General features: G+C 65.9%; 98 protein-coding genes, 2 tRNA genes and 5 pseudogenes. 67 read left to right on the top strand and 38 right to left on the bottom strand.

Features of this window, described 5'->3' with window-relative positions; translation table 11 throughout:
- The first annotated feature begins 87 nt into the window (after window positions 1–87).
- Window positions 88–1,023, top strand: a complete 936-nt coding sequence (locus WS68_RS09855) for an EamA family transporter (RefSeq protein ID WP_059570610.1) — start codon at window positions 88–90, stop codon at window positions 1,021–1,023.
- Window positions 1,024–1,349: 326 nt separating this feature from the next.
- On the opposite strand, the gene WS68_RS09850 is transcribed toward WS68_RS09855, so the two are convergent.
- Complete coding sequence (locus WS68_RS09850) at window positions 1,350–2,546, bottom strand: MFS transporter (RefSeq protein WP_059570609.1); 1,197 nt, start codon at window positions 2,544–2,546, stop codon at window positions 1,350–1,352.
- A 326-nt stretch (window positions 2,547–2,872) separates the two neighbouring features.
- Between WS68_RS09850 and WS68_RS25985 the strand changes: the two are divergent.
- Together WS68_RS25985 and WS68_RS09845 are read left to right on the top strand one after the other, a co-directional pair.
- Window positions 2,873–3,100: pseudogene (locus WS68_RS25985) on the top strand (hypothetical protein); the annotation flags it as partial.
- Window positions 3,061–3,349: pseudogene (locus tag WS68_RS09845) on the top strand (hypothetical protein); the annotation flags it as partial. The pseudogenes WS68_RS25985 and WS68_RS09845, both read left to right, overlap by 40 nt.
- Window positions 3,350–3,662: 313 nt before the next feature.
- On the opposite strand, the gene WS68_RS09840 reads toward WS68_RS09845, so the two are convergent.
- The 7 genes from WS68_RS09840 to WS68_RS28835 form a co-directional block, all read right to left on the bottom strand.
- A complete protein-coding gene (locus WS68_RS09840; RefSeq protein WP_059570642.1) occupies window positions 3,663–4,490 on the bottom strand; it encodes a phosphodiesterase in 828 nt (275 codons plus the stop codon).
- Window positions 4,491–4,559: 69 nt separating this feature from the next.
- Window positions 4,560–5,579, bottom strand: a complete 1,020-nt coding sequence (locus WS68_RS09835) for an ABC transporter ATP-binding protein (RefSeq protein WP_059570641.1) — start codon at window positions 5,577–5,579, stop codon at window positions 4,560–4,562.
- A 120-nt stretch (window positions 5,580–5,699) separates the two neighbouring features.
- Complete coding sequence (locus WS68_RS09830) at window positions 5,700–6,611, bottom strand: ABC transporter permease (RefSeq protein WP_059570608.1); 912 nt, start codon at window positions 6,609–6,611, stop codon at window positions 5,700–5,702.
- Between the two features lie 22 nt (window positions 6,612–6,633).
- Entirely contained in the window at window positions 6,634–7,458 is an 825-nt protein-coding gene (locus WS68_RS09825; RefSeq protein WP_059570607.1) for an ABC transporter permease, read from the bottom strand.
- 45 nt (window positions 7,459–7,503) lie between these two features.
- The gene (locus tag WS68_RS09820) at window positions 7,504–8,556 is read right to left on the bottom strand and encodes an ABC transporter substrate-binding protein (RefSeq protein ID WP_059570606.1); all 1,053 of its coding nucleotides are present in this window, start codon (window positions 8,554–8,556) and stop codon (window positions 7,504–7,506) included.
- Between the two features lie 102 nt (window positions 8,557–8,658).
- Entirely contained in the window at window positions 8,659–9,684 is a 1,026-nt protein-coding gene (locus tag WS68_RS09815; RefSeq protein ID WP_059570605.1) for a LacI family DNA-binding transcriptional regulator, read from the bottom strand.
- A gap of 381 nt (window positions 9,685–10,065) precedes the next feature.
- Entirely contained in the window at window positions 10,066–10,575 is a 510-nt protein-coding gene (locus tag WS68_RS28835) for a hypothetical protein (protein ID WP_156429437.1), read from the bottom strand.
- Between the two features lie 160 nt (window positions 10,576–10,735).
- On the opposite strand from WS68_RS28835, the gene WS68_RS09805 reads away from it, so the two are divergent.
- From WS68_RS09805 to WS68_RS09800, 3 genes are read left to right on the top strand one after another with little or no spacing between them, the layout of a single operon-like run.
- Window positions 10,736–11,635 carry a BON domain-containing protein gene (locus tag WS68_RS09805; protein WP_059570603.1) on the top strand — a complete coding sequence of 300 codons (900 nt, stop codon included), beginning with the start codon at window positions 10,736–10,738 and terminating at the stop codon, window positions 11,633–11,635.
- A gap of 34 nt (window positions 11,636–11,669) precedes the next feature.
- On the top strand, window positions 11,670–11,792 hold the full coding sequence (locus WS68_RS29255; RefSeq protein ID WP_269434534.1) for a hypothetical protein: 123 nt from the start codon (window positions 11,670–11,672) through the stop codon (window positions 11,790–11,792).
- The gene (locus WS68_RS09800; protein ID WP_059570602.1) at window positions 11,782–12,735 is read left to right on the top strand and encodes a glycosyltransferase; all 954 of its coding nucleotides are present in this window, start codon (window positions 11,782–11,784) and stop codon (window positions 12,733–12,735) included. Before WS68_RS29255 ends, WS68_RS09800 begins: the two co-directional genes overlap by 11 nt.
- Before the next feature lie 18 nt (window positions 12,736–12,753).
- On the opposite strand, the gene WS68_RS09795 is transcribed toward WS68_RS09800, so the two are convergent.
- Complete coding sequence (locus WS68_RS09795) at window positions 12,754–13,740, bottom strand: sigma-54 interaction domain-containing protein (RefSeq protein WP_059570601.1); 987 nt, start codon at window positions 13,738–13,740, stop codon at window positions 12,754–12,756.
- Between the two features lie 340 nt (window positions 13,741–14,080).
- On the opposite strand from WS68_RS09795, the gene WS68_RS09790 reads away from it, so the two are divergent.
- The gene (locus tag WS68_RS09790) at window positions 14,081–15,448 is read left to right on the top strand and encodes a sigma-54-dependent transcriptional regulator (RefSeq protein WP_059570600.1); all 1,368 of its coding nucleotides are present in this window, start codon (window positions 14,081–14,083) and stop codon (window positions 15,446–15,448) included.
- 515 nt (window positions 15,449–15,963) lie between these two features.
- Here the strand turns inward: WS68_RS09790 and WS68_RS09780 are convergent.
- Window positions 15,964–16,656 (bottom strand): PIG-L family deacetylase, encoded by a 693-nt coding sequence (locus WS68_RS09780; RefSeq protein WP_059570598.1) that lies wholly within the window; start codon window positions 16,654–16,656, stop codon window positions 15,964–15,966.
- 118 nt (window positions 16,657–16,774) lie between these two features.
- Between WS68_RS09780 and WS68_RS09775 the strand changes: the two genes are divergently transcribed.
- Window positions 16,775–19,207, top strand: a complete 2,433-nt coding sequence (locus WS68_RS09775) for an ATP-binding protein (RefSeq protein ID WP_059570597.1) — start codon at window positions 16,775–16,777, stop codon at window positions 19,205–19,207.
- 177 nt (window positions 19,208–19,384) lie between these two features.
- Here WS68_RS09775 and WS68_RS09770 read toward each other — a convergent pair whose 3' ends face one another.
- From WS68_RS09770 to WS68_RS09760, 3 genes are all read right to left on the bottom strand, one after another.
- On the bottom strand, window positions 19,385–19,873 hold the full coding sequence (locus WS68_RS09770) for a PRC-barrel domain-containing protein (RefSeq protein WP_059570596.1): 489 nt from the start codon (window positions 19,871–19,873) through the stop codon (window positions 19,385–19,387).
- 88 nt (window positions 19,874–19,961) lie between these two features.
- Window positions 19,962–20,393: a CBS domain-containing protein gene (locus tag WS68_RS09765; protein ID WP_059570595.1), complete on the bottom strand. Its 432-nt coding sequence runs from the start codon at window positions 20,391–20,393 to the stop codon at window positions 19,962–19,964.
- 63 nt (window positions 20,394–20,456) lie between these two features.
- Window positions 20,457–20,747: a hypothetical protein gene (locus WS68_RS09760; RefSeq protein WP_156429436.1), complete on the bottom strand. Its 291-nt coding sequence runs from the start codon at window positions 20,745–20,747 to the stop codon at window positions 20,457–20,459.
- A 298-nt stretch (window positions 20,748–21,045) separates the two neighbouring features.
- Between WS68_RS09760 and WS68_RS09755 the strand changes: the two genes are divergently transcribed.
- The 6 genes and pseudogenes from WS68_RS09755 to ligD form a co-directional block, all read left to right on the top strand.
- Window positions 21,046–21,351, top strand: coding sequence for a hypothetical protein (locus WS68_RS09755; protein WP_059570640.1), 306 nt, complete (start codon window positions 21,046–21,048; stop codon window positions 21,349–21,351).
- A gap of 907 nt (window positions 21,352–22,258) precedes the next feature.
- Complete coding sequence (locus WS68_RS25975; RefSeq protein WP_082709928.1) at window positions 22,259–22,420, top strand: DUF1328 domain-containing protein; 162 nt, start codon at window positions 22,259–22,261, stop codon at window positions 22,418–22,420.
- Window positions 22,417–22,872, top strand: a complete 456-nt coding sequence (locus WS68_RS09745) for a DUF3022 domain-containing protein (RefSeq protein WP_082709922.1) — start codon at window positions 22,417–22,419, stop codon at window positions 22,870–22,872. Before WS68_RS25975 ends, WS68_RS09745 begins: the two co-directional genes overlap by 4 nt.
- Complete coding sequence (katE, locus tag WS68_RS09740) at window positions 22,869–24,971, top strand: catalase HPII (protein ID WP_059570592.1); 2,103 nt, start codon at window positions 22,869–22,871, stop codon at window positions 24,969–24,971. The genes WS68_RS09745 and katE overlap by 4 nt, the downstream gene beginning before the upstream one ends.
- 13 nt (window positions 24,972–24,984) lie before the next feature.
- Window positions 24,985–25,488, top strand: a complete 504-nt coding sequence (locus tag WS68_RS09735; protein ID WP_059570639.1) for a DUF421 domain-containing protein — start codon at window positions 24,985–24,987, stop codon at window positions 25,486–25,488.
- 240 nt (window positions 25,489–25,728) lie between these two features.
- A pseudogene (ligD, locus tag WS68_RS09730) lies at window positions 25,729–26,751 on the top strand (non-homologous end-joining DNA ligase); the annotation flags it as partial.
- 5 nt (window positions 26,752–26,756) lie between these two features.
- Here the strand turns inward: ligD and WS68_RS09725 are convergent.
- Window positions 26,757–28,076, bottom strand: coding sequence for a cation:proton antiporter domain-containing protein (locus WS68_RS09725; RefSeq protein ID WP_059570591.1), 1,320 nt, complete (start codon window positions 28,074–28,076; stop codon window positions 26,757–26,759).
- Between the two features lie 390 nt (window positions 28,077–28,466).
- Between WS68_RS09725 and WS68_RS09720 the strand changes: the two genes are divergently transcribed.
- The 4 genes from WS68_RS09720 (at window position 28,467) to WS68_RS25970 (ending at window position 30,051) form a co-directional block, all read left to right on the top strand.
- Entirely contained in the window at window positions 28,467–28,826 is a 360-nt protein-coding gene (locus tag WS68_RS09720) for a DUF3022 domain-containing protein (RefSeq protein ID WP_059570638.1), read from the top strand.
- 207 nt (window positions 28,827–29,033) lie between these two features.
- On the top strand, window positions 29,034–29,225 hold the full coding sequence (locus WS68_RS09715) for a hypothetical protein (RefSeq protein WP_059570590.1): 192 nt from the start codon (window positions 29,034–29,036) through the stop codon (window positions 29,223–29,225).
- A complete protein-coding gene (locus WS68_RS09710) occupies window positions 29,215–29,556 on the top strand; it encodes a DUF1488 domain-containing protein (protein WP_059570589.1) in 342 nt (113 codons plus the stop codon). The genes WS68_RS09715 and WS68_RS09710 overlap by 11 nt, the downstream gene beginning before the upstream one ends.
- 270 nt (window positions 29,557–29,826) lie before the next feature.
- Window positions 29,827–30,051 carry a hypothetical protein gene (locus tag WS68_RS25970; RefSeq protein WP_082709920.1) on the top strand — a complete coding sequence of 75 codons (225 nt, stop codon included), beginning with the start codon at window positions 29,827–29,829 and terminating at the stop codon, window positions 30,049–30,051.
- 133 nt (window positions 30,052–30,184) lie between these two features.
- On the opposite strand, the gene WS68_RS09700 is transcribed toward WS68_RS25970, so the two are convergent.
- Together WS68_RS09700 and WS68_RS09690 are read right to left on the bottom strand one after the other, a co-directional pair.
- Window positions 30,185–30,958 carry an endonuclease/exonuclease/phosphatase family protein gene (locus WS68_RS09700; protein ID WP_059570587.1) on the bottom strand — a complete coding sequence of 258 codons (774 nt, stop codon included), beginning with the start codon at window positions 30,956–30,958 and terminating at the stop codon, window positions 30,185–30,187.
- Between the two features lie 728 nt (window positions 30,959–31,686).
- Window positions 31,687–34,074: a two-partner secretion domain-containing protein gene (locus WS68_RS09690; RefSeq protein WP_331457857.1), complete on the bottom strand. Its 2,388-nt coding sequence runs from the start codon at window positions 34,072–34,074 to the stop codon at window positions 31,687–31,689.
- 1,043 nt (window positions 34,075–35,117) lie between these two features.
- Here WS68_RS09690 and WS68_RS09680 point away from each other — a divergent pair.
- Entirely contained in the window at window positions 35,118–35,408 is a 291-nt protein-coding gene (locus WS68_RS09680; protein WP_082709927.1) for a putative quinol monooxygenase, read from the top strand.
- Between the two features lie 181 nt (window positions 35,409–35,589).
- Here WS68_RS09680 and WS68_RS09675 read toward each other — a convergent pair whose 3' ends face one another.
- Entirely contained in the window at window positions 35,590–36,300 is a 711-nt protein-coding gene (locus tag WS68_RS09675) for a TetR/AcrR family transcriptional regulator (RefSeq protein WP_082709926.1), read from the bottom strand.
- A gap of 130 nt (window positions 36,301–36,430) precedes the next feature.
- A complete protein-coding gene (locus tag WS68_RS09670; RefSeq protein WP_059570581.1) occupies window positions 36,431–37,645 on the bottom strand; it encodes an MFS transporter in 1,215 nt (404 codons plus the stop codon).
- Window positions 37,646–38,108: 463 nt separating this feature from the next.
- Between WS68_RS09670 and WS68_RS09660 the strand changes: the two genes are divergently transcribed.
- The 3 genes from WS68_RS09660 to WS68_RS09640 all read left to right on the top strand — a co-directional run bounded on the left by WS68_RS09660 (window position 38,109) and on the right by WS68_RS09640 (window position 41,319).
- Window positions 38,109–38,840: an SDR family NAD(P)-dependent oxidoreductase gene (locus WS68_RS09660; RefSeq protein WP_059570579.1), complete on the top strand. Its 732-nt coding sequence runs from the start codon at window positions 38,109–38,111 to the stop codon at window positions 38,838–38,840.
- A gap of 788 nt (window positions 38,841–39,628) precedes the next feature.
- A complete protein-coding gene (locus WS68_RS09645) occupies window positions 39,629–41,065 on the top strand; it encodes a YeiH family protein (protein ID WP_059570576.1) in 1,437 nt (478 codons plus the stop codon).
- Window positions 41,062–41,319 (top strand): hypothetical protein, encoded by a 258-nt coding sequence (locus WS68_RS09640; RefSeq protein ID WP_059570575.1) that lies wholly within the window; start codon window positions 41,062–41,064, stop codon window positions 41,317–41,319. Before WS68_RS09645 ends, WS68_RS09640 begins: the two co-directional genes overlap by 4 nt.
- Before the next feature lie 322 nt (window positions 41,320–41,641).
- Here WS68_RS09640 and WS68_RS09630 read toward each other — a convergent pair whose 3' ends face one another.
- Both WS68_RS09630 and WS68_RS09625 read right to left on the bottom strand, forming a co-directional pair.
- The gene (locus tag WS68_RS09630) at window positions 41,642–42,373 is read right to left on the bottom strand and encodes a DUF2239 family protein (RefSeq protein ID WP_059570573.1); all 732 of its coding nucleotides are present in this window, start codon (window positions 42,371–42,373) and stop codon (window positions 41,642–41,644) included.
- 110 nt (window positions 42,374–42,483) lie between these two features.
- On the bottom strand, window positions 42,484–43,386 hold the full coding sequence (locus WS68_RS09625; protein WP_059570572.1) for a LysR family transcriptional regulator: 903 nt from the start codon (window positions 43,384–43,386) through the stop codon (window positions 42,484–42,486).
- Window positions 43,387–43,530: 144 nt separating this feature from the next.
- Here WS68_RS09625 and WS68_RS09620 point away from each other — a divergent pair, with 144 nt between their 5' ends.
- Entirely contained in the window at window positions 43,531–44,304 is a 774-nt protein-coding gene (locus WS68_RS09620; protein WP_059570571.1) for an SDR family oxidoreductase, read from the top strand.
- A 251-nt stretch (window positions 44,305–44,555) separates the two neighbouring features.
- Here the strand turns inward: WS68_RS09620 and WS68_RS09615 are convergent, their stop codons facing one another.
- The gene (locus WS68_RS09615; RefSeq protein ID WP_059570570.1) at window positions 44,556–45,755 is read right to left on the bottom strand and encodes a DUF2242 domain-containing protein; all 1,200 of its coding nucleotides are present in this window, start codon (window positions 45,753–45,755) and stop codon (window positions 44,556–44,558) included.
- Between the two features lie 553 nt (window positions 45,756–46,308).
- On the opposite strand from WS68_RS09615, the gene WS68_RS09610 reads away from it, so the two are divergent.
- From WS68_RS09610 to WS68_RS09550, 12 genes are all read left to right on the top strand, one after another.
- Window positions 46,309–47,169 (top strand): WcbI family polysaccharide biosynthesis putative acetyltransferase, encoded by an 861-nt coding sequence (locus tag WS68_RS09610; RefSeq protein WP_331457856.1) that lies wholly within the window; start codon window positions 46,309–46,311, stop codon window positions 47,167–47,169.
- Window positions 47,166–48,254, top strand: a complete 1,089-nt coding sequence (locus WS68_RS09605; RefSeq protein ID WP_059570569.1) for a GSCFA domain-containing protein — start codon at window positions 47,166–47,168, stop codon at window positions 48,252–48,254. Before WS68_RS09610 ends, WS68_RS09605 begins: the two co-directional genes overlap by 4 nt.
- Window positions 48,255–48,817: 563 nt before the next feature.
- Window positions 48,818–50,683, top strand: a complete 1,866-nt coding sequence (locus tag WS68_RS09600) for a phosphoenolpyruvate carboxykinase (GTP) (protein WP_059570568.1) — start codon at window positions 48,818–48,820, stop codon at window positions 50,681–50,683.
- Between the two features lie 340 nt (window positions 50,684–51,023).
- On the top strand, window positions 51,024–51,941 hold the full coding sequence (locus tag WS68_RS09590) for a 3-hydroxyacyl-CoA dehydrogenase NAD-binding domain-containing protein (protein WP_059570566.1): 918 nt from the start codon (window positions 51,024–51,026) through the stop codon (window positions 51,939–51,941).
- Between the two features lie 503 nt (window positions 51,942–52,444).
- Window positions 52,445–54,091, top strand: coding sequence for a malonate decarboxylase subunit alpha (gene mdcA / locus WS68_RS09585; RefSeq protein ID WP_059570565.1), 1,647 nt, complete (start codon window positions 52,445–52,447; stop codon window positions 54,089–54,091).
- A 17-nt stretch (window positions 54,092–54,108) separates the two neighbouring features.
- Entirely contained in the window at window positions 54,109–54,426 is a 318-nt protein-coding gene (mdcC, locus tag WS68_RS09580; RefSeq protein ID WP_059570564.1) for a malonate decarboxylase acyl carrier protein, read from the top strand.
- A 155-nt stretch (window positions 54,427–54,581) separates the two neighbouring features.
- Window positions 54,582–55,535, top strand: coding sequence for a biotin-independent malonate decarboxylase subunit beta (locus WS68_RS09575; protein ID WP_082709924.1), 954 nt, complete (start codon window positions 54,582–54,584; stop codon window positions 55,533–55,535).
- Window positions 55,522–56,247: a biotin-independent malonate decarboxylase subunit gamma gene (gene mdcE, locus WS68_RS09570; protein ID WP_059570563.1), complete on the top strand. Its 726-nt coding sequence runs from the start codon at window positions 55,522–55,524 to the stop codon at window positions 56,245–56,247. The genes WS68_RS09575 and mdcE overlap by 14 nt, the downstream gene beginning before the upstream one ends.
- A complete protein-coding gene (gene mdcG, locus WS68_RS09565) occupies window positions 56,222–57,067 on the top strand; it encodes a malonate decarboxylase holo-[acyl-carrier-protein] synthase (RefSeq protein WP_059570562.1) in 846 nt (281 codons plus the stop codon). The genes mdcE and mdcG overlap by 26 nt, the downstream gene beginning before the upstream one ends.
- Window positions 57,064–58,233, top strand: a complete 1,170-nt coding sequence (gene mdcB / locus WS68_RS09560; RefSeq protein WP_082709925.1) for a triphosphoribosyl-dephospho-CoA synthase MdcB — start codon at window positions 57,064–57,066, stop codon at window positions 58,231–58,233. The genes mdcG and mdcB overlap by 4 nt, the downstream gene beginning before the upstream one ends.
- Window positions 58,230–59,165, top strand: a complete 936-nt coding sequence (gene mdcH, locus WS68_RS09555) for a malonate decarboxylase subunit epsilon (RefSeq protein ID WP_059570561.1) — start codon at window positions 58,230–58,232, stop codon at window positions 59,163–59,165. Before mdcB ends, mdcH begins: the two co-directional genes overlap by 4 nt.
- Before the next feature lie 270 nt (window positions 59,166–59,435).
- Window positions 59,436–60,308, top strand: coding sequence for an alpha/beta hydrolase family protein (locus WS68_RS09550; protein WP_059570560.1), 873 nt, complete (start codon window positions 59,436–59,438; stop codon window positions 60,306–60,308).
- A 341-nt stretch (window positions 60,309–60,649) separates the two neighbouring features.
- Here the strand turns inward: WS68_RS09550 and proP are convergent, their stop codons facing one another.
- Window positions 60,650–62,161 carry a glycine betaine/L-proline transporter ProP gene (gene proP, locus WS68_RS09545; protein ID WP_059570559.1) on the bottom strand — a complete coding sequence of 504 codons (1,512 nt, stop codon included), beginning with the start codon at window positions 62,159–62,161 and terminating at the stop codon, window positions 60,650–60,652.
- Between the two features lie 546 nt (window positions 62,162–62,707).
- Here proP and WS68_RS09535 point away from each other — a divergent pair.
- Complete coding sequence (locus tag WS68_RS09535) at window positions 62,708–63,040, top strand: YnfA family protein (RefSeq protein ID WP_059570557.1); 333 nt, start codon at window positions 62,708–62,710, stop codon at window positions 63,038–63,040.
- Window positions 63,041–63,327: 287 nt separating this feature from the next.
- On the opposite strand, the gene dnaQ is transcribed toward WS68_RS09535, so the two are convergent.
- From dnaQ to WS68_RS09520, 3 genes are all read right to left on the bottom strand, one after another.
- Window positions 63,328–64,071 carry a DNA polymerase III subunit epsilon gene (gene dnaQ / locus WS68_RS09530; RefSeq protein ID WP_059570556.1) on the bottom strand — a complete coding sequence of 248 codons (744 nt, stop codon included), beginning with the start codon at window positions 64,069–64,071 and terminating at the stop codon, window positions 63,328–63,330.
- A 225-nt stretch (window positions 64,072–64,296) separates the two neighbouring features.
- Entirely contained in the window at window positions 64,297–64,743 is a 447-nt protein-coding gene (rnhA, locus tag WS68_RS09525; protein ID WP_059570555.1) for a ribonuclease HI, read from the bottom strand.
- Window positions 64,740–65,552, bottom strand: coding sequence for a class I SAM-dependent methyltransferase (locus tag WS68_RS09520; protein ID WP_059570554.1), 813 nt, complete (start codon window positions 65,550–65,552; stop codon window positions 64,740–64,742). The genes rnhA and WS68_RS09520 overlap by 4 nt, the downstream gene beginning before the upstream one ends.
- Window positions 65,553–65,571: 19 nt before the next feature.
- Here WS68_RS09520 and gloB point away from each other — a divergent pair, with 19 nt between their 5' ends.
- The 3 genes from gloB (at window position 65,572) to WS68_RS09505 (ending at window position 69,532) form a co-directional block, all read left to right on the top strand.
- Complete coding sequence (gene gloB, locus WS68_RS09515) at window positions 65,572–66,384, top strand: hydroxyacylglutathione hydrolase (protein ID WP_059570553.1); 813 nt, start codon at window positions 65,572–65,574, stop codon at window positions 66,382–66,384.
- Window positions 66,385–66,542: 158 nt separating this feature from the next.
- The gene (locus WS68_RS09510; protein WP_059570552.1) at window positions 66,543–68,129 is read left to right on the top strand and encodes a transglycosylase SLT domain-containing protein; all 1,587 of its coding nucleotides are present in this window, start codon (window positions 66,543–66,545) and stop codon (window positions 68,127–68,129) included.
- Window positions 68,130–68,302: 173 nt separating this feature from the next.
- On the top strand, window positions 68,303–69,532 hold the full coding sequence (locus WS68_RS09505; protein ID WP_059570551.1) for an MFS transporter: 1,230 nt from the start codon (window positions 68,303–68,305) through the stop codon (window positions 69,530–69,532).
- A 47-nt stretch (window positions 69,533–69,579) separates the two neighbouring features.
- Here WS68_RS09505 and WS68_RS09500 read toward each other — a convergent pair whose 3' ends face one another.
- The 4 genes from WS68_RS09500 to WS68_RS09480 all read right to left on the bottom strand — a co-directional run bounded on the left by WS68_RS09500 (window position 69,580) and on the right by WS68_RS09480 (window position 75,274).
- The gene (locus WS68_RS09500) at window positions 69,580–70,896 is read right to left on the bottom strand and encodes an SGNH/GDSL hydrolase family protein (RefSeq protein ID WP_059570550.1); all 1,317 of its coding nucleotides are present in this window, start codon (window positions 70,894–70,896) and stop codon (window positions 69,580–69,582) included.
- 244 nt (window positions 70,897–71,140) lie between these two features.
- A complete protein-coding gene (locus tag WS68_RS09495; RefSeq protein ID WP_082709917.1) occupies window positions 71,141–72,082 on the bottom strand; it encodes a glycosyltransferase family 2 protein in 942 nt (313 codons plus the stop codon).
- Window positions 72,083–72,617: 535 nt separating this feature from the next.
- Complete coding sequence (locus WS68_RS09485; RefSeq protein WP_059570547.1) at window positions 72,618–73,901, bottom strand: SGNH/GDSL hydrolase family protein; 1,284 nt, start codon at window positions 73,899–73,901, stop codon at window positions 72,618–72,620.
- A gap of 230 nt (window positions 73,902–74,131) precedes the next feature.
- Window positions 74,132–75,274 (bottom strand): DUF6670 family protein, encoded by a 1,143-nt coding sequence (locus WS68_RS09480; protein ID WP_059570546.1) that lies wholly within the window; start codon window positions 75,272–75,274, stop codon window positions 74,132–74,134.
- 184 nt (window positions 75,275–75,458) lie between these two features.
- On the opposite strand from WS68_RS09480, the gene WS68_RS09475 reads away from it, so the two are divergent.
- The 6 genes from WS68_RS09475 (at window position 75,459) to WS68_RS09450 (ending at window position 83,095) form a co-directional block, all read left to right on the top strand.
- The gene (locus WS68_RS09475) at window positions 75,459–76,499 is read left to right on the top strand and encodes an AraC family transcriptional regulator (protein WP_059570545.1); all 1,041 of its coding nucleotides are present in this window, start codon (window positions 75,459–75,461) and stop codon (window positions 76,497–76,499) included.
- 342 nt (window positions 76,500–76,841) lie between these two features.
- A complete protein-coding gene (gene carA, locus WS68_RS09470; protein WP_059513866.1) occupies window positions 76,842–77,990 on the top strand; it encodes a glutamine-hydrolyzing carbamoyl-phosphate synthase small subunit in 1,149 nt (382 codons plus the stop codon).
- A 33-nt stretch (window positions 77,991–78,023) separates the two neighbouring features.
- Entirely contained in the window at window positions 78,024–78,686 is a 663-nt protein-coding gene (leuE, locus tag WS68_RS09465) for a leucine efflux protein LeuE (protein WP_059570544.1), read from the top strand.
- Window positions 78,687–78,743: 57 nt separating this feature from the next.
- Window positions 78,744–81,998 carry a carbamoyl-phosphate synthase large subunit gene (carB, locus tag WS68_RS09460; RefSeq protein ID WP_059570543.1) on the top strand — a complete coding sequence of 1,085 codons (3,255 nt, stop codon included), beginning with the start codon at window positions 78,744–78,746 and terminating at the stop codon, window positions 81,996–81,998.
- 117 nt (window positions 81,999–82,115) lie between these two features.
- A complete protein-coding gene (gene greA, locus WS68_RS09455) occupies window positions 82,116–82,592 on the top strand; it encodes a transcription elongation factor GreA (protein ID WP_038749766.1) in 477 nt (158 codons plus the stop codon).
- Window positions 82,592–83,095, top strand: coding sequence for a DUF4149 domain-containing protein (locus tag WS68_RS09450; RefSeq protein ID WP_059570542.1), 504 nt, complete (start codon window positions 82,592–82,594; stop codon window positions 83,093–83,095). The genes greA and WS68_RS09450 overlap by 1 nt, the downstream gene beginning before the upstream one ends.
- Before the next feature lie 131 nt (window positions 83,096–83,226).
- On the opposite strand, the gene WS68_RS09445 is transcribed toward WS68_RS09450, so the two are convergent.
- Window positions 83,227–83,778: a YhbY family RNA-binding protein gene (locus tag WS68_RS09445; RefSeq protein ID WP_059570541.1), complete on the bottom strand. Its 552-nt coding sequence runs from the start codon at window positions 83,776–83,778 to the stop codon at window positions 83,227–83,229.
- Window positions 83,779–83,982: 204 nt separating this feature from the next.
- Here WS68_RS09445 and WS68_RS09440 point away from each other — a divergent pair, with 204 nt between their 5' ends.
- The 11 genes from WS68_RS09440 (at window position 83,983) to phoR (ending at window position 96,054) form a co-directional block, all read left to right on the top strand.
- Window positions 83,983–84,645 carry an RlmE family RNA methyltransferase gene (locus WS68_RS09440; RefSeq protein WP_059513848.1) on the top strand — a complete coding sequence of 221 codons (663 nt, stop codon included), beginning with the start codon at window positions 83,983–83,985 and terminating at the stop codon, window positions 84,643–84,645.
- A 166-nt stretch (window positions 84,646–84,811) separates the two neighbouring features.
- Window positions 84,812–86,701 (top strand): ATP-dependent zinc metalloprotease FtsH, encoded by a 1,890-nt coding sequence (ftsH, locus tag WS68_RS09435; protein WP_059570540.1) that lies wholly within the window; start codon window positions 84,812–84,814, stop codon window positions 86,699–86,701.
- 183 nt (window positions 86,702–86,884) lie between these two features.
- A complete protein-coding gene (gene folP, locus WS68_RS09430) occupies window positions 86,885–87,691 on the top strand; it encodes a dihydropteroate synthase (protein ID WP_442857156.1) in 807 nt (268 codons plus the stop codon).
- 25 nt (window positions 87,692–87,716) lie between these two features.
- Entirely contained in the window at window positions 87,717–89,075 is a 1,359-nt protein-coding gene (glmM, locus tag WS68_RS09425; protein ID WP_059570539.1) for a phosphoglucosamine mutase, read from the top strand.
- A 258-nt stretch (window positions 89,076–89,333) separates the two neighbouring features.
- Window positions 89,334–90,365 (top strand): phosphate ABC transporter substrate-binding protein PstS, encoded by a 1,032-nt coding sequence (gene pstS, locus WS68_RS09420; RefSeq protein ID WP_059570538.1) that lies wholly within the window; start codon window positions 89,334–89,336, stop codon window positions 90,363–90,365.
- A gap of 112 nt (window positions 90,366–90,477) precedes the next feature.
- Window positions 90,478–91,464, top strand: coding sequence for a phosphate ABC transporter permease PstC (gene pstC, locus WS68_RS09415; RefSeq protein ID WP_059570537.1), 987 nt, complete (start codon window positions 90,478–90,480; stop codon window positions 91,462–91,464).
- Window positions 91,461–92,354 carry a phosphate ABC transporter permease PstA gene (gene pstA, locus WS68_RS09410; RefSeq protein WP_059570536.1) on the top strand — a complete coding sequence of 298 codons (894 nt, stop codon included), beginning with the start codon at window positions 91,461–91,463 and terminating at the stop codon, window positions 92,352–92,354. The genes pstC and pstA overlap by 4 nt, the downstream gene beginning before the upstream one ends.
- 15 nt (window positions 92,355–92,369) lie before the next feature.
- Window positions 92,370–93,218: a phosphate ABC transporter ATP-binding protein PstB gene (gene pstB, locus WS68_RS09405; protein ID WP_059570535.1), complete on the top strand. Its 849-nt coding sequence runs from the start codon at window positions 92,370–92,372 to the stop codon at window positions 93,216–93,218.
- A 21-nt stretch (window positions 93,219–93,239) separates the two neighbouring features.
- Window positions 93,240–93,944, top strand: a complete 705-nt coding sequence (gene phoU, locus WS68_RS09400; protein WP_059570534.1) for a phosphate signaling complex protein PhoU — start codon at window positions 93,240–93,242, stop codon at window positions 93,942–93,944.
- A 27-nt stretch (window positions 93,945–93,971) separates the two neighbouring features.
- Window positions 93,972–94,673, top strand: a complete 702-nt coding sequence (gene phoB, locus WS68_RS09395; RefSeq protein ID WP_059570533.1) for a phosphate regulon transcriptional regulator PhoB — start codon at window positions 93,972–93,974, stop codon at window positions 94,671–94,673.
- A 70-nt stretch (window positions 94,674–94,743) separates the two neighbouring features.
- Complete coding sequence (gene phoR, locus WS68_RS09390; RefSeq protein WP_059570532.1) at window positions 94,744–96,054, top strand: phosphate regulon sensor histidine kinase PhoR; 1,311 nt, start codon at window positions 94,744–94,746, stop codon at window positions 96,052–96,054.
- 232 nt (window positions 96,055–96,286) lie between these two features.
- Here phoR and ppk1 read toward each other — a convergent pair whose 3' ends face one another.
- Window positions 96,287–98,350 (bottom strand): polyphosphate kinase 1, encoded by a 2,064-nt coding sequence (ppk1, locus tag WS68_RS09385; RefSeq protein ID WP_059570531.1) that lies wholly within the window; start codon window positions 98,348–98,350, stop codon window positions 96,287–96,289.
- A 281-nt stretch (window positions 98,351–98,631) separates the two neighbouring features.
- Between ppk1 and ppx the strand changes: the two genes are divergently transcribed.
- Window positions 98,632–100,146, top strand: coding sequence for an exopolyphosphatase (gene ppx, locus WS68_RS09380; protein WP_059570530.1), 1,515 nt, complete (start codon window positions 98,632–98,634; stop codon window positions 100,144–100,146).
- A 102-nt stretch (window positions 100,147–100,248) separates the two neighbouring features.
- On the opposite strand, the gene WS68_RS09375 is transcribed toward ppx, so the two are convergent.
- Window positions 100,249–100,704, bottom strand: a complete 456-nt coding sequence (locus WS68_RS09375; protein WP_059570529.1) for a hypothetical protein — start codon at window positions 100,702–100,704, stop codon at window positions 100,249–100,251.
- 364 nt (window positions 100,705–101,068) lie between these two features.
- On the opposite strand from WS68_RS09375, the pseudogene WS68_RS09370 reads away from it, so the two are divergent.
- The 4 genes and pseudogenes from WS68_RS09370 to WS68_RS09350 all read left to right on the top strand — a co-directional run.
- Window positions 101,069–101,815: pseudogene (locus WS68_RS09370) on the top strand (baseplate J/gp47 family protein); the annotation flags it as partial.
- Between the two features lie 2 nt (window positions 101,816–101,817).
- Window positions 101,818–102,177, top strand: a pseudogene (locus WS68_RS09365) (glycoside hydrolase family protein); the annotation flags it as partial.
- A gap of 484 nt (window positions 102,178–102,661) precedes the next feature.
- Window positions 102,662–103,081 (top strand): glycoside hydrolase family protein, encoded by a 420-nt coding sequence (locus tag WS68_RS09355; RefSeq protein WP_059570527.1) that lies wholly within the window; start codon window positions 102,662–102,664, stop codon window positions 103,079–103,081.
- Window positions 103,078–103,554 (top strand): DUF2514 family protein, encoded by a 477-nt coding sequence (locus WS68_RS09350; RefSeq protein WP_059570526.1) that lies wholly within the window; start codon window positions 103,078–103,080, stop codon window positions 103,552–103,554. Before WS68_RS09355 ends, WS68_RS09350 begins: the two co-directional genes overlap by 4 nt.
- A gap of 145 nt (window positions 103,555–103,699) precedes the next feature.
- Here WS68_RS09350 and WS68_RS09345 read toward each other — a convergent pair.
- Window positions 103,700–103,776: transfer RNA gene (locus WS68_RS09345), tRNA-Pro, on the bottom strand.
- 157 nt (window positions 103,777–103,933) lie between these two features.
- On the opposite strand from WS68_RS09345, the gene WS68_RS09340 reads away from it, so the two are divergent.
- Together WS68_RS09340 and WS68_RS09335 are read left to right on the top strand one after the other, a co-directional pair.
- Window positions 103,934–104,395, top strand: coding sequence for a SixA phosphatase family protein (locus WS68_RS09340; RefSeq protein WP_059570634.1), 462 nt, complete (start codon window positions 103,934–103,936; stop codon window positions 104,393–104,395).
- A gap of 150 nt (window positions 104,396–104,545) precedes the next feature.
- Complete coding sequence (locus WS68_RS09335; RefSeq protein ID WP_059570525.1) at window positions 104,546–105,364, top strand: GNAT family N-acetyltransferase; 819 nt, start codon at window positions 104,546–104,548, stop codon at window positions 105,362–105,364.
- A 307-nt stretch (window positions 105,365–105,671) separates the two neighbouring features.
- On the opposite strand, the gene WS68_RS25955 is transcribed toward WS68_RS09335, so the two are convergent.
- Window positions 105,672–105,842 carry a hypothetical protein gene (locus tag WS68_RS25955; protein ID WP_197419569.1) on the bottom strand — a complete coding sequence of 57 codons (171 nt, stop codon included), beginning with the start codon at window positions 105,840–105,842 and terminating at the stop codon, window positions 105,672–105,674.
- Window positions 105,843–106,017: 175 nt separating this feature from the next.
- On the opposite strand from WS68_RS25955, the gene WS68_RS09330 reads away from it, so the two are divergent.
- On the top strand, window positions 106,018–106,236 hold the full coding sequence (locus WS68_RS09330) for a lipoprotein (protein ID WP_059570524.1): 219 nt from the start codon (window positions 106,018–106,020) through the stop codon (window positions 106,234–106,236).
- Between the two features lie 165 nt (window positions 106,237–106,401).
- Here the strand turns inward: WS68_RS09330 and WS68_RS09325 are convergent, their stop codons facing one another.
- The 4 genes from WS68_RS09325 to WS68_RS09305 all read right to left on the bottom strand — a co-directional run bounded on the left by WS68_RS09325 (window position 106,402) and on the right by WS68_RS09305 (window position 111,225).
- Window positions 106,402–107,790 (bottom strand): MATE family efflux transporter, encoded by a 1,389-nt coding sequence (locus WS68_RS09325; RefSeq protein WP_059570523.1) that lies wholly within the window; start codon window positions 107,788–107,790, stop codon window positions 106,402–106,404.
- Between the two features lie 7 nt (window positions 107,791–107,797).
- Window positions 107,798–108,118, bottom strand: coding sequence for a DUF2288 domain-containing protein (locus tag WS68_RS09320; protein ID WP_059570522.1), 321 nt, complete (start codon window positions 108,116–108,118; stop codon window positions 107,798–107,800).
- A 1,131-nt stretch (window positions 108,119–109,249) separates the two neighbouring features.
- Window positions 109,250–109,942, bottom strand: a complete 693-nt coding sequence (locus WS68_RS09310) for a peptidoglycan DD-metalloendopeptidase family protein (RefSeq protein ID WP_059570633.1) — start codon at window positions 109,940–109,942, stop codon at window positions 109,250–109,252.
- A 371-nt stretch (window positions 109,943–110,313) separates the two neighbouring features.
- Complete coding sequence (locus WS68_RS09305; protein WP_059570520.1) at window positions 110,314–111,225, bottom strand: aldose epimerase family protein; 912 nt, start codon at window positions 111,223–111,225, stop codon at window positions 110,314–110,316.
- Window positions 111,226–111,765: 540 nt separating this feature from the next.
- On the opposite strand from WS68_RS09305, the gene WS68_RS09300 reads away from it, so the two are divergent.
- The 3 genes from WS68_RS09300 (at window position 111,766) to WS68_RS27480 (ending at window position 113,342) form a co-directional block, all read left to right on the top strand.
- Window positions 111,766–112,596 (top strand): undecaprenyl-diphosphate phosphatase, encoded by an 831-nt coding sequence (locus WS68_RS09300; RefSeq protein ID WP_059570519.1) that lies wholly within the window; start codon window positions 111,766–111,768, stop codon window positions 112,594–112,596.
- A gap of 169 nt (window positions 112,597–112,765) precedes the next feature.
- A tRNA-Arg gene (locus tag WS68_RS09295) sits at window positions 112,766–112,842 on the top strand.
- Between the two features lie 200 nt (window positions 112,843–113,042).
- The gene (locus WS68_RS27480) at window positions 113,043–113,342 is read left to right on the top strand and encodes a hypothetical protein (RefSeq protein WP_156429432.1); all 300 of its coding nucleotides are present in this window, start codon (window positions 113,043–113,045) and stop codon (window positions 113,340–113,342) included.
- Window positions 113,343–113,921: the final 579 nt, after the last annotated feature.

Genomic DNA, 113,921 nt, shown 5'->3' with positions numbered 1-113,921 from the left:
CCCGCCGCTGTTCTTCAGGCGATTTGCCCGGCAGGCCATATCGCGCGTTGCGTCGATATGCGCAATCTCGCGCAGGCAAGCTGACCGATGACACCATTCGACCGTTTGCTCGCATTCGTCAAGCGCCATCAGCCTCGTCTGCCGCGCAGCCGCGGCGGCCGGGTGGCGCTTGCACTGACGTTCATCTATTTCGCATGGGGCTCGACCTACCTCGCGCTGCATGTCGCGCTCGGCTCGTTCCCGCCACTGATGCTGTCCGGGTTGCGCAATCTGCTCGCGGGGATCGGGCTGTTCATCTTCGCGATGCGTCGGCGCCCCGTCTGGCCGACGTTTGTCGAAGTCCGCAACGCGGTGCTGGTGGGCACGATGCTCGTCACGCTGTCGTCGGGATTCATTGCGCTCGGGATGCGAACCGTCAGCAGCGGCTCGGCGGCCGTGATGGTCGCGACCGTGCCGCTGTTTGCGACCGTGATCGCCTCGATTGCCGGGCGGCGCGTCACCGCCGGCGAGTGGGCGGCCGTCGGGCTCGGGATGGCCGGGATCATCGTGTTGAATTCGGGCGGCGCGTCGTCGCCCGGCTCGACGCTCGGCAGTATCACCGTGCTCGCGGGCGCGCTGTTCTGGGCGGGCGGCGCGCATCTTGCCGCGCGGCTCGCGCTGCCGCGGGATCTGTTTTTATCGACGGCGCTTCAAATCGGTTTGGGTGGCGCGGCCTCGACGGTTATTGCGTGGTTGCTCGGGGAGCGCATCGAGCACGTCGCGTTGCTGCCGGGCACCGCGTTCGTTTATTTGATGCTTGCAGGCACGATGGCTGCGTATGTCGCGTATGGTTATCTGATTCGCCATACGAGCCCGATCATCGCGAGCAGTTGCATGTATGTGAACCCGGTCGTGGCCGTCGCGCTCGGCGCGCTGCTGCTCGGCGAGCCGGTGACGCTCGCGACCGTGATCGCGACGGTGGCGATTCTCGGTAGCGTCGGCTTGTCGTTCATCTTCGATCCGGCGCGCAAGCAGCCGCAGTAGCGTTCACGCGCGACGGCCGGCGCCCGCCGTCCGTCGCGCGCGGTCATGCAATCCGGCGGTGGTGGTGGGCGGCTCGTGCTTGCCGTTGGCCGCGGCACTCCGGTTCCGGTATGGGCGCGCGGTATTCGCCGCCGCGTGGCGAATCGTCGGAACGGCCCGATGGTTCGATATGCGGCTCGGGGGCTTGACGCTACGAATGCGTTGAGCAGCGTCGCCCCGATTTGAAGATCGTTCGTCGAACTCGAGGTCTTCAAACGTTCCGAAGACTTGAAGCCCCAAAGCCCCAAAGCCCCAAAGCCCCAAACCAAACGCCGCGCCGCGCGCGCTTACGCTGTATCCGCCCGCCCTTTGTAGTGAACGAACGCCGCGACGAGCGCGAACAGCAACCCGACCGCGCAGGTGCCAAGCCATCCCATCGCGCGCCACGCGGTAACGCCCGCCCACGAGCCGATCGCGCCGCCGACGAAATAGCAGACCATGTAGACCGTGTTCACGCGGCTGCGTGCTTCGGGCTTGAGTGCGTAGATGCGCGATTGATTCGAGATTTGCGCGGCTTGCACGCCGATGTCGAGCACGATCACGCCAATCACGAGCCCCGTGAGGCTTGCCCCCGACAACGCGAAAATCACGAACGATATGGCCACGAGCGCGATCGCGAGTGTCACGATCGCGCGCGGGCCGCGCTTGTCTGCGAAGCGGCCTGCATAGGGCGCGGCGAGCGCGCCGCAGGCGCCGACGATGCCGAACAGTCCTGCTGCTTGAGGGCCGAGATGAAACGGTGCGCCGGCGAGCAGCAGCGTGAGCGCCGGCCAAAACGCGCTGAACGCGGCAAAGATCGCCGCGCCGGTTGCCGATGCCTCGCGCAGCCCGCGCAACTCGCGCGCGAGCTGCCACATCGACGCGAGGAGTTTGCCGTAGGGCAGCGTCGACGTCGGCGTGCTGCGCGGCAGGCGCATCGCGATCACGGCCGCGAGCGCGGCGAGCGCCGCGACCGACGCGCCGAACACCGCGCGCCAGCCGAAATATTCGGCGACGAAGCCGGCCGCGGTGCGCGCGAGCAGGATGCCGAGCAGCAGCCCGCTCATCACGGTGCCGACTGCCTGCCCGCGCTCGGCGGGCCGCGCGATCTCGGCGGCGAACGGCACGGCCTGCTGCGTGACCGTGGCGAGGATGCCGATCGCGAGGCTCGCGGCCGCGAGCACGGTGAGCGTCGGCGCCGTGGCGGCGGCGACGAGCGCGAGCGACAGCCCGGCGATCTGCACCAGCATCAGCGTGCGCCGGTCGAAGCGGTCGCCGAGCGGCGCAAGCACGAACATGCCGGTCGCGTAGCCGAGCTGCGTGGCGGTCGGCACGACGCCGATCCATGCTGCGTCGTCTGGAAACGATATGCGAAAGCTGTCGAGCAGCGGCTGGTTGTAATAGATGTTCGCGACGCAAACGCCCGCGATGACCGCGAGCAGCAACAACAGGCCGCGCGAGGCATGGCGCGGCGCATCGGTGAAAACAGGGTTCGAGGCGGGCATGACGCGTGTACGGAAGAATCGACGCGCCCGGCCGCGCGGCATGCGCGGCCGGGCCGGTGAGTCGGGACGGCGCAAGGCCGGAGCGCCGATCATACCGGAGGCCGCGAAAGTCCGCTGACGGTCGCTTCGTTAAGCTGGTTTTAAGCGCGCGGCTCGCATAGTGGCGTCCAAGCAAGCCTTGAGCGCGGGCGGCACCCGCCGGCGCCGCATGTTGCAGCCGCGCACGCGCCGCGCCGTAAGCGGCTCGGCTCGCGCGAGGCGATTCACGCCGTGAGACAACGGGAGTCCGATTCAATCCTGCGATCCGTTCGCATGCCGCCCCCGGTCTGCTCAACAAGGTTCCGGAGGTCACGCTGGCGTTCTGGGTCATCAAATCATGTCGACGCCGGTTGGTGAGGCCGGCGCTGATTATCTGGCGGTGCACGCCGGGCCGGGCGCGGTCGTCACGGGCGCGCTGACGGCGTGCCTGTTGATCGGTGCGCCGGCGCTCCAGTTGCGCGCGCGCTCATGTGCCGTGGCTGTATTGGCTGGCGATCGTGCTCGCTGGCGCGGCGTGCCGCGGTCGGCCGAGGCTGCCGCCGCGTCGACACTCGGCGATCTTTCGCCGTTCCGGGCGATTGCCGCCGATACGGCCAAGCTCGTCGACAAAGGCGAGCTCGCCGGTGCGAAGGCGCGCATCAAGCATCTAGAGGCGTCATGGGACGACGCCGAGCCGCCGCTGAAGCCGCAGGGCCGAGGCCGACTGGCATACGGCCGACAACGCGATCGGCCGCGCGTTCGCGGCACTGTGCGCCGGCAAGCCGTAAGCCGTAAGCCGCAAGCCGTAAGCCGTAAGCCGTAAGCCGTAAGCCGTAAGCCGTGGTGTGCAGGCAGGCGCTGGCCGATCTGCTTGCCGTCTTCGAGCGGTTCGGCAGCAAGCGCTGACCCTGCGCGAAGCGGGCATGCGCGCCGTGCGCTTGCGCGGCGCGCACGATGCTCGATGAGCGGACCGGCTTGTCTGTTGGGCCGGCTTGTCTGTCGATTCGGTCTGCGCATATGGGCCGGCGCTTGCGTCGGGCTGCGCCGCGCGATCTGCGATGCCGGCCACCGGCGTGCCGCGATACGCGGCAGCCGCCGTTAGTCGATCAACCCGCCGGCCGGATCAAAGAACGGATACGGCCCGTCGCTCGCATCGACATAGACGTGATGCGACGCCATGCCGGCCGCCGGCGCGTAGCAATGCACGGCGAACGCGGGAGGCTCCATCGTGAACGACGACGGGCCGTCGCGGTTCAGATCGAACGTGACCTGATGCGCGGGCGCGGGCACCGCCGAGGCGATCGTCCCGCCGAAGCGCGCGAACATCGCGCGGTGCACGTGCCCGCACAGCATGCGCTCGACGTTCGGGTGGCGTTGCAGCAGCGCGTCGAGGCGGGCGGCGGCGGCCGGGGCGAGCCGCATCGCATCCATGTGCTCGATGCCGGAGACGAACGGCGGATGATGAAGCGCGATCACGACCGGGCGCTCGCGCGCCGCGTCGAGTTCGGCTGCGAGCCATGCGAGCCGCGCGTCGCACAGTGTGCCGCCGCTCGTGCCCGGCACCTGCGAATCCAGCGCGATCACGCGCAGCGGCCCGGCGTCGATCGCGTACTGAACGAACTCGCCGCCCGTGTGCAATTCCGCCCGCTCGACGAACGTGCGCCGCAACGCGGCGCGGTCGTCGTGATTGCCGACGAGCAGGTAATACGGCATATCGAGCGGCGCGAGCAGCGATTTCAGATGCGCATATTCGTCGTCGGTGCCGAAGTCGGTCAGATCGCCGGTGATCAGCACCGCGTCCGGACGTGGCGTGAGCGCGTTGAGTCGCGCGACGCAGCGCGCGAAATGCGCGGCGGTATCGACGCGCCGATACGCGAGCGCGCCGGGCCGCTTGATGTGCAGATCGCTGATATGGGCAAGCAGCATCGTCGTTCCTTGTCGTTCCATCTGGTGGCTGGTGTGGTGACCAGTGTGCCAGTGTTGAAGGGCGTGGTGTCAGGCGAGCGCGAGCAGGCCGTCGGGCGCGATCTCGATGCCGACCGCCGTGCCGCGCGCGAAATCGATGCGCCCCGGCATGTCGACGACGAGCGCATCGGGTGCGGCATGCTCGACGGTGACGCGCGTGCGCTCCCCGAGAAACGCGCAGTGCGCGATCCGGCCGCGCAGCGCGGCTGCGTCCGGGGCGATGATGCGCGCATCCTCTGGTCGAAAGAATAATTCGCTGGTCGGCACGGCGGCGGCGATTGCGCCGCCTGTCGTGACGAGCGCGCCGTCGCGCCACGCGCCTTCGAGACGGTTCAACGTGCCGATGAAGCGCGCGACCGCGCGGTTCGCCGGACGGTAGTAGATGTCGCGCGGCGTGCCGATCTGCTCGATTCTGCCCGCGCTCATCACGACGATCCGGTCGGCGAGCTCCATCGCCTCGGCTTGATCGTGCGTGACGTAGACTGTCGTCACGCCGAGCGCGCGCAGCAACGCGTTCATTTCGCGGCGCAGTGTGTCGCGCAGTTGCGCATCGAGCGCGGTCAGCGGCTCGTCGAGCAGCAGCACGCGCGGGCGCACCGCGAGCGCGCGCGCCAGCGCGACGCGCTGACGCTGGCCACCCGACAGCGCGTCGACGGGTTTGTCCGCATGCGCTTCGAGCCGCAGCAGCTCGTCGACCCGTGCGCGCAGCATGGCGGGCGGCGTCTTGCGGATCTTCAGCCCGTAGCCGACGTTGCCGCGCACTGACAGGTTCGGAAACAGCGCGTAGTTTTGAAACACCATGCCGACGCCGCGCTTGTCGATCGGCCTGGCGGTTACGTCGTCATTGCCGAAGACGATCGCGCCGCCCGCATCGGGGATGTCGAGTCCGGCGATCAGGCGCAGCGTCGTCGTCTTGCCGCAGCCGGACGGGCCGAGCAGCACGAGCGTTTCGCCCGCGCCGATCGTGAGATCGAGCGGTTCGAGCACGCGTGTGCCGTGGAAGGTTTTCGCGCAGCGGGTCAGCGTGATAGGAACGGATTCGAGTTTCATCGTCATGGTCGGTAGTTGGCGGTTGGCAATCGGCGGTTGGCAGGCGGTGGTCGGCAATCGGTAATCGGCAGTTGGCAATCAGCAATCAACGACCGATGGCCCGCGCGATGCATCCGCCTCTTATCGGCGCGTCAACCGCGGATCGTCCCGTGCCGCGCGCTTGCCGGCATTCGGCGCGCCGGGCGCGCGGCGACGGTGCGCACCGCCGCGTGCGCCGGTCGAATCGACGCCGAGCCGCTGCATCGCGATCAGCAGCGGCAGTGTCATCAGCAGGAACAGGATCGTGTACGCGCTGCCGATTTCGAGCCGCAGCGACGCGTAGGTATCGGCAAGCCCGACCGGCAGCGTTTTCGTGTCGGGCGTATGCAGCATCCACGTCAGGTTGAATTCGCCGATCGACAGCGTCAGCACGGCGAGCCCGCCGGCGACGATGCCTTCGCGCAAATTCGGCAGCACGACGCTCACGAAGCGCACGGCGAACGATGCGCCGAGACTGGCCGCGCCTTCCTCGAGCGTGCGCAGATCGGCTCGCGCGGCGAGCGCCGCGACCGCGCGCACCATGAACGGCAGCGTGAACACGACATGCCCGGCGACAATGAACCACGGGCTGGTGCGAAACGCGGACCAGCCGCCGTAGACGGTGAGCAGCGCAAGCGCGGACGCGAGGCCCGGCAGCGCAACGGGCAGCACGAGCGCTTCCTCGATGAGCCGCGATGCGCGGCCGCGGCTGCGCGCGAGCGCGTAGCCGGCGGGCACGCCCGTGACGAGCGTGACGGCGAGCGTCGCGAACGCGATCTCGAGCGACAGGAAAACCGAGCCGTGATATTGCGTCCACACTTGGCCGAGCCAGCGCAGCGTGAGGCCGCTCGACAGCCCGTGGAAATAATCGACCGTGAGCCCGGCGAGCACCGACATCGCCACGGGCGCGATCAGGAACGCGCCGAGCACGAGCGTGACCGTCCATTGGATCGCGGCCAGCCCGTTCGGTGCGCGGCGCGCGGCGCGGCGTGCATGGGCGGGAGCGTGCATCATCGAATCCTCCTGGCTCGCGCCGTCATGCGCAGGCTGCTGCCGTCTGGCCGCTCGCGCTGCGCGCGAGCGCGAGCACCGCCCACGTGACGAGCCCGAGCACGATCGACAATCCCGCGGCGGCCGCGACATTCGCGTTCAGCGTGAACTCCTTGTAGATCGTCATCGGCAGCACGTTCAGATCGGTGGCAAGCGTGAATGCCGTGCCGAATGCGCCCATCGCGGTCGCAAAGCAGATCGCGCCCGCCGCGGCAAGGCCGGGCGCGAGCGCGGGCAGCACGATGTCGCGCAACACTTGCAGCGGCGACGCGCCAAGCGAGCGCGCCGCTTCCTCCAGCGACGCATCGAGCTTCGACGCGGTGGCGATCACCGTGACGATCACGCGCGGAATCGAGAAATACAGATACCCGGCGAAGAGCCCCGCGACGGAATACGCGAACACCCACTTGCCGCCGGTGAGCTTCGCGCTCAGCACGCCGATCAAGCCTTGCCGCCCCGCGAGCATGATCACCATGAAGCCGACGACGACGCCCGGAAACGCAAGCGGAAACGTCAGCAGCGCGATCAGCGCGCGCTTGAACGCGAATTCGCGGCGCGCGAGCAACAGCCCGGAAATCGTCGATAGCACCAGCGTGACGAGCGTGACGGCCGCCGACAGCGCGAGCGTGGCCGCAAGGCTCTTCATGTAGCGCGCGTTCGACAGCAGCGCGACATATGCGTCGACGAACGCGCCGTCGCCGGACAAGCGAACGAGCGCGGCCATCGGCAGCAGCCAGAACGCGGCGAACACCGCGAGCGCGGGTGCGACGAGCGCGATGCGCCAGCGCACGGGAAACGTGAGATCGGACATCGAAGAGCGCCTTCCAATCGTTAAATCGTCCGGCAGACGGAATATTCACTGCATCACTTGCAGATACCGCTGGCCGAACGCCTGCTGGCCGGCCGCGAGCTTGCCGAAATCGACGCTCTTCGCACGCGCGTATTCGCTTGCGGGCAGGAACTTCGCCGCGACGTCGGCGGCGAGCGCCTGCGCGCGCACCGGCCGCAGACAAGCATTGGCCCACAGCTTCTGCCCCGCGTCGGACAGCACGAAATCGAGCACCGTCCTGCCGTTCGCGTCGTGCGGCGCGCCCTTGACGAGGCTCATCACATACGGCACCGAGATCGTGCCCTCGCTCGGAATCACGAATTCGACGTTCGCGCGATCCTTGTATTTCGCGCGATAGGCGTCGAAGTCGTAATCGATCAGAATCGGAATCTCGCCCGACAGCACGCGCGCATAGGCGGTCTGCTTCGGCACGATCGGCTGGTTTGCCTTGAGCTTGCGGAACCAGTCGAGCGCCGGCTGGAAGTTGCCGAAGCTGCCGCCGAGCGCCTGATTCACCGCGACCGCGCCCGCATAACCGACGAACGCGCTCGACGGATCGAGATAGCCGACCATGCCCTTGTACTCGGGCTTGAGCAGATCGGCCCATGAGCGCGGCACCGGCTTGCCATCGAGCGCGTCCTTGTTGACAAAAAAGCCGAGCGTGCCCGAATGGATCGCGAACCAGTAGCCCTGCGGATCTTTCAGGTTTGCCGGGATGTCGTTCCAGTGCGCGGGCTTGTAAGGCGCGATCACGCCTTTGTCCTTGGCCTGGAATGCCGACGACACGCCGAGATAGACGACGTCCGCGACCGGGCTTTTCGCTTCGGCGATGAGTTGCGCAATCGCCTGGCCGGAGTTTTTATTGTCGAACGGCACGCGAATGCCGGTGGCTTGCTTGATCGCCGCGATCTGCGCGGCCCAGTCCGCCCATTCGGGCGGGCAGTTGTAGCAGATCGCGGTTTCGTCCGCATGCGCGGCGGCCGACAATGCGGATGCGGCAAGCGTCATCAGCGCGGCGGCGCAGGCGCGGCGCAGCGCGGCGAGCGACAGGCGCGGAAATAGCGAACGGCGGACAGTCACGGCAGGTCTCCTTGAGTGAGCAGGCATGGGCGATCGAGGATCGGGGCGGCATGGGCGGTGCGGGGCGCGGCGTGCCGGGACGGTGCGGGCGCGGCGGCGGCATCACACGAGCCTCGGCGCGTGCGCGTCGCGAGGCGGCGCGACGGTCGCGCCCGCGCGCAACGTGTGCGGCAGTGTCAGCGCGAGCGGCGCATGGCGCTCGCCGGCGATGCGCTCGGTCAGGCGCCGCCACGCGGCGCGGCCGATTTCGCGATTCGGCGTCGCGATGCTCGCGAGCGGCGGCGCGAGCAGCTCGCCGACCGCAAGGCCGTCGAAGCCGAGCACCGAGATATCGTGCGGTACCGCCAGGCGCGCATCGCGCAGCCCGCGCATCACGACCATTGCGAGCCAGTCGTTGCTGCAAAAGAGCGCGGTCGGGCGCGTGGCGTGCGCGCTTAGATGCGCGAGCACGGCGGGCGGCAGCGCCTGAGCGTTGAAATCGACTTCGAGCGCGGGCAGCGGCGCGAGGCCGTGATCGGCGAGCGCCTGCGCATAGCCGCGCGCGCGCTGCCGCGCGCGATCCGATGCATCGAGCGAGCCGGTGAGCATCAGCACGCGCCGGTGGCCTTGCCCGATCAGCATCTGCACGCCGTCGTATGCGGCGCGGTAATTGTCGACCGCCACCGAAGGGCGGTGCGGCGTGTCGTTGTGCATCAGCACGTAGAGCGTGCCTTCGTCGTCGAGCGCGTCGAGCAGCGGATGGGCGTCGGCATCGGCGACGGTCAGCACCAGCCCTTCGACGCGCTGCGCGCGCAGCGTTTCGATCGCATGCTGCTCGCGCGCCGTGTCGTACTCAGTTGACATCACGATCAGCTTGAAGCCCGCGCGCGACGCGAGTTCGTCGATGCCATGCAGGCATTCGGCGAACACCGGGTTGGACAGCGTTGGCAGCACCACGCCGATCAACTGCGTGCGCTCGCTGCGCAACTGCCGGCCGAGCGGGTTCGGACGGAAGCGCAGCGTGTCGATCGCGGCGCGGATTTTCGCGAGCGTGGCCGGGCTGACGGTGTGCGGCGCATTGATGGCGCGCGACACGGTGGCGATCGAATAGCCGGCAAGCGCGGCGACATCTCGAATAGTCGGCGTCATGGCATGGGTCAGCGTGATGGGATGTAAACGTTTTCGTCTTCGGTATTGTCGCGGGCGTCGATGAAAAGCTGATGACGCGCTGCTGACGCAAGGCGGCGGGCCGGGGGGCGCAACGGGGCGCACGGCAATTGGGGGACGAAAGCGCGGCACTGCGGCGGACAGATGGTAGAATGCGCTCCGCCCTTGCCGGGGTGATGAAATTGGTAAACATAGCGGACTTAAACGATTGAGTGCCCGGCCGGAAACGGCCGGTGCAGAACCCTTCAAATTCGGCGAAACCCCTGGTGCGCGATGCGCCGAGGCAACGCCGAGCCAAGCCCGAAGCGAGCGCGCAAGCGGCGCGGGGGGAAGGTGTAGAGACTAGACGGGGGGCGCCTAAGGTTACGCATGCGGCACACGCCGTATGCGGGCGATGGCGAAGGCATAGTCCAGCGCACGAACGGCGCGCGCATCGCGGCGCGCCGGCTTCGAAAGAAGTGGTGTGACGAAAATCCGCCGCCTTAATCGGCTTGCCGGTTCGAGTCCGGTCCCCGGCACCAGTTCGTTTTTCAAGCCGTTCTTCCGATGTGACCTGAAACCCGCGATAGCGCAACGCTTCGCGGGTTTTTGATGCTGGCCGCGGCCCGAGGTGTTCGAGGCCGGGATGCCGGCGTGAGCGCGCGCGCGGCTGCCTGGCGCGAACGGCACAAAACTGCAACCCGGCGTGTCCTGCTCTATCCCGATGCGTTTGCCGCGCCCGGCAGCGATACCGCCCGAGCGCGCAGGCGCGCGCATCGGCCGACGGCGCCGCAGCGCTCGACGGCAAAGCGCATATCGACGCGGCTCGTGCGCCTGCATGACGCCGACCCAGGCGCATTCGATGCCGGCCGCGCATCGCATCGCATCGGGCACACGAAAAAACTGCAACGGAATTGAAGATAGGAACAACCGGCCCGCCCGGCGCGGCGCGCCCCGCCCGTTGCGCGCCGCGTCGGCACGGGGATTGCGGCACGCTGACGGGCATGGGGCGCGGGATCGCGCCGTTCGCGACACGCAATCAAGGAGAGGCACGATGAAGCGACGATACCCTGAACCTGGAGTGGACCGGCAATTCGAGTGGCGACGGCTGCCGGATTGGCCCGCTTGGCCCGCGCGCGACGAGTGGGCGTGGCGGGGCGCAGGCGAGCCGGACATGGCGGGCTATGACGAATCGCTGCTGCCGGACGATAGCCGCGAATTCGTCTACCGATTCTCGCGCGATGACGACGGCCCGCCGCACTGGGGCGGCGAATGGAGCGAGCCGCAGGGCCGCCCGCGGCCCCAGGCGGCGCGGCGCGACGCGGGCTGGCGCGGCGCGCCGCCGCCAGCCGGCTACGCGCGCGAGCGAGGCTACGGCGAACCGGGCAGGCGCGCGGACGAACGCCGCGGCGGCAACGAGCAGGCGGCGTATCGCGGGCATTTCCGGATCGGCCGGTACATCGACGAGCCCGATGACGGCGGCGCGCGGCAGCCGGCTGGCGGCGCGGGCGGGCCGTCCCGATGCGGCGCGGGTGGCGAGTGCGACACGCTCCGGCGCCGGCAGGGGCCGAAAGGCTACACGCGCTCGGACGAGCGCATTCGCGAGGACGTATGCGAGCGGCTCACGCGTGCATTCGATATCGACGTCAGCGATGTCAGCGTGCAGGTGCGCGACGCGCGCGTCGAACTCGACGGCACCGTGCCCGCGCGCTGGATGAAGCACGGAATCGAGGATATCGCCGATAGCTGCCTGGGCGTGCGTGATGTCGACAACCGCGTGCGGGTGCGCCGCGAAGCGCGAGATGAAGACAAAGATGAAGAAAGGAGTGAAGACAACGGCCACGGCGATGCTGGCACGGTGCTGCATCCGTCGCAGCGGATCGTCGCGCCGACGCCGCCTGCCGGCCGCGCGCCCGAGCCGGACATGTCTGGCCGCGAGCCGCCGCACCGTTGACGGGCGATCCGCGCGGCGCGCCGGCAGCGGCGCAATGGGCTGCGCATGTTCGATGCGCGCGCACGCGAGCATGCGTGGCGCGACGGCGATCGGCGCGGGCGACCTGATCGATCGGGCAACGGCATGGCTCGCGAAGGAGCAGCATCATGCAACGTAACAAGCGTTTGCGCGTACTGACTTGGCATGTGCACGGCAACTATCTGTATTATCTGTCGCACGCGCCGCACGATTTCTTCATCGTGACCAAACCGCAGCATCCGCCCGGCTATGCGGGGCGCGTCGGGCATTTGCCGTGGGGGAACAACGTGCATGAAGTGCCGGCCGAGTGCGTGCGCGACACCGCGTTCGATTGCGTGCTGTATCAGCATCACAGCCACTATCGGGACGATCGCGTGCGGCTGCTCGGCGACGAACAGCGCGCACTGCCCGCGCTGTTCGTCGAGCACGATCCGCCGCGCGAACATCCGACCGACACGCTGCATCCCGTGCAGGACGAAAACGTGCTGCTGGTCCACGTCACGCCGTTCAATGCGCTGATGTGGGACAACGGCATCACGCCCGCCCGCGTGATCGAGCACGGCGTGCCGGTGCCCCGCGATGTTGCGTATCGCGGCACGCTGCCCAAGGGCGTGACGGTGGTGAATCATCTGGCTCGCCGCGGCCGGCGTCTCGGCGCGGATCTGTTCGACCGCGTGCGCCGCAGCGTGCCGCTCGATCTCGTCGGCATGGGTTCGGCCGAACTGGGCGGAATCGGTGAAGTGCCGAACCCGGCGTTGCCGCGCTTGCTGTGCGATTACCGGTTTTTCTTCAATCCGATTCGCTATACGAGCCTCGGGCTTGCCGTCATCGAGGCGATGATGATCGGCCTGCCGGTGATCGCGCTGGCGACCACCGAGATGGCGCAGCTCGTGAAGACGGGGCGCAACGGCGTTGCCGATACGCGGATGGCGGTGCTGACCGACGCGATGCACATGCTGATCCGCGATCCGGGGCTGGCGCGGCAGTGGGGCGCGGCCGCGCGCCGCGATGCGCTCGAGCGCTTCGGCATCGAGCGGTTCGTGCGCGACTGGGATGCGGCGCTGCGCGATGTGACGGCGTGAAATAGCGATATGGCAGGTTTAACGGGTGGCGGCGCGGGTTGTTTTCGTGACGTCGCGTTCGTGTTCGGGCATCAGCGCGAGGCGGTTGTACAGCGTCTTCAGGCTGATGCCGAGCGCTTTCGCGGTGCGCGGCTTGTCGCCATTGAAGTGCCGCAGCGAACCGGCGATGAAGCGCTGCTGCGTATGCGCGAGCGTCGTGCCGATGTGCAGCTTCATCGCGTCGTGGCACAGCTCGTCGCGCGGCGGCGGCCTGCGCGGCAGATGCAGCTCGATTTGCTCGTCCGAGAGGATGAACGCGCGTTCGAGCGCATTGCGCAACTCGCGGACGTTGCCGGGCCACGTATACGCGCGCAGCGCCTTCATCGCCTGCGTCGACAGCCGCTTGCGCGTGCGGTGCTTTGCATTCAGACGCTCGACGATTTGCAGCGCGATGTCGCCGACGTCGTCCTCGCGCTGGCGCAGCGCGGGCACGTGCAGCGCGATCGCGGCGATCCGGTAAAACAGATCTTCGCGCAGGCGGCCGCTGCGCACCGCCTCGACGGGGTCGTGATGGGTAGCCGAGACGATGCGCAGATCGAGCGCAACGGGCTCGTGCCCGCCCACGCGCAGAATCGTGTTCGTCTCGAGCGTGCGCAGCAGCTTGACCTGCAAATCGGCCGGCATCTCGGCGATCTCGTCGAGAAACAGCGTGCCGCCGCGCGCGGCCTCGAACATTCCGATGTGCTGGGCGACGGCGCCCGTGAAGCTGCCTTTCTCGTGGCCGAACAATTGGGACTCCGCGATATCGCGCGGAATCGCGCCGCAGTTGACCGGCACGAACGGCCCGCGCCGGCGCGGGCTCATATCGTGCACGAGCCGTGCAACGATATCCTTGCCGGCGCCGCTTTCGCCGACGATCAGCACGCTTGCTCGCGTGGCGGCCACCCGCGAGATCTTCAGCAACAGGTTTTGAATCGAAGGCGAGCGGCCGAACAACCGCCCGCCGTCATCACCGGGTTTCGACATGGCGCAATGGGAAATGGGGACGTGCCGACAAAATACGTCGAGACAGGATGAAAATCACACGCGTTGCATTACCGTGTTGACCACTCGTTCAGCTTATATTTTTTACCCGTGACGGAGCATTGAATCTCGCAATGCCGATGCGCGTCGCGGATAGATTTATTCGATGATTGCCGCAGCGCGCCACGACTCTTCTATACTGCTAAGCATATTTTTTTCATGGCAGGCGCTTTCTGTCCACTCGCGAGCCGTGCGCTAAACGCGCCGCGCTCGGCGGGCGGATGCGCCGCATGCTCGCCGCGGTTCCGTCGTTTGCGCGCCTGCCGCATTGCAGGAGGGTCCGATGCCCTATGTCTTGATCGTCGAAGACGATGCCGACACGCGCTCGATGCTCGCGGCGGTGGCGCAAACCCAGCAACTGTCGTGCGACACGGCGGCCACGCTGGAGCAGGCGCGCACGCTCGTCGCCGCCCATACACCCGATCTCGTGCTCTGCGATCTCGTTTTGCCGGACGGCAGCGGGATGGATCTGTTCGATGCGCTGCCCAAGCGCGCGCATTGCGAAATCGTGCTGACGACCGGGCATGCGAGTCTCGAAACCGCGATCGACGCGCTGCGCCGCGGCGCGACCGACTATCTCGTGAAGCCGCTCAACATGCAGCGCCTCAACAGCATCTTTGCGCGCGTGCCGCGCACGGGCGCGCTGCACGAGGAGATCGCCGAGCTGCGCTCGGAGCTGCAGCGCCTTGGCCGCTTCGGCCGCATGCTCGGCATTTCGCCCGCGATGCAAACCGTCTACGACGCGATTGGGCGCGTCGCGCGCACCGAGGCGTCGGTGTTGCTGACGGGCGAATCCGGCACCGGCAAGGAACTGGCCGCGCAGACGATTCACGATCTGAGCCTGCGCCGCCGGGGGCCGTTCATCGCGATCAACTGCGGCGCGATTGCGGCGAATCTCGTCGAGAGCGAAATGTTCGGCCACGACCGCGGCAGCTTCACGGGCGCCGAGCGTCAGCACAAGGGTTTCTTCGAGCGCGCCGACGGTGGCACGCTGTTTCTCGACGAAATCACCGAAATGCCGCTCGAATCGCAGGTCAAGCTGCTGCGCGTGCTCGAGACGGGGCGCCTCACGCGGCTGGGCTCGATGCGTGAGATCGACGTCGATGTGCGCATCGTCGCCGCGACGAACCGGGACCCCGAGGCCGCGATGGCCGGCGGCAAGCTGCGCGAGGATCTCTATCACCGCATCAACGTGTTTCCGATCGCATTGCCGCCGCTGCGCGAGCGTGGCGACGACATCCCGATGCTCGCCGACGCATTTCTGCAGCACTACAACGCGCAGAGCGGGCGCAATCTGCGCTTTGCGCCGGCCGCGCGCGAAGCGTTGAAGGGCTATGCGTGGCCGGGCAACGTGCGCGAGCTGCGCAACTTCGTGCAGCGCGCGAGCATCTTCAGCGACGCCGACGTGATCGATTCGCTGCCTCCGCCGATCATGGAGGAGCTGTCGGACATGGTGGATGCGCACGAGGAGCGCATGACCGTGCCGTTTGGCACGACGCTGGAGGAAGTGGACCGGCGCCTGATTCTCGGCACGATCGAGCAGTGCGGCGGCGTGCGCTCGCAGGCGGCCGAAGTGCTCGACGTGAGCCTGAAGACTCTGTACAACCGGCTCGCGCAACGCAAGAGCGGGGCGGACGAGCCCGATTGCTGATGTCGAGCCGATCGCGCTCATGCGTTCGTTTCAGCGCGGCGTGTGTTGCCGGTGATCGAGTGGCGCAGGCTTTCGATCACCGGCGCAATGACGCGACGTTCTTGCACGATCCATCGGCAAGCCTGCGAGCGCCGGCGCGCGGCCGTCCCAGCCGTGCCGTCCCTATCGCACGGCATGCGGCAACGCGGCCGCGCGCTTTCGCGTCGCGCAGCGTCAACGGCGAGTGCAGGACCGCCAGTTGCTACGTTCAGACAGGCCACGCGCCGGCGCGGCATTGCACGAGCGTAAGCCGCGCCGGTTTGCCGCCGATCGGCGAATGCGGTGGGCAGCGGCGCGCTTGGATGAGGGTCGCGTGCCGCCGGGCCGCCGCGTTGGCTGGCAGCCCGGCGCGATCGGGTTGTCCGGCAGCGCAAACGGTCGTGCCGGCGTAACAGCGGGGCGGCCGCGCGCCGCTGCGCCGGGCCGGCAGCGATTGATGCGCGCGTCATGCGTCGGCGCCGCGATTCGCGCGGGCATCATGCGGATGCCGTGCCGCATTCGAGCCGCCAATATGTTTCGGGCTGATGGAGGTCGACGAGCGCATGGGGCTCGAACAGCGCAATCTGACTCGCATAGCTGTCTATCGCGGCCGCCTTCGCCGTCAGGCTGTCCGCGTGATACGCCGGCGCGGCGACCGGATGCGCGATCCAGCCGCATTCGCGCCATGCCGCGATGCGTGTGGCCATCAGTCCGCGAATCCGGCGGTATGGCGCGTCTTCGAAGAATCGCCAAGTGCGCGTTTGAGCACCGTCACGCAGCAGCGACAGCGCAGCGTACTGAACCCGCACGTGATCGCGATGAAACAGGCCCGCCGGTGCGAGCACGCCGAAACCCGGATGCGCGTCGATCATCGCGCCGATGCACGCGGCAATCGACGTCGTGGGCGCCGGCACGCCGTATTGATCGTCGAGAAAATCGAGCCAAACGGGCCGCGCGCCGAGCCGCGCCAATGCACGGCGATCCTCGTCGCGGCGTGCGCGCATCGCCTCGTCGGCCGTGGCGAAACCGGCGCGCCGGTCCCACGGCGGCGCGGCCATGCCCGGCGGCGGAATGCCGGCGAACACGGTGACGACGACCGAACCGGGCGCTTGCGCGAGCCACTGCCCGCAACTGAAGACGGCATCGTCGAGATGCGGCGAGATGGCGAGCCAGTGTGTCGGAGAGGTCATGGCAGGACAGCCTCGATCGTGCGCGGACGGGCCCGCGGGCTGACTGGGCAAGCATGGGCCGTGCCCGCGCGGGCGTTACCGGCGGCGCGCACGTGGCAAGCGCAACGGAGGGCGTGTGATGGGTGAGGCGAACCGAACGCGGGCGGGCAATTACGTCATTGCCGTGATGATGGTCGCCATTGCGACCGTGCTGCAGGCGCTCGCGATCCGCTTCGGCGGCGTGAATTTGCCGCTGATCTTGTATTACCCGTTGCTCGCGGGCGCTGCGTGGGCGACGTCGTTCGGGTTCGGCGCGGCCGCGACCGTGGCAAGCGCCCTGCTCGTCTGGACGCTGTTCCTGTCCGATCCGTCGGCCTATACGGAGCCGCTGTCCATCCGCGTGATCCGGCTCGGCGCGTTCGTGCTGATCGGCGCGCTCGTTTGCGCGGGCGCGTCGATGCTGCGTCACGCACGGCTCACGAACGAGCGGGCGCGCCGGCGCGAGGCCGCCGCGCGGGCGCGGCTCGAGGCCGTGCTGGATGCGCTGCCGCACGGCGTGATCGCGATCGACGCGCAGCGCCGGATCACGCACCTGAACGCGGCGGCGGCCGATCTCGTTGGCTGCCCGCTCGACGGCACGATTGGGCGCCCGGTGCACGACGTGCTGCGCCTATGCGACAGCGATGGCCGCGGCGTGCGCACCGCGCTGCTCGATCGCGCGCTCGGCGGGGCCACGGCGGTGTGCGGGCACTGGCTGCGCTCGCCAGCGCGCGGCGGGCTCGTGCCGGTGGCCGGCATCGCGTCGCCGATCGGTGGCGCGCGCGGTGATATCGACGGCGCGGTGCTGCTGCTGCGCGACGAGCAGACGCAGAGCGATGGACACGGTAGGCATGGCGAGTACGACGAACACGGCGAACACGGCGAGCACGGCGAGCACGGCGAGCACGGCGAACACGGCGAACACGGCGAACACGGCGAACACGGCGAACACGGCGAGCGGGCGCGCGTCGACGCGTCGCGATTACCGCATGCGCTCGTCGACGCATCGCCGGACGCGATCGTCGGCATCGATCGCGAAGGCCGCATCGTCAGTTGGAATCCCGCCGCGCAACGGATGTTCGGATACGGCGAGCGTGAGGCGATCGGACGCGAACTGGATAGTTTGATGGCGATGCGCTGGTTAAAGTGCGAGCCTGCCGTCAAGACATTCGACGGCGTGCGCGGGCCGCTCGATCTGCTTTGCGTTCGCCGTGACGGCCGGCGGTTTCGCGCGACCGCGTCGGCAGGCCAGGTGCGCGGCGACGCGCTCGCACGGGTTGCACTGTCGCTCACGCTGCGTGAGACCGGCGAGCAACGGCGGCGCGATCTGCGCGCGCGGCGTTCGCTGCAAGGTGCGCGCGACGCGCGCGATCAAGCGCACACGTCCAACCGCCTCAAGGACGAACTGCTCGCGACCGTATCGCACGAACTGCGCACACCGCTGAACGTGATCTACGGCTGGGTGGAGGTATTGCGCAATTCCGGCGACAAGACACTGCAGCAGCAAGCGATCGACGCGATCGACCGCAGCGCGCGCTCGCTGACGAGGATGGTCGGCGACATTCTCGATGCGTCGTCGCTGTCCACTGGCAAGCTGCGGCTCGACTTGATGCCGGTCGATATCGTGCGCTTGTTTTCCGATACGGTCGGCGCGTTTCAGACGGCGGCAGCGGGGGCAGGCATCGCGCTGCGGTTCGATTGCACGGCCGTCGCGTGCGTTGTGTCGGGCGATGCCGAGCGGCTGAGGCAGATGTTGTCGAACCTCGTGTCCAATGCGCTGAAGTTCACGCCCGGCGGCGGCACCGTGACGGTCGCGCTCGCGCGCGACGACGCGCACGCGGTGTTGAGCGTCTCCGATACGGGGCAGGGCATCGCGCCGGAATTCGTGCCATACGTGTTCGACATGTTCCGCCGCGCGGACGATTCGCCGGCGTCGTCGCGGCGCGGGCTCGGCCTCGGGCTGTCGATCGTGCGTCATATTGCGCAGTTGCACGGCGGCAGCGTGGCTGTCAACAGCGAGGGCCGCAACCGTGGCGCGACGTTTACGGTGACGTTGCCGGCCGGCCCGCCGTTCGCCGGTGCGATGGCGTGGAGCGCCGCGCCGGCCGATGGCGGGCGCGATCCGCTCGCGCTGCATGCGCAGCGCGTGCTGATTGTCGACGACGATGCGACGACGCGCGCGAGCCTGACCGCGGCGCTGATGACGTTCGGCGCCACCGTGGCCATCGCGGCGTCCGGGCGCGAGGCGCTCAAGGTGGCGGCCGACATGCAGCCGAGCGTCGTGCTGTCGGATCTGGCGATGCCCGACGGCGACGGCTTCTGGCTGCTCGACGCGCTGCGGCGCGGCGCGAAGGGCGACGGCGGTGAATCGAACGGGGGGCGCGATGTGCGCGTGCTGGCCGTCACCGCGCATGCGGGGCTCGCCGACGAGCGGCGCGTTCGCGAAGCCGGTTTCGACGGCTATCTGCGCAAGCCGATTGACGTGCGCCAGCTCGCGCGGGAGATCGAACGGGTCACGAAGCGCGGTGGTTGAAACGCGCTGCGCGGCGAATCCGGCCGGCCGCCCGCCGTTGCGTGGCGGGCGGCCGGCCAGTTGCGGGCGGGTGGCGCGTTTGCGCGTTTGCGCGTTTGCGTTTGCATTCGCGCAAGCAGGTGCGGTGCGGTTCTACATGCTATACGTGAGATCGACGCGCCGGCGCGCGGCCGCCCATCAGAGACGAGGGTCGCGCATGGGCGAGCCGCCCGGCTCCTCGGTGGGATCGGTCAGCCCGAGTTCGTCGCCGGCGGCCCAATACGGCGCGCTGCCGTAGAACTCATGCAGCGGCCCGGCCCATTGCGGGTCGGCCATCGCGGGCCAGTGATCCTTATCGAAGCCCGGCGCGCTGCGAATACGCTCGGACGAAACCGACAGCAGAAAGCCCTTGCGTTCGGTATCGAGCGTGAGCGCACTCCACGGAATCGCGAGCAGCTTGTCGCCGATGCCCAGCAGGCCGCCGCTGGACAGCACCGCATACGCAATGCGGCCCGAGCGCACATCGAGCATGATGTGCTTGATCTTGCCGATGTTCTCGCCGTCGGTCGTATAGACCTTGTCGCCTTCCAGCGTATCGGCCGCCATCACGTCGGGACCGGGGCCGGCCGCTGTCGCGGCGCCTTTGCCGATGATGCGGGTCTGACCGGGTTGTTCGGATGCTTGCATGATTGCCTCCTGGCTGCATGAACACGCTTGCGCGCTGGGCGGCGCGCAGGCGCACGGGTTGTCGAAACGCGGGCCGTGTTGCGCTCCGTCAGGTGTGCTTGGGTTGCGACACGCCTTCGAGCGTATTCGCCACCTCGCTGTGCGAGGCGTCCTGCGTGCGGGTCGCGATATCGGCGAGCGACAGCATGCCGACGAGTTGCTTGTCGCGGTTGACCACCGGCAGCCGGCGCAATTGGGCGTCGGCCATGTAGTGCTGGATTTCGTCGATCGAATCGTCGTCGAAACACCATGCGATCGGTCCGGACGCGACTTCCTGAACCGGCGTCTCGGGCGGCTTGCCGATCGAGACGGCCCGCACCGTGACGTCGCGGTCCGTCACCATTCCGACCAGCCGGCGGTTGTCGCACACGGGAAGTGCGCCGATGTCATAGCGCTTCATCAGTTGGGCGGCTTGGCGGATCGAGTCGGTCGGCGCGATGCGCACGACGTCGTGCGACATGATTTCGTTGACGCGATGCATGAAGTCCTCCTTGCGTTTGGTTGGGCGAATGGCGCGCCCCCGATTCGGCGGGCGATGCGCCATTCACCGGGGTTGGCCGCGGCGTTCGCGGCTGTCCTGCCACGGCCCTTCGTCGTGCGTGCCCGGCGGCGTATCCGGATCGATGCGCGTCGTCCTCGTGGCCGCGGGCGGGCTGCCGGCCGCACCGGCGCCATCGAGCGGGACAGGGCGGCGCTCCGGGCGGCGCGACTGACGCGTGCGGTGACGTGCGCGCGCGCCGCCGGGCCCGTTCGACGGCGGCGGTTCTGTTTGCCGCTGGCCGAGCGGCGCGTTGGCGTCTGAGCGGGGCGGGCTTGAGCGGGTCGAATCGTTCATCGTGATGCTCCGTGCCATGACGTGGGTGATGACGCATTCGCCGTGCCCGGTTCGCTTGCGGCACGCGGCTTGCCGCGTGCCGGGCGGGGCGGCCGGGCGACGGAGATGGCGCGGGCGGTGTGGAACGGTGCGCGGAACGGCGGGATGGCGCGCAATGGCAGGATGGCACCCAACAGCGCGCGGCGACGCGCAACAGTGGGGACGGTGTCGAACGGACGGAGGCGGTGTTTGCCAAACGGCAGAGCCTGTGTGCCGCGGCGGCGCGCAGGCCCCGCGATGGCAAGCGGGAGGCGCAACGATGATTGCAGCGAAACGGCAGCAAAGTATTCACTACGAAGTCAATGTATGCGGCGGCGGGTTCGATTCCGTGAGGCGCCGCTTCACCGCGTGGAAGCAGGAGCCGTTGATCTATCGGCCCGAACGCCGAATGTTCGAAGGCAAGACCGACGTGCGGCCGCTCGGCGACGAGACTTTCGCCACCGCCGAATCCGCCCGGCTCGCGCTGCAGCGTGCGTGCAAGCCGCAGGACCGGCATGCGCTCGCGGCGCGGGTGCGCGACGACGGGCGCGAATTGTGGATCGTGATGGCTGCATACGAGATCTGATGGCGCGCGATGCAGCGCGCGCCGCGCGCAAACGGCGGACGAATGGGCAACGTGCCGCGCGGCAGCGCATAACGCCGGGGCGTGCGGTATCGGCGGGCGCGGCGGGCGTGCTGGCCGACCGTTTTGCCGCCAATCGCGCCGCCTGCGGCGACATGAAGCGGTGACGACGTGTTTCGCCACGGAACGATGCGGCTCGCGCCAAGGCGGCGGCCGTACTGGCCGCTTCAGCCTGCGGACCGATGCGGCGTGTCGCGCCCGATGCGTTGCTGGCGGCCTTTGGCATGCGGCATCCACGCGCCTAAAGTTTCCAGGCATTTGTAAAAAAGAGGTCTTCGCCGAGGGCGCGACGGGATACGGCGCAGCGACAAGCGACAAGCGACAAGCGACAAGCGACAAGCGACAAGCGACAAGCGACAAGCGACAAGCGGCTGGCACGAAAGCTGCGCGGATAGCGCGATGACGAATCCCGTGAATTGTGACGAGGCTGATCGATGTCCGGCACGCTTGCACTTCAGGGGCCGCCGCATCTGGCGCGCACGCCGAAGCTTCGGCACGCGCACTGGCCGATGCACACCGTGCACGAGCGCTTCGAAACGAGGCGGCGTGTGCATCGACATCATCGAGCAGCAGCGCAACTTATTCGGTGGCGGCGAGATCGCGATGAGGCTGCTTGTGCCGCGCGATATCGCCGCAAACCGCCTGTTGCACGGATCGACGGTATCGGGCGTATCGCCCGCCGAACCCGGCCGCCGCCATCGGCGGCCGGGCCGCAGAACCGCAGAACCGCAGAACCGCAGAACCGCAGAGCAAAACGCAGCACGAGAACCCCGCCGCAAACCAGGCGCGCGCAACGCCCGATCAAGCTGCCGGATCAGCGGCGACGATCAATGTTTCCACGGAGGAATCCATGCTTCGATATGCCCTCGTCTTTTTCATCGTCGCGATCGTCGCGGCCTTGTTCGGCTTCGGCGGCATCGCGGCCGGCGCGGCCGAGATCGCGAAGATTTTGTTCTACCTGTTCGCCGTGATCTTCATCGTCACGCTGTTGCTGGGCATCGTGCGCCGATGACTGCGCCCCGTGGCCGGCCAGTCCGCATCGCGACACTCGGGCCCGCGCGTGCGAGCGCAGGGGCGCCGCGCACGAGCGTCGCCGTGTATGCGAATGAAACGTCCGGACGGCTGACGATTCAGGTGACGTGGGTGCGTGCGTCGGCCTTGGCCCGTTCGCGCGATTGCCGCTGCACGGTCGATCTGGCGTTCCAGACCGACGCGCTTGCCCGCTACACGACGCTGGACGCGGCCGGGCGTCGGCGCGTGCGCATGCATCTGTGCAACGCGGCGTGCCGCGCCGTGGACGAGCGCCAGTCGCATGTCGATGGCACCGCGATTGAATGCCGTGTGGCGCTCGACGTGACGCCGCCGAACTCGACGCCGCACTACTTCTGCGTTGACCCCCGGGCCGTGGCGCAGGTGCGCTTGCGTCGCTGCTGCTTTCCGACCCTGACGAGGACCTTCAGATGACGAATTCCCATTGCGATCATCCGCCGTCGAACCCCGCGCCGCAGCAAGGCAGCGCGAAATCGCGTCAGCTCGACGCATACCGCGCACACCCCGACGGCGAGGCATTGCGTACCAATCAGGGCGTGCGCATCGCCGATAACCAGAACACGCTACGCGCCGGCGCGCGCGGTCCGTCGCTGCTCGAAGACTTCATCATGCGCGAGAAGATCACGCACTTCGATCACGAGCGCATTCCCGAGCGTGTCGTGCACGCACGCGGCTCGGCCGCGCATGGCGTGTTCCGCGTGTACCGGTCGATGGCCGAATACACGAAAGCCGCGTTCTTGCAGGATCCCGCCGCGCAAACGCCCGTCTACGTGCGCTTCTCGACGGTGCAGGGGCCGCGCGGCTCGGCCGACACGGTGCGCGACGTGCGCGGCTTCGCGGTGAAGTTCTACACCGGCGAGGGCAACTACGATCTCGTCGGCAACAACATGCCCGTGTTCTTCATTCAGGACGCGATCAAGTTTCCCGACTTCGTGCACGCCGTGAAACCGGAGGCGCCCAACGAGATGCCGACCGGCGCGTCCGCGCACGACACGTTCTGGGATTTCGTCTCGCTCGTGCCCGAGGCCACACACATGGTGCTTTGGCTGATGTCCGACCGCGCGCTGCCGGCCAGCTTTCGCGCGATGGACGGCTTCGGCGTGCACACGTTCCGGTTTGTGAACGCGGCCGGCGCCGCGCGCTTCGTGAAATTCCACTGGCGGCCCGTGAACGGCGCGTATTCGCTGTTGTGGGACGAAGCGCAGCGCATCGCCGGGCACGATCCGGACTTCAACCGGCGCGATCTGTGGGAGTCGATCGAGCGGGGCGACTATCCCGAGTACGAACTCGGCGTGCAGATGATCGAACCCGAGGACGCCGACACGTTCGATTTCGACTTGCTCGATCCGACCAAGCTGATTCCGGAGGAGCGCGTGCCGGTGCGGCCGGTCGGCCGGATGACGCTGAACCGCAATCCCGACAATTTTTTCGCCGAGACCGAGCAGGTTGCATTTCACCCCGGCCACGTGGTGCCGGGTATCGATTTCACGAACGATCCGCTGCTGCAAGGGCGGCTGTTTTCTTATACGGACACGCAATTGAGCCGGCTTGGCGGGCCGAACTTCCATGAGATTCCGATCAACCGGCCGCTGTGTCCGTTCGCGAACAACCAGCGCGACGGAATGCACCGGCAGACGATCGCGGCCGCCCACGCATCTTACGAGCCGAATTCGGTCAGCGGCGGCTGGCCGCGCGAGACGCCCGCGGCGGCGTCCAACGGCGGCTTCGAGACCGTGCGCGAGCGGCTCGACGGTGAAAAGCTGCGCGTGCGCAGCGAATCGTTCGCCGATCATTTCTCACAGGCCGCGCTGTTTTACCAAAGCATGAGCGATGTCGAGCAGCGGCATATCCGCGATGCATACAGTTTCGAACTCGGCAAGGTGACGGCGCGCGAGATTCGCGAACGCGTGGTCAATCAGATCCTCGCGCGCTTCGACGCGGGGCTCGCCGCACAGGTCGCCGAACGGCTCGGCCTGCCTGCGCCGGGCGCGGCGGTGACGCTGGCCGTCGCGCAGCGCTCGCCCGCGCTGAGCCTGATCGAGCGTGCGAAGCCGGGCATGCGCTCGCGCAAGATCGCGCTCGTCGCCACGCCGGGCGTGAGCCCCGCGCTCATCGAACAGGTGCGCGACGCGCTGTTGGCGCGACACGCCGTGCCGAGCGTCGTCGCGCCGACGCTCGCGCCGATAGGCGGCATCGTGCCGCAGGCGAGCTTCGCGGGGATGCCGTCGGTGATGTTCGACGCCGTGTTCGTGTGCGGCGGCGACGGCCGCGATCTCGCGCACAGCGCCGACGCACGCTACTTCGTGCGCGAGGCGTTCAAGCACCTGAAACCGATCGCGGCCATCGGCTCGGGGCGTCAACTGCTGAGCGCCGCCCATCTGTCCGAATCGGCGCACGGTGTATGCGTGGGGCAGCACGGCGACCTCGACGCGGTGCTGCGTGCGTTCGCCGACGCGCTCGGCGAGCATCGCGCGTGGGCGCGCGAGCCGCAGGCGGCCGAACTGGACGCTTGACGCCGCGCGGGCCATGGACGCGATCGCCGCGCTGTTCGGGCAAGGCGCGATGCTCGGCCCCGCGCAGATGGCGCTGCGCGCGCTCGTCGTGTTCATTGCCGCGCTCGTGCTGATCCGCATTGCTGGGCGCCGCGCGTTCGGGCAGCGTTCGCCGTTTGACTCCGTGGTCGGCATCCTGCTTGGCGCGGTGTTGAGCCGGGCGGTGGTCGGCGCGTCGCCGTTCGTGGCGACGGTGGCCGCGTCGTTCACGATCGCGCTGCTGCATCGCGCGATCGGCTGGGCGTGCGTGCGTTCGCAGCGGCTCGAACGGTTGTTCGTGGGCGCCGAGCGCGAGTTATACTGCAATGGCCGCTTCGACGACGCGCAGATGCGTGCCGCGCTGATTACGCCGACCGACGTGCAGGAGAGCGTCAGGCAGGCGATCGGCTCGCCGGACCTGTCGGACGTGGCTGCCGCGATCCTGGAGCGCAACGGCCACGTGAGCATCGTGCGGTACCGCCGGCGCCGCAGGCCGTGACGGCTGCGGCCGAGGGGAAACGGCGCGTGCGTGAATACGGTGCCGGCGGCATCGGCGAGGCAAGCCTGGTTTGTCGCGCTGCGGGGCCGCCGCCAAGAGGGGCGAGCGCAACGGTTGAGCGCAACGCTCGAGGGTAATGGCCAACGGTAATGGCCGAGCGTGACGGCTGGGCCGGGCGCGGATCGTCAGGAAAATCGCCCGGCCCGGTATGCGCAACCCGCCATGCTCAACCCGCAACGGAGACGACGAATGGAAGCTCCCCACACTCACGCCGGCCACCACGCTGGCGCCTCGCGCGCGCAAGACGCACAAGCGCGGCGCGACCACGGCGGCCGGCCGCATCGATCGCGCGCGGCCCACGACGAATCGCAGGCCGACACGGCCGGCCATGTCCGCATCACGCATCCGCAGCGCATGCTCGATCCGCAGCATCACATCCGCAAGATCGATCTCGTGCATTACTGGCAATGGGTGGCCCCGTGGCTGCTGCCCGAGCTGGCAGGCCGGCCCGTGTCGCTCGTGCGCGCTCCGCAGGATATCGAAGGCGAATTGTTTTTCCAGCGGCATGCCGGGCGCCGCGAGATTCCGTTCGTTACCCAGCATGCCGGGCTCGACCCTGGCCATAGGCCGCTGCTGACGATCGATAGTGTCGATGCGCTGCTCGGCGCCGCGCAGATGGGCGTGATCGAACTGCATACGTGGAATGCGCATGTGCAGAGGATCGAGCGGCCCGACCGGATCGTGTTCGATCTCGATCCTGGTCCGCAGTTGCCTTGGCGCGTGGTGATCGAAGCCGCGCAAACCCTCCACGGGCTGCTCGACGAACTCGGGCTTGCGTCGTTCTGCAAGACAAGCGGCGGCAAGGGGCTGCACGTCGTCGTGCCGATCACGCGCCACACGCAGTGGGACGACGCGAGGGCGTTCGCGCGCGCGCTTGCGCGGCATCTCGCCCGCGCGTTGCCCGCTCGCTTCACCGCGACGATGGGCCCGCGCCATAGGCACGGCAAGGTGTTCGTCGATTACCTGCGCAACAGCCGCGGCGCGAGCACGATCGCGGCATATTCGGCGCGCGCGCGGCCCGGAATGAGCGTATCGGTGCCGATCCGTTGGGACGAGGTGCCCGCGACCACGGGCGGCGCGCAATGGACGATCGGCACGTTGCGCGAGCGGCTCGACGCGCTCGCGCGCGACCCGTGGGACGGCTATGCGCACGCGCGGCGCCGCATCACCGCGAAGATGCTTGCGCGGCTCGCGCCGGCGTAACGCAATCAGCGCCGGTGCGGCAGCCGGTGGTACCACTTCATCAGCGGCGTCGCGGACAGGCCGTGCGCGATGACCGACGCCGAGACCGCCGCGAGCGCCGGCGCCGCGAGCGGGCGCACCGTGTCGGCCGGCCCGTGTTCGAGCGCGAACAGCAGGTAGTAGAACGAGCCGATCCCGCGAATGCCGAACCAGGCCATCAGGCGTCGTTGCGTGTGCGTCGCGCGCGAGCCCGCGAGCGCGAGCCGCACCGCGAGCGGCCGCACGGCGGCCAGCAGCGCGATCGCGAGCGCCGCGTTGCGCCACGTGACGAGCGGGCCGGGCAGCGCGGCGAGCACGCTGCCGACCATCGTCATCACCAGCGCCTCCGCGATCCGTTCGAGTTCGATCGTGAAGCCGAGCACGGTTTCGGCCATGAACGCATGGGCTTTGCCGGGGTGCTTTTCGGTTGCCACGACGTCCCCCGAATCGATTTGGCCGATCACCTCGCGTGGCGCCCGCCCGCCGCTCGCACGGTGCTCGACGCGTCGCATCGCGACGCCTGCCGCGAACGTCGCGATGAAGCCGAACGTGTGTGCAAGCTGCGCCGCGCCGAACGACAGCACGATCAGCGCGAGCGCGAAAAAGCCTTCGAGGCCGAGCGCTTGCGCGTGCCGCGTGCGCAGCCAGCCGATCATCTTCGTCGCCGACCAGCCGAGACCGCCGCCGATCGCGGCGGCCCCGGCGATGCCCCATAGCACGGCGAGTCCGAACACGGCCGACAGCGGCGGCAGCCCGCGCGTGGCGGCTGGCGCGCCGCACAGCGCGAGACCGGCGAGCGCGAACGGCAGCGCGATGCCGTCGTTCATGCCGCCTTCGCCCGACAGCGCGAAGCGCACCAGGTCGCGGTCGCCCGGATCGCGGACCTGCACGTCGTGCGCGAGCACGGGATCGGTCGGCGCGAGGATCGCGGCGAGCAGCAGCGCCGGGCCCCAGCCGAGCCCGAGCGCGAGCACCGCACAGCCCGCGAGCAGCGGCACGGTGATGGCCATGGCGAGCAAGCCGAGGCGGCACGGCACGAGCCAGAGCCGGTCTGACAGCGGCACGCGCAGCCGCAGCCCGATCGCGAACAGCGACACGAGCAGCGCGATCTCGACCACGATGCGCAGCAAGCGTGCGTCGCGTTCAATGTCGAGCCGCAGCAGCCCGGCGCCGGCCGGGCCGAGCGCGGCGCCGAGCGCCAGATAGATCATGGCGGCGCTGATGGGCAGGTGACGCAGCGCCGATGCCACGATGCCCATGCCCATCAACACCGCGCCGACGATCAAATACCAAACAATTTCGTGCATGAGAACAAGCCGGGGCAGACGGATGCGCAACGCGGCAGACCCGGGCTCGGACGTCACCGCCGCGCCGCGACGTGGACAAAACGAATGCCTCGGCCGCGCGTCTGCTGCGCATCGATGCAAGAAGGCTGACGAATGGCCGATGAATGGCCGACGAAAGGCCGTGCCGCAATGCACGTGCCGCGCGCAGCGCCCGCGCCGCCCAGTCCGGTCCGGCCGCGCGCCGGAATGGTGTTTGCTGAAAAACGGCGTAATTCATCGGTTTTCATGGACAACACCGGCGCCGAGCGGCCCGGATCGCCAGTCGGCTGTCGACGCTCGCGCCGGCGCACCGGCACGGCACCGTGGCCCGCGCTTGCCGATGGGCGCACGGCCCTCATCCAGGAGAACACCATGCAATCGAGTTCCCAGCCCCGGCTTGCGCACGCCGAGATCGACAACGGCGCGGACGACGCCGATTTCGATACGACCGTTCATCTCGATGTGGAGACAGGCAGGATCATCTTTCATGCGGCGTGGGCCGTGGCGGCCGATGCGCCGCCCGCGTCGACGCGCCACTCGGTCGTGCTCACGCTCGACTGCGGCACGATGGCGCGCTACGCGGACCTCGACGACGGCGCTCGGCGGCGCGTGCATGCGATGCTGCACGAAACCGTGCAGCAAACGCTCGAGCGTCTGCCTGATGGACAAGCGCAAACGCTGAGCGTCGAGCTGACCGATGCGATGCTCGATGCGGCCCGCCGTTTGCAGTGATGGGCAGCGTGAGCGGCGCGCGCTTACATGCCGTTGAAATCTTTACAGGCGCCGCGCGGCCCGGCGTGGTTGCCGTAGGCGCCAAGCCGCGCCGGCCGCCTGAGTTCGGGCAGCGCCACGCGTGCTGTTTCGGCGGGGCGCTGGATAGGTCGCGCGACGATGGCGGCGTGTCCTGTGCCGCGATGCATCAGGAATCAGGAGAAGGTGATGAGCGATCAATCGGCGTATGGCGTCATGGTGATGCGCGTTGTACGCGGCGGCGCGCGGCAAACGGGCAGCGGCGCTCAGGCCGCGCGCGGCGGTTTGAGCGTGCGCCGCGCGCCGCACGCGCTCGGCGCGTTCGTCAGCGCGCTGGCCAACCGCGCTGACGTACAGGAGGCACCGACCGATGCCGGCTGAATCCGTTGCGCGCGTGCGCTTGATGGACGGGCCGCCCGAATTCGATGGCGCCGCGTTGCTGTTGCGCTTTTGGGTCGATATCGACGGCCAACGCGTGCACTGCGCGATCACGGCCGAGGCGCTCGAAGATCATTTCGGTGCGCGTGGCGCGCTGGAAGGCGATCTGCGCGCCGCGTTCGAACGCGGCCGCGAGCGCATCCGGGCCGCCTGCGCGGACGTGCTGGCGCATGGCAACGGCGGCGTGGTGCTGCACAGCGGCTATTTCCGCAGCCGGGACCGTGCGGTGGCCGCGCTCGCGAAGGCGCGCGCCGTCGAGCCGACTCGGCGATGACCGCTCGCGCGCCATGCCGTTGCCGCATCATCCGTTCGAGGGCTGCATCCGACTTTACACGCGATTGAAAACTTTCCAAACAAAACGGGCGCACGATCAAGCGGGCGCACGGCGCACCGTCGGCCCGCGCCGTGCGCCGCCAGTGCGCTCGGCAGCGGCGGCGCATGCTTTGGCATGTTCCGTGCACGCCGTGTTTTCGTTTGCGCGTGCCGCGCCGGATGCATTCGTGCGGCCCTTGCATTGCGCCAAGCCTTCAACGGGGAGACGAATATGCTGAGCGCTCATGAATTTGCCGCGCTGTTCCTGATCCATCGCGCGCCGGAACAGATCCAGCTCGATCGTGACGATGTCGTCGCGCTGTTCGAACGGCGCCTCATCGTGATGCGATGCGACGCGGCGGGCGAGAGACGGCCCGCGCTCACGGACGACGGCCTGTCGATCCTGCAATGCATGCAAGGCGACGGCGATGGCCGGCTCCGCGACAGCGACGTATGAGCGCAGCACCGTATGAGCGCGGTCGACGCGCGCATTCGCGCGCGCACCTGCGCGATAGCGCCGTGCGAAGCCGGCGTCGCGGTATGCACCGGACATGCCGCTTCGCCAGCCGACGAACTGGCACCACATTACGTCACGATCGCTGCGCGCCCGGCTCGAACGCCGTTCGTATCCGAGCGACGAGCGGATAGTGGTTCGACGCGTGCCGCGCGCGGGCGCTGCGATGCACGAGCGCGTCGATCAGCAGTTCGCCGGGATGAACCCAGATCCGCTCTGGCGACAACGCCGGGCACAGCGTAGGAAACGTGCGCGGCGCTGGGGCGCGCCGGAACCGCGTGACAAGCGCTTGCAGCGCGTAGCCGTGCACGCACCGTTCGTTGATGTCGCCCAGCAGGATCACCGGCGCCGTGCCGGTATCGAATGCCGCGAGCAGCCGCCGCACCTGCGCGCTGCGCTCGACCACGCACGGCCCAAGGTGGGCCGTGACCACGCGAATGCAGCCCGCGCGGCAGTCGATGTCGACGTCGAGCGCGCCGCGCCGCTCGCGCCGGCGGAGCGACAAATCCAGCGCGCGCGCCGCGCGGATCGGCCAGCGCGACAGCACCGCGTTGCCTTCGCGGCGCTCGGGCGTGTCGATCGTTGCACCCACCGCCATGTGCATGCCCGATGCCGCGCGCAGCGGTGCGAGCACGTCGGGCGTGTGCGTGCCGCCGAGCGGCACCTCCTGCAACGCGACGACGTCCGCATCGAGTTCGCCGATCACCGCTACGATGCGCTCGACCGCCCGCGCCGACCAGACGCGGCGGCCGCCGTGCACGTTATAGCTGGCGATTCGCAGCCCGCGCTCGTCGGGCGGCTCGTCGGCCATGACGACTTCGGGCGGCGGCGCATGCCGGCTCGTCGTCATTGTCGTCGTCCGGGCGCGCTCGCGAGCAATGCCGGTGGGCCGGGCAGCAGGGCGGGCACGAAGCGCCCGAGATGTTTGATCATGGCGCACATGTGATGGGTTTCGCGCGGGTAATCAGTGACGGCTCAGCCGACGAGCCGGGAACCACGGCGGCGCAAGCCGCGTGCCGGGCCGGCCGGGGCGGGGTGTCGTGAGTGAAGGGACTTTGGGTGCGGGTGTAGGTGTGGGTGTAGAGGCGGGCGCGGATGCGCGGAGATAAAAGGAGGAGGGCGTGCGAGGCGCGGATGCAGGAGGGCAATAGCGGATGCAAATGCGGACGCGCAGCGGATTCATGCCAAGCACTTTTTACATCGTCATTGGCAGATACGCGCAGGAGGACATCGTGCAACCTCGATCGGACGCATGTGCGCGGCACGTGGCACGGCACATATCGCGGCGGCGAGAGCGGTGCAGCTTGCGCGACGCGACGCGCCATCGCCGCGCATCGCGCGACAACGTGCGAAAGGTAGGCGCACGGCGCGCGTCGAGCGCGAGGTGCCACGCTCCAGCGACTGCGATTGCGATTGCGACTCTCCGGCCGGCGACGATACATCGCGCGTGCGCCGATCCGGCATCCGGCGCGAGCGCTCATGCAAACGCATCAAGCATCGCGGCGCTGCATTCGAAAACATCAGCGCCGCACGCCGCCCACGCATCACGCCAACCGTATGCGGCCGGACAGGTTCACGTCATTGCGAGCCGGTTTTCCACGCTTGCGAGTTGATCTGCCACGCCAGCACGGGCGATGTCGCGCCCGCCGGCATTGCCCAGGTTCCGTTCGGGCCGAAATCCCAAGAGGCGAAATTCGACGACTGGGCCATCTGCGCGTTGTTCAACCCGTTCGCGAGCGGCGGTTGCGTACCGGAGCCTGACGTGACCGCGGGCATCCCATAGGTCATTCCCGACATTTGCGCATTCCAGTACACGTTATTGGCGATCACGCCGGTGTTGCCATACGCGACATTGCCGCCCAGGCTGGCGCCCCTGCCTGCGACCTGCACATTCGCATACGATTGTTCGATCACGCCGCTTGCATTGTTCTGGAAGACGAGGCCCGCGCCCGAGGGGGCCGAGCCCGTCGCATACGATTGGGCGATCAGGCCGTTGTTGATGCCGACGAGCCCGGCGCCGCAACAGGGCGGCAGCGAGCCGGTCGAAGTAGACCAGGCGGCCGATTGACGGATCGTGCCGTTGTTGACGGCCGCCAATCCGCCGGCTATCTGATAGGCCGAAACAGCGGTTTGATACGTCGACGAGCGATTGATCGTGCCGTTATTGACGCCCACCAGTCCGCCGGCGAATTCCGCCGTCGTCCAGCCGCCGGTTGCCGGATCTTGCGTGATCGGGCCGATTCGGCTGTTGTAGCCTGCGATCGACGCATTTGCGATCAGCCCGTCGTTGCGGCCGGCGATCGCGCCGAGCGTGCCGTGCGCGCCGCTCACGGTTTCGTCCGTCAGCACCACGTTGCGTATCACCCCCGTCGCGCCGACCAGGCCGAATAGGCCGACGTAGGTATCCTGCGTTGCGCCGGCCGGCGCATTGACCGTCAGGTGATTGATCAGGTGCCCAAAGCCGTCGAACTGCCCGGCGAACGGCGCATCGGGGCCCGCGCCGACCGGCTGGAATGCCGTCGCGCCCGATGTCGACGATGCGTCGATGTCATGGCCGAGCGCGTAATTCGCCGTCAGATCGTGCGATACGTTCTGCAGATCCGTCAGCGTGTTGACCAGTTTGTATGCCGTCGCCTGCGTCACGAGCCCGCTGAACGGCGCCGCGCTCCAGCCGCTGTTGGTCAGAATCGTCCCGGCGCTGTACTGGCCGTTCATGTCGTAGAACACATTGACCAGCCCCGCGCTCGACGACCAATCGATCGTGCCGCCGTTCGCCACGCTGCCGCCGTTGTTCACGCCGCCCGCATCCGCGCGCAACGTCAGGTTCGCGCCGCCCGTGTTGCCGATGATCGCGTTCGGCGCGATCGCCACGCTATGCGCGGCACTGAGCGTGAGCGGCGCATTGCCGTTCCACCGCACGTTCGAGCCGACCGTCAGATCTCCGCTCGCCCCGTTCGCCCCTGTCGCCTCGACCGTCACCGGCGTGCCCGCGCTCAAATTGCCCGCGACCGTGCTCGCGTTCGCGCCGTCCAGCGTGAACGCCGGCGCAGCGAGTTTCCACAGCCCCGCCTGCACCGTTGCTCCTGAAACATCCAGCGATTGACCGCGCGTTTCCACCACGGCGCCCGTGCCGTTCGCGTTGGCCGCCGAGATCGCGCCGTGCGCCTGTACGCTGCCTTGATCCGCGACCAGCCACACGTGGCCGTCACGTATTGCCGTGCCGGTCGCGCGAATCGCCGCGTTGTTGCCCGCTAGCGCGTAGATGTTGCCGTCCGCTGCTTGCAGGTTCGCTTGCGCGGCGCGGATCGTCCCCGCGTTCAGCACGCTGCCGCGGCTGCCCGCTTGCACGAACACCTGCGGCCCCGTCGCCGAATCCTGCAACAACACCTGCTGGCCCGCGGCCAGTTCGGCCGTGCCCTTTGGCGCACGGATGCTGCCTTGGTTTGACACCTGTGTGCGCGACACCAGCAACACGTCGCCGCCCGTCGAGCTGATTTGCCCGAGGTTGACGATCGCGCCGTTGCCGCCGCCGGACAGCGTCAGCGGCGCGCCCTGCATGAACGCATCCTTGTCGATGTTCAGCGCCGAGGCGACAAAGCGTCCGCCCGTCGACACCACGCCGCCCGGCCCGATCAGTACGCCCTGCGGGTTCAGCAGATAAACGCTGCCGGTTGCCTTGAGCGAGCCGAGGATCACCGACGGATCGCCGCCCGTCACGCGGTTGAGCGTTGCGCCGGCACCGTTGTTGATCGTCACGCTGCGGCCGCTGCCGATCGAGAAGCTACGCCAATCGATCACGCCGCGCGCCGACCTTTGATTGATCGTCAGCGACGTGCCGCCGCCGAAGATCGCGCCGGCGCCCGACACGAACGCGCCGCCGGCAGGCAGCGCAGATTGAGCGCGCGCGTTACCGGTGTAGGTGAGCGAGCACGCGAGCGCAACCAGCATTGAAAGGGTTTTAGGCACAGGCACGCGCGACGGCGATATGCAAAACGACATGACTTCCCCCCCGGAATAGTCAGGATGTGCGAATGGGATGCGTGAGCAAAAGAGAAGACGAGAAGTACGGAAGGTCTGACTTCTTGCTTCAGTCAGATGGAAATACAGGCTCATCGTGAAGTGCTCGCGGAATCGGAGCGCAGGACAATGCCGGATTTCCCCGAAACTGAAGTCTGATTCTCTGCGGCAATTTCACGCGAACGCTTACTGCGCTATGCAGCGTAATGAGTCGTACCCGTGACGAATGTGCGAATGCTCACACTTTGATGATGTATTGCACCGCCGTTCTGTCTTGCATCATTTGGCGATTTAAATCGAATAATTATGGCGCTCATTGATTCATCAGCGTCGGTAACCGGCGATTCGCCAATTGGCACGAAGTCGATCGATTATTACCCGAGGCGGTGTTTATATTGCGCTTTGACGCGATGAAAGGTGGCAAGCATTCATGCGATGCCCGCTTTTTCATTTCCTATTTCACATGGCATCTGGCGACGCAAGCGGGGTTATACGCATTACCGCCGGTTTGCGTTAGCGAAATTCAAACAGAGGGTTTCGCAAAAACCGGATGCTGCAATGGCATCGAGCCGCGCGGTGTTTTTCGTTGCCGTGGGGCTTGTTGGGACCCGTTGCTTCACGCGTTCTGCGCGCCGGCCGGGCGATAGCGCGGCGCCTCGTATTGCGTTGTCCTCCATGCGTGATTGTTGAAAGAGAAGAGGGGGGATGCCCGCGCGTGCCGTGCGATATTCGCAGCGGCTTGCTTGACCGAGCGCGGTGACGGGCGTGCGCGTTGCAGGCGGCACGGCGCGTGCGAGTACTGAAAATGGCGCGAAGCCTTATTGACGGCGCGATGTCTGATGCATAAACTCGCGTGCATTGCACTGTGCAGTGCAATGCACGCATACAAGACCGTGCGCGTTGGCGAATGCGATTTGCGTGTTCGCGGGCGCCCCGGGTCTTTCCCATTTATTGCGCCCGTTGCGTGAGGCGCGGTGCTCGAGGAGTCGGTTATGAAGTCAGTTACTGTCGTTGCATTTTTGAGTGCGCCGATCGGCAAGGAAACGGCGCTGTTCGAGCGATTGTGCGAACTGGTGCCGGCCACCCGCGCGGAGCCGGGCTGCTTGGACTTTACCGCGCATCGGCATGCGCAGATCGCCAATCGGTTTGTGGTGTACGAGAAATTTCAGAATCGCACGGCATTCGATGCGCACCTCGAATATGCGCACACGCGCTCGTTCGTCGCATGGGTGCAGGCCAACGATGTGGCTTTGAACTTCGAATTGTGGGACGAGCTTGCGTGACTGAGCCGCATGACTGCGCCGCGCGGCCGGGCCTGCGGTGGCGCTCCCCGGCTTTCGAGCCGATACGCGCAACGCAGCCGTGCGGTTGGCATGGCTTGGACGCGGATGCATGCGGCACTTGCCGAATCATGGGCGTGCTGCCGTTCTTTTCGCCGTTCGCACGCAACCGGCGAAAAGAACGTTAGGCGGGCCGTTTGACCAGATAGAAGCCGAGAAACATGTCGACGGCGTTTTGGACCACGAGATCGCGTTCCTGCCGGGTATAGGTTTCCTCCAGGCCGACGACGCGCACCCACAGCAGCGGCTCGTCGATGAGCCCGAGAAATTGTCTCGCGGCGAGTTTCGGGTTCTTGACCGCAATCAGCCCGCGCTTGGCCAATGCGCCGATGTAATCGACCACGGCGCCCATCGCGGGCGCCTTGCCTTTTTCGAAGAACGTGTTCGTCAAGCCCGGAAATCGCGGGCCTTCCGCGATCACCATCCGCAGAAACGCGACGGCCGACGGCGGAATCCAGAATTCGGAGACCGCATGACCGAGCCGTGTGAGCCCCAGCCGCGGATCATGAAGCGATTCCTCGTCGCGGGTGATGTCGAAGACGGGAAAGCTCGCCCAGATTCTGGTGATTATCGCTTCGAACAGCGCTTCCTTGCTTTCGAACTGGTTGTACAGCGTGCGCCGGGCCGCGCCGGATTCGGCCGCGACGCGATCCATGCTGGTGCCTTCGTATCCGTATTGCAGGAACACGCGGGTTGCCGCGTCGAGAATCTGATCGCGTTTGGACGGCGTCGCCGCGTTTTGTTGCGTGAGATCGTCCCGTGCGCGGGAGCGCGCGCGCGCCGCGGCGGGACGGGGTTTTTTTCGAGCTGTGGGGGTATGGGCTGTCTTTGCCACGATGATCGGCGTATCCCGGAAAATACTCAGCGTCCGATTGTACGCAATCGTGCGTCCCACGCGGCGGCACGCGGCCGCATGCGGCCGTTTTCGTGTTCGTTTTCGCGGCCGTTTGCGTCGCGGTATCCTGTCAATTCGCGCTCGCCGGTGCGCGGCGCCGGATCAGCGATCGGCTCAACAACAAACCGCCTGCGACGCCGAGCAGCGCAAATCCCGTCATGCATACGCCGCGCCATCCGTGGGTGCTCCACGCGGCGGTGCCGAGCGCGGTGCCAAGCGCGCCGCCCGCGAATGTCGATACCATATAGACGGTGTTCAGCCGCGCCCGCGCGGCTGGATCGAGCCGGAAAATGCGTGCCTGATTGGCGATCTGTCCAGCCTGATTGCCGAAGTCGAGCAAATTCACACCGGCCACGAGCGCCAGCGCGGAGGTGTCGCCGGCGATGAGGAAGACGATGAACGCCAGCGTGGCCGCGCATATCGACAGGCCGTTGACGAAGGTCGGGCCGAAACGGTCCGACAGGCGGCCGCAGCGAGGCGCGAGGAGCGCGCCGGCGGCTCCCCACACGCCGAACAGGCCGGCCTGCGCCGGACCCAGACCGAACGGCGGTTGGGCGACGTGAAATGCGAGCGTTGCCCAGAATGCGGAGAACGCGCCGAACATCGCCGCGCCGATGCACGCTGAAAAACGCAGATCGCGCCAAGTCAACAAAAGCCGCGGCAGCGAACCGAGCAGCGCGGCGTAGGCCTTCGGTGCGCTTGGCGCGGCGTGCGCGCGGCTCGGCACGAAGCGAGGCAGGATGAATAGCAGCGCGCCGGTCAGCACGGCGGCCACCGCATAGGGCGCGCGCCACGAGCCGGTCAATTGCCCGATCGCGCCCGATGCGGTGCGCGACAGCAGGATGCCGGCAATCAGCCCGCTCTGCATCGTCCCGACGACCCGGCCGGATTGACCCGGCGGCGCGAGCGACACTGCTACGGGAATCAACACTTGTGGCACGACGGTTGCCATTGTCACCAGCAGCGACATCAGCGTGAGCCATTGCATCGATGGGCTGACGGCGGCGAGCGCGAGCGCAAGCGCGGTGAGCGCGAGCAAGCCGCGCACGAGCTGCTTCGGGTCCGCCCGGTCGGCGCTTGGGACGACGAGCAGGATGCCGAGCGCATAGCCGATCTGCGCGGCGGACGCGACTCTGGCGGCGGCTGATGGCGTGGTGTGAAAGCTGTCCGCCATCGCCGAGAGCAGCGGCTGACAGAGGTACACGTTGGCGACGGTGATCGCGCAAGCGGCGGCCATCGTGGGAATGGCCGCGGGGGAGGCGCTGGACGGCCGGTTTTCTGGCATGACGTTTCCTGAATGTGAAGGCCGATCGAACCGGTGGGCCGCCGGGCATGGCGGCGATGCGCGCGGTTCGACGTGGGGTTCGGCGGTATGGGTGCCCGGATAATTTTATACTGCACTGTGCAGTGCAATCTACGATATGATCCATCGGGCCTGCCGCGCGGACGATGTGAACATGCATATGCATGTTCACATCGTCCGCGCGATGGCAAACAAGCGGCAAACAAGCGCCCGGCCGGCCTCGTGCGCAGGTGCGCCAGGACGTCTTCTCCGTGCGCAGCGTGCGGGCGCGTCCGAGCGCGTTGCCGTCATTGCGAGAACGCGCCGCGTTGCGAGGCCTGAAGAGAATTTCGCATCGCCGCCGTTCGATTTTCACGACGCGGACCATGTGTCGCCGGGACGAATGCCGGCATGAGGCCCGCATGGGCGGCGCGGGCCTGACCTAACCCTATCGGAGAGCGGAGAAATGGAACGGTTGAACGGAAAAGTGGCGCTCGTCACGGGCGGCAGCAAGGGCATCGGCCGCGCGATTGCGCTCGCATACGGCGCGCAAGGCATGAAGGTCGCGCTCACCTATATGCGCGACAAGGCATCGGCCGACAAGGTCGTGGGCATGATCGAGGCACTGGGTGGCCAGGCGCAGGCGGTGCAGGTGGACGTCTCACGTGAATCGAGCATCGCCGGCATGATCGAGCAGACGCATGCCGCGTTCGGGCAGGTCGACGTCGTGGTGAACAATGCCGGTATCACGCTGCCGAAGCCGTGGCAGGATCTGACGATCGACGATTGGAACAACGTCATCGCGACGAACCTCTCGTCGGCGTTTCTCGTGACCAAGGCGTTGGTGCCGGGCATGGCGGCGCGGCAGTGGGGGCGCGTCATCATGCTCTCGTCGGTCGCGGCGCAGTTGGGCGGCGTGGTCGGGCCGCATTACGCCGCATCGAAAGCGGGCTTGATCGGCCTTGCGCACGGTTACGCGTCGGCGCTGGCCAAGACGGGCGTGACGGTCAACACCATCGCGCCGGCGTTGATCGATACCGGAATGCTCGCGGGCAATCCGAATGTCAGGAAGGAACTGATTCCCGTCGGCCGTTTCGGCAAGCCGAACGAAGTGGCCGATATCGCCGTGCTGCTGGCGGGAAACGGTTACATCACAGGGCAGACTTTCAACGCGAACGGTGGCTGGTATATGAGCTAGCGCCGCGGCGGCCCGGCGGGCGAAGCCGCGCGGATTGACCGGCGCTGTGTTTTTGCCGGTATTCGGTGCGGCATGACCCGCGTACCCGATTGGCTTTTCGCGCCGGCCGCGCATGCCGGCCTTTACCGGCGTCTGGATGAGGCGATGCATGAGACGTCGTTCAAGCGATCACCGGTGCGCGCGACGGCGCGGATCCCAACCTGCGCATTCTGTTCAGCGAAACCACGCCTGTCTGCTCCGGCATGCGGTTTCGTATCGAGTCTCTATCTTGATGGGGGCCAGAGCGCCGCGCCCGTGCGCCTATGCGGCCGGCGTGCTGGAGCAGTTCGGCATCGACGGCACGCAGCGCGATACCGGCGCGCCGCGCGCCGGATACAGCGTTCGCGCCGCTGTGTCACCTGCATCGATGCAGCGTGCAGATCGCGCTTGCCGCGCGCGAAACAGGAGGCGGCGAGGCCGTTTGCTTCGGATATCGAATCAATGTTGGCCGGGCGGCTCGCCGCGAGCTGAGTGCACGGGCAGTGCGAAATAACGCGACGGCGGGCGAAACGATCGGGGCCGTCCGGTTTGCCCGCACGGCTCGCCGCGCGCACGCGCGAGGTCCGGCCGGCGGGCGTCGCGCCGATGCTCGCGGCGGCGTGGCACGAACTTTGCGCGACGCACGTGATATGCGTAGTCGAAAGCGTCCTTTCCATTTGCGAAGCCGTTGCCAATAATGAAAACCGCCGTGGCCGCCGCCGCGCGCTCGACGGCAGGCGTTCGGGATGGCTTCGCAACGAGGAGGGTTCATGAGCGGATCACAACGGGGTACGACACCTGCGGGCGCGCTGGGCAAACGCGGCGCCGGCGGCCATCGTCCGGCGCGGCCCGGCGGGTGGCGTGCGCTGATTTCGAATGAAGACTGGTGGTCGATCTGGATTGGGCTCGGCCTGGTGCTGGCTGCGTATTTGCTGTTCGCGTTCGGCGGCAGCATCAAGGGCTGGGCGGTTGCGCCGGCGAAATGGTCGGACATCGGCCAAGCCGCGCGCGATCTCGGCACGCATCTGACGCGCTATGCCGCGTTGTTCGTGGTGTTCGGCGTGCTGTTTTCGATCAGCGTCGCGGCGCTTGGCCAGAAGCTTGCGCATTTCGTGCCGTCGTTCGCGATCGTGTTCGTTGCATCGGCGTTGATCTATGCGCTCGGCGCGTGGTCCGACGCCGCGAAGTACAACCTCGAGCCGCCGCTGGTCGCGCTAGCGCTGGGGCTCGTGTTGTCGAACGCGTTTGCGTTGCCCGAGTGGTTCCGCGCCGGGCTGCGCGTCGAGTTCTATATCAAGGTCGGCATCGTGCTGCTCGGCGCGACGCTGCCTTTCACGCTGCTCGTCTGGGCCGGCCCGATCGCCGTCGTGCAGGCGAGCCTCGTGTCGCTCGTCACATTCTTCACGATCTTCGCGGCGGCGGGGGCGCTCGGACTCGACAAACGCTTTGCCGCGGTGCTCGGCGCGGGCGGCGCGGTGTGCGGCGTGTCGGCGTCGATTGCGATTGCGGGCGCGGTGCGCGCGAAGCGCGAGGACGCGGCGATCTCGATCACGCTCGTGATTCTGTGGGCGATCGTGATGATTTTCGCGCTGCCGTTCGCGTCGCGCGCGCTCGGCCTGCCGACCGGCATCGCGGGCGCATGGATCGGCACGTCGGAGTTCGCCGATGCCGCGGGACTTGCCGCCGCGCAGGCTTATGGCGATTTCGCCAAGCACGGCGCGGGCGCGATCGCCGGTGCGCCGGAGGCGGCGTTGCAGGCGTTCACGTTGATGAAGGTGGTCGGCCGCGATATCTGGATCGGCATTTGGGCATTCGTGCTCGCGATCGTCGCGACGACGCGCTGGGAGAGCGTGGACGGCGTGCGCGCGCAGCCGCGCGCAAGCGAGATCTGGGCGCGCTTTCCGAAGTTCGTGATCGGTTTTGTTGTGGCGTCGGCGTTCGTCACGTGGGTCGCGAGCCATTACACGCTCACGGATTACCGAAAGATCGTCACGCCGGAGCTTGTTGCGCCGATCACCATATTGCGCACCTGGGCGTTTATTTTCTGCTTTTTCTCGATCGGCCTGACGACGCGGCTCAAAGCGTTGTCGGCAACCGGTGCGAGGCCGTTTGCCGCGTTCACCGCTGGCGTGGCGGTCAACGTGATCGTCGGCTATGTGCTGTCGGTCTATGTGTTCGGCGGCTACTGGGCGAGCCTTGGGCAATGAACGCGATGTCATTGTCGCGCGCGCACGCCGCTGGCGGCGATCCGCCGGGCCGCTGCGAGCAATGCCGGTATTGGGACGCGGCGCGCGGCAGCCTTGAAGCGGCGATCGCCGGGCTGAGCGCGCTTGGCTCGGCTTATGGAGCGAGCGTGGCCGAGAGCCGGCTATGCAGACGATGCGAGCGCATCGTATCGCCCGGCGACGGTTGCCGGGCGTTCAGTTCCATCGAATCCGACGGCTTGGGCGACGGGCGCTGATGCAGCCGGCGAATACGATCAGCCGATCACGAGTTGTCGGCGCAGGCGGCAGGCGCGACCGGTAACCGAGTAACCCGCACCCGCCGCGCGGCCACCGCCAAGCCAGATCGACGGCATCGCGGCCTCGGTGCGGCCAGGCGGCACGCCGCTGCGTTCGAAGCGGCCGCGCGGCGGATCGTGCCGTTGTGTCCCGGCATGCCGCCGAACTTGCACGCCATCGCACCCGTCGCGTGTAGCTCAGGCGACGCCGATCCCGCCGGTGGGCGGGCGCGGGCGCACCGCATGCGAAGCGATGCGCGCCGGCAATGATTCGGCATGCCGATCAAGTGCCGTGACGCGACGCGTCGCTCGTGGGCTCATGGTCGTATGCGAGCGCGATCGTATGGCTGCGCACATCGTCGGGCCATGCGGCGATCGATGCGTGCAGGCGGTCCGGATCGCTCGCGAAGAGCGCGCGCGCCGCCTCCTCGAAGCCGGGCAAATCGCCCGCGATGGCCGACATGAAGTGATAGGCGCGCTCCTGGGCTTGGCGGTTCCGATCCTGCCGCGCATGGGTGCGCCGCGCTTCGTCGACGAGCTTTCGCAACGCGACCGACGCGCCGCCGGGCTGGGTCGACAGCCATTCCCAATGGCGCGGCAGCAGCGTGACCTCGCGCGCGATCACGCCGAGCTTCGGCCGGCCGCGCCCGCGCGGCTCGGCGGCGGGGCGGTGCATGGTGCCGCCGGTGTTCGAGCCCTGCGCCGCGCCCGCGCCGTCCCCGTGCATGTCGGGCGTATCAGACGTATCGGACGTATTGGACGCCTGGTCCGCACCGTTGCCGGCGCGGGATGCGTCGGCCTGCGCGCTGGCAAAGCGCGCGGCAATTTCGTGGTCCGAGCCTCGGGTGTCGATGTCGATCGAGCGGCCGGTCGCATTGTCGAAGATCAGGATCGGGCCGGCCGACGGGTTTTCGGCCGCGCGCTTGACTGCCAGCGCGACGATTTGCAGCGAGCCCGATGCAAGCTGCCGATGGCCGTCGAAGGCTGTGTGAGAAGGAAGGGGCAGATGTGTCATCGCATGGATGTTGAATGGCGGGAAAACACGAATTTATACCCGGATATAAATAGAGTGTCAATAATATCCGGGTAATAATTGTGCGGCCATGCGGTGGATGCCCGCCAGAGCTACAGCAGCACCTGTTCGCGCAGCAATGCGTCGAGCCATTCCGAAAACACCTGGAAGCGCCGCGACAGATGCTGCCGGTGCGGATACAGCAGCGCCACCGGCATTGGCGCGGCGCGATAGCTCGGCATCACCTCGACCAGTTCGCCCGCGCGCAAATGCGCGGCCACATCGTATGCGGGAACCTGGATCAGCCCGAGTCCCGCGACGCAGCACGCGATATACGCCTCCGCGCTGTTGACGGTGACACGCCCGCGCCGCGACAGGCGCTTGACTTCGTTGTGCTCGACCCATTCCCACGGGGCGATCCGCCCGTTGGATGGCGATGCGTAGTTGATCGGCTGATGATGCTCGAGATCGGCGGGCGTGGCGGGTATGCCGTGGCGCGCGAGATACGCGGGGCTCGCGACGTTGATCAGCGGCAAATTGCCGATGGTGCGTGCGATCAGCCCGGAATCGCTCAGCGTGCCGACTCGCAGCACGCAGTCGACGCGCTCCTCGATCAGGTTCACCGCGCGGTCGGTGACGCCGAGATCGATGTTGATCTGCGGATACCGGTCGAGGAAGGCGGGCAGCGCCGGCGCGACGATCAGGCGGCCGATGCGGCCCGGCATGTCCACGCGCAGCGTGCCGCTCGGCCCGATGCTCGTATGGCGAAACAGGTTCTCGGCTTCCTCGACGTCGGCGATCAGGCGCAGGCAGCGTTCGTAGAGCGCCGCGCCGTCCTGCGTCACGGTGACCCTGCGCGTGGTCCGGTTGAGCAGGCGCGCGCCGACCCGGCCTTCGAGTTCCTGCACGGCGGCCGATACCGACGAGCGGGGCAGGCCGAGCGTATCGGCGGCGCGCGTGAAGTTCGCGCATTCGACGACGCGCGCGAAAACGCGAAACAGATCGATCCGGTCCATGACCTCGGGCGTGACGTGATTGTCCAGAGATTCTGACGACTGATGTCAGAGAAGATGGCTTTATAAAGATTTTCTGGAATATATCATCCGAAGACGCGAGAGGCGGCATCGGGCCGCTTCTGTTCAACAAAAGGGAGGGCCTACATGGCTGACCACAGCATCCAGGGCAAGACTGTCGTGATCGCGGGCGGCGCGAAGAATCTGGGCGGACTGATCGCACGCGATCTTGCCGCGCATGGCGCGAAAGCGGTCGTGGTTCACTACAACAGCGCAAGCTCGAAGGCGGACGCTGAAAAAACCGTGGCCGACGTGAAGGCGAAGGGCGCGCAGGCCGTGGCGCTGCAGGCGGACCTGACGACGGCCGGCGCGGTCGAAAAGCTGTTTGCCGATGCGGTGGCCGCGTTTGGCCGTCCGGATATCGCGATCAACACGGTGGGCAAGGTGTTGAAGAAGCCGATGGCGCAGATCAGCGAGGCGGAATACGACGAGATGTCGGCGGTCAATTCGAAGGCCGCGTTTTTCTTCCTGAAGGAGGCGGGCAAGCATGTGAACGACAACGGCAAGATCTTGACGCTGGTGACGTCGCTGCTTGGCGCGTTCACGCCGTTCTACGCGGCGTATGCGGGGATGAAGGCGCCGGTCGAGCACTTCACGCGCGCCGCGGCGAAGGAACTGGGCGCGCGCGGAATCTCGGTGACGGCAGTCGGGCCGGGGCCGATGGATACGCCGTTCTTCTATCCGGCCGAAGGCGACGATGCAGTCGCTTATCATAAGACGGCCGCGGCGCTGTCGCCGTTTTCGAAGACCGGGCTGACCGATATCGAGGACGTCGTGCCGTTCATCCGGCATCTCGTCAGCGATGGCTGGTGGGTGACCGGGCAGACGATTTTGATCAACGGCGGATATACGACCAAATAAGCGATCGAATCAGCGGTGGGATACGCGGCCGCGTACAGGCGCTATTCGTCAATCGTCAGTGCAAAATCATCGCGGGCGGCTTGCCGCGGTATTCGCCGGTTGTGATCCAGTGACGCGCCTGGAGTGATCGGTGACGATCATTCCAGGCGCGTTTTTTTGTTTTCACGCGAGCGGCAGTGGCGGCGCGGCAGGCGGAGCGGGGCGCGTGGCGTGCGGTGGGTGGCGCGACGGAGAAAGGCTGGAGCGGGCGGTCAATGTCCGTCGCCGGCAGCCGGCCGGTCTGCGGTGTCGCTTGCCGTATCCGCTTGCGGCCGTGTGGCCGGCAACGGCACTGCCGCATTGGCGGCTGACGAGACCGGAGAGACCGGGGAGACCGCCGCGCTTGCGGCGGATTGCTGTGCCGGGGGCAGCGAAATCGGTCCAGGCGAGCTGGCCGGCGCCGACACGGTGACGTCAGCCGACGGCAGCGCTTGCGACGAAGGGCCGGACGCCGGCGACGCAGGCGCGGGGGACTGCGTCGGCGCAGCCGCAGACGCAGCCGACGGCGCCGTGTCGAAGCGTGGCGTCGGCACGCGCGGCGCAGCCGGAATGGATGCCGCGTCGGGCGCCGGTTTCGACGCAGGGGTGAAGAAAGTGGGAGCGGACATCGGCGCGAGCGGCGACTCAGGCATGGACGCCGGCGGCGCGGGCACCGGGGTAAGCGTCGAGGCAGGCGCGGGCGGATGCGCGGGGGTATCCGCAGGCGCAGGCGCAACGGCGGGCGTGGATGCCGCAGCCGCTGGCGCGGCGTTTGCAGCGGTGCCCGGTGCCGGCTCGTTCGAGCTTGCCGCTGCGGGCGGCGGGCTCGGCGTGTTCAACTTCATCGGCGTTTCATCGGCTGACGCGGCGGGCTCGGGCAGCGGCGCGACGCGTTCTTTCTGCGCCGCGGCGACCGTGGCCTTGTCGCGCCGCGTCGGGTCGATCTTCAGGAAGTGGTCGACCAGATTGAAGAAGCGCTCATAGAACATACCGGCTGGAATGGTTTCGCTCGCGATCTTGACCATCGCGTCGTCGCTCGAGCCGATCGGCAGCGATAGCGAGCCGAACACGCTCAAGCCGACGCTCGCGGACGTGTTGGTTTTCTTCAGCGAATAGCGATCCTGAACCGCGTTCACGTAGGCGACGCTCGATGCGCCGTCGGCATCGGCGTCCGCGCACACGACATGGAATTCGATGACGACGTGCGAATCGTTGCTCGGTTGGAAATTCTTGCTCCCGTCGACCGCGTCGGGGCGCGTCGCGCTCGCCATATAGCCTTGGCTGAGCAGCGCGCGGCGCGCGGCCTCGCACGTCGCGGCCGATTTGTCGTGGAACGTGCGTGCATACGGACTGGCGGCCGCGTCGAACTGCTCCTGCTGATACAGCGGTTTCTGCGTGCTCGAGCACGCGCAGAGCAAGGCCGCGGTCGCCATGGCGCACGCAACGGGGAACGGTCGGATTCGATTCTGCATGGCGTCAATCAAAGGGGCGCCCGCCGTGCCGGGCGCCGGGTATCGCGTGGCAAGCCGGTCATTATAGTTTTTCCTGGTGCGGGGCAGCACGACGCGCCGCCGTACAGTCGCGCCGTCCCCTACACGGCAGGCGGCGCGGCCGGTGCCGAAAACTCCGGCGCCGCGGTATTTCACTAATCGCGGTGATTATTCGGCGAGATATTCGCCGAATATCTCTTGAGATTTTTCAATATTCCGGAATTTAAATCTTATAAATGTGATCATTGATGCTTCGAAGTGTTGAATAAATTAGGCCTCGTACTTTAGAAAAAGTTACCTGTAATACGGGCGAATACCGCAGGGTGCGGGTAATTTGTTCCGGACGGGCACGGCGGGGCCGACTCCATTTCAATTGATTCTCGGGCGATGCTTCTATTCGCATTCTGGCGATTTTTATAAAAACTGATTGCCTTTCTGCTACGCTATGCGCAGCCAGATAGATTGATTCATTAACAATATTTCAATCGGGAATGAAATGGCCGTGAAAGAAAGATGGCTGGTCATGTCGAATTGCCAGGTTGCGGGGATGACTCATTCGCTATCGCTGATCTGCCCTCACGCGAAAGTCGAATCATGTGATTATTGGGGGTTTCAGCACAGCGCTGATTTCTGGCGCCAGCATATTCGCGTTTACGATCATATTATTGCGATTCCCGAATTTCAGCGCCTAGGCATTGTCGATCTTGCGGCGATGCCGAACGTGTTCATGATGCCCTCGGTCTACTTCCGCGCATACCATCCCGATCTGCAATACGTGTTTCACGCTGGCAAGCCGGTTAAAAGCCCGCTCGACGATTATCATTCGACGATCGTTTTTGCCGCGTACCAGCTTGGGTGCTCGGTGGCCCGGACCAAGGCGCTCTTCAATGAACAAACCTACGACGCGCTTTGTTACTTTTCCCAGTGGGATAACGAGAAAAAAGACTTCCTCGACCGATATGCTGAGTACGACCTCGATTTCTCGCCCGAACTGAGCAGGTGGACGCGCGCCGGCGCGTTCATGCACAGCGTCAATCATCCGAAGGCGCATGCGCTGCATGACGTCGCGTTGAAAGTCGCGAAGAAGGTGGCGGGGGGCGCGGTGGTCGAGTCGGGCATTGTCCCTCACGACACGCTCGTGCGGCTGCCCGTGTTTCCGATCTTCCCGGAACTGGCCGAGCGCTTCGGCGTCGAGCATGGCAGCTATCTGTTCAAAGGCGCCGATTACGATTTGCTGACGCTCGACGAATTCATCGAAGCGTCGTTCGCCGCGTATGCGAACTTCGACAAGAGCGAGCTGCACGGAAACAGCCCGCATCTCACCAGAGCCTTGCAAATGATCGGGGGCGAGCTATGACGAATCCCTACAAGCATCTTCCCGCGCATCAGTTTTGGCGCAAGGCCGTCGTCAACACCGAGATGCATGCGTTCGATCCGGTGGTCGCCCCCAAATTCACGATCGGCGCGCAGCAGAAGGTCAGCACCGCGGGCAGTTGCTTCGCCCAGCATATTTCGCGGCGTCTGGCCGGAATTGGATTCAATTATTTCGTGCCGGAATCGGGCGCCGATTTTTCCGAAAGCGAGCGCGAGCGTCTCGGCTACGGCGTATTTTCCGCGCGGTTCGGCAACCTTTATACCGTGCGGCAGTTGCTGCAGCTGTTCGAGGAATCGATGGGACGGCGCACGAAGACCGAGACCGTTTGGCAGCGGCCGGACGGACGCTACGTCGACGCGTTCCGCCCGGCGGTCACCCCGGAAGGCTACGACAGCCCGGACGCGGTGCTGGCCGCGCGTGCCGAGCATCTGCCGCATGTGAGGGAGATGTTCACCGAGACGGATGTTTTCGTGTTCACGCTCGGGTTGACCGAGAGCTGGTCCAATCGCGCGCACGGCGAGGTGTTTCCGCTCGCGCCGGGCGTGGCCGGCGGCGCTTACGACGAAGCCGCGTACCGCTTCACGAATTTGACCGTGTTCGACGTGATCAGCGATCTGCGCTCGTTCCTGCTTCAGCTCAAGCAGGTGAATCCCCGCGTCCACGTGCTGCTGACGGTCTCGCCGGTGCCGCTCATCGCAACCTACGAGAACCAGAACGTGCTCGTCGCGACCACCTATAGCAAATCGGTGCTGAGAGTCGCGGCGCAGACGGCATGCAACGAGTTCGACTGGGTCGATTATTTCCCTTCCTACGAGATCATCACCGGCCACTACAACGCCGGGCGCTACTACGAAAACGATCTGCGCGAAGTCAACCACCTCGGCGTGAGCCATGCGATGCGCTGCTTTCTCAAGCACTACACGACGGGCGACGCACGGCCGGCCGCGGCGCCCGAGCAGGCCGTGCAGCCGGCGCTCTCGGATGTGCCGCTCGATGACGCGCGCGCGGCGCCGTCGATCGCGAGCGTCATCTGCGACGAGGAATTGATCGAGCGGGTTTCCCGCTGACCGGCGGCCGGGCGCGCGTGCCGGCAGCTCCGGCGCGCTTTCTTTCATGCCTGTGATGGAGAGCCGGCGCGGCCGATCGCGCCCCCGCGCATGCGCCGCGATCGGCCGCGCCGGATGAAATGCGCGTATCCGGCACGCGCATCCGGTTAAGCCGTGCGTTGGCCGCCGCGATCGCACGCGGGCGTTGGTGAAAACCCTCGGCTTCGAGTCGCCTGCCGATGCTGGATTGCACCCATTGCGGATCGTGAATGCGCCGCCACAAGCCTGTCGCGTCGGGCCGGCCTGCCGGGCGTGCCGTGCCGCGCGTTGCTGCGGCGCAGCGCGAGTGGCATGCGCTGCGATGGTATGCTGGGTTACCTTGATCGTATGGCAGGCGTATCAGCAAGCATGTCGGAGCCGTTGTCCCATTACTCTAAGAAGAACGAATGCGAATGCTCCGGCGCCTTCGGCGCCGAAATGGCGGGCGCGCCGCCCGCTGCGCGCCCGCCCCGCCTGCGGTCCCGCTCCTGTTGCGGCGGCGCACCGAACACGATATTCCGATTCAACAACCTGGAGACACGCTAATGACCCGAAGCAACGTGGTCGCGGCCACGCGCACCGTTTCGCTCGATGTACCCGAATACGTCAAACATCGCGGCCTGATCGACTGGGTCGCGCGCATCGCCGGGCTGACCGAGCCTGAGCGCGTCGTCTGGTGTGACGGCTCGCAGCAGGAATACGATCGCCTATGCGACGAGATGGTCGCGCAGCGCACGATGATCCGCCTGAACCCCGCGAAGCGGCCGAACTCGTTTCTCGCGCTGTCCGATCCGTCGGACGTCGCGCGCGTCGAGGACCGCACGTTCATCTGCAGCGAATCGCGCGATGACGCCGGCCCGACCAATCACTGGATCGCGCCCGCCGAAATGCGCGCGACGCTCGACGGCCTGTTTCGCGGCGCGATGCGCGGCCGCACGCTGTACGTGGTGCCGTTCTCGATGGGGCCGCTCGGCTCGCCGATCGCGCATATCGGCGTCGAGCTTTCCGATAGTCCGTATGTCGCGGTGAACATGCGGATCATGACGCGCATGGGCCGCGCCGTGCTTGCCGCGCTCGGCGAGCACGGCGATTACGTGCCGTGCGTGCACAGCGTCGGCAAGCCGCTTGCCGCCGGCGAGAAAGACGTGCCGTGGCCGTGCAATCCGACCAAGTACATCGTGCATTTTCCCGAATCGCGCGAGATCTGGAGCTTCGGCTCCGGCTACGGCGGCAACGCGCTGCTCGGCAAGAAATGCTTCGCGCTGCGCATCGCATCGACGATGGGCCGCGACCAAGGCTGGCTTGCCGAACACATGCTGATTCTCGGCGTGACGTCGCCCGAGGGGCGCAAGTATCACGTCGCCGCCGCGTTCCCGTCCGCGTGCGGGAAGACCAATTTCGCGATGCTGATTCCGCCGCAGGGCTTCGAAGGCTGGAAGGTCACGACGATCGGTGACGATATCGCGTGGCTCAAACCCGGCCGCGACGGGCGCCTGTATGCGATCAATCCCGAGGCCGGCTTCTTCGGCGTCGCGCCGGGCACCGGCGAGAAAACCAACCCGAATGCGATCGCCACGCTCAAAGAAGGCGTGATTTTCACCAACGTCGCGTTGACCGAAGACGGCGACGTCTGGTGGGAAGGACTGACCGATACACCGCCCGCGAAGCTCACCGATTGGCAAGGCAACCCGTGGACGCCCGAGATCGGCAAGCAAACCGGCAGGAAGGCCGCGCATCCGAACTCGCGCTTCACGGCGAGCGCGTCGCAATGTCCGTCAATCGACGCCGATTGGGAGAACCCGGCCGGCGTGCCGATCGACGCGTTCATATTCGGCGGCCGCCGCTCGAACACGGTGCCGCTCGTGACCGAGGCGCGCGATTGGGTGGAAGGCGTCTACATGGCGGCGACGATGGGCTCGGAGACCACCGCGGCGGCGGTGGGCCAACAGGGCGTGGTGCGGCGCGACCCGTTCGCGATGCTGCCGTTTTGCGGCTACAACATGGGCGACTACTTCGCGCACTGGCTCGCGCTTGGCGAGAAACTCGCGGCGGCGGGCGCATCGCTGCCGAGGATCTATTGCGTGAACTGGTTCCGCAAAGATGCGAACGGCAAGTTCGTATGGCCGGGCTTCGGCGAGAACATGCGGGTGCTGAAATGGATGCTCGAGCGGATCGACGGAAGCGGCGCGGGCGTCGAGCATGCGTTCGGCGTCACGCCGCGCTATGAGGATCTGCATTGGGACGGCCTTGCGTTCTCGCCCGAGCAGTTCGAGCAGGTGACGTCGATCGACGCGGACGAATGGCGCGACGAGCTTGCACTGCACGCGCAGTGGTTCGACAAGCTCGGCACGCGGCTGCCGCGTGCGCTTGCCGAGACGAAGGCGAAGCTCGACGCGCGCTTCGCGCGCTGATACTGGCCGGGCCCGCGCGGAGGCGGCGCTGCGCGCGCCGCGCCACCGCCGCCGGCTGAGCGGCAACGCCGCATCACGCGATTGGCGCGGATGCGGCGTTTTTGCGTTTGGCGCGCGCGTGCCCGCGCTCAGGCGCAGGGCCGCGATTCGATGCAGAATCGTGCGGGCCGCGATCGCGGTAACGCGGTGTGCGCACGAGCGAGAGGCAGCCAGCCGCGCCATGACGGCTGGGCGGTTCGTCAGCGGGCCGCCGGCCGCCGGCGGGGGCGCGGGTTCGCGTCGGGCTTGGGCGGCGGCGGCTTCGCCGCTTGAATCGAATCAAATCAAAGGAGACCTCACGATGGATGAACAACGGATCGCCGTGATCGGCGCGGGCGTGATCGGCGCGAGCTGGACGGCGTTTTATTTATCCAAAGGCTTCGACGTGACCGTGACCGACCCCGCGCCCGACGCCCGCGCGCGGCTCGATGCGGCGCTGGCCCGGTTTGCCGGCGAGCGCGCCGCCGAATTCGCCGCGCGGCTTGCCTTCGAGCCGCAACTCGATGTGGCGCTCGACGGCGCCGATTTCGTGCAGGAGAACGGTCCGGAGCGGCTCGACGTCAAGCGCGAGTTGTATCGCCGGATCGACGCGCGGCTGCCGGCGCATGTGCTTGTCGCGTCGAGTTCGTCGGGGCTCAAGATGTCGGACATCCAGGGTGCGTGCGATCGGCATCCGCAGCGCTGCCTGATCGCTCATCCGTTCAATCCGCCGCATCTGATTCCGCTCGTCGAGCTGGCCGGCGGCGCGGCGACGTCCGCCGATGCAATCGCACGGGCGAAGCACTTCTACGACGAACTGGGCAAGGTCACGATCGTGCTCAACAAGGAGATGGCGGGCCACGTCGCAAACCGGCTCGCGGCGGCGCTGTTTCGCGAGGTGTATTACCTAGTGGGCGAGGGCGTGGTCAGCGTCGAGGACGCGGACAAGGCGGTGTCATGGGGGCCGGGCCTGCGCTGGGCGTTGATGGGGCCGAGCCTCGTCTACCATCTCGGCGGCGGCGACGGCGGGATCGCCCATTTCCTCGAACATCTGGCCGAGCCGATGACGACATGGTGGAACGATCTCGGCGCACCGTCGTTTTCGCCGGACGTCGATCGCAAGCTGATCGACGCGCTGCGCGAGATCCAGGGCGAGCGCTCGATCGAGGCTTTCGGCGCGGAACGTGACCGCCTGCTCGTCGAGTTGATCGACGCGCGGCGCAACAGCTTTTTGCCGTGAGCGCGTTGCGCCGCGCAAGCGTGGTGCGTCGTGCCATGCGGCGGCCGACTGGCCGCTCGCGCGATACGGCGCGCTGATCGCCGTTTCGGACCGGCGTGGTTGCTTGCTCGGGCTGTCGCTGCTGTGCTGCGCGACGAAGGCGGTGGCCGGTGGCTGAGCGGGGCGGCGCGATGGCAGAAGGCGCACGATGCCGGGCGCTTGCTGAATTTCGCCCATGCGCGGGCGCCCGGGGCTTGGGCGAGGCGCCAGGCGTGAACTCCCTATCCCGCAGCCACAAGCGGCCGAACGCAGCGGCTGCGTTTGCGGCAGGCGGCGCGGCCCGCTCGCGTGACGCACCGCCTGCCCACGTCGACCAAGGCTGGCGCGGCAACGCGGCCTGCGTGCGAGCGCGCCGTTCATCGCCCACGTCACTGAGTCATGTCGCGCAACATCATCAATTGCTTCGGCGCTCAGGCTTACAATGCTGCAAACTCCATCGAACGGTTCGAAGCAGGAGACTCCGTATGACGGGATGGAACCACGCCCGCGCGGCGCGCGCCGCGCGCGTTGCCGAGGCCGCGCCGCTTGCGCGGCGCAAGCGGGTCCACGCGCGCGACGCGACCGCGCTGCTCGAGGCCGTGCTGCGTCCGGGCGACCGCGTCTGCATCGAGGGCGACAATCAGAAACAGGCGGACCTGCTCGCCGCCGCGCTGGCCGCGGTCGACCGCACGAAGGTGCACGATCTGCACATGGTCCAGTCGGGCGTCGTGCTGCCCGAGCATCTCGACGTATTCGAGCGCGGCATCGCCAAGCGGCTCGATTATGCGTACTCGGGCCCGCAGTCGCAGCGCATCGCCAAGCTGCTGTTCGGCGGCAAGATCGAGCTGGGCGCGGTGCATACGTATCTCGAGCTGTTCGCGCGTTACTTCGTCGATCTCACGCCGAATGTCGCGCTCGTCGCCGCGGTGAGCGCCGACGCCGACGGCAATCTGTACACCGGCCCGAACACCGAGGACACCCCAACCGTCGTCGAGGCCACCGCGTTCAAGGACGGCATCGTGATCGCGCAGGTCGAGCGCATCGTCGAGCGCGTGCCGCGCGTGGACATTCCAGGCGACCGCGTGCATTTCGTGGTCGACGCGGGCCGGCCATTCCATGTCGAGCCGCTTTTCACGCGTGATCCGGCGGGTATCACCGAAACGCAAATCCTTACCGCGATGCTCGCGATCAAGGGCATTTATGCGCAGTATGGCGTGAAGCGGCTGAATCACGGCATCGGCTTCAACACGGCGGCGATCGAATTGCTGCTGCCCACCTACGGCGAGCGGCTCGGCCTGAAGGGCCGGGTCTGCACGCACTGGGCGCTGAATCCGCATCCGACGCTGATCCCGGCGATCGAATCGGGCTGGGTCGAGCAGATCCATTGCTTCGGCTCCGAAGTGGGGATGGACGACTACATCCGCGCGCGTTCCAATGTCTTTTTCACGGGCGCGGACGGCTCGCTGCGCTCGAACCGCGCGCTTTGCCAGATGGCGGGCCTCTATGCGTGCGATATGTTCATCGGCTCGACGCTGCAGATCGATCTCGCGGGCCACTCGTCGACGGTGACGGCCGAGCGGATCGCGGGCTTTGGCGGCGCGCCCAACATGGGCAGCGATGCGCGCGGCCGGCGCCATCCGAGCGGGCCGTGGCTCGCGGCGGGCGCGCAGGCCGATCCGGCGACGCCCGCGGCGTTGAGGCGCGGGCGCAAGCTCGTCGTGCAAATCGGCGAGACATTCGGCGAGAAGAACGCGCCCATGTTCGTCGAGCGGCTCGACGCGCTGCGTCTGGCCGACAAGCTGTCGCTCGAGCTCGCCCCCGTGATGGTGTACAGCGACGACGTCACGCACATCGTGACTGAGGAAGGCATCGCGAACCTGCTGATGTGCCGCGACGCCGACGAGCGCGAGCACGCGATCCGTGGCGTCGCGGGCTATACCGAGATCGGCCGCGGACGTGATCCCAAGCTGGTCGAGCACTTGCGCGAGCGCGGGGTGATCCGGCGCCCCGAGGATCTGGACATCGATCCACTCGACGCCGACCGGCGCCTGCTTGCCGCGCGCTCGATCAAGGATCTGGTTCATTGGTCGGGCGGGCTGTATGCGCCGCCGTCCCGATTCCGCAATTGGTGAAGAGGAGCAGGGGAGCGATGGAACGGCTTTATTACCGCCATGCGGCGCGCGAGCGGGCCAAGGGCGATGCCGCGTGGGCGATCGTCGGCGTGGTTGCGTCGGGCAATCTGGAGGTGCTCGTCGAGCGCGTGCTGCCCGACACCGAGTGCGAGGTCGACATCCGGACCGCCGCCGAGGGCTTCGGCGAGGTCTGGCAGGCAGTGGTCGCCGATTTTGTCGAGCGCCGCTCGCCGGGCGGGCTGCGGCTGTCCGTCAACGACGGCGGCGCGCGGCCGGACATGGTGTCGCTGCGGCTCGCACAGGCGGTACGCGCGATCGAGGGAGACGAGCGATGAGGATCGGCACGGCGGGTGGAGCAACGCCCGAAGCGGCGGACGAGCCGGCCACGGGCGGCGCCGGCGGCGCGGTGAGCCGGGCGGCAGGCGCGCCGGCGAGCGCTGCGGCAGGTGTGGCGGCAGGCGCTGCAACAGGCGCGGCGGCAAATCCGCCCGTGAACGCCGCAACCCATCCGGCAATCGGCCCGGCCGATGCCGGGCGTCCGGCCGCGGGCGCGAGCTGGTATGAAGCGTCGGCGCGGCAGCGTCTCGCGGGGTTGGTCGACGCGGGCACACTCAGCGAGTTCGTTGGCCCGCGCGAGCGTATGACGAGCCCGCATCTGCCGCTGTTCGACTTACCTGGGCAATTCGACGACGGCATGATCGTCGGCCGCGCGCGGCTTGCGGGCCAGCCGGTGCTGGTCGCCGCGCAGGAAGGCCGTTTCATGGGCGGCGCGTTCGGCGAAGTGCATGGCGCGAAGCTGACGGGGTTGCTGCGCGCCGCGCGGGATGTGCGGCAGCCCGTCGTGATCCTGTTCGATACCGGCGGCGTGCGGCTGCAGGAAGCGAATGCGGGCGAAATCGCGGTCTCCGAGATTATCCGCGCGATGCTCGATGCACGCGCGGCGGGCGTGAGCGTCGTCGGGCTCGTCGGCGGGCGCGCGGGCTGCTATGGCGGCGGCGGTATCATCGCCGCGTGCTGCTCGGCGCTCGCGGTGTCGGAGGCTGGGCGCATCGGTGTGTCCGGGCCGGAGGTGATCGAAAGCCGGCATGGCGTCGACGAATTCGATTCGCGCGACCGCGCGCTCGTTTGGCGCACGATGGGCGGCAAGCATCGGCGCCTGAGCGGCGGCGCCGAGCGTTTCGTCGACGACACCATCGACGCGTTTCGCCACGCGGCGATCGAACTCGTGGCGCAGACGAGCGCCGTCGCATTCGACACCGCGACGCTCGAGGCGGAACACGCGCGCCTGTCGAAACGCATCGAACGCTTTCGCGGCTGCCACGATGCGCTCGATATGTGGCGCGCGCTCGGCGCGGGCGACGCGGCTTCGATTCCCGCACTCGATTACCCGGCGTTCACGGCTCTTGCCGATCGACTCTCGGAGGTGAACGATGGTGCTCGATGACGTGCTGGCGTCGTTGTTTCCGGCCGGCCACGATATCGATGTCGATGCGGGCGGTCTGCTGACCGGGCGCGGTGCGGCCGCGTTCGGCGCGATCGACGTGATCGGCGTCACGCAACGCGCGGCGCTGGGCGTGCACGGCGCGCTCAAACTCGCCGCGCACGTGCTCGCGACGATCGCGCGCGGCGGCGCCACGCCGATTCTCGTGCTCGTCGACGGCGACAGCCAGCGCATGAGCCGGCGCGACGAACTGCTCGGCATGAACGAATATCTCGCGCATCTCGCGAAATGCCTGCAGCGCGCGGACGCACTCGGCCATCGGACGATCGGACTGCTTTACGGGCATGCGGCTGCGGGCGCGTTCATCGCGACCGCGCTGGCGACCCGCACACTGGTTGCGCTGCCGGACGCCCAGCCCGAGGTGATGGATTTGCAGGCGATGGCGCGGGTGACGAAGCTGCCGTTGGACGTGTTGAGCGACAAGGCTCGCTCGACGGCGGTGTTTGCACCGGGGCTCGACAACTTCGCGAAGACGGGCGCGATTGACGAGGTGCTCGATCCGTCGCGATCGCTGGCCGAGCAACTGGCCGAGCTGATCGCGCGGCCCGTGGATCGCACGGACCGGCGCGGCAGATTGGGCCGCGAACGCGGCGGCCGGCCGGTTGCGGCCGACGTCGCGCAACGCGTGTATGAGCTGGCGCGCGCTGGCGGCTGACGCGCCGCTGCGCCGCCATACGCTGGTGCGCGTGCGTGCCGATGCGTGGCCCGGCTTGCTTGCCGCGCACGGCGATGCGGCACACCTACCTTATGTACGGCAGTGGGCCGCGCGCGGCTGGCCGCTGATCGTGCGGCGCGGCATGCCGGGCGAGGCGGGCGTTGCGCTCGGGTTGCCGTTGCCGCCGTCGGCGGGTAAGCGGCGTATCGCTCTGGCGGCGGCGCCCGCGCAGATCGCCGCAATCCGCGTGTTGCCGGCGCTCACGGAGGTCGAACGCGATGCGCCGCTTGCGTGGCGGCCGACGCTCGCGAATCTGCGCATGCTCGCCGACGCGCATCGGGTCGATTGCCGCGTGTTCGGCAGCCTCGGGTGGCAGGCGCTCACGGGGCTGCGTTATCTGCACGAGCAGTCGGATCTCGACATCGTGCTGACGCCGCGTGCGGCATGGCGCGCGCGCGGCGTGGCGCGCGACGCGGCGGCACTGGCCGCGCGCGACCGGCCGGGCCGCGGGCGGGAATCGCGGTTGCCGACAGACGATGCCGATGCGGCTCGCGGGCGTGATGCAGCGGCGGGGGAGTCTGAGGATTGGGCGGATTCCGCCGATTCCGCTGAAACCGGCGCATCGATCGCGGCGCTTGTCGCGGCGCTCGCCGACCTCGATGCACGCGCGCCGATGCGCATAGACGGTGAGCTGTTGCGGGCTGACGGCGCGGGCGTGAACTGGCGCGAGCTGCATGCGGGCGCGCGCGAGGTGGCGGTGAAAACGGCGGACGGCGTCGCATTGTGCGCGCCGGAGGTTTTTCTGGAGACGTGGCGATGAGCGCATGCCGATGCTCGGCGCATGTCGCGGTCCGTTTGCACGACACGCAGCCGGACCGGTTGCAGGCGGCGCAAACGCTTGACGGCGCGAGCAGCGCGCATGCGCTGACGAGCCCGTCGAGTTCGGCCGCTGCATCATGCGACGCGCCGCAACGCCCGCTTGTGGCAACCGCATCCGTTTCAGCGGAAATCGCCGCGCAGGCGACACGTTGCCTGCTCGCCGAAATCGACACATGGCCGAAGCCCGGCCTGGTGAGCCATGTCGATTCCGGCAGTCACGACGACATGAGCGCCGATACGTTTCTCCGCAGCGCGGCGGCGTTGCGTCCGTTCTTCGCCGAGCTGGCCGGCGCGGGCGCGCGCGACGCGAGCATGGCCACGCTGCGCCGGATCGGCTTGCGCGCGGAGCGCGCGATGCTCGATGCGACGAATGGCGTGAACACGCATCGCGGAGCCATCTTTGGGCTCGGCCTGTTGTGCGCGGCGGCGGGCTTGCGCGGCGCATCCGGCCATGTGCCGCATCGCGCCGCCGCGACGCTCGGCGCGCTCGTGGCCGAGCGCTGGGGCGCCGGCATTCTGCGCGGGCCGCGCGCAATCGCCAGCCACGGCGAATGCGCGAGCCGCCGCTATGGCGTTGGCGGTGCGCGGGCGGAGGCGGCCGGCGGTTTTCCGAGCGTCTATACGCTTGGCGTGCGTGCGCTCGCCGACGCCGCGCAACTGGCGCCCGGCAACCCCGAGGCGGCGCGCGTGCATGCATGCTTCGTGTTGATTGCCGGCATCGACGATACGAATCTGCTGCACCGCGGCGGCCTCGACGGGCTCGTCTTCGCGCAGCGCACCGCACGCGGTTTTCTGGCGCGCGGCGGCGTGGGGGCGATCGACTGGCATGCGCGCGCGGTGGCCGCCCACCGCGCATTCGTCGCGCGCCGCCTGAGCCCAGGCGGCGCGGCCGATCTGCTGGCGATGAGCCTGTTCGTCGCTGCTTATGACGGCAGCCGTTTGCGGGCGGCGCCGCCCACCGAGCCTCCGTGGCAAACCCGCGCGAATCGACAGCAGCCTGAACGCCGCGCGACGGTTCCCCCGCCGCCGGATCGGGCGCGGGGAGCGCAGGCCGGGGCCGGCGTGGATTGGCGGCTGCCGCACCAGTACACGGAGCCGTCGCGGTGACGATCGCGATTCTCTGCGCCGGACAGGGCGGCCAGTGCGCGGACATGTTCGAATTGACGGCCGACCTGCCGCAAGCGGCGCCGCTGTTCGCGCACGCGGCGCACTTGTTCGGTGCCGATCCGCGTGTCTGGGTGCGCCACGCCGATGCCGAGACGCTGCACGGAAATTTTGCTGCTCAACTTGTCTGCACGCTGCAGGCCGTGAGCGCGATGAGCCGGCTCGATGCGTTGCTGCCGCGCCGGCGTTGCGTGGCAGGCTATAGCGTCGGCGAAGTGGCGGCCTGGAGCGTCGCGGGGTTGATCGACGCGCGCGCGGTGCTCGATCTTGCCGCGGCCCGCGCCCGCGCGATGGACGCCGCGAGCCATGCCGATGCGCGGATGCTGTCCGTGCGCGGCCTGCCGCGCGATACGATCGACGCGCTATGCGCCGCGCACGCCGCAGCCGTGGCGATCGTCAACCCCGGCGACGCGTACGTGCTGGCCGGCTCGCCCGCGGCGCTCGATGCGCTCGCGCGCGCGGCGCGCGCCGAGCACGCGCAGCGCGTCACGCCGCTCGATGTTCGCGTGGCGTCGCATACCCGGTGGCTCGCCGACGCCGTGCCGCGTTTTCGCGGGGCGCTCGCGCACGCGCGAGTCGCGCGCTCGCTGATGGCCGGCACGCGGCTGTTGGCCGGGCTCGACGGCTCGCCTGTGCTTGAAGTCGACGCCGGTCTCGACAAGCTCGCGCGCCAGATTGCCGAGCCAATCGACTGGGCCGCGTGCATCGCGGGGTGCGTGGAGGCGGGCGCGCGCGCGTTCGTCGAACTCGGGCCCGGGCGCGCACTCGCGCAGATGGCCGCTGCGGCGTATCCGGCGCTGCCGGCGCGCAGCCTCGCCGATTTCCGGTCGTGGGACGGCGTGCAAGCGTGGCTCGCGCGTATCGATTTCGTTTAGCGTTTGTCCGGACAACCGATTCGCTTGCGGCGCGGCAGCGGTGGAGGCAGATCCGCTCGCGCAGGTCCGTGCATTGGCTGCACGGACGATCCGGCAGACGACCGGGCGGTTCGCGCCATCGCCGGGTGGGTGCCGCCACGTCCATGCTGCCACATCTTTTCGCGGCATCTTTTCGAATCGAACGCGAAGAACTTTCCACCACCCAATACCGTGCTGCTGGCGAACAAACGTATTCGCTTGCACAATAACCATACGACAAAAGGATGGTGCATGCACGAACGACAGCCAATCACCGCCGAAACGACACGCTTTGCGGCGCTGGACGGCAGATTGCTGACTGGGACTTTCTATTTGCCGGCGGCCAGTAACGGCCGCAGTGTGCTCGTGAATGGCGCGCTCGGTGTGCCGCGCGCTTACTACGAGCGCTATGCGCGTTTTCTCGCCGCCGGCGGTTTCACAGTGCTGACCTACGATTATCGCGGCATCGGCGATTCGCGCCTGCGTTCGCGCACCGCCGACACCGCGACGTTGCGTGACTGGGGCGAGGCCGATTTGCCCGCCGCGCTCGATCATCTTGCGCGGCGCGCGCCGGCCAGGCGGCTCGTCGCGGTCGGTCATGGCGCGGGCGGGCAGATGTTCGGCCTCGCGCACAACAACGGCCGCGCGGCGGCGCTGCTGTCGGTGTGCTGCGCGAGCGGCTACTGGGGGCATTGGGCGTGGCCGCGGCGTCTGATGATGGCGCCGCTGTGGCTCGGCGCCGCGTGTGCGCTCGGCGCGCTGCTGCCGGTTCGGCCAGGGCGGCATCCGGGGCTGGCCGCGCTTTGCTCGCTGCCGTCGGGTGTCGCGCACGAATGGGCGCGCTGGTGCCGTCATCCCGACTACCTCGTCGACAGCGGTGGCTTCCCGTTGCGCGATCATTTTCGCGGCTATCGTGGACGCATCCTCGCCTACACGGTGAGCGACGATTGGATCGCGCCGCTTACCGCGGTGCAGGCGCTGCATCGCTATTATTCGAGCGCGCAGATCGAATTCCGGGAGATCGATCCGTCTGACGGGCAGCGTCCGATTGGCCACTTCGGTTATTTTCGCGACGACAACCGGGGGCTGTGGCCGCTCGGTGCGGCTTGGTTGTGCGAGCAATGATGCGTCGCGCGGCGTAGAGAAAGCGGCGTAGAGAAAGAGGTGGCGTGCCGTCACGCGTATCGATTCGGCGTGCTATCCGGCAGTCGCCGCGCTGCCCTTACGGGCTGACGCGTTGCCGGAGTTCGAGCGCGCGGCGCGGGATGGCGCGTGGCGGTTGCGGTGGAGATCGACCGGTTGTTGCGCTGGCATCGGCGGATGAGTCGATGGGAAACAGATCGGCGAGCCGGCCGGCAGGGCCGGCTCGATTGCCGAACCGCCAGGTCGGTCGGCCGCCGAACCAGTCGAGGCAGTCGAGTGCGCTCGTCCCGTTCCGGCGCGGCCCCGCCGATTCCGATAACGATTTATGCCCGCAGTGTCGCCGCCGCAGCATACCTTCCATCGTCATCCTGTTCGCGTGCATGGCGCTCGCGTTCGAGTTCGCGCGCCAGCGCGCGCGCTTCGTCATGTGACGCAACCGCAGGCGGTGATCCCTTGAGCGGCCGGCGCGCGCTCTCGGGCAGCGCGAACACCGAAATCGCGCCGATCACGGCGGCGCCCATCAGGTAGTACGCGGGCATCATCAGATCGCCCGTCCGGTCCACGAGCCAAGCGGCCGCGAGCGGCGTCGTGCCGCCGAACAGCGACACCGACACGTTGAAACCGATCGCGAGCGCGCCATAGCGGATCTCGGTCGGAAACAGCGCGGGCAGCGTCGACGGCATCACGCCCGTGAAGCACGACAGCAGCGCGCCGAGCATCAGCAGGCCGCCGAACACGAGCATCGCGTCGCCGGTGCGGATCAGCGTGAGCGCGGGGATCGACAGCGCGAAAAGCCCGATGCAGCCCGCCATCATCACCGGCCGGCGGCCGACTGCGTCGGACAGACGGCCCGCCGCGAGCGTCATCGGCATCATCAGGACCATCACGATCAAGATCAGCGCGAGGCCGTGCGCTTCGTCGAAATGCAGCGTCGACGACAGATAGCTCGGCAGATACGACAGCGCCATGTAGTCGGTGACGTTGAAGATCAGCACGAGACCGACGCACAGCAGCAGCGCGCGCCAGTGGCGCATCAGCTCGCGGCGAAAGTGCGTCTTCGGCACGGCCTTGTCCTGCGCTTCGCGGGCTTCGGCCTCGCGCTTGAACGCAGGGGTTTCCTCGAGCCTCGTGCGGATGTAGAGGCCGATCAGGCCGAGCGGGCCCGCGATCAAAAACGGCACGCGCCAGCCCCACGACAGCAACGCATCGTGCGACAGCGTGGCCGTCAGCAGCGCGACGACGCCCGCGCCCATCACGTAGCCGATCAGCGTGCCGAACTCGAGAAAGCTGCCCATGAAACCGCGGCGCTTGTCAGTGGAGAATTCGGCGATGAACGTTGCCGCGCCGCCATATTCGCCGCCCGTCGAGAAGCCTTGTACGAGGCGGGCGACGAGCAGCAGCACGGGCGCCATGATGCCGATGGAGTCGTAGCTCGGGATCAGGCCGATCGCCAACGTGCCCGCCGCCATCATGATCATCGTCATCGCGAGCACGCGCTGGCGGCCGATCCGGTCGCCCAGCGGGCCGAACACCATGCCGCCGAGCGGACGCACGAGAAACGCGGCGGCGAACGTGCCGAAGGTCGCGAGCAATTGGGCGGATGGGCTGCTGGACGGGAAAAACACTTGGCCGAGCGTGACGGCGATGTAGCTGTAGACGCCGAAGTCGAACCATTCCATCGCGTTGCCGAGTGCCATCGCGCCGACGGCGCGCTTCAACAGGCTGCGATCGACGACGGTGATCTCGGGGCGCTCGGGCGTTGCCGCGCCGCGGGCCGACGCGGCGGATCGACTGGGAGACGGACTGGAAGACGAATTGGCGGATGTTGCGGTCAAGGTCGAAAGCTCCTATGACGGCGGCCAAAGCGCGCGATGATTCGCGCGTTCTGCCACGGTTTGCCGACGAGCGCGATGCGCGATCGATGCCAATCGACGCGCATGAGCGGCAACAGACGCGGCGGCGCTCGATCCGCGGCGCAGCGGATCTGGCGCGAACCGGCCGATGCCCGTCGCACGCTCGCACTCGAGAGAAGTCCGCCGTGCATCTCGCGGGACGGACGGCGCACCGGCGCATCGCATGCTGTGTGCGGCCGGCGGTATGCCCAAATCAAGGGCGTTGAAACGAAAAAAGCAGCCCGAAGGCGCGCTTTCTTGTGAGCGAAATTTCGAGAGCCGGCGGGCGGCAGTATGCCGGATGCCTTGGCGGTCGAAATGAAATGACGGCAGTAGCCTGTTGAAAGATGTTACATGATAGCACGATGGCGGAGGATCGTGCAAATTGCCGGAAAGGCCCAGGCCGCGCGGGCGTCGCGTCGGGCATAATCGCGCTCGTTGCCGTGGCATTTCGCGGCGTTTTCGACACGCGCTTCGCGCGTTTGCACCATGCTTTCGATCGTGAAAATCGCCGTGCTTTTCGTGCTGACCGCGCTTGCCGAAATCGCCGGCTGCTACCTGCCTTGGCTCGTGTTGAAGTCGGGCAAGCCGGTGTGGCTGCTTGCGCCCGCCGCGCTGTCGCTCGCGCTATTCGCGTGGCTGCTGACGCTGCATCCGGCTGCCGCCGCGCGCACCTATGCAGCGTATGGCGGCGTTTATATTGCGGTGGCGCTTGTGTGGCTGCGGTTCGTCGACGGCGTGCCGCTGTCGCGCTGGGATGTCGCTGGCGCGGCGCTTGCGCTTGCCGGGATGTCGGTGATCGCGTTGCAGCCGCGAGGCTGAAAAGCATGGGCGGAGGCGGCGCGGCTCGCGCGGTGGCTGCGCCGCTGGTTAGGGTGGTGGGGGGGGCGGCTGGCGAGCCTGCGAGCCGAAGAGCCGAAGAGCCGAAGAGCGCGGTAACAAGACGCCGGCTGACTCACGCGCGCGAACGCGCGCCTGAGCGTGCTCGCAGCGCGGCCCTGGCGGGCTCGCATAGCCCGAATGGGCTGGGTAGAGCAGATGAGCCGGATGCCGCGGCTTGCCGTCCCGTGCGCCGGCCGTCATTGGCAGGCGCGCAGGCCCGCGCGCGATTACGCGTCGCTGCTTGCGGCCGGGTCGCCGGCCGCTGCCGCGCTGCGCCAGATACAGGCACCCTTGACGGTCTTGTCGAGCGCATCGAGCTGCGCGTCGTGCTCGGCGAGTTCGTCTGCCGTCGCCGCGAGCACCGGCAGATCGAGCCCGCTGAACGTCACGCGCAGCGTGTTGCCGTTGTGTTGCGCATGGCCGCCTTCGTCGAGCATATCGATGACGAGACTTTCCTGGCCCCGCGTCATCGCGAGATAGACCTCGGCGAGCAGTTCCGAGTCGAGCAGCGCGCCATGCAGCGTGCGGTGCGAGTTGTTGATTCCGAAGCGGTCGCAGAGCGCGTCGAGCGAATTGCGCTTGCCGGGGAACATCTGCTTGGCTTGCACCAGCGTGTCGATGACGCCCGCGCAGTCCTCGGTGATCGGCGGCAGGTTGAGCCGTTCGAACTCGGCGTTGAAAAAGCCGATGTCGAACGGCGCGTTATGGATGATGAGCTCGGCGTCGCGGACGAAGTCGCGCAGCGCATCGACGATCTCGGCGAATTTCGGCTTGTCGCTCAGAAATTCGGTCGTCAGCCCGTGTACCGCGAGCGCGGCGGGATCGCTGTCGCGCTCGGGGTTGATGTAGAAGTGCAGGTTGTTGCCGGTGAGCCGCCGGTTCAGCAGCTCGACGCAACCGACTTCGAGGATGCGGTCGCCGGCGCGTGGGTTCAGGCCGGTGGTTTCGGTATCGATGATGATCTGGCGCATGGGGGAAACGAGGTTCGGGTCAATCGTGAAAAGCAAGGGCGCGCGAGCGGTTCGCGAACGGCTCAGGCCGCCGGCGGATCGCTCGTGCGCAGGGCCGCGGGCGCGGCGGCGCGTATGCACGCAATGCGTGGCAGGTGGCCGCGGCGCGCGAACCGGCCGGCACTTGGGCACGGCGGGGCGGCCGGCGAGAGCCGGCGGCGCGGCGCGCAGCACGGCCAGCCGGGCTCATGCCGATTCGAGCGATGCGACGCCGCGGTTCGCGAGCGCGTCCGCGCGCTCGTTCTCCGGATGGCCGGCATGGCCCTTCACCCAGCGCCACTCCACGTCATGCTGCGCGACGAGCGCGTCGAGTTTTTGCCAGAGGTCGGCATTTTTCACGGGCGTCTTCGCGGCCGTCACCCAGCCTTTTTTCTTCCAGCCGTGAATCCATTCGCTGATGCCTTTTTGCACGTACTGCGAATCGGTGTGGACGATTACCTTGCACGGCCGCTTGAGCGCTTCGAGCGCGGCGATGACCGCGGTGAGTTCCATCCGGTTGTTGGTCGTGCCGGCTTCGCCGCCGAACAGCTCCTTCTCCTGCGTGCCGTGGCGCAGCAGTGCGCCCCAGCCGCCGGGGCCAGGATTGCCTTTGCAGGCGCCGTCGGTATAAATGTCGATGATTTGCTGCGTCATGAATGTTCTTGGTGGGTGGTCGGGGTAGCCGCGGGCGCGAGGCCCGGTTTTAGCACCGGTTTCTTGACCTTGATCGGGCCGACGAGCCGCATTCCCCGCACGCGCTTGATCGCCGTCACCATGTAGACGGCGCCGAAAATCGGCCACCAGCGGTCGCCCGCGGCCTCCATGAATGCGTAGCGGTTGAGCCACTTGTCGGTCGACAGCGGCGGCCGGTAGCAGCCGAAGCGGCCGCGTTCGAGATCGAAGCCAAGCAGCTTGATCCAGTCCTTCAGCCGGATGAACGTAATCCGCTCGAGCGTCGCGGGCACGAACGGCCGGTTCGTCATCTTACCGACCGACTGCCGCGCGCCCCAGAGGCTGAGCGAATTGAAACCCGTGATCACGAGCTGGCCTTCCGGCATCAGCACGCGTTCGACCTCGCGCAGCAGCCGGTGCGGATCGGATGTGAACTCAAGCGTGTGCGGCATCACCACGAGATCGACGCTTTGCGATTCGAACGGCAGATCGAGCAGATCGCACCAGACCGTGCTGCGTCCGGCGGGCGCATGCTCCGGGCTATGTGCTTCGCGCGCCCACGGGTAGTGATACGGCGCGCTCGCGCCGCTGGCAGGGTCGAGCACGAGCCCGCGGCACGGCATCCGGTTCTCGCGCAGCGCGTCCAGTTGCGGCAGCCCGAGCTGCAGCGCGTGGAAGCCGAACACGTCGGACACCATGCGGTCGAGTTGCGCCTGCTCCCAGCCCAGCACGTAGCGTCCGGGCGGAGAGGCGCTCCAGGCGGGCCAGTCTATAATCGAACGGTCAGACATATATGGTGAGTGCGCGCCCATGAACGAGCTGGAATACGTGCCGGTGCCGGCATTCGACGACAACTACGTCTGGATCGTATCCGACGGCTGCGATGCGCTCGTCGTCGATCCGGGCGAAGCCGAGCCGGTGCGCCGCTATCTCGATGCTCGAGGCTGGCGGCTAAGCGCTATTTTACTCACGCACCACCACGGCGACCATGTCGGCGGAGTGGCCGAGTTGAGCGCGCTCGCTCGAGGCCGCGAAATCGCCGTGTTCGCGCCCGCGAACGAAGCGATCGAACACGTGACGCGGCGCGTCGCGGGCGGCGGGCGCGTGCGGGTCGGGCTCGCGTCGGGCGGGGCCGTCGAGTTCGACGTGATCGACGTGCCGGGCCATACGCGTGGGCACATCGCGTATTTCCAGCCGGCGGGGCCGGCGAATGCCGCGCCGCACCTCTTTTGCGGCGATACGCTGTTCTCGTGCGGCTGCGGGCGCCTTTTCGAGGGCACGCCCGCGCAGATGCTCGCGTCGCTCGCCGCGCTCGCCGCGTTGCCGGGCGACACCCGCGTGCATTGCGCGCACGAATACACACTGTCGAACATCCGATTCGCGCTCGCCTGCGAGCCGGACAACGCCGCGCTCGCCGCCTGGCGCGACGACGCGCTCGCGCGCCGCGCGCGCGGCGAGCCTACGTTGCCAACCACGATCGCCCACGAGCGCGCGGTCAATCCATTCCTGCGCGCGGACAGCGCATCGATCCGCGCGACGCTCGCGGCCGAGTTGCACGAGCCCGTGCCGGACCGGCTCACCGCGTTCACATTGATGCGCGAGTGGAAAAACCGGTTTCGGTAATCCAACCTACTTTCAAGTGGGGGGATGCTCATCCGAAATCTATAGAATCGGCCCCAAATATCCGAATTAGCAGGTTTTTTCGGTGTTTTTATTGACGCGAACGGCGCACTTTCGTACTATCGCCTGCAATTTCCAGCAGTTGGAAGCCGAGATTTTTCATGCGATTCTTCATTAGCGCGCTGTTGGTTCTGACGCTCGCCGCGTGCGCGGGCACGGGGCCTACCGCTCAAGGTCCGGCGGCAGCGTCCGATGCGCAAGCCGCGTCGAATTTCATCCGCAAGTCCGCCACCGCGAAAGAAACCGTCGACGTCGACAAACAATCGGTCGGCGATCTGACGACCTCCGACAGTGATCTCTGGGCGCGCATTCGCCGCGGTTTCCAGATTCCCGATCTCCAGACCGACCTTGTCGACATGCAGGCGCAGTGGTACGCGCAGCGTCCCGACTACGTGCAGCGGATGACCGAGCGCTCGCAGAAGTATCTGTATCACATCGTCGAAGAGCTTGAATCGCGCCACATGCCGACCGAGCTTGCGCTGCTGCCGTTCATCGAATCCGCGTACAACCCGCAGGCGCTGTCGGTCGCGAAAGCCGCGGGGATGTGGCAGTTCGTGCCGGGCACGGGCCGCACGTACAACTTGCGGCAGAACATGTGGCAGGACGAGCGGCGCGACGTGCTGGCCTCGACGAGCGCCGCGCTCGACTACCTGTCGAGGTTGCACGACATGTTCGGCGACTGGTATCTCGCGCTTGCCGCGTACAACTGGGGCGAGGGCAACGTGCAGCGCGCGATCGCGCGCAATCAGGCGGCGGGCCTGCCGACCGATTATCAGAACCTGCGGATGCCGAACGAGACGCGCAACTATGTGCCGAAGCTGCAGGCCGTGAAGAACATCGTGACGAACCCGAAGCAATACGGTCTCACGCTGTCCGAGATTCCCAATCACCCGTATTTCGTGACCGTTACGACATCGCGCGACATCGACGTGAAGGTGGCGGCGAAACTCGCCAACCTGCCGCTCGACGAATTCAAGTCGCTCAATCCTTCGTTCTCGAAGCCGGTGATCCTCGGCGCGACACAGCCGCAGATCCTGCTGCCGTTCGACAATGCCGCCGCGTTCGGCAAGAACCTCAAGTCGTATGACGGCCAGCTGTCGAGTTGGACCACGTACACCGTGACCGAGCGCGAGCGGCCGGCCGCGCTCGCGGAGAAGATCGGCGTCGACGCGGACACGCTGATGCAGGTGAACAAGATTCCGGCCGGCATGCGGCTGAAGCCCGGCTCGACGATCGTCGTGCCGCGCGGCGACGACGATGACGAGGATATCAGCGCCGATGTCGCGGAAAACGGTGTGCTTGCGATCGAGCCGGATGTGCCGGATACGCGCAAGATGCTGATTCGCGTGCGACGCAAGCAGTCGATGGAGATGGTTGCGAGTCGCTACGGCGTGTCGGTCGCGCAATTGCATGCGTGGAACCGTACCCGCCGCTCGGTCGTGATGCCGGGCCAGACGCTCGTGCTGCACGTGCCGGTTGGCCGCGCGGTGCCGGCCGAGCCGGGGCCGCAACGGATCGCGACGGCAGTGTCGGGCGGCCGGATCGAGCGCGCGAGTCTGCACACCGGCGGCCGTGCGGCGGGCCGGGGCCGCAAGGCTGAAGCGAAGGCGCCGGCCAGAAGTTCGGCCAAGGCAGCGGTGAAAGCTGCGCCCGCGAAGGCGGCGGGCCGCAAGGGCAAGAAAAAGTAAGACGAAAGGGCGCGTGCGCGGCAGGGGCTTTCGGCGCCGCAGCCAAGCGTCGACTATCATCGGCAAACGCCGTCACCTGGGTGACGGCGTTTTTGTTTGTGCCCGGCCGCCGTGCTTGTGTCCGCTCTCGCGCCGAGCGCCGTCGGCCCGGCGTTTTTTCGTCGGTGATCACCATGTCCTTCGTGCAGTTCCGCGTATTCGCGTTGTTCGCGATCGGCTATTTCGTTTCCTATGTCTACCGGGGCGTGAATCTCGGCTTCGCGCCTTTGATCACTCGTGATCTCGGCTTGTCGGCCGCCGATCTCGGGCTGTTGACGAGCCTCTATTTCCTGGGCTTCGCGCTCGCGCAGATTCCAGCGGGCGTGTTGCTCGACCGCTATGGCCCGCGCCGCGTCTGCGCCGCGCTGCTGTTGGTCGCGGCGGCGGGCGCGTGGGTGTTCGGCGCCGCGCACGGCGTCGGCGCGATGATGGCCGGGCGGCTGATGATCGGCATCGGTGTATCGGTATGCCTGGGCGGCGCGTTCAAGGCGCTCGCACAGCATTTCCCGATCGCGCGGCTGCCGCTTTTGAACGGCTTCGTGATGGCGGTGGGCGGTTTGGGCGGCGTGATGGTCGGCTCGCCGCTGTCGTGGTTGTTGAGCTTTTCCGGCTGGCGCGCGGTGTGCGTGGGGCTCGGCGCGATGACCGCCGCGATGGCTGCGGCGCTGTGGGCGTTCGCACCCGATGCGAACCAGGAGCGCCGCGACGCGAGTATCGCAAGCCAGTTCGTCGGCACTTGGCGGATCATCACGAATCGCACGTTTTGGAAAATCGCGTCGTTCTCGGTCGTCACGCAAGGCGTGTTCTATGCGATGCAGTCGCTGTGGGTCGGTGCGTATCTGCGCGACGTCGGCGGTTATGCGCTGCACGATGCGGCTGCGCTCGTGTCGGTGCTAGGCTTCGCGATGATGGCGGGGTGCGTCGGTTTTGGCGCGGCTGCGCGCGGCCTCGAGCGGCGCGGCGTATCGCTGTATGCGTTCTGCGGGACCGGAATGATGCTGTTCGTCGCGACCCAGCTCGCGATCGTGCTGCGCGCGCCGTTACCCGCCGCGCTGCTGTGGTCGGCATATGGCGTGTTCGGCGGGGTCGGTATCCTCAGCTATGCGGTGCTTGCCGAATATTTTCCGGCGCACTTGATCGGCCGCGCGAATACGACGCTCACACTGGTCATTTTCGTGCTGATTTTCGGGTTTCAAATGGGTGTCGGCGCGGTGCTGTCGCAGTGGCCGACGCAGGCGGCACACTATCCGGCCCCCGCGCATTTGACTGCGTGGGGCCTGCTGATCGCGCTGCAGCTCGCAAGTGCGGTCTGGTACGTGTTGCCGGATCGCGCGCTCGCCAAGCCGGCGCGCGAGGTCTTGTGAGGATCGGGCGGCCGGCCGCGGCGCGCGCCGCAGCCGGGCTCAACTGCTTAACGGCGATAGCGCAACGATTGAATGATCACGTCCCAGAGGGGCACCGCATTGGCCACTGCCGCATAGCCGGCATCGTTCGGGTGCAGGCCGTCGCTGCTGAGATAGCGCGCCTGAATGACCGACGGATTGGCGGGATCGCGCAATGCGGCGTCGAAGTCCGCGATGCCGTCGAACGCGCCCGAGGTCCGGATCCATGTGTTCACCTGTTGGCGGGTTTGCTCGAGCGGCGCGGGCGACAGCAACGCCGGCGCGAGCGTTGCGCCGATCACCGAGATGCCGTGCTGGTGCGCGACGGCGATAATCCGCTGATAGCCGTCGACCAATGATTGGAAGTCGCCCTGCTTGTGCGGCGCGAGGCAATCGAGCCCGGGCTGCGGCTGCGCCGCCGCGAAGCCGATATCGTTATCGCCGGCTTGCAGGATCACCACCTTGACGCCAGGGTGCGCAAGCACGTCTCGCTCGAAGCGGTTTTCCACGGCCGTGCCGTAGCACACGGAATCGTTCAGCAGCCGGTTACCGGTGAGGCCGAGGTTGAGAACGCCGATCTCGCGCGCGCCGACTTTCGCGAGACGTGCCGCGAACGCATCGGTCCAGCGCCGGTTCAGATTCACGCTGGAGCCTTCGCTGTCGGTGAGCGAATCGCCGATGGCGGCAACCGTCGAGGCGAATGGCAGATGTTTTTGCACCGCCAGCTCCGTCATCCACGCGTAATGCGTGATGCCGTTCTGGTATGCGTCGGCTGCCGTGTCACCCGTGTGATCGCCGACGTCGGACACGTAATTGACCTGGTTCGACACGCCGTGCCACACCGTCATCTTCTGCTGATCGCCCAGATACAGACTGAGCGCATACGGCACGCCCGCCTTCACGGCATAGGGGATGGGGTCCGTGTCCAGTTCCTGGCCGGGCGACAGCGTGACTTCGGTTGCGCCGCCGAACGTCGCCGCGACCGAGCTGTTGGCGGCGAGCGCCGCGCCGCCCGCGGACTGGCCGATTCGCAACGCCCTGATCACGAGCGGCGCATTGCTGTAGGCGTTGCTGACGCGGATGCGCACGGCGCGCCCGGAGAGCGTCGGGTAGACGATCTGTCTGAACGTGCGTCCTCCGACATCGGGCGTCGGGAAGATGGCCTGCGAATTATCGGGGATGGGCTCGAGCGCGGTCGCCCATGCGGAGACCCAGTGTGGCGCCAGTAGATTGGTATCCAGCGAGGCCGCGCCGGCCGGATGCGATGCGCTTAGCGCAATGCCGATGCCATAGACAACTGAGTAGAACCAATGCCTGAGTGCATGCCTGTGTGCCGTCGTTTTCATTCTTCTGTTCCTTTCACAAAAGGTCGCCGAGCGCTCAGGGTATTGGTTTGCGCCAGGCATTCTGTGCGCATGCTTACTCAAGCCGGAAAGGGGTGAAACTTTTCGTGGACCGAAAGGATTGGGAAAGCTTGACGGTGCTGCACTGGCGGCATTTCATCCTTGATTGCGGCAACGCGCGGGCGCGAGGCGACGGTGGCTTTTGATTATGGAGGGCCAGCATTTAGGGCGCTTGCGCCAGCGGCTTTCAGCTCGACCCGGCTGCCTTCAACGCTTCGATGCGCGCGCATGCGCTGTCGTACCAATACTGAATATATATAATCAGTGTCGATAGATTCTCTCCATAATAAGACGTTGTTTTGCGGTGCATGCGCCGCAGCAATTCGATGCATGCATTCAATTGCCGGATATCGGTCAAATGCTCGACGCCATATTGCTGGCATTCAATGAGCGGAAGCAGGGTATTGCATTCGATTTCCGTAAGCTCCGGATAAAAGGCATGCAAAATCAATTTTCTGTTTTGATGCACGGCAATGCGCATCGCGCCTATGTCGCGGCTGATGTTGGTTTCGTGCAGCCGGTAAAGTGCGATTACCCGGTCGATGTTTGCGAAGTGTGCGCCGGCCAGCATCGCGTCGATCCAAAAACGATGATCGCGAGCGGACGGCAGAGCCGGATTCCACCAAATATTCCGCGTCATGAACCAGCATCTGCGCCACATGGTCGTCGACGTAATAAAATGGCCGCCGCCGTCGAGTAGCGCGCACTTGATGTCCGCATCGGCCAGCATGACACTCGACCGGTTATCCTGACCCAGGATATTCACGTTGCCCCCCGTCAGCGTGACGTGCGGATTGTGATCCAGTACGTCCACCTGATAGGCCAGGCGCTCCGGCAGTGCGATATCGTCGGCATCGAGCCTGGCAATGTACGTCCCGCGCGCCGCGGCTATGGCGACATTGGTGGCGACGGCTTCTCCCTGGTTAGTTGCAAAGGTAATCACCCGGACGCGAGAATCGCCGAGAAATTGATTGAGTAAATGGGCGGTGTTGTCGGTCGAGCCGTCATTGACGACGATTACCTCAAAATCTTGATAAGTTTGCGTCAAAATTGATTCGACAGCCTCGCCAATAAAGCGTGCTGCGTTGAATGCCGGAATGATGGCGGATATCCGAGGGTAAATTGGCATGGCCTGCTCATTATTTTTCCAATTTTATTTTTCCAATAAAATTGGAAAATAAATGTTTTCCGCTGTCCATGATCGAAAGCCGCGGTGAGCCATGCCGCCGGCTCGCCTGCCAACCGGTACAGGTGGCTTTGCGGAAAGACACCAAAATATATGGGTGTTCGACGCATGCTCAGGCGTTGAATCCATTGCTTGTTCGCCATGCAAGTGTAGGCGATTGTAGCGGCTCGCAATTGCCGGATGATCGGAGATCGGGCCTGTCCGCAATCATGATGCGGCGATTCTTGATGTCGCACCCATACTTGTCAAAGAGTAATGGCAAGCGCAAGCGTCTAATTTATGAAAAGCGCGATATCGACGAGACGCGTATGACTGAATGGCGCGGCGAATAAAACCGGTTGCGTGCTGAGCGCGTTTGCGTGCGCGTATGCATGGGCACGGCGGCGCAAAGGCGGTGCGTCCCGCGCCATCCGGTCGATTCGATTTTGGCGGCCGTTCGGCGCGCACGTTTGCTGCGCGTCGCGTGACGGCGCCGATTTCACCGCTCCTTGGCCCGGGCCGTGATTGGGTCGATCGGCACGGCCTTGGCCATTGCCGCATAACCTGCGTCGTTCGGGTGAATGTCGTCGCCGCTGTTGTAAGTCGGCAGGAGCGCCGATGGATTCGCCGGATCGCGCACCGCGGCGTCGAAATCCACGATTCCGTCGAATGCGCCCGAGCCCCGGATCCACGCGTTCACTTTCTGGCGCACGGCTTCGCGTTCGGGCGGCATGGACGTCGGTGTCAGCGTGCCGCCGAATATCGCAATGCCGTGCTGGTGCGCGGCGGCGATCATCCGCTGATAGCCGTCGATCAGTGCTTGGGCATCCGGCTTGATGCGCGGGGCGAAGCAATCGACGCCCGATAGCGGCACGGGCGCGGCGATGAAATTGATATCGTTGACGCCGATCATCAGGATTGCGGCCTTCACGCCGGCGCGTGCCAGCACGTCGCGCGCAAAGCGCTTTTCGAGCGCGACGCCGAGGCAGCGCGAATCGGTGAGCAGGCGGTTGCCGCTGATGCCGAGATTGACGACGCCGAGTTCGCGCTCGCCGGCTTGTGCGAGGCGCCGGGCGAACTCGTCCGGCCAGCGTCGGTTCAGATTCGTGCTGGAGTGCAAGCCGTCCGTGAGCGAATCGCCGACCGTCGCGATCGCCGCGGTGCGGCTCGAGGGCGGCGCGTCGACCGCGAGTTCCGTCACCCATGCGGAATTCGTGATGCTGGTCGGATAGGCGCGCGCATTCGCATCGGATGTATGGTTGCCTGGCTCGGATACGTAGTTGACCTGCATGGCGGTGCCGTGCCACGCGCGCATCGTCTGTCGCTCGCCGACGTACAAGCTGAGCGCGTAAGGCTTGCCTGCGTCGATGTCGAATTCGATCGGATCGCTCTGCGCATCCTGACCGGGCGGCAGTTCGATCGCACGCCGGCCGCCGAACGTCACGACGGCCGAGCGGGGAGCCGCGAGCGCGGCGTTGCTTCCTGTCGAAGGGGCGATTCGCAATGCGTTGACCACGAGCGACGTATCGCTGTATGCGTTGCTCACGCGAATGCGCACGGTGCGGCCGGAAAGCGTCGGATAAACGATCTCGCGAACGGTGCGGCCCGCGATATCCACTGCGCCATACGACGGGGCCGGAATCGCGTGCAGCGCACTCGCCCACGCGGCGACCCAATGCGGTGCGGCACCGGGAACCGCGTGGCGTTGCGCGAACGCAGCGGCGGATGCGGCGAATGCGATGCAACACGCGAGCGCGATGAACCGCTGCTTGATCGTTTTCATGGGGCGGGTCCTACGATGAGGATTCCGGATTATATGCACGGGCCGGCGCTCATCACCCAGCCGGGCGGTTTTACTGTCAGGCGGTCAAATCGGATCGGGCAAGCGAAACCGCGCCGGTTCGCTGTATCGTCCGGGATGATTGCGGCGGCGGCGCGGGCGTGGCACGCGGCGGGTTCGCACCGTCGAGCCGGCGCCCGCCGGGCACGAAGTGCCGGCCCGTGCCGCACCGCTCAACGACGTTGATCGACGTACTCGATGTAACCGCGCCCGCTGATCGGTTCTGCGCCGCGCATCCCTTCCCACCGGTAGCCGCCGACGTAGCCGGTGCCGACGCCGAACAGCATCGGCGTATCGACGGTCCCGTCGATCACGAACAAGTCGTTGCCCTGCGCATCGCGCAGCGTCCAGACGAACTGCTTGGGCAGCGGCATTGTCGAGCCGTCGGGCGCGACGGCCGGCTCGGGCTGCAGGCTCAGCACCTGGAAATGGACGTCGGCATCGAGCCGATGCGCGCATTCACCGAGGATGCGCAGATGCGCGTAGGTCGCCGGATGGCCGTCGAACTGGACATGCGACAGGAGAAGTTGCGTCTCCGCATCGAGATTGATCACGTGATAGCTGAGCACGTCCCACGGCAGTTTCGCGGCTTTCGGCAGAAAGCGGTTATACAGCAGGTACGGTGACGAGCCGCGCGCATATTCGTAGGTGCAGAGCCCCGCTACGCCGATCGACGTGCCTTCGTGCTCGATCCTGCCGCGATAGCGGGTGACGAGCGCGATATGGTCGTAGAGCGGACCTTTCGCCAGCCAGGTGATGTCGCCCGTCGCGTGCAGCCGCAGGTCGACCGCGAAGCCCGCGCGCCGGCTCTTCAACTGGAAATCGGGATAGCGGCCGGCAAGCAGCAGCTCGTTGCCGAAGCGCAGCAGGCTGCCGTCCTCGCGCAATTCCACGTCTTGCGGCATCGAATAGCGCGTGAAGTGGCCGTCGACGGCCGCCGCCGTACCATGCACGAGCGTCGCGGTGCGCAGCGGGCCGTCGCCCGGCTGGGCCGCGAAATCGGTGTCGAATGCGCGCATGCCGGCGTTGCCGAGTATTGCTCTGCAAGCGAGAAAGTGATGTGGGGCGGGTAGATTCGAAATCGTCACGCCGTAATGCGTGAGGCCGAAGCGGCACGAGCCGCCGTTCGGCGGGAATATCAACGGTGCGGGCGGCGCGGGCCGCGCGGATGGCTTCACGGGCCGCAGCAACAGTGCGGCCGCCTTTCCCACCAGATGGCTGCGCAGGCCGCGCAGACCGTGGGGGCGCCGCCTGCTGTCGATCAGCGGCGGGCTCGGCGGAGCGAGGAAATCGCGCGTGTCGAGGAGGGTGTCCATGAGTTTCCTTGTGTCGCCCGGATGCGCCCGGCGATGCGGCGCGCGGGCCTCGTCGTCGCAGGTCCGCTGCCCGCTGGCGTGACGGCCCGCGATTCGCGGTCCGGGTTCGATGAAGGAAAGATCGCATTGAATGTGACATTGATCAATGGCAAATTAGGCGAATTCCGAACATTTGAGGCCACTCATGACGACTGCGCGTGCACATTGGAATTCGGCGCTTCCGGTCGGCCGGATCGACGTGCTGCTTGAAATCGGCGCGCAGCAGGGGCTGAGCGCGCGGAATTGCCTGGCGGGCAGCGGCGTGGCGCCGGACCGTCCGGGCGATGCGGCCAGCGCGTCGACGGCGGCGCAAGAGCTGCGCATCGTGCGCAATCTGACGCGGCTGCTGGGGCCGGACTTTCCGCTCGGCATCGAGGTCGGCCGGCGCTATCACGCGACCGCATACGGCATTTGGGGCCTGGCGCTGCTCAGCAGCGCGACGTTCGGCGACGCGATCGCGACCGGCCTGCGCCATTTGCCGCTGGCGTCGACCTTTTGCGGCATCCGCCCGGCCATGCAAGGCGGCGATCCCGCGCTGATCGTCGATGACCGCGATCTGCCGGCCGACGTGCGCGACACGCTGGTCGAGATGACGATCGCCGCGCTTATTACACTGCAATTCGATCTGGACGCGGCGAAATTGCCGGTCAAGCGCATTGCGCTCAAGATGCGCAGGCCCGCATACGCGGATCTTTATGCGGCGCTGTTCGGTGCGATGCCGGAGTTCGGCGCGGCGCAGAACGCGCTGATGGTCGACGCGTCGTGTCTGGGCTCGAAACTGCCGCAAAGCAACGCGCTGATGTGGCGAGCGTGCGACGACGAGTGCTGCCGCATGCTCGAGCGCCGCAGCCGCGGCGGCGATGACGGCCGCGGCCACGGCTGGGCCGAGCGTGTGCGCAGCCGGCTGGCCGGCGATCCGATGCCGTGCCTGACGATGGCAGCGCTCGCCGCCGAGTTCGGCATGAGCGCGCGCACGTTGCGGCGGCGTTTGGCCGATGAGGGGACGGATTACGAGACCATCGCCAGCGAGATTCGCGAGCGCCTGGCCGGCGAACTGCTCGTGACGACGGCGCTGCCGATTCCCTCCGTGGCGGAGCGGCTCGGCTACGCGGAGTCGTCTTCGTTCGCGCGGGCGTTCCGGCGCTGGAAGGGCGTTTCGCCGCTCGCGTACCGGCGCTCCGCTTGACGCGCTCCCGTTTCGTCCGCGGCCGGCCTGCCTGGTCAGGGCGCGCGGAATTTTCATGCGCAGGCGCTTGGGGAAAGCTGTCCGGCGATTGAGGATAATGATTGTTTCACGCTATAATTCGAAAGTTTGTGCTAATCAACCTCGCACCCTAGCGCCTACCTCCATCATCCCGTTCATCCGCCGCACGCCGCTTGATGCGGGCGATGCCGCGAAACTTGCGTGCGCCGTCGAGTCCGCGCGGTTTCTCGATTGCCCCGGCCGGTAAGCGAGCGCGCTGGCGCGCAAGTCAGTGCTCGGCAGGAAGACAGGTCGGCGGCAAGGGTGTCCCCCAAGGAGTCTCCCGTGTTGCCGTCTTTTTCTCCCGCTTTGCTCGCACTTGCCGACGGCACGGTTTTTCGCGGTTATTCGATCGGCGCGTCTGGCCAGACGATCGGCGAAGTCGTGTTCAACACCGCGATCACCGGCTATCAGGAAATTCTCACTGATCCGAGCTATGCGCGCCAGATCGTCACGCTGACCTACCCGCACATCGGCAACGTCGGCGTGAACGGCGAGGACGTCGAAGCGACCAAGGTGCATGCGGCCGGCCTCATCGTGCGCGACCTGCCTGCGCTCGCGTCGAACTTCCGCTGCACGCGCGCGCTAGGCGACTACCTGCGCGACGAGGGCGTTGTCGCGATCGCGGGCATCGACACCCGCAAGCTGACCCGCATCCTGCGCGACAAGGGCGCGCAAAACGGCTGCATCCTGACGGGCTCCGACGACGAAGCGAAGGCGCTTGCGTTCGCGCGCTCGTTCCCGGGCCTCGCGGGGATGGATCTCGCGAAGGTCGTATCGACGACGAAGCCGTTCGAATGGAAGCAGACCGAATGGCGTCTCGGCAGCGGCTACGGCATGCAGGAAACGCCGCGTTACCGCGTCGTCGCGTATGACTTCGGCGTTAAGTACAACATCCTGCGCATGCTGGCCGAGCGCGGCTGCCATGTGAGCGTGCTGCCCGCGCAGTCGAGCGCGGCCGAAGCGCTCGCGCTGAATCCGGACGGCATCTTCCTGTCGAACGGCCCGGGCGACCCCGAGCCGTGCGATTACGCGATCGCCGCGGCGAAGGAATTCATCGAGCGCGGCGTGCCGACGTTCGGCATTTGCCTCGGCCATCAGATCATGGGCCTCGCGGTCGGCGCGAAGACGCTCAAGATGAAGACGGGCCATCATGGCGCGAATCATCCGGTGAAGGATCTCGCGAACGGGCGCGTCGTGATCACGTCGCAGAATCACGGTTTCGCGGTCGATGCCGATTCGCTGCCCGCGAACGCGCGCGCGACGCACGTGTCGCTGTTCGACGGCACGCTGCAGGGCTTCGAGCTGACCGACAAGCCCGCGTTCTGCTTCCAGGGCCACCCGGAGGCGTCGCCCGGCCCGCACGACATCGGCTATCTGTTCGATCGCTTCACCGCGCTGATGGATGCCGCGAAGGCGAAGAGCGCCGCCTGACGGCGGCGCCGCATCGATCAAGGAGGCGCGCTCATGATAGGCCACGCACTCGGCATCACCGATCTCTGGACTTACGTGTTCGGCGTGATCTTCATCGTCCTGTTGCCGGGGCCGAATTCGATGTATGTGCTGTCGATCGCCGCGCAGCGCGGTGTGAAGCTCGGCTATCGCGCCGCATGCGGCGTGTTTGCCGGCGACGCGGTGCTGATGGTGCTGTCGGCGGCAGGCGTCGCGTCGCTGCTGAAAGCGAATCCGTTGCTGTTTTCGGCCGTCAAGTACGGCGGCGCCGCATACCTGCTGTACCTCGGCATCGGCATGCTGCGCGGTGCGTGGCGCAAGCTGCGCGCGCCGGCCGTCGCCGACGGCGCGCTGCCCGGGCGCGCCATCGACGGCGCGCGGCCGTTTCGCAAGGCGTTGGTCGTGAGCCTCTTGAATCCGAAGGCGATCCTGTTCCTGATCTCGTTCTTCATTCAATTCGTCGATCCGGACTACGCGCATCCGGTGCTGTCGTTCATCGCGCTGGGCGCGATCATGCAGCTCGCGAGCTTCCTGTACTTGAGCACGCTGATCTTCGCCGGCGCACGCCTTGCCGCCGCCTTTCGCCGCCGCCGCAAGGTCGCGGCAAGCGCCACGGGCGGCCTGGGCGGCTTGTTCGTCGGTTTTTCCGTGAAGCTCGCGTTCGCGACGCTGAGCTGAGCGGCGCGCGCACGCTAAGACGCGTATTAACGAATCATTTTTTGAATCCCGAAAGCCATGCCAAAACGCACAGACATCAACAGCATCCTCATCATCGGCGCCGGCCCGATCATCATCGGCCAGGCGTGCGAGTTCGACTACTCGGGCGCGCAGGCATGCAAGGCATTGCGTGAGGAAGGCTACAAGGTCGTTCTCGTCAACAGCAACCCGGCGACGATCATGACCGATCCGAATACGGCCGATGTCACCTACATCGAGCCGATCACGTGGGAAGTCGTCGCGCGCATCATCGAAAAAGAGCGCCCGGATGCGATCCTGCCGACCATGGGCGGTCAGACCGCGCTCAATTGCGCGCTCGATCTGCATCACCATGGCGTGCTCGAGAAATTCGGCGTCGCGCTGATCGGCGCGTCGCCCGCCGCGATCGACAAGGCCGAGGATCGCCAGAAGTTCAAGGACGCGATGACGAAGATCGGCCTGGGTTCCGCGAAGTCGGGCATCGCGCATTCGATGGAGGAAGCGTCGAAAGTCCACGCGGAAATCACGGCCGCGACGGGCGGCAGCGGCTATCCGGTGGTGATCCGGCCCTCGTTCACGCTGGGCGGCTCGGGCGGCGGTATTGCGTACAACCGTGAGGAGTTCGAGGAAATCTGCAAGCGCGGCCTCGACCTGTCGCCGACGCGTGAGTTGCTGATCGAGGAATCGCTGCTCGGCTGGAAGGAGTACGAGATGGAGGTCGTGCGCGACCACGCCGACAACTGCATCATCGTCTGCTCGATCGAAAACCTCGATCCGATGGGCGTGCATACCGGCGATTCGATCACGGTCGCCCCGGCGCAGACGCTCACCGACAAGGAATACCAGATCCTGCGCAACGCGTCGCTCGCGGTGCTGCGCGAGATCGGTGTCGACACCGGCGGCTCGAACGTGCAGTTCGCGATCAACCCGCGCGATGGCCGGATGGTCGTGATCGAGATGAATCCGCGCGTATCGCGCTCGTCGGCGCTCGCATCGAAGGCCACCGGCTTTCCGATCGCGAAGGTCGCCGCGAAGCTCGCGGTCGGCTACACGCTCGACGAGCTGAGAAACGAAATCACGGGCGGCCAGACGCCCGCATCGTTCGAGCCGACGATCGACTACGTGGTCACGAAGATTCCGCGTTTCGCGTTCGAGAAATTCCGCGAGGCCGATTCGCGGCTGACCACGCAGATGAAGTCCGTCGGCGAGGTGATGGCGATCGGCCGCACGTTCCAGGAGTCGTTCCAGAAGGCGCTGCGCGGCCTCGAAGTCGGCGTCGATGGTCTCGACGAGAAGACCACGGATCGCGACGAGATCGTGCGCGAGATCGGCGAGCCGGGCCCGGATCGGATCTGGTATGTCGGCGACGCGTTCCGCGCGGGCATGTCGCGCGAGCAGATCTTCGAGGAAACCGCGATCGATCCGTGGTTCCTCGCGCAGATCGAGCAGATCGTGTTGAAGGAAAAGGCGATCGCCGGCCGCACGCTCGCGAGCCTGACCAAAGACGAGCTGCGCTATCTGAAGCAAAGCGGCTTTTCCGACCGCCGTCTCGCGAAGCTGCTCGGCGCGACGCCTGCCGACGTGCGCGCGCGCCGCCTCGAGCTGAACGTGCGCCCGGTCTACAAGCGCGTCGATACATGCGCGGCGGAATTCGCGACGAAAACCGCCTACATGTATTCGACGTATGACGAAGAGTGCGAGGCGCAGCCAACGGCGAACAAGAAGATCATGGTGCTGGGCGGCGGCCCGAACCGGATCGGGCAGGGCATCGAGTTCGACTACTGCTGCGTGCACGCGGCGCTCGCGATGCGCGAGGACGGTTACGAGACCATCATGGTCAACTGTAATCCGGAGACGGTGTCGACCGACTACGACACGTCCGATCGTCTGTATTTCGAACCATTGACGCTCGAGGACGTGCTCGAGATCGTCGACAAGGAAAAGCCGGCCGGTGTGATCGTCCAGTACGGCGGCCAGACGCCGCTGAAGCTCGCGCTCGATCTCGGCGAGCACGGCGTGCCGATCGTCGGCACGTCGCCGGACATGATCGATGCGGCCGAGGACCGCGAACGCTTCCAGAAGCTGCTGCAGGATCTGGGCCTGCGCCAGCCGCCGAACCGCACCGCGCGCGCCGAAGGCGAAGCGCTCGCGCTGGCCGCCGAGATCGGCTATCCGCTCGTCGTGCGTCCGTCGTACGTGCTGGGCGGCCGCGCGATGGAGATCGTCCATGAGCCGCGCGACCTCGAGCGCTACATGCGCGAGGCGGTGAAGGTGTCGAACGATTCGCCGGTGCTGCTCGACCGCTTTTTGAACGACGCGATCGAGTGCGACGTCGACTGCATTTGCGACGGCGAGGCCGTGTTCATCGGCGGCGTGATGGAGCACATCGAGCAGGCCGGCGTTCACTCGGGCGATTCGGCGTGCTCGCTGCCGCCTTACTCGTTGTCGGCGCAAACCGTTGCTGAACTCAAGCGCCAGACGGCCGCGATGGCCAAGGCGCTGAACGTGGTCGGCCTGATGAACGTGCAGTTCGCGATTCAGCAGGTGCCGCAGCAGGACGGCTCGAAACAGGACATCATCTACGTGCTCGAAGTGAACCCGCGCGCGTCGCGCACGGTGCCGTACGTGTCGAAGGCGACGAGCCTGCCGCTCGCGAAGATCGCCGCGCGGGCGATGGTCGGCCAGACGCTCGCGCAGCAGGGCGTGACGAAGGAAATCGAGCCGCCGTACTTCAGCGTGAAGGAGGCGGTGTTCCCGTTCATCAAGTTCCCGACCGTCGATCCGGTGCTCGGGCCGGAGATGCGCTCGACGGGCGAGGTGATGGGCGTTGGCCAGACGTTCGGCGAGGCGCTCTTCAAGTCGCAGCTCGCGGCGGGATCGCGCCTGCCGGAGTCGGGCACGGTGCTGTTGACCGTGATGGATGCCGACAAGCCGAAGGCGGTCGAGGTGGCGCGCATGCTGCACGATCTCGGCTATCCGCTCGTTGCGACGAAGGGCACGGCTGCCGCGATCGAGGCGGCCGGCGTGCCGGTGAAGGTGGTCAACAAGGTGAAGGACGGCCGCCCGCACATCGTCGACATGATCAAGAACGGCGAGATCGCGCTCGTGTTCACGACGGTCGACGAGACGCGCGCGGCGATCGCCGATTCGCGCTCGATCCGAATGAGCGCGCAGGCACAAAAGGTCACGTATTACACGACCATGTCCGGTGCGCGCGCGGCAGTCGAAGGGTTGCGCTACCTGAAGAACTTGGAAGTCTATGATTTACAAGGCCTGCATGCTCGCCTAAACTAAGCCTCCAGTTACCTGTCGAAGCAACACGTGCCGCGGTTGAGCGGTGTTTCCGGTGTTTCGGAAATGCGCTTAATCGCGGTGATTTTTTTTATAGCCGTTTTAGCTATTGAGTCGTTTATGAGCACCATTCCGTTGACGAAGCGTGGCGCAGATCAACTGCGCGATGAATTACAGCGCCTGAAGTCGGTCGAGCGGCCGGCTGTGATCAACGCGATCGCCGAGGCGCGTGCGCAGGGTGACTTGTCCGAAAACGCCGAATACGACGCCGCGAAGGAAAAACAGGGCTTTATCGAGGGCCGCATCGCTGAAATCGAATCGAAGCTGTCGGCCGCGCAAATCATCGATCCGACCGCGCTGGATGCCGATGGCCGCGTGGTATTCGCGGCAACGGTCGAACTCGAGGATCTCGAGTCCGGCAACACGGTCAAGTATCAGATCGTCGGCGACGACGAAGCCGATCTCGATCACGGCCTGATTTCGGTCAGCTCGCCGATCGCGCGGGCGTTGATCGGCAAGTCCGAAGGCGATGTCGCCGCGGTTCAGGCGCCGAGCGGCGTGCGTGAATACGAAATCATCTCGGTGCTGTATATCTGATGGCCGGTTCCGCGGCGCCGCATCGCTTTTTTCGCCTGCTGGCGACGATCTGGGTCGGCAGCCTGCTGACGATCGGCTATGCGGTCGCGCCCGTGCTGTTTGCGACGCTCGAACGGACGACGGCAGGCTCGGTCGCCGCGCGGTTGTTCGGTATCGAGGCCACGCTGGGCGTGGTGTGCGGCGTGTTGCTGATCGGCTTGTCGAACCTGCTGGTGTGGCGCGGTCATGATGGTTACCGTTCGCTTCGCTGGCTGCTTGCCGCGATGCTCGGCTGTGTGCTCGCCGGCTATTTCGCATTGCAGCCGTTCATGAACGCGCTGCGTGTCGCCGCGCTCGAAGCGGGTACGGACGTCGGCCATTCGGCGTATGCGACGCGCTTTGCGATACTGCACGGCGTATCGAGCGCGTTTTATCTGATCGAGAGCCTGCTCGGCCTCGCGTTGATCTGGCGATTGCCGGGGCGGGACGAAGCCGCGTCATTCGGCCGCGCGCCGCAGCGCTGATCCCAAAACTCTGGCGAGGGTGCCGAGAGCGAGCCACGACAAGCACGTCGAATACCTCATGCGTGAGTGCCGCAGGCCCGATGCGGCGCGGTGGGCCGCATCGGGGCGATCCGGGCGGCGGTTTTTCGCGATTACTTTTCGTTTTGGTGTTGGCGTTTCGCGCTCGACTGACGTTTTTTCGCGCGCTTGACATTACCGCCCGCCGTCACGCGCTCGTTGCCGAGCACGCGTACTTTTTGCGGTTTCGGGCGGCGCACCGCGGGCGCGTTCGGCGATTGCTTGACCACCTTGACGACGCGTGGCGCGCGCCCCTTCGACGCCCGGTCTTCGCTGTCCGCTCCGGCCGCGCTTGCGGCTTCGCGGGCGCTCGGCAGGCCACGGCGGCCGCGCGCCGGCGCGGCTTCGGCCTGTTCGGGGCGCCAGATGACGAGCAGCTTGCCGATATGCTGGATTGGCGCGGCGTTCAGGCGGTCGCAGATTTCATCGTAGATCGCGATGCGTTCGTCGCGTTCGTCGCCGAACACGCGGATCTTGATGAGCTGGTGGGCGGCGAGGTGGACGCGGATCTCGGTGAGCACGGCCTCGGTCAGCCCTTCGGCGCCGATCAGGACGACGGGCTTGAGCGCGTGGGCTTGGGAACGCAGGGCGGAGCGCTCGGCGGGGGAAAGCGAAAGAGCTGGCATCGGAATGACGGATTCGAATCAAATTGACGGCGTGCGGCGCGCGGAGAAGAGCTGCCAAGCGGCCGGGCTTTTCTGCGGCGGAGCGCCGAAACCACGTAAAATCGCGGCTTGGGCCTGTTGGGACCGAAAGCCGCGCCAATAAACCCCGCATTATCCGCCAAAAGTGCGGCTTCACGAAGCAATCGGCAGCAATCTCTCATTCGCATGGCAAAGAATCGCTTTAACCAATCCTGGTTGCATGACCATATCAACGATCCGTACGTCAAAATGGCGCAGCGGGAAGGCTATCGCGCGCGCGCGGCGTACAAGCTCAAGGAGATCGACGAGCAGGACAAGTTGATTCGCCCCGGGCAGGTGATCGTCGATCTGGGCGCGGCGCCGGGGAGCTGGAGCCAGTACGCGCGCAACAAGCTCGCGCAGGGCAAGCGACGCGATGCGGTGCGCGAGGGCGGCATCGACGGCACGATTATCGCGCTCGACATGCTGCCGATGGAGCCGATCGCCGACGTCCATTTCATTCAGGGCGATTTCCGCGAGGACGATGTGTTGCGCCAATTGGAGGAAGTCCTCGCCGGAAGTCCGGTGGACCTTGTAATTTCGGACATGGCCCCCAACCTGTCCGGCGTTGCGGTTGCGGATGCCGCGCGCATCGAGCATGTTTGTGATCTGGCGCTCGAATTCGCGCAGCAACATTTGAAGCCGGATGGAGCCCTTTTAGTGAAATGCTTTCACGGCAGCGGCTATAGCCAGATTGTCGAGAAATTCAAGCATCAGTTCAAAACGGTGGCGCCGCGCAAGCCAAAAGCGTCGCGCGACAAATCGTCCGAAACGTTTATTTTGGGTCGGCATCTAAAGCATTCCCGTTGAAGGTGGCAATGCATGTTGGTTTCAGCCTCGGCCTTGCCGGTCGCGCCCCGCGCCTATCGGCGGGGTAGCGAATCCTTATGGCGACGGGTTGCGGACTGGATTAGAATGCCTGAGGAGCGCCGCAAGGCAAATGTAGGCGCTCGTCTATGAGTGAAGGAGTGGTGCTTTGAACAACAATATGTTTTCGAAGGCGGCAGTGTGGCTCGTGATCGCACTGGTGCTGTTTACGGTGTTCAAGCAGTTCGATAAGCCCCGCGTCCAGGAAGGCGTCTCCTATTCGCAGTTCATGGATGACGCGAAGAACGGCAAGATCAAGAACGTCGTCGTGCAGGGGCGCAACCTCACCGTCACTCCCGCAGATGGTCAGAAGTATCAGATCGTATCGCCGGGCGACATCTGGATGGTTGGCGATCTGATGAAGTATGGCGTGCAGGTCAGCGGCAAGGCCGACGACGAGCCGAACGCGCTCGTCTCCGCGCTCTACTATCTCGGCCCGACGCTGCTCATCATCGTGTTCTGGTTCTACATGATGAGGCAAATGCAAGGCGGCGGTAAGGGGGGCGCATTCTCGTTCGGCAAATCACGCGCGCGGCTGATCGACGAGAACAACAACGCGGTGAATTTCTCCGACGTCGCCGGTTGCGACGAAGCGAAGGAGGAAGTCTCCGAACTCGTCGACTTCCTGCGCGATCCGCAGAAATTCCAGAAGCTTGGCGGCCGCATTCCGCGCGGCGTGCTGCTCGTCGGCCCGCCGGGCACCGGCAAGACGCTGCTCGCCCGCGCGATCGCCGGCGAAGCGAAGGTGCCGTTCTTCAGCATCTCGGGTTCGGACTTCGTCGAAATGTTCGTCGGCGTCGGCGCGGCCCGTGTGCGCGACATGTTCGAGCAGGCGAAGAAGCATGCGCCATGCATCGTGTTCATCGACGAAATCGATGCGGTCGGCCGTCATCGCGGCGCCGGCATGGGCGGCGGCAATGACGAGCGCGAGCAGACGCTCAACCAGATGCTCGTCGAGATGGATGGTTTCGAGGCGAATTCGGGGGTGATCGTGATCGCCGCGACGAACCGCTCCGACGTGCTCGACAAGGCGTTGCTGCGCCCGGGCCGTTTCGACCGCCAAGTCTATGTCGGCCTGCCGGATATCCGCGGCCGCGAGCAGATCATGCGCGTGCATCTGCGCAAGGTGCCGATCGCGAACGACGTCGATGCGGCAGTGATTGCGCGCGGCACGCCTGGCTTCTCGGGGGCCGATCTCGCGAACCTCGTCAATGAGGCGGCGCTCTTTGCCGCACGCCGCGGCAAGCGGATCGTCGAAATGCAGGATTTCGAGGATGCGAAGGACAAGATTTTCATGGGGCCTGAGCGCAAGTCGGCGGTGATTCGCGAAGAGGCGAAGCGCGCGACCGCGTACCACGAATCGGGCCATGCGGTGATCGCGAAGCTGTTGCCGAAGGCTGATCCGGTCCACAAGGTCACGATCATTCCGCGCGGCCGTGCGCTCGGCGTCACTTGGCAGTTGCCGGAGCACGACAACGAGACGTATTCGAAGGATTATCTACTCGATCGCCTCGCGATTCTGTTCGGCGGCCGGGTGGCCGAGGAACTGTTCCTGAATCTCGTCAGCACGGGCGCGTCGGACGACTTCAACAAGGCGACGCAGACCGCGCGCGCGATGGTCGCGCGCTTTGGGATGACGGACGCGCTCGGGCCGATGGTCTACGTCGACGACGAGAATGACAGCGGTCCGTTCGGCCGCGGCTTCACGCGGACGATTTCGGAGGCGACGCAGCAGAAGGTCGACGCTGAAATCCGCCGCGTGCTCGATGAACAGTACAGTCTGGCGCGTCGGCTGCTGGAGGAAAACCGCGACAAGGTCGAGGCGATGACGGCCGCGCTGATGGAGTGGGAGACGATCGACGCCGATCAAATCGACGACATCATGGAGGGGCGTCCGCCGCGCTCGCCGAAGAGCGTGCCGCCGTCGGCAAGCGATCCGTCGTCGGGTGGTTCGTCCGGCGCAGAGGTCAAGCCGGGCAACGCCACCGCACCGGCATAAGCGGTTCCGGTTTTCGTCCACGGGCTGGTGTGGCTGTCACACCGGCCCGTTTTGCATTCGCGCGACGGTTTCGTCGCGCTCGATCCCGCGCCATTCTTCGTGTCCAGCCCAACTCCCGTCTATTCAATTCCTGAACCATTGCAGTGTGGCCGTTTCACATTGACTTTCGAGCGGCCCCTCGTGATGGGGATTCTCAATGTGACCCCCGATTCGTTCTCCGACGGCGGCCGCTATATCGACCGTCACGCCGCGCTCGCGCAAGCGCAGCGAATGCTTGCCGAAGGTGCGGATCTTCTCGATATCGGCGGCGAATCGACGCGCCCGGGTGCGCCGCCCGTGCCGCTGGACGAGGAACTCGAACGCGTGATTCCGCTCGTCGAAGCATTGCATGGGCTCGGCGTGCCACTGTCGATCGACACGTACAAGCCGGCGGTGATGCGCGCGGCGCTCGCAGCCGGCGCGGATCTGATCAACGACATCTGGGGGCTGCGTCAGCCGGGCGCGATCGACGCGGTGCGCGATAGTGCGTGCGGCCTATGCGTGATGCACATGCTGGGCGAGCCGCAGACGATGCAATTGCACGAGCCCGCGTATCGCGATGTCGTCTCGGACGTGCGGTCGTTTCTCGCCGAGCGTGCCGATACGCTCGTGCAGGCGGGGGTTGACCCTCGGCGCATCAGCGTCGATCCGGGGTTCGGCTTTGGCAAGGCGGTGATAGAACACAATTACGCGCTGCTTGCGCATCTGCGCGATACGGCGCCCGCGCGGCCCGGCGGCGGCGCGTACCCGGTGCTTGCCGGCATGTCGCGCAAATCGATGTTGGGCGCGCTCGTTGGCCGGCCTGCCGGCGAGCGCGTGGCGGCGAGCGTGGCCGCGGCGGTTTGCGCAGCCGAGCGGGGCGCCGCGATCGTGCGCGTGCACGACGTCGCGCCGAGCGTCGATGCGCTCAAGATATGGGGCGCCATGCGCGATGCCGCGCGGCGCGAATAAGTCGAAACGAGGAGGAAGGTTCTACATGGGACGTCGTTATTTCGGTACGGACGGCATTCGCGGCGAAGTCGGCGCGGCGCCGATCACGCCCGATTTCGTGTTGCGGCTTGGTTACGCGGCGGGCAAGGTGCTGGCGAGCGCGCCGGGACGCGCCGCGTCGGGCGCGCGTCCGACCGTGCTGATCGGCAAGGACACGCGGGTGTCCGGCTACATGCTCGAGGCCGCGCTCGAAGCGGGCTTCTCGGCGGCAGGCGTTGACGTGATGCTGGCCGGGCCGATGCCGACGCCGGGCGTCGCGTATTTGACCCGCGCGCTGCGCCTGTCGGCGGGCGTCGTGATAAGCGCGTCGCACAATCCGTATCACGACAACGGCATCAAATTCTTCTCCGCCAGCGGTAACAAGCTGCCGGACGAGACGGAGGAGGAAATCGAAGCATGGCTCGACAAGCCGCTCGACTGCGCGCCGTCGGACGGGCTTGGCAAGGCGCGCCGTCTTGACGACGCGGCGGGCCGCTACATCGAGTTTTGCAAGAGCACGTTTCCCGCGGAGTTCGATCTGCACGGGATGAAACTCGTCGTCGATTGCGCGAACGGCGCCGCATATCAAATCGCGCCGCACGTGTTTCACGAGCTCGGCGCCGACGTGATCCCGGTCGGTGTCGCGCCGAACGGCTTCAATATCAACGATGGCGTCGGTGCGACCGCGCCCGACGCGCTGATGCGCTCGGTCCGGGCGAATCATGCGGATCTGGGCATCGCGCTCGATGGCGACGCAGACCGGTTGCTCGTCGTCGACCGGGCCGGCCGGCTGTACAACGGCGACGAACTGCTGTACGTGCTGGTTAAAGACAGAATCGCAACGAACGGTCGAGTCGAGGGGGCGGTGGGCACGTTGATGACGAATCTGGCCGTCGAAGTCGCGCTGAAAGCGGCCGGCGTGCAGTTCGTGCGGGCGCCGGTCGGCGATCGTTATGTGCTCGAGCAACTGCATGAGCGCGGCTGGCAGCTTGGCGCGGAAGGCTCCGGTCACATTCTGTCACTCGATCGGCATTCGACGGGAGACGGGATCGTATCGGCGCTTCTCGTGCTGGCGGCGATGAAGCGCAGCGGCAAGACGCTTGCGCAGATGCTCGATGGCGTCAGTCTGTTTCCGCAGAAACTGATCAACGTGCGGATGAAGCCAGACGCGAACTGGCAGGCGAGCGACTCAATCCGGCGTGCGATCGCAAACGCCGAGACATCGCTCGCGGATAGCGGCCGCGTGCTGATTCGTGCATCGGGGACAGAACCGGTATTGCGGGTGATGGTCGAGGCGAAGCAGGCGGCGGATGCCGATCATTACGCGCAAGCGATTGCCGACGCGGTCAAGCAGGCGACTGCATAGGCACGGCGATACGCGAGCCGGCGGCCGACGCTTGGGGACCCAATTGCCCCGCGTCGGCTTTTTCATATTTGTGTGAATTTTTTCCTACGCGCGACGCGCAGAGGAATTAAGCGCGCTGGCGGTCCAGACGCACGGCAAGTTTGCCTTTCAATCGGTCATGTTACTGTCACGCTAGGTTCATCGATTGTCACATGACTGTCATGTAGAGCCCCTAATCTTCGCGGTGCCGTAGTCATCCGCTCACACACTGGAGGTCTCATGAAATTGATGCATACCGCGTTCGCAGGCTTGGCCGGCGCGCTTTTCGCGGTCGCCGCGCACGCTGCCGACATCACCGGCGCGGGCAGCACTTTCGCCATGCCGATTTACACGAAATGGGCGGCCGACTATCAGCAGTCGGGCGGCGCGAAGGTCAACTATCAGGGTATCGGATCGTCGGGCGGCTTGAAGCAGATCGTTGCGAAGACGGTCGATTTCGCCGGCTCGGATGCGCCGCTGAAAGACGACGAACTCGCGAAGGAAGGCCTGTTCCAGTTCCCGACGGTGGTGGGCGGTGTCGTGCCGGTCATCAACGTGCCGGGCGTGAAGGCGGGTGAGATTACGCTGTCGGGCGCGGTTCTCGGCGATATCTATCTCGGCAAGATCAAGAAATGGAATGACCCGGCGGTCGCGTCGCTGAACCCGAAGGTCAAGCTGCCGGACACCGACATCGCGGTGGTGCGCCGCGCGGATGGTTCGGGCACGAGCTTCATCTGGACGAACTATCTGTCGAAGGTCAACGAAGAGTGGAAGTCGAAGGTCGGCGAGGGCACGACCGTCAACTGGCCGACTGGCACGGGCGGCAAGGGCAACGACGGCGTGGCGGCGTTCGTCCAGCGTCTGCCGGGCGCGATTGGCTATGTCGAATGGGCTTACGCGAAGAAGAATCGCCTGGTCTACACTGCCTTGAAGAATTCGTCGGGCAACGTCGTCGAGCCGAAGACCGAGACGTTCAAGGCGGCCGCGGCCGGCGCGAACTGGTCGAAGTCGTTTTACCAAATCCTGACGAACCAGCCGGGCAAGGAAGCGTGGCCGGTTGTCGGCGCGACGTTCGTGCTGCTGCACGCGAAGCAGGAAAAGCCGGAGCAGGGCGCCTCGACGCTCAAGTTCTTCGACTGGGCGTTCAAAAACGGCGCGAAGGCGGCCGACGATCTCGACTACATTACGCTGCCGGCGTCGGTCGAGACGGAAATCCGCAAGCAGTGGAAGGAAAAGGTGACGGACGCATCGGGCAAGACCCTTGCCGAGTAAGCTGACGGCAGCGTTCCAAGCGGTTTGTCGCCCGGCCGGTTGATTGATCGGCGGCGGCGTGTGCAGTGCCGGCGGGCGGTTAGTGCCGCCCGTCTTTGAAAAACAGGCTCCCATGTCTGACTTTCCTCTTGCGTCGTCCCGATCCGGCGGCCAGCCGCAGCAACGCGCGCCGAGCCCGTTCGGCGACATCGTGTTCGGCGGCCTGACGCGGATCGCGGCGATCGTGACCTTGCTGCTGCTCGGCGGCATCATCGTGTCGCTCATCATCGCATCGATGCCGACCATTGAAAAATTCGGTTTCTCGTTCCTGTGGCAATCGGAATGGGACCCCAATTCCGACAGCTATGGCGCGCTCGTGCCGATCTACGGGACCCTCGTCACGTCGATCGTCGCGCTCGTCATCGCGGTGCCCGTGAGCTTCGGCATCGCGCTCTTTCTCACCGAGCTTGCGCCCGTTTGGCTGCGCCGGCCGCTCGGCATCGCGATCGAGCTGCTCGCCGCGATTCCGTCGATCGTCTACGGGATGTGGGGGCTGCTCGTGTTCGCGCCGATTTTCGCGACGTATTTCCAGAAGCCGGTTGCGGCGCTGCTGGGACCGATTCCGGTGATCGGCGCGTTGTTCCAGGGCCCGCCGATCGGTATCGGCATTCTGTCGGCTGGCGTCATTCTGGCGATCATGATCATTCCGTACATCGCGTCGGTGATGCGCGACGTGTTCGAGGTGACGCCCGTGCTGCTTAAAGAGTCCGCGTATGGCATCGGCTGCACCACGTGGGAAGTGATGTGGAAGATCGTGCTGCCCTATACGAAGACGGGCGTGATCGGCGGCGTGATGCTCGGCCTTGGCCGCGCGCTTGGCGAGACGATGGCCGTGACCTTCGTGATCGGCAACACGAACCTGCTCGACAACGTATCGTTGTATTCGCCGGGCAACAGCATCACGTCGGCGCTCGCGAACGAGTTCGCCGAAGCCGCGCCGGGCCTGCATACGTCCGCGCTGATGGAACTCGGCCTGATCCTGTTCGTGATCACGTTCATCGTGCTCGCGATCTCGAAGCTGATGCTGCTGCGCCTCGAGCGCTCGGAGGGGGGCAAATGAGTTCGCCGCTTCTCAACATGCCCGGCCCGAGCGGCGCGGCGCTCGACGCGATGCGCGCGCGTCTGCAGCGCCGCCGCAAGGCGACCAACGTGGTCGCGCTCACCGCGTCGCTTGCCGCGATGGCGTTCGGCCTGCTGTGGCTCGTCTGGATTCTCTACACGACACTGCATCTCGGCATTGGCGGCCTGTCGCTGTCGCTCTTCACCGAGTCGACGCCGCCGCCGAACACCGCGGGCGGCGGCCTGGCGAACGCGATCGTCGGCAGCTTGCTGCTGGTTGCGCTTGCGACGCTCGTCGGCACGCCGGTTGGCATTCTGGCGGGCGTCTATCTTGCCGAGTACGGCCAGAAGAGCTGGCTCGCGAGCGTGATGCGCTTCATCAATGACATCCTGCTGTCCGCGCCTTCGATCGTCGTCGGTTTGTTCGTCTACGCGCTCGTCGTCGCGAAGGCGGGGCATTTCAGCGGTTGGGCGGGCGTCGTCGCGCTCGCGCTGTTGCAGATTCCGATCGTGATCCGCACGACCGAGAACATGCTCAAGCTCGTGCCGAACGCGTTGCGCGAAGCGGCGTTCGCGCTTGGCACGCCGAAGTGGCGGATGATCCTGAAGATCACGCTGCGCGCGTCGGTGGGCGGCATCGTCACCGGCGTGCTGCTCGCGGTCGCGCGGATCGCCGGCGAAACCGCGCCGCTGCTCTTCACGTCGCTGTCCAATCAATTCTTTTCGGTCGATATGAATCAGCCGGTCGCGAATCTGCCCGTCACGATCTTCAAGTTCGCGATGAGCCCGTTCGCCGAATGGCAATCGCTCGCGTGGGCCGGTGTGTTCCTGATTACGCTGGGTGTGTTGGGGCTCAACATCCTCGCGCGTTCGGTCTTTTCGAAAAAGTAACGGCGGAGCAATCCGATGAACATGGCAGAAAGCCACCTCGATTCTTCTCTTCGCGCGGCGCAGCCAGCCGGCACGGGCGCCGCGACAGGACAGCGTCCGCTCGCGCCGTCGACGCCGAAGATCGAAGTCAAGAACCTGAATTTCTTCTACAACAAGTTCCACGCGCTGAAGAACATCAACCTGCAGATTCCCGAAGGCAAAGTGACCGCATTCATCGGTCCGTCGGGCTGCGGCAAGTCGACGCTCTTGCGCACGTTCAACAAGATGTATGCGCTTTACCCGGAGCAGCGGGCCGAAGGCGAGATCGTGATGGACGGCGAGAACCTGTTGCAATCCAAGCTCGACATTTCGCTGCTGCGCGCACGCATCGGCATGGTGTTTCAGAAGCCGACGCCGTTCCCGATGTCGATCTACGACAACATTGCGTTCGGCGTGAAGATGTTCGAAAAACTCACGCGCTCGGAGATGGACGATCGTGTCGAGTGGGCGCTGACCAAAGCGGCGCTCTGGAGCGAAGTCAAGGACAAGCTGAATCAGAGCGGCTACGGGCTGTCGGGCGGCCAGCAGCAGCGTCTTTGCATCGCGCGCGGGATCGCGATCCGGCCCGAGGTGCTGCTGCTCGACGAGCCGTGCTCGGCGCTCGATCCGATCTCGACGGGCCGCATCGAGGAGCTGATCGCCGAACTCAAGAGCGACTACACGGTCGTCATCGTCACGCACAACATGCAGCAGGCGGCGCGCTGCTCGGACTATACCGCGTACATGTATCTCGGCGAGCTGATCGAATTCGGCGAGACGGAAAAGATCTTTATCAAGCCGACGCGCAAGGAAACCGAAGATTACATCACGGGCCGCTTCGGCTGATGCGGGGGCGAGGAGAAAAATATGTCGGATAAGCATTTGTCGAGCCAGTTCGATGCCGATTTGAACGCGGTGTCGTCGAAGGTGCTAGAAATGGGGGGCCTCGTCGAGGTGCAGATCACCGAGGCGATGCGTGCGCTCAACGAGTTCGATCGTGCGTCGGCCGAGCGCGTGATCGCGGCGGAGGATCGCCTGAATCACATGGAAGTCGAAATCGACGAGGAATGCGGCAACATCATCGCGCGCCGGCAGCCGGCCGCACGCGATCTGCGTCTTCTGATGTCGATCTCGAAGACGATCACCAATCTGGAGCGCGCGGGCGACGAGGCCGAGAAGATCGCCAAGCGCGTGCGCCGTCTCGTCGACGAGCCCGCCGCGCGGGCGGTGAATATCGCCGAGATCAAGGTGTCGGGCGAGATGGCCGTGACGATCCTGCGCCGCGCGCTCGACGCGTTCGCGCGTCTGGATGCGGTCGCCGCCGTGCAGATCGTCAAGGACGACAAGGAGATCGACCAGGAATTCCGCGCGTTCGTGCGTAAGCTCGTGTCGTACATGCAGGAGGACCCGCGCACGATCTCGGTCGGCCTCGATTATCTGTCGATCGCGAAGGCGATCGAGCGCATCGGCGACCACGCGAAGAACATCGCCGAATTCATTATCTACATCGTGAAGGGTACTGACGTGCGCCACCAGCCGCGCGACACGCTCGATCGCGAAGCCAATAGTTAACCTGTCGTTTGAAGGACCGAGGTGCCGATGCCCAGCAACATTCTTGTCATCGAAGATGAACCCGCGATTTCCGAACTGATTTCGGTGAATCTTCAGCACGCAGGGCATTGCCCGATTCGCGCTTACAACGCGGAGCAGGCGCAAAGCCTGATCAGCGACGTGCTGCCCGATCTGATTTTGCTCGATTGGATGCTGCCGGGCAAATCCGGCATCGCGTTCGCGCGCGATCTGCGCAACAACGAACGGACCAAGCACATTCCGATCATCATGCTGACGGCGCGCGGCGACGAGCAGGACAAGGTGCTCGGCCTCGAGATCGGCGCGGACGATTATGTGACCAAGCCGTTTTCGCCGAAGGAGCTGATGGCGCGGATCAAGGCGGTGTTGCGCCGGCGCGCGCCGCAATTGACCGAGGATGTGGTGTCGATCAACGGGTTGCGGCTCGACCCGGCGACCCATCGCGTCGCGGCGCAGGCTGGCGGCAGCGAGATCAAGCTCGATCTCGGCCCCACGGAATTCCGTCTGCTGCATTTCTTCATGACGCATCCGGAGCGCGTGCATAGCCGCACGCAATTGCTCGATCAGGTGTGGGGCGATCACGTGTTCGTCGAGGAGCGCACGGTCGACGTGCACATCAAACGATTGCGCGCCGCGCTCAAGCCCGCCGGCTGCGATGCTATGATCGAAACCGTACGCGGCAGCGGCTACCGCCTCGCGAAACACGCGTAATGACCGCGTGGCATCTGCGTGGCGCGTCGCGCCGCGCGCATGTTTTATTTTTCTTCGTCGGGCGACGATCATGAATATCATTTGGGCGCGCTTTCTAGTGTCGCTCGTTTTGCTTGCGCTCGTCGGTGTGCTGATCGCCATCTTTGCCGGCGTCGGGGCGGCCCTCGCGTTCATGCTCGTGATGCTTGTCGTGCAAGGCTTCTTCAGCACGTTCCATACGCAGCGCTTATGGCGGCTGCTCGATGCACCCGTCTACGGCGAAGTGCCGAGCGCGCCCGGCATCTGGGGCGAAATCTACTATCGGCTGCACAAGCTCGCGAAACAATGGCATGCGCAGGTGCGCCAAGTCGAGCAGCAGCACTCGCGTTTCATCCAGGCGATCCAGGCGTCGCCGAACGGTGTCGTGATGCTCGACGATCACGACCAGATCGAATGGTGCAACGCGATCGCGGAAGTGCACTTCGGGCTCGACACGAAGCGCGATCTGCGCCAGCACATCACGCATCTGGTTCGTCATCCGGACTTCGTCCGCTATTTGAACGGCCAGCGCTACGATGAGACGCTCGTGATGCGCGCGATGGGCGGCAGCCGGCAGAACGTGCTCGCGGTGCAGGTGTTTCCGTATGGCGAGAACCGCAAGCTGCTGCTCACGCAGGACATCACCGAACTCGAGCGGACCGACGCGATGCGGCGTGATTTTGTCGCGAACGTGTCGCACGAGCTGAAGACGCCGCTCACCGTGCTGTCGGGTTTTCTCGAAACGTTGCGCGAATTGCCGCTAGCCGACGAAGAGCGCGCCCGCTATCTCGAACTGATGGAGCAGCAGGCGTCGCGGATGCGCTCGATCGTCACCGATCTGCTCGTGCTCGCGAAGCTCGAAGGCGAGACCAACCCGCCTGCCGATCGCGCGGTCGATATGCAAGCCGTGCTCGATCACCTGAAGGACGATGCGCAGACGTTGTCGAACGGGCATCACGACATTATGTTCAACATCGACGAGACGCTGACCGTCACGGGCTCGCAAACCGAAATTTTCAGCGCGCTCGGCAATCTGGTGACGAACGCGGTGCGCTATACGCCGGAAGGCGGGAAGATACGTGTCGAATGGCGGCGCGACGGCGCGCAGGCTGTATTTTCGGTGACGGACAGCGGGCTTGGGATTCCGGCTGCCGATCTGCCGCGGTTGACCGAGCGCTTTTATCGCGTCGACCGCAGCCGCTCGCGCGACACGGGCGGCACGGGGCTCGGGCTCGCGATCTGCAAGCACGTGCTGCAACGCCACGATGCGCAGTTGCTGATTCAGAGCGAGGAAGGGCGTGGCAGCACATTTAGCGCGCGGTTTCCCGCACATCGGACGGTTGGCCGGCGGCACGCGGCATAATCGGGCCGTGCGCGCGGCGGCGCTTCGTTGCCCGCGTCGCGCTTCGCGGCGTGCAGCGGCGGGCCAACCGGGCGCCGCGGGCCGTATCGGCGGCGCATAGGCTACTGCGTTGCGATGGTTCGACGATACGCAGTCAGCCCGCCGCCAGCCGAGACGGCGAACCGCCCGCTGGGCAAGCCATCGGCAACGCGCCGCATGCACGCGTTGCCCGCCGCCGCTCGTTGGCGCTTGCTTACCCGCAGAATTTCGCGAGCAGCCCGAGCTGGGCGCTGCGCTGCGTTTTGCCCGTGCGGCGGCGGCGGTAGTGACCGTCGCTTTGCATGAGCCACGCGGACTGATTGTCGCCGAGAAACACCGACAGTCCTTCGGCGATCACGCGGCGCTTGAGCTTGCGTTCATACACCGGAAACGCGACTTCGACGCGGCGAAACAGGTTGCGATCCATCCAGTCGGCGCTCGACAGGTAGACGAGTTCGTCGCCGTCCGCATGAAAGTAGTAGATCCGGTGATGTTCGAGAAAGCGCCCGACGATCGAGCGCACCGTGATGTTTTCCGACAGCCCCGGCACCCCCGGTTGCAGCGCGCATACGCCGCGCACGATCAGATCCACCTTCACGCCCGCCTGCGACGCTTCGTAAAGCTCGGCGATCACGGTCGGCTCGAGGAGCGCGTTCATCTTCGCGACGATCCGCGCCCGCTTGCCGGCGCGCGCGTTTGCCGCTTCCGCGCGGATATGCTCGACAAGCTTCGGGTGCAGCGTGAATGGCGATTGCCACATCTGATGCATCGTCAGCTCGCCGCCGATGCCGGTCAGCTGCTGGAACACGTGATGCACATCCTCGCAGAGCGCGGGCTCGGCCGTCATCAGCCCGAAATCGGTATAAAGGCGGGCGGTGCGCGGATGATAGTTGCCCGTGCCGAGATGCACGTAGCGGCGCAGCACCGTCTTGCCGTTGCGCGTCACGCGCCGCACGATCAGCATCATCTTCGCATGGCATTTGTGGCCGACCACGCCGTACACGACATGCGCGCCGACCGATTCGAGCCGCGCGGCCCAATTGATGTTCGTCTCTTCGTCAAAGCGCGCGAGCAACTCGACCACGACCGTCACTTCCTTGCCGTTGCGCGCGGCTTCCATCAGCGCGTCCATCAGCGGCGAATCGGTGCCGGTCCGGTAAATCGTCTGTTTGATTGCAACGACGTTCGGATCCTGCGCCGCTTGCTGCAGTAGTTCGAGCACCGGCTGAAAGCTCTCGTAAGGATGATGCAGCAGGATGTCGCCGTGGTCGATCGCATCGAACATCGATGGCGCGTTCGTGATCGCGGCGGGAGTCGACGGTGTGAACGGCACGAACTTCAGTTCCGGCAGATCGACGAGTTCCGGCAGCGGCATCAGCCGCACCAGATTGACAGGGCCGTTGACGCGATAGCAGTCCCGGTCCGACAGCCCGCTTTCGTCGAGCAGGCGTCGCACGAGATGCTGCGGCGTGTCGGCCGATACCTCGAGACGCACCGCGTTGCCCAGATGCCGCGCGGGCAATTCGCCTTGCAGCGCGACGCGCAGATTGGTGATTTCGTCCTCGTCGACGAAGAGTTCGCTGTTGCGGGTAATCCGGAACTGATTGCAGCTCTTGACGGCGAGCTTCGGGAACAGTTCGCCGACGAAGTGCTGCATCAGCGAGCTGAGCAGCACGAAGCCGTGCTGGACGCCCGATAGCTCTTGCGGCATGCGCACGAGGCGCGGCAATGCGCGCGGCGCCTGCACGATACCCATTACCGCTTGGCGGCCGAACGCGTCACGACCTTCGAGTTCTATCACGAAGTTCAGGCTCTTGTTCAGCACGCGCGGGAACGGGTGGGCGGGATCGAGGCCGATTGGCGTAAGGACCGGCAGCAGCTCGTCGACGAAGCAATTGCGCGCCCATTCGAGCTGCGCATCGTTCCACGTTTCGGGACCGAGGAAATGAATGCCTTCTTGTTCGAGCGCGGGCAGGATCGTTTCGTGCAGCATCGCGTACTGCCGGTGCACGAGCCGTTGCGCGCGTTCGACGACGAGGTCGTACACGTGCTGCAGCGACATGCCGTCCGGCGACAGCGCGCCGGGATTGTCGCGCATCTGCTCAAGCAGTCCGGCCATCCGGACTTCGAAGAATTCATCGAGATTGCTGCTCGTGATGCAGATGAAACGCAGGCGTTCGAGCAGAGGGACATGCGGATCGGCAGCTTGGGCGAGCACGCGCTCGTTGAAACCCAAGATACCAAGTTCGCGATTGAGAAGCGGGTGGCGGACGGACATCGGCACAGAATTTGAAAAGTCGGGCGCAGACTCGAAAGGTCGCTCGGAAAGTCTCACGGTGCGATGACGTCTTGATGACAATTTGATGTTGATCGCTAAATAATACGCTGGAAACCGAGGATTTCATAAAACCGGCGGCCGGATAGAATGAAAGCGGCATCGCAAGTTTTATCGGGGCCGCCACCGGGCGCCGCGCAGCGCTTAAAATGGCGCCTTTGAACCTTTCGGTACGCGCGGCAATCCTCTGCCGCGCGGCCAGGCGAGAACGGAGCCCACTCTCGATGGTTACATCCCCGCATTTACTGGCTGCCGTCGATCTCGGCTCGAACAGCTTCCGGCTCATCGTCGGCCGTGTCGAAGAGGCGTCTGCCGGCAGCCAGATCTATCCCGTCGATGCGCTGCGCGAACCGGTGCGGCTCGCGGCCGGCCTGTCGCGCGACAAGATGCTCGACCGCGCCTCGCAGGAGCGCGGTTGGGAAGCGCTCAAGCGCTTTGGCGAACGGCTGCGCGATTTTCATCCCGAGCACGTGCGCGCGGTCGCGACGAACACGTTGCGAGTCGCGAAGAATGCCGGCGAATTTCTCGCCGAAGCTGAGGCGGCGCTCGGTTTTCCGATCGAAGTGATCGCGGGCCGCGAGGAAGCGCGGCTCATCTACGCGGGCGCCGCACATTCGGTGCCGGCGAGCGCGGGCAAGCGGCTCGTCGTCGACATCGGCGGCGGCTCGACCGAATTCATCATCGGCCAGCATTACACGCCGCTCGTGATGGAGAGCCTGTACATCGGCTGCGTGAGCCATAGCCGCACGTTTTTTCCGGCGGGCAACGTCGACGAATACACGATGAGGCAGGCCGAACTCGCGGCCAAGCGCGAGATTCAGATTATCTCGAGCGAATACAAGAAGGCGGGATGGGATCAGGCGATCGGCTCGTCAGGCACCGCGCGTGCGCTCGCGGAACTGGTCGAGGCGAACGGTTTCAACGATGCGGGCGTCGCGCACGGCATTTCGCGCGGCGGGCTGGAGCGTCTGAAGCGCGCGCTCATCAAGTCGGAGAACGTGAACCGGCTGAAGCTGGTCGCGCTGAAGCCCGATCGCGTGCCGGTGCTCGCGGGCGGGCTGTCGATCATGCTCGCCGTATTCGAGGAACTCGGCATCGATTATGTCGACACGACGGATGGCGCGCTGCGCTTAGGTGTTCTATATGATCTGCTCGGCCGCACGCAGCATGAGGACATGCGCGCGGTGACGGTCGACGGCTTCATGCGCCGCTACGGCGTCGATCGCGCGCAAGCCGCGCGCATCGGCACGCAGGCCGCGCGTTTCTATGATCAGCTCGACGTGCCCGACGGCGAGGCGCGCGAGGAGAGCCGGATGTTTTTGGCCTGGGCTGCCGCGCTGCACGAGATCGGGTTGTCGATTTCGCACAGCGCCTATCATAAGCACTCCGCATATATCGCCAGCAATGCGGACATGCCGGGCTTTTCGCGCACCGACCAGGCGCGGCTCGCGGCGCTGGTGCTCGGTCATGCGGGCAAACTCGGCAAGTTGTCGCAGACGCGCGAAGTCGAATGGCCGCTGCTGTTCTGTTTGCGTCTTGCCGCGCTACTGTGCCGGCGCCGGACCGATGCGGGTTTGCCCGAAATTCGCGTCGCGCAGATGAAGAAGGGCGGCTACGAAGTGCATTTGCCGAATGCGTGGGTCGCGCAGAATCCGCTGACTGATTACAGCCTGAGTCAGGAAGCGGCGGAGTGGGAGAAAATCGGGATTCCGTATCGTGTCGTGTATACGGAGGCGTGATTCGTTAGCCGTCGGATTCGCCTGCTTTCGTCGGTTTGACGCCGCGCTCACGCGCGGCGCATTCGTTTCGCGGGGTCGCGCCGCAGCAGATTCGCGGTGCGCTTATCGCGGCGTGCAGACGATCGCCGTCAAAAACGGCAGTGCGGTCTTGACCGTTGCCTGGCTGCCGGCCGCACGCACCTTTTCTTCTACTTCGCTTTTCGTCCCTCTGACGACGACGCCGTATGCCCATGCGCCAATCGGTTCGCCGTCGCCGTGTTTGAAGAGCGGATCGTCGGCCTGATAGCCGAGCACGACGAAAACCGGGAAGCCGTAGGCGGTAAGCGGGCTGTTCGTGCGAAATGCATTGACCGAATTCGCCTCGACATGCATGGGCTGCGAGCGGATTGCCCGGCTCGCGAGGAGCGGTGCGACAAACGCGTGGCCTGTCGACGAGCAGTCGAGTGCGGAGTCGAGTGCCGTGCCGGGCGTTGGCGCGTCGGCATACGCCGACGCCGTATTCGCGAGCGTCGCGATGGAAATCAGGAGCCGGGCGATGAAGCGGATGGGATGATTCATGTAATCGAAATCAGCCGCAAGGCGGCGGGGTATTGGCGGCCAGTGGCAGCAGCCGGTGGGCACATGCAAAGCGCGGTGACGCTGGCGCTGCGGCTTTCCTCGCCGCTTTCGCCTTTTGCCCGGCCGGGGCTTGGGTATCCGACCCTGGCCGCTTAGGCGGGCTTGCGGGGGAACTAATGTTGATGATAGCGAAAACTGCTGTCGTGCGGGCGATAGGGACGAATGGATGCGCAACGCACGTCCGTTAGGGACAATGCCGATGTTATCGACGCCGCATGCGCGATGTTGCAGCTATATCCGGCTGAGGAAATGGAGGTTGAATTTGTTCCCGCAGGAATGACCGCCGCAGCACGGTCGGCGGAACAGCGACGCGAACTCGATCGCGATTGCGATCTATCGATCGTTCAGTCCCGCCACGGCGCAGGGCGATGCGCTGTCGAGCAACGTCAAGATCAACGGCATTGCGCGGAAGGTCGCGTCGTTCTCGAGCGCCGACGTCGTGCTTGTCGGACAGGCCGGCGCGACGATTACGAACGGCGCGGCGAAGGACGCGAACGGCGTGAAATGGATGCTGCCGGCCACCGTGACGATTCCGCCCAGCGGTACGATCACGGTGACGGCCACGTGCGCAACGATTGGCGACATCTCTGCGCGCGCGGGCACGATCACCCAGATCGCGACACCGGCGCTCGGCTGGCAGTCGGTGACGAACCCGGCCGACGCTGCCGAGGGCGCGCCCGTCGAGAAAGATGCGGAGCTGCGGCGACGGCAGACCGTGTCGACGGCACTGCCGTCGCTCACAGTGCTCGATGGGATCATTGGGGCAGTAGCGAACGTAACAGGTGTCACGCGCTACGTCGCTTACGAAAACGACACCGGTGCGACGGACGCTAATGGCATTCCGTCGCACTCGATATCGCTCGTCGTGGAAGGCGGTGATGCGACGGTGATCGCGAATGCGATTGCGGCGAAAAAGACGCCAGGATCGGGAACATACGGTACGACGGCGATTGTCGTCACGGACATCTATGGGCGACCGATCGCGATCAATTTTTTCCGGCCAACGCCGGCACCGATTGCGGCCACCGTCGCCATCAAGGCGCTCACCGGCTAGGCGACACGACCAGCGTCGTCGTTGGCCGGCGCTACAGCGAGGCCGAGTGCCGCGAGTCGCTCGAGCGGCAACTGATCGCGCACGCCGAGCCGGTGCTGAAGTGCACGCCCGGTCTGAAGGGGCACACGTACCAGCTCGCGGCCGCGGTGAGCTTCGCCTACAACATTGGCGCGGCCGCGTACTGCGGCAGCACGACGACGAAGCGGTTCAACGCTGGCGACTGGAAGGGCGCGTGCCGCGCGCTGAACGAGGCGGACAACGGCCGGCCGCCGTGGGTGACGGCCGGCGGCCGTGTGCTGCCGGGGCTGGTGAAACGTCGTGCTGATGAGCGCGCGCTGTGCGAAAAGGGGCTCGACTGATTACTTTTTGGGGATCGTTCGCTTCGTCGTGTTAGGCGGCACGTCTTCAGGGCCGGAGCGATGGGGGCGCGGCGTTGCCTTTACGAGCCTCAACTTGAGGTCTATCTGTCGGGCGAGGTTCTGTAGGCGCCGCTCGGCGTCTTCGAATGTGCGCATTTGCGTTTCGTTGCCGAAGATTGGCTCTTCCAAGCTTCGCTCAAGTCTCGCAACAATCCTGGCCTCGTGGATGGCTTGATCAATGGACGATATCGTCCTGCAAGCCGGTCCTGGTCGTGGACTGATCCGTCCATTTAGTCACTACCCCATGGGGGGATTTCAAGGATTATTTTTTTAAAAACAGCGATTTATTACCTATGGCACATCTATTGCCTGAGGTGAAGCGCTCTACATAGGGAGATTTCATGAATCATGCACTCGGTTTCTTCAACACTTAATCCGCGGCCGACAACGAAGCTGATATTTATGATTTTCGGAGAAAAGTGACATGGGCACCTTTGATCGTCGGCAACTCATTGCCGAACTGAGCCGCGACGAAGGGCGTCGGCTGAAACCCTACGTTGATACCGTCGGCAAAACGACGATCGGTGTCGGCCGCAATCTAACCGATGTGGGCATCAGCGATCCCGAGTGCGACGCGATGCTGTCGAGCGACATTGATCGGACGGTGGCCTGGCTCGATCGGAATTTATCGTGGTGGCGTCAACTTGATGGTGTACGTCAGCGCGTGGTGATCAACATGGCATTCAACATGGGCGGTGCGCTGCTCACGTTCACGAATACGCTCGCGGCGATGAAGCGCGGCGACTACGCGGCGGCGGCCGACGGCATGCTTGCGTCGAAGTGGGCGCAGCAGGTCGGCGCGCGTGCGACGCGCCTCGCCGCGATGATGCGGAGCGGGGCATGACTTGGATCGATCCCCGTGTCTGGCTCGCCGTGATTGCCGCCGCCGTAGTGGGCTCGGCAACCGGCTATTTCAAGGGGCACGCCGACGGCGTGCGCACGACGACGGTCGCCGCGCAGAAAGCGCAACTCGACGCCGTTACCGCTGCGCGCGCGGAGGAACAACGCCGTACTGCGGCTCAACAGGAGATTGCTGAAGATGCTGCGAAACAACGTGATACGGCGCGCGCTGACGCTGCTCGTGCCGCTGATGCTGCTGACGGCCTGCGCAAGCAAGTCGCCGTGCTGGTCGAGCGTGCCCGCCATCCCACCGCTGCCGCCGGAAGCCCGGCAACCGGCGACGCCCTCGATTTGTTCGCCGACGTGCTCGGCGGGGCTGACGCGCGAGCGGGAGAGTTGGCGCGAATCGCTGACGAACGGGGCGTTGCCGGCCGGCAGTGTGAAGCCGATTACGACGCGCTGACGGCAAAACGATAAATGGACGCTAGACCATGGCCGACTCGGTACTGTCGCGGCATGTACCGGCATCGTCATTTTTGGAGAAATGAGACTTTCGAATTTGGAGGCGGTTCGCGGTGGCATGATGAGCCATCCGCCAACCGTTGTACTGCTTGGGTGTTTGTGGTCGGAGCGATAGGATTCGAACCTACGACCCTCTGATCCCAAATCAGATGCGCTACCAGGCTGCGCTACGCTCCGACGAATCATTGATTCTATCTCTCTTTTTGAGACCTGGTCAATCATTGCGCGTAGTCAAAATGGATTTTCGGATGTGCGCATTGGGCCGATGCAAGAAAATGGACAATGAAACGTCGCCGTCACGGCGCGTCACCCCATTGCGTTTCGGAGGTTGCTTGTGACAAACCTGATTCTCTGGCGTCATGCTGAAGCCGAAGACTACGCGAGCACCGATCTCGGTCGCCGCCTGACCGAGCGCGGCCACAAGGACGCGCAGGCCGCGGCGAAATGGTTGCGCGCGCGCATCGAGCGCAACGCGGCGGTGCTCGTGAGCCCTGCGGCGCGCACACTGCAGACAGCCGAGGCACTGACTGATCAATATCGGATCGTCAACGAGCTTGCGCCAGGCGGCAATGTCGACGACGTGCTCGTTGCGGCGGGTTGGCCGGATGGGATCGCGTCGACGGTCGTCATCGTTGGACATCAGCCGACGCTCGGCAGTGTCGCCGCCTGGTTGCTCGCCGGCTCGCGCGAAAGCTGGAGCGTCAAGAAGGGCGGCCTGTTCTGGCTCACGAACCGCGTGCGCGATGGCAATGGCCAGACAGTGCTGCGCGCAGCAATTGCGCCAGATCTAATCTAATCGCGGGCAATCCAGCGCTATTTCCGGCTTTCTGCTAAAGTCAAATCGGCGACACGTCACCGAATGGACACCGTTTTGCCACATAAGCGTCACGGCCGGTTACTACATTGGCGGGCATGTCGTTCCCTTCCTTACGACCAGGAAAGCCTAATGCGAGAACTGCCGACGCCTACGCTCCCTTTTGCCTCGCTACCCCTTGAACTGCCGCGTCGCCGTTTGCCACGCGCGGCTGAAACGGTTACCTCGGAATTCCGGCTGCGCGCCGTGTGGGCGCGCACCGAAGATGAGCTGCGCGAAGCGCAGCGCCTGCGCCATAGCGTGTTCGCAGAGGAAATGGGTGCTCGCTTGGTCGGCCCGGCCGGCCTCGATGTCGATTCGTTCGACCCGTACTGCGATCATCTGTTGGTGCGCGATCTCGATACGCTGAAGGTTGTCGGCACATACCGCGTGTTGCCGCCGCATCAGGCCGCGCGCATCGGCCGCCTGTACGCGCAAGGCGAGTTCGATCTGTCGCGTCTGGCGCACCTGCGCTCGAAGATGGTCGAGGTCGGGCGCTCGTGCGTGCATCGCGACTATCGCAGCGGCGCCGTGATCATGGCCCTCTGGGGCGGGCTTGGCACGTATATGCAGCAAAACGGCTACGAGACGATGCTCGGTTGCGCGAGCGTGTCGATGGCGGATGGCGGTCACTATGCGGCCAACCTTTATCGGTCGCTCGGCGATGCGTTGACGGCGCCCGAGTATCGAGCGTTTCCCCATACGCCGCTGCCGGTCGACGATCTTCAGACCGGTGTGAAGGTGGCGCCGCCTCCGCTCATCAAGGGCTATCTGCGGCTCGGCGCAAAGATTTGCGGCGCTCCCGCGTGGGATCCCGATTTCAATTGCGCGGATTTCCTGACGTTATTCCGCTTGTCGGATATCAACGCCCGATATGCGCGCCATTTCCTGAGCGACCCGCTGCCGCGCTGACAACGCGCGGTGCGACGATACGACAGCGGCCCGGTAAGTTCATTGCCGGGCCGTGCGTTTTGGAGCGGGCCGCCTGCGACGGCGGCCCACGTAACGCGGGCGCGAAGCCGGCACACATGCCGCGCCGGTAGCGCACCGGCAATGAAGGCGGGCGCCGGCACGCGAACAACCATCAGCCCGCTTCAAGCGGGTGCCGCAGTGTTGCTGAAAGAATGCCGCTATCTTTCCGCGAGCCGTGCGATGCGCATAGCGTGCCGCGGCGCGGTCTGCGCGCCGAAAACCGGCATGAGCCGCAGTCGCGGCGGCGCTAGTGTTTGCGCCGCCAATCGAGCCAGTGATGCTCGGCCATCCAGTGATGGATCATGCCCTCGCCGTTGTGCGTCCGTTTGTACTCTCGCGATTCGTAAACGGACAGACCGATGAGTACCATCAGTCCAATAGATAGGCCGATCAGGCCCGCGATCGATTCGGTATCCATGGCAGCCCTCCTTTCAAACCGGCATAGCGCCACGTTTTCATAGTAGAACATGCATGCGTGGACCGAGAAGCCGCGTGATCGAGCCGCGTCGCCGCGCGCCGATTTCCAGTAGACTCGCCGGGCGCCGCTCGGCGGTAACGGGCGGCGCAACCGTCAACCCGCCCGAAGGAAAATCATGAATCGCATCATCGTCGCCGCGCTGGTTGCGGCCGTGCTGGCCGGCTGTGTGAGTGCCCCCCGGCAAACGCGTCGCGGCACGCCGCCGCAAGATCCCCTCGATTACCAAGGCGTGCCGACCGATATGACGCCGCCGTCGATGCTGGAAACGCCCGACGCGAAAGCGCCCGCTCCAGGGAGCGCGACGCCGGCGCCTGGCCCCGCGCCAGCACGATAGTTGGGCCGGTGCGCAACGCGTAGGCCGGCGACGCGCGAATGCTTGAATACGCCGGCGCGCTGGAGCGTGGTTGTGGTATGCCGTGTTCCAGCAGCGGATGCCGCGGAGCGCGGCGTATCGGGCGGGGTGAAGCGCCGGCCGCAGCGGGCGCCGGAGTGCCGGGCGTCAGTCGGCGACGGCAGCGAATCCGCTGGAACGCGGGCCATCGGCAATCGTTCTTGTCAGCGCGGGAAGGTGCCGGACTAGCGTCACGCCGCGCGCGCCCATGAAAATCAGCAGCGCGGCCCAGAGCCCATGATTGCCGAATGGGCCGACGAGCGCGAACGTTGCCGCGACGAACAGCGCGAACGATACCGCCATCGCACGCATCAACGCTCGGGTGTACGTCGCGCCGATGAAGACACCGTCGAGCATGAAGCCCCATACCGAGATCACAGGCGATAACGCCGCCCACGGCAGATAACGCCCGGCCATGTCGCGAATCGACGGTTGGTCGGTCAACTGGGCGACGATCCATCCGCCAGCGCTCCAGTAGACGAGCGCGAATCCGGCTGCACCGAGCCCTGCCCAGACGAATGTCGTGCGCAGCGCGTGACCGAACGCGCCGCGATCGCGTGCGCCCGCTGCCGCGCCTACCAGTGCTTCCGCGGCATGCGCGAAGCCGTCCAGGCCGTATGCCATGAAAGTCTGCAGATTCAGTAGCAGCGCGTTTGCGGCGAGCGTCGTGTCGTCTTGCCGCGCGCCGAGGTGCGCAAACCAGCCGAACGCCGAAAGCAGGCATAGCGTGCGGATAAAGATGTCGCGGTTGAGCGCGACGAGCCGCATCAACGCTGCACGCTCGAACAGCTGCGCGCGCTCGATGCGCGGCAGGCCGGACGGGCTCAGCCGGCCAAGCAGCAGCGCACCGAGCGCGAAACCCGCGATGTCGGCCGTCGCCGTCGCGGCGCCGATGCCTGCGACGCCCCAATCGAAACGGTACACGTAGAGCAGCACTGCGCCGATGTTGACGGCATTGACGAACACCTGAATGGCGAGCGCCAGCCGCACGCGCTGCATGCCGAGCAGGCAACCGAGTATCGCGTAGTTCGCGAGCGCGAATGGAGCAGCCCAGATGCGCGCATGCGTGTATTCGAAGGCTGTCGCGCGCACGGCGTCGCTGCCGCCGAGCGCGGCGAACGCGAACGTGACGAGCGGCGTTTGCAGCGCGAGCACCGCTGCGCCGAGCGCGAATGCGAGCAGCAGCGCGCGTAGCACGTCGACGCGGATTGCCGCGAGATCGTTGGCGCCGTATGACCGCGCGACAAGCCCTGTCGTGCCCATGCGCAAGAATCCGAAGCCCCAGTACACGAAATTGAAAAAGAGCCCGCCGAGCGCGACGCCGCCGAGATATTGCGTGCCGTTCAGGTGGCCTGCGACGGCCGTATCGACCGCGCCGAGGATCGGTTGTGTAAGGTTGGCCGCGATGATCGGCAATGCGAGACCGAGCACGCGGCGGTGCCAGTTTGCACCGGTGCGGGGCCCGAGACTATTGCCGGGGCGGGCGGGGGCGGACATTGCCGCGTTACCCGCGCTCTTGTACGCACACCCAAGGCGACACGACGACCGCCCACAGCTCGGGTGTGCGCGCCGCGTAATCCTGCGCGGTGTTCGTCTGCATCCGTTCGACATGGCCCGCGGCGAGCCATCGGGCGACCTGATCCTTATCGTCGCGGGCAATCGCCTCGGCGATGCTCACGAGATCGAGATCGCGCGCCACGGACAGCAGCTTGCCTTGCGCAAAGAAGCGTTCGAGATCGCACCAGTCGATCTTCGCGGTTTCGCCAAGAAGTTTCAGATAAAGCGGACTGTGTTGCGCGTCGGCGGACGAGGCGTTTGAAGACATCGGACGGAGATTGAACTGACTACGGTGAGCGCCACTATAAACCATTCGTGCGGCGCTCGAGAGTAGGCCGTTCGGTTAGGTCAGGCGAAGTGCGATAGCGTCTGCGGTTGCCGGGATAGACAGGATGTGCGGCATAAGTGCGCGTTCGCCAACGGCCGCAAACGACGCAGCGGCGCGTTTTGTCGCTCAACTTGCGCGGTGCCCGCGCGAACGATCGTCGCGGTTGCGTTTATCGGCAAATCGGCGGCGCACGCAATGTCGCGTGGGTGTTCGTGTGCGGGGCGAGTCTTGCTTTCGTATTCGGCATCGACGCAATTGATCGTCGCGGGCGACGGTGGGCGATGCGCGCGGCGGCGCGGTTATCTGACTGTCGGCGCGAGCGGTGATGGGCGCGGCCGCGCAGTTGCCGCCCAGACGCAATGCGAGCGCGCGCGTGCCGAACAGCGCGAACAACACGAACGCCGAGGCTGCTATCGCATCGATCTGATACGCGGCCCGGCGCGCGATTGCCGTTTGAGCGCTCTGCGCGCGGAATGCCGATCTGCTTGCCGCGTTTCACGTCGGCGCGAGCGAAGCCGCTTGCGAAACGATTGGAGGCATCCTTCGGTTCGTCGAATGTCCGGTGCGCGACGGTGCAGGCCGCCACTTCATCGCGCGGCGCTATGCAGCCGCTTTCGTCAGTTCATTGGCGCAGATATCGATGCCGATGGGATAGCGGGCGGGCAGGCGCGGGCCGAAGCGGGCGATGGGATCGGCACGGCAGCCGGTGCCGGGCGGCATCGTGGATTTCCGCTCGCGCGGACTGTGCGCCATGTCAGTGCACAGGACAACGAAATGATGGATCAGGCGCCATCTTTCGCGCCGTTACTTGGGGAAACACCTTCATGCGAAAACCATAAATGCTGCGTATGATCGGCTTACCAACAATAGATACGATCATGGACCTGATTCTGATAGCTACGGGGCTTAGCGTAGTCGGGATTGGCGCGCTGGTGGCGTTCGCTTGCCGTGTCGATCCCCTTTCTGGCCGGTTGCGCAAACGCTGAGCATCTTTTCGACAGCCTTCATCCGGCCGGCGCACGCGGCGGCCGTTGCCGCGCGCGGCGCTGCATGTATGCGCATGCGGGCGCGTCAGCGCGACGGCAGATAGCGCACCGGATCCATCGGGCGGCCGCTGTAGCGCAGTTCGAAATGCAGCGCGACGCGGTTGTTGTCGGTATCGCCCATCTCCGCGATCTTTTGTCCTTGCGCGACCGTTTCTCCTTCCTTCGCGAGCAGCGTGCGGTTGTGCGCGTAGGACGTCAGAAAATCCGCATTGTGTTTGATGATCAGCAGGTTGCCGTAGCCGCGCAGCCCGTTGCCCGCATACACGACCGTGCCGGCCGCTGCCGCGACGACCGGCGTGCCCGCCGTGTTCGCGATGTCGATGCCTTTGGACTGCGAGCCGTCGAATGAGCGAACCACGTTGCCAGCCGCGGGCCAGACGAGCGAGATGCTCGATGGGGGCTTGACCGCTGACGCAGATGACGAAGCCGATGCCGTGCGGCCCGAACTGCGGGCCGTGCTGCCCGTAGCGGCCTTCGACGCGGTGCCCGATGGCGGCGCAACACGCAGCACTTGGCCGACTTCTATCGCGTCCGGATTCGAAATCTGATTCCAGCGGACGATGTTCGCGACCGACTGCCCGTTCGAGCGCGCGATTTTATTCAGCGTGTCGCCGCGCTCGACCCGATAGAAACCGGTGCCGACGGGGGCCGAACCGCACGCGGCAAGCAGCGCGGCAAGCGATGCGACGACGAGCCGTCTCGTTGTTTTCACCAACATTGAACCTCGCAAGCACTGCCGCGACGGCGCGGCAGCAGGGACAAAAACATCTGATTTTAACGGGTTCGGCAACAGGCACGCGGCTTTGCGTTCGATATGCGCGGATGCGGACATACGGCCGGACGTGTTTGCGTGGGCGGAGTGGGGATTCGCACATTCGAGGGCGCGGGGGCGGGGCGGCGCGTATGGGTAAGCGGTGGCGTGGCGCCAGCGGGGTGTCTCATGCGGCGTGCGTGGCGGGCGGCTCATCATAGGAGCACGCTATAAGCTGCTTGGGAAGTACGCCGCCGCCGGTTGCCGCGGGCGGCGCGCCCACGCCGGCGCGTGGCCTGACGCGAATGACGTGCCCAGACGGCGTAATGCGCGCCGTGTCAACTCAACGGCGTGACGCGGATGCGCAACGCTGCGGTTTCGGTCGCGCCTGGCGCGACGGTGCGAAGGCCGAGACCGTTGTGGATCGCGTCCGGCAGGCCGAGCCACGGCTCGACGCAGTAGAAGTCCGATTCGGGCGCTTCGGTCCATGTCGTGACGGCATACCACGGCGCCGAGCCGGGCCGGTTCAGATCGATCTCGATCGTGTGACGGCCGGGCATCGCGATGCGAACCGGCTCGACGGGCGTGCGGTCGGGCTCGAGGCAGTGAAAGCGGTCGATGATGCTCGAATCGTCCAACGTATAGTGTGGCGCGCCGGGCTCGGGCGGGCTGATCGAGCCGTCGTCGAGCTGGCGGCGAATCTGTGCGGGCGGCAGCGCGAGTGTTGTCGACGCGCGTTCGCCATGCGGCAGCGCAAAGTAGAAATGGTGGCCTGCGTAGTACGGCAGCGGCGTTTGGCTCAGATTGGACGTCGTCAAGGCGACGTCGAGCGTGTGCGCATCGGTGAGCCGGTAGCTCGCGTCGAAACGGAATTCGAACGGATAACCGCCGCGCGTGGCGCTGTTGCTTTCGAGCGTTAGCGTCACGCCGCGGCCGTCGGCATCAGGATGCGCGCTGAATGGCAGGTCGCGAGCGAAACCGTGCATCGGCAGATCGCGCACGATGCCGTTGCGGTCGCGCCACCGGCCTATCTGGCCATCTGCCCAATGGCGGCCGAGAAATGGGAACAGCAACGGATTGCCGCCGCGGACCTTGGCGGGGCGTGACCAATCTGCCGATTCGGGCCAGAACACGACGCTTTCGCCGTCGACGCTCCATGACAAGAGCCGTCCGCCTGCCTGAGGCGCGATGCGCGCGAGCGATGCGCCGTCGGCAAGTTCAAGAATGGGTTGATTCTGGAAAGTAGGCATGATGACGCGCGTTGACGTTTTATTAGGGGCTGGATTACTAAGAATAGCGGATCGTGCGGGGTTGTTGGGCGAGCCGTCGGTACGGCGGATGACGGGAGGCGATGTACGGGAAATCGAGAATGTCAAAGAACGTCATCCGTAAGGACAATGACGTCAACCGGTCATCTTTATATCGTGCCGTATCAAGATTTACCTTGGAGAACTCACTATGGATCTGGCAACTGCGATGGCTCTCACGCTTTTCGGGATGTTCACCGGCAGCACGGTGCTGTTCTTCTACAAAGTCGGCCGTTGATCTGACCACCTTTGTGCCTGGAGGCAGTCATTTAGATTGATATGTGCTTTCGAGGTGCTTTCAAATCATGTGGGAATGTATCCGGCTGTTGGCTGGATACCTGATTTGCGCCAAACGCCTTGGCGCAGTCATTCACGCTCGGCATAATCGGGGCGCGGTTTTCTGGGGTGGTGCGGCGTCGAGCGCATGCTACGCCGTCTCCGCCAGTTTTCCTCGCTTAATCTCTCCGATAAAAGGACCGACGCGTGAGCCTTTGGTTTCTGGTATTCCTGAGCGTCCTGCAGGGCGTAACCGAACTCTTTCCTGTCAGCAGCCTCGGGCACACATTGCTCGTGCCCGCTATCTTCGGCATGCATATCGACAAGCATGCGCCGCAGCTGCTGCCGTTTCTCGTCGCGTTGCATCTGGGTACCGCATTTGCGCTTCTCTGGTATTTCCGTGACCGCTGGCTCGCGCTGATCACCGGCTTCTTCGCTTCGCTCAATGGGCGCAAGAACGACGATGGCCATATGATGTGGGCGCTCATCATCGGCACGATTCCGGCGGGGCTCGTCGGATTGCTGCTCGAGAAGCACATCGAGCGGGTGTTCCACGATCTGCGGATTGTCGCGATTGCGCTGATCGTCAACGGCATCTTGCTGTGGATCGGCGACCGGGTTCAGCGAGCGAGTGCACATCGTCCGCCCGAAAAACTGACGTTCAAGCAAGCATTTTTCGTCGGCCTTGCGCAGGTGGGAGCGCTGATTCCGGGTTTTTCCCGCAGCGGCCTCACGATGATCGCCGGTAATCTGGCGGGGCTGACGGCGGAGAAGGCGGCGGAATTCTCTTTCCTGCTTGGCACGCCGATCATCTTCGCTGCCGGCGTGCTCGAACTGCCGAAGCTGCTTCACGCGCCCGGCCAGCTTGCCGACGCGCTGTTGGGCGGCGTGTTGACGGCGATTGCCGCTTATCTGAGCGTGCGGTTCCTGATGCGCTACTTCGAAGGGCGCGGGCGGCTTGCGGCGTTTGGTCTTTATTGCGTGCTGGCCGGCCTGTTCTGTCTTGGCTGGTTCCTGTTTTACCCGCAACCGGCTTAACGCACCCGTAGCAGGGTGGCTCCGATTGTCGTAGTGATCGGGTATAATCACGGGCTCGGTTTTACCGGGCCTGTGATGCGTTTGGGTCGAGGGTGTTTGTTCTCGCGCCGCGCGCTCCTTATTGGTTTCTTTTGGCGACTTCGATTTCAACAGCGCAGTCGTTCTCCGACCGCCCTTAGCTCAGTTGGATAGAGCAACGGCCTTCTAAGCCGTAGGTCACACGTTCGAATCGTGTAGGGCGGGCCAGTCAAATCAAGCACTTCTCTGCTCTTCCTGTCTCTTTCAGCTATCGATCCTTGGTCCATGTAACCATGGTGTAACCGGAATTGGTCAATTCATCACGACGCTGGCGGTGTCCCGGTCGCTTCGCCATCCGATGTCACATTGCCCGTTACCTCCTCAACTCCGATAATGCTTTCGATTAATAGAACGAAACGGGGGCAGACGTGAGCAGCAACGATAGCGGAAGCAGTGCCTTGGGCGTCATTGTCATTGCAGTGGCGGTCGCATGGGGAGCGAGTAAGGGCTGGTTCTACCAGACGGGGCAGGAATGGTTTGATACCTGTTGGGCGTCACTCAATACCAAAGCTCCGACGACGGCAGCAGAGGCAGCGGCATGGGCTCAGTGCGAACCGCAGACCAAGAAAGCCTTGTTTGATGCCGGATATGTATTCGGCGGGAATCCGGAACATGCCGCGACGCCGGAGTTGAATTCCACTGTCCGGTGTGCACGTACTGGCTATTGACCTGCTACAAAAGGACGGCGGGCCACAATGGCTCGATAAGTTCCTACCGCCCGACCGGATGATTGTACGGACGTTCGATAAGCGCTGGCCCAACTGCAACGCGGTGCGAGCTTCCAACCGATTTCCGAAGATTGTCCAGAAGGGAGACGGGTTCGACTGGGCCGCTCCATGCCAGCCTTGCGAGGCAGAAAAGGCGAGCATGGGCAAATAGGCATCCCAGCTTGCCGCGCGGTTCTCGGTGGTAGGTTGAACGTCGGAAAGGTCGCGGTGACTATGCAGGGTTTCGTGCTTATCCACCTATTCCTAACCTAGAAATTTGTAAATCGTAGAGCGCACCGTCGTCGGTCATACATTCGCCGGTGCCAGCTTGCGACCAGCCCGAGAACGAGAATACGCAACGCAGATTGTGGCCGTCGGGTGCGGATGCCAGCACATTGCCATTGCCAGTGGCGCTAATGTGCGGTGGACTAGACTAAATCTGACAGTGGTTGGTTTTTCATGCGTACGCGGTCTTTTAACGACGCCCCTCAGCGGTTGAGGGCAGCAGGCATTCTCCAAGGCATGAGATCGGCGTAGTCG

The sequence above is a fragment of the Burkholderia sp. TSV86 genome, from assembly GCF_001522865.1.
Lineage (GTDB): Bacteria > Pseudomonadota > Gammaproteobacteria > Burkholderiales > Burkholderiaceae > Burkholderia.
Note: the sequence above shows the minus strand (reverse complement) of the source record. Positions and strands in the feature narration are given on the sequence as shown.

What these genes read in the sequence shown, in the direction of transcription:
- WS68_RS09855 (WP_059570610.1), top strand. Translation starts at nt 88, where the DNA reads ATGACACCATTCGACCGTTTGCTCGCATTCGTCAAGCGCCATCAGCCT.
- WS68_RS09850 (WP_059570609.1), bottom strand. Translation starts at nt 2,546, where the DNA reads ATGCCCGCCTCGAACCCTGTTTTCACCGATGCGCCGCGCCATGCCTCG.
- WS68_RS09840 (WP_059570642.1), bottom strand. Translation starts at nt 4,490, where the DNA reads ATGCTGCTTGCCCATATCAGCGATCTGCACATCAAGCGGCCCGGCGCG.
- WS68_RS09835 (WP_059570641.1), bottom strand. Translation starts at nt 5,579, where the DNA reads ATGAAACTCGAATCCGTTCCTATCACGCTGACCCGCTGCGCGAAAACC.
- WS68_RS09830 (WP_059570608.1), bottom strand. Translation starts at nt 6,611, where the DNA reads ATGATGCACGCTCCCGCCCATGCACGCCGCGCCGCGCGCCGCGCACCG.
- WS68_RS09825 (WP_059570607.1), bottom strand. Translation starts at nt 7,458, where the DNA reads ATGTCCGATCTCACGTTTCCCGTGCGCTGGCGCATCGCGCTCGTCGCA.
- WS68_RS09815 (WP_059570605.1), bottom strand. Translation starts at nt 9,684, where the DNA reads ATGACGCCGACTATTCGAGATGTCGCCGCGCTTGCCGGCTATTCGATC.
- WS68_RS09805 (WP_059570603.1), top strand. Translation starts at nt 10,736, where the DNA reads ATGAAGCGACGATACCCTGAACCTGGAGTGGACCGGCAATTCGAGTGG.
- WS68_RS29255 (WP_269434534.1), top strand. Translation starts at nt 11,670, where the DNA reads ATGGGCTGCGCATGTTCGATGCGCGCGCACGCGAGCATGCGTGGCGCG.
- WS68_RS09800 (WP_059570602.1), top strand. Translation starts at nt 11,782, where the DNA reads ATGCAACGTAACAAGCGTTTGCGCGTACTGACTTGGCATGTGCACGGC.
- WS68_RS09795 (WP_059570601.1), bottom strand. Translation starts at nt 13,740, where the DNA reads ATGTCGAAACCCGGTGATGACGGCGGGCGGTTGTTCGGCCGCTCGCCT.
- WS68_RS09790 (WP_059570600.1), top strand. Translation starts at nt 14,081, where the DNA reads ATGCCCTATGTCTTGATCGTCGAAGACGATGCCGACACGCGCTCGATG.
- WS68_RS09780 (WP_059570598.1), bottom strand. Translation starts at nt 16,656, where the DNA reads ATGACCTCTCCGACACACTGGCTCGCCATCTCGCCGCATCTCGACGAT.
- WS68_RS09775 (WP_059570597.1), top strand. Translation starts at nt 16,775, where the DNA reads ATGGGTGAGGCGAACCGAACGCGGGCGGGCAATTACGTCATTGCCGTG.
- WS68_RS09770 (WP_059570596.1), bottom strand. Translation starts at nt 19,873, where the DNA reads ATGCAAGCATCCGAACAACCCGGTCAGACCCGCATCATCGGCAAAGGC.
- WS68_RS09765 (WP_059570595.1), bottom strand. Translation starts at nt 20,393, where the DNA reads ATGCATCGCGTCAACGAAATCATGTCGCACGACGTCGTGCGCATCGCG.
- WS68_RS09760 (WP_156429436.1), bottom strand. Translation starts at nt 20,747, where the DNA reads ATGAACGATTCGACCCGCTCAAGCCCGCCCCGCTCAGACGCCAACGCG.
- WS68_RS09755 (WP_059570640.1), top strand. Translation starts at nt 21,046, where the DNA reads ATGATTGCAGCGAAACGGCAGCAAAGTATTCACTACGAAGTCAATGTA.
- WS68_RS25975 (WP_082709928.1), top strand. Translation starts at nt 22,259, where the DNA reads ATGCTTCGATATGCCCTCGTCTTTTTCATCGTCGCGATCGTCGCGGCC.
- WS68_RS09745 (WP_082709922.1), top strand. Translation starts at nt 22,417, where the DNA reads ATGACTGCGCCCCGTGGCCGGCCAGTCCGCATCGCGACACTCGGGCCC.
- katE (WP_059570592.1), top strand. Translation starts at nt 22,869, where the DNA reads ATGACGAATTCCCATTGCGATCATCCGCCGTCGAACCCCGCGCCGCAG.
- WS68_RS09735 (WP_059570639.1), top strand. Translation starts at nt 24,985, where the DNA reads ATGGACGCGATCGCCGCGCTGTTCGGGCAAGGCGCGATGCTCGGCCCC.
- WS68_RS09725 (WP_059570591.1), bottom strand. Translation starts at nt 28,076, where the DNA reads ATGCACGAAATTGTTTGGTATTTGATCGTCGGCGCGGTGTTGATGGGC.
- WS68_RS09720 (WP_059570638.1), top strand. Translation starts at nt 28,467, where the DNA reads ATGCAATCGAGTTCCCAGCCCCGGCTTGCGCACGCCGAGATCGACAAC.
- WS68_RS09715 (WP_059570590.1), top strand. Translation starts at nt 29,034, where the DNA reads ATGAGCGATCAATCGGCGTATGGCGTCATGGTGATGCGCGTTGTACGC.
- WS68_RS09710 (WP_059570589.1), top strand. Translation starts at nt 29,215, where the DNA reads ATGCCGGCTGAATCCGTTGCGCGCGTGCGCTTGATGGACGGGCCGCCC.
- WS68_RS25970 (WP_082709920.1), top strand. Translation starts at nt 29,827, where the DNA reads ATGCTGAGCGCTCATGAATTTGCCGCGCTGTTCCTGATCCATCGCGCG.
- WS68_RS09700 (WP_059570587.1), bottom strand. Translation starts at nt 30,958, where the DNA reads ATGACGACGAGCCGGCATGCGCCGCCGCCCGAAGTCGTCATGGCCGAC.
- WS68_RS09680 (WP_082709927.1), top strand. Translation starts at nt 35,118, where the DNA reads ATGAAGTCAGTTACTGTCGTTGCATTTTTGAGTGCGCCGATCGGCAAG.
- WS68_RS09670 (WP_059570581.1), bottom strand. Translation starts at nt 37,645, where the DNA reads ATGCCAGAAAACCGGCCGTCCAGCGCCTCCCCCGCGGCCATTCCCACG.
- WS68_RS09660 (WP_059570579.1), top strand. Translation starts at nt 38,109, where the DNA reads ATGGAACGGTTGAACGGAAAAGTGGCGCTCGTCACGGGCGGCAGCAAG.
- WS68_RS09645 (WP_059570576.1), top strand. Translation starts at nt 39,629, where the DNA reads ATGAGCGGATCACAACGGGGTACGACACCTGCGGGCGCGCTGGGCAAA.
- WS68_RS09640 (WP_059570575.1), top strand. Translation starts at nt 41,062, where the DNA reads ATGAACGCGATGTCATTGTCGCGCGCGCACGCCGCTGGCGGCGATCCG.
- WS68_RS09630 (WP_059570573.1), bottom strand. Translation starts at nt 42,373, where the DNA reads ATGACACATCTGCCCCTTCCTTCTCACACAGCCTTCGACGGCCATCGG.
- WS68_RS09625 (WP_059570572.1), bottom strand. Translation starts at nt 43,386, where the DNA reads ATGGACCGGATCGATCTGTTTCGCGTTTTCGCGCGCGTCGTCGAATGC.
- WS68_RS09620 (WP_059570571.1), top strand. Translation starts at nt 43,531, where the DNA reads ATGGCTGACCACAGCATCCAGGGCAAGACTGTCGTGATCGCGGGCGGC.
- WS68_RS09615 (WP_059570570.1), bottom strand. Translation starts at nt 45,755, where the DNA reads ATGGCGACCGCGGCCTTGCTCTGCGCGTGCTCGAGCACGCAGAAACCG.
- WS68_RS09610 (WP_331457856.1), top strand. Translation starts at nt 46,309, where the DNA reads ATGGCCGTGAAAGAAAGATGGCTGGTCATGTCGAATTGCCAGGTTGCG.
- WS68_RS09605 (WP_059570569.1), top strand. Translation starts at nt 47,166, where the DNA reads ATGACGAATCCCTACAAGCATCTTCCCGCGCATCAGTTTTGGCGCAAG.
- WS68_RS09600 (WP_059570568.1), top strand. Translation starts at nt 48,818, where the DNA reads ATGACCCGAAGCAACGTGGTCGCGGCCACGCGCACCGTTTCGCTCGAT.
- WS68_RS09590 (WP_059570566.1), top strand. Translation starts at nt 51,024, where the DNA reads ATGGATGAACAACGGATCGCCGTGATCGGCGCGGGCGTGATCGGCGCG.
- mdcA (WP_059570565.1), top strand. Translation starts at nt 52,445, where the DNA reads ATGACGGGATGGAACCACGCCCGCGCGGCGCGCGCCGCGCGCGTTGCC.
- mdcC (WP_059570564.1), top strand. Translation starts at nt 54,109, where the DNA reads ATGGAACGGCTTTATTACCGCCATGCGGCGCGCGAGCGGGCCAAGGGC.
- mdcE (WP_059570563.1), top strand. Translation starts at nt 55,522, where the DNA reads ATGGTGCTCGATGACGTGCTGGCGTCGTTGTTTCCGGCCGGCCACGAT.
- mdcG (WP_059570562.1), top strand. Translation starts at nt 56,222, where the DNA reads ATGAGCTGGCGCGCGCTGGCGGCTGACGCGCCGCTGCGCCGCCATACG.
- mdcB (WP_082709925.1), top strand. Translation starts at nt 57,064, where the DNA reads ATGAGCGCATGCCGATGCTCGGCGCATGTCGCGGTCCGTTTGCACGAC.
- WS68_RS09550 (WP_059570560.1), top strand. Translation starts at nt 59,436, where the DNA reads ATGCACGAACGACAGCCAATCACCGCCGAAACGACACGCTTTGCGGCG.
- WS68_RS09535 (WP_059570557.1), top strand. Translation starts at nt 62,708, where the DNA reads ATGCTTTCGATCGTGAAAATCGCCGTGCTTTTCGTGCTGACCGCGCTT.
- dnaQ (WP_059570556.1), bottom strand. Translation starts at nt 64,071, where the DNA reads ATGCGCCAGATCATCATCGATACCGAAACCACCGGCCTGAACCCACGC.
- rnhA (WP_059570555.1), bottom strand. Translation starts at nt 64,743, where the DNA reads ATGACGCAGCAAATCATCGACATTTATACCGACGGCGCCTGCAAAGGC.
- WS68_RS09520 (WP_059570554.1), bottom strand. Translation starts at nt 65,552, where the DNA reads ATGTCTGACCGTTCGATTATAGACTGGCCCGCCTGGAGCGCCTCTCCG.
- gloB (WP_059570553.1), top strand. Translation starts at nt 65,572, where the DNA reads ATGAACGAGCTGGAATACGTGCCGGTGCCGGCATTCGACGACAACTAC.
- WS68_RS09510 (WP_059570552.1), top strand. Translation starts at nt 66,543, where the DNA reads ATGCGATTCTTCATTAGCGCGCTGTTGGTTCTGACGCTCGCCGCGTGC.
- WS68_RS09505 (WP_059570551.1), top strand. Translation starts at nt 68,303, where the DNA reads ATGTCCTTCGTGCAGTTCCGCGTATTCGCGTTGTTCGCGATCGGCTAT.
- WS68_RS09500 (WP_059570550.1), bottom strand. Translation starts at nt 70,896, where the DNA reads ATGAAAACGACGGCACACAGGCATGCACTCAGGCATTGGTTCTACTCA.
- WS68_RS09495 (WP_082709917.1), bottom strand. Translation starts at nt 72,082, where the DNA reads ATGCCAATTTACCCTCGGATATCCGCCATCATTCCGGCATTCAACGCA.
- WS68_RS09485 (WP_059570547.1), bottom strand. Translation starts at nt 73,901, where the DNA reads ATGAAAACGATCAAGCAGCGGTTCATCGCGCTCGCGTGTTGCATCGCA.
- WS68_RS09480 (WP_059570546.1), bottom strand. Translation starts at nt 75,274, where the DNA reads ATGGACACCCTCCTCGACACGCGCGATTTCCTCGCTCCGCCGAGCCCG.
- WS68_RS09475 (WP_059570545.1), top strand. Translation starts at nt 75,459, where the DNA reads ATGACGACTGCGCGTGCACATTGGAATTCGGCGCTTCCGGTCGGCCGG.
- leuE (WP_059570544.1), top strand. Translation starts at nt 78,024, where the DNA reads ATGATAGGCCACGCACTCGGCATCACCGATCTCTGGACTTACGTGTTC.
- carB (WP_059570543.1), top strand. Translation starts at nt 78,744, where the DNA reads ATGCCAAAACGCACAGACATCAACAGCATCCTCATCATCGGCGCCGGC.
- greA (WP_038749766.1), top strand. Translation starts at nt 82,116, where the DNA reads ATGAGCACCATTCCGTTGACGAAGCGTGGCGCAGATCAACTGCGCGAT.
- WS68_RS09450 (WP_059570542.1), top strand. Translation starts at nt 82,592, where the DNA reads ATGGCCGGTTCCGCGGCGCCGCATCGCTTTTTTCGCCTGCTGGCGACG.
- WS68_RS09445 (WP_059570541.1), bottom strand. Translation starts at nt 83,778, where the DNA reads ATGCCAGCTCTTTCGCTTTCCCCCGCCGAGCGCTCCGCCCTGCGTTCC.
- WS68_RS09440 (WP_059513848.1), top strand. Translation starts at nt 83,983, where the DNA reads ATGGCAAAGAATCGCTTTAACCAATCCTGGTTGCATGACCATATCAAC.
- folP (WP_442857156.1), top strand. Translation starts at nt 86,885, where the DNA reads ATGGGGATTCTCAATGTGACCCCCGATTCGTTCTCCGACGGCGGCCGC.
- glmM (WP_059570539.1), top strand. Translation starts at nt 87,717, where the DNA reads ATGGGACGTCGTTATTTCGGTACGGACGGCATTCGCGGCGAAGTCGGC.
- pstS (WP_059570538.1), top strand. Translation starts at nt 89,334, where the DNA reads ATGAAATTGATGCATACCGCGTTCGCAGGCTTGGCCGGCGCGCTTTTC.
- pstC (WP_059570537.1), top strand. Translation starts at nt 90,478, where the DNA reads ATGTCTGACTTTCCTCTTGCGTCGTCCCGATCCGGCGGCCAGCCGCAG.
- pstA (WP_059570536.1), top strand. Translation starts at nt 91,461, where the DNA reads ATGAGTTCGCCGCTTCTCAACATGCCCGGCCCGAGCGGCGCGGCGCTC.
- pstB (WP_059570535.1), top strand. Translation starts at nt 92,370, where the DNA reads ATGAACATGGCAGAAAGCCACCTCGATTCTTCTCTTCGCGCGGCGCAG.
- phoU (WP_059570534.1), top strand. Translation starts at nt 93,240, where the DNA reads ATGTCGGATAAGCATTTGTCGAGCCAGTTCGATGCCGATTTGAACGCG.
- phoB (WP_059570533.1), top strand. Translation starts at nt 93,972, where the DNA reads ATGCCCAGCAACATTCTTGTCATCGAAGATGAACCCGCGATTTCCGAA.
- phoR (WP_059570532.1), top strand. Translation starts at nt 94,744, where the DNA reads ATGAATATCATTTGGGCGCGCTTTCTAGTGTCGCTCGTTTTGCTTGCG.
- ppk1 (WP_059570531.1), bottom strand. Translation starts at nt 98,350, where the DNA reads ATGTCCGTCCGCCACCCGCTTCTCAATCGCGAACTTGGTATCTTGGGT.
- ppx (WP_059570530.1), top strand. Translation starts at nt 98,632, where the DNA reads ATGGTTACATCCCCGCATTTACTGGCTGCCGTCGATCTCGGCTCGAAC.
- WS68_RS09375 (WP_059570529.1), bottom strand. Translation starts at nt 100,704, where the DNA reads ATGAATCATCCCATCCGCTTCATCGCCCGGCTCCTGATTTCCATCGCG.
- WS68_RS09355 (WP_059570527.1), top strand. Translation starts at nt 102,662, where the DNA reads ATGGGCACCTTTGATCGTCGGCAACTCATTGCCGAACTGAGCCGCGAC.
- WS68_RS09350 (WP_059570526.1), top strand. Translation starts at nt 103,078, where the DNA reads ATGACTTGGATCGATCCCCGTGTCTGGCTCGCCGTGATTGCCGCCGCC.
- WS68_RS09335 (WP_059570525.1), top strand. Translation starts at nt 104,546, where the DNA reads ATGCGAGAACTGCCGACGCCTACGCTCCCTTTTGCCTCGCTACCCCTT.
- WS68_RS25955 (WP_197419569.1), bottom strand. Translation starts at nt 105,842, where the DNA reads ATGGATACCGAATCGATCGCGGGCCTGATCGGCCTATCTATTGGACTG.
- WS68_RS09330 (WP_059570524.1), top strand. Translation starts at nt 106,018, where the DNA reads ATGAATCGCATCATCGTCGCCGCGCTGGTTGCGGCCGTGCTGGCCGGC.
- WS68_RS09325 (WP_059570523.1), bottom strand. Translation starts at nt 107,790, where the DNA reads ATGTCCGCCCCCGCCCGCCCCGGCAATAGTCTCGGGCCCCGCACCGGT.
- WS68_RS09320 (WP_059570522.1), bottom strand. Translation starts at nt 108,118, where the DNA reads ATGTCTTCAAACGCCTCGTCCGCCGACGCGCAACACAGTCCGCTTTAT.
- WS68_RS09310 (WP_059570633.1), bottom strand. Translation starts at nt 109,942, where the DNA reads ATGTTGGTGAAAACAACGAGACGGCTCGTCGTCGCATCGCTTGCCGCG.
- WS68_RS09305 (WP_059570520.1), bottom strand. Translation starts at nt 111,225, where the DNA reads ATGCCTACTTTCCAGAATCAACCCATTCTTGAACTTGCCGACGGCGCA.